The following is an 83416-nucleotide window of genomic DNA, read 5'->3' on the forward strand; positions in this document are numbered from 1 at the left end:
TGCTGCACTGGTTCCACGAAGTGCGCGCCCGCCTGGAAGAAGCGGGTCAGGCGATTGCGCCGGTCGAGGGCAAGCCGACCTATCAGGCGCTGGCTGACCTGTTAAAGCGAGCATTCAAGCAGCTGGATCGCACCTTCCTTGACGATCTTTGATCGACCGCCTTTTTCCCGCCGAGAGAATTTGTTGCTCAACCGGGTCTAAATCAAAGAAAAGTGATGCGGTCATACCCGCATCACCCGCCTTATGCCACTATTTTCCGTCTACTACTTGAGCGGCCTGTCGGCCCAGGAGCCTACGATGGAAATGACCCACGCGCAGCGTCTGATTCTCTCTAACCAGTACAAAATGATGGCCATGCTGGAGCCGGACAACGCCGAGCGCTATCGCCGCTATCAGACCATTATTGAGCGGGGCTACGGGCTACAGATGCGCGAGCTGGATAAAGAGTTCGGTGAACTGACGGAAGAGACCTGCCGGGCCATTATCGACATTATGGAAATGCATCATGCGCTGCACGTCTCCTGGTCGAACCTTGGCGATAAAGCCTCGCTGGACGAACGCCGCCTCGCTTTCCTTGGCTTTGATGCCGCCACTGAAGCGCGCTACCTCGGCTACGTGCGCTTTATGGTCAATACCGAAGGGCGCTATACCCACTTTGATTCCGGCACGCACGGCTTCAATGCGCAGACGCCGATGTGGGAAAAGTATCGACGTATGCTGGCGGTGTGGCACACTTGTCCGCGTCAATATCATCTGAGCGCGACAGAAATCGCGCAGATTATTAACGCCTGACGGGAGCCTCTTGTGACCTATAGCGGTTTTTTATTTGATCTGGATGGCACGCTGGTGGATTCGCTGCCAGCGGTAGAGCGTGCGTGGAGCAACTGGGGGGCGCGACACGGCATCGCGGCCGAGGAGATCCTGAGTTTTATTCACGGCAAGCAGGCGATCGCCTCGCTGCGCCATTTTATGGCGGGCCAGCCGGAAGCGGCGATTCAGGCGGAGTTTCGCGCGCTGGAGCAAAACGAAGCGCAGGATACCGACGGCGTGCGGGCGCTGCCGGGCGCGCACGCGCTGCTGACGCGCTTAAACGCGCTGCAAATCCCCTGGGCTATTGTGACCTCCGGCTCAGTGCCGGTAGCGCACGCGCGCCATCAGGCCGCCGGTCTGCCTCTGCCGTCGGTATTTATCACGGCAGAACAGGTTGAGAAGGGCAAGCCTGCGCCGGATCCCTATTTGCTTGGCGCGGAAAAATTGGGGCTGGCGGCGGAAAGGTGCGTGGTGGTCGAGGACGCGCCCGCCGGCATTCTCTCTGGGCTAGATGCTGGCTGCGCGGTGGTCGCGATTAACGCACCTGAGGATACGCCGCGTCTCGGCGAAACCCTGATGCAGCTCAATTCGCTGGCATCATTGCGGGTCACTCCGCAGGCTGAAGGGGGCTTCGCGCTGCATTTGCCTGGCTAAGCGCAACCGGCGGCGCGAGACGCCGCCGCGTTACAGTGGGGAGTCCTGCGAAATCTCATCCAGCGAGAGGCTGAAGCTGGGAATAAACACCTCGACGAAATAGTCCATTTCCGGCGTGCGGCGCTGCTGCAGCGTTTTCTCCAGACGCGCCTTGGCCAGCAGGAACTCGTTATTGCCCGCTGAGAGCTCCTCAAGGCACTTCAGGTAGGCGCAGAGCGCGTCCGCCTGCTTCACCACCGACTGCTCCTCTTCGCTATGCTGGTGCTCGTCAAGCAGCGGACGGTAAACCTCCTGCAGCTCTTCGGGCAGCATCTCGATCAGCTTCTGCTGGGCAATCTTCTCGATCTTTTTATACTCATGGGCGATTTGCGCGTTGTAATACTTCACTGGCGTCGGTAGATCGCCGGTAAGCACTTCGCTGGCGTCGTGATAAAGCGCCAGCATCGCGATGCGATCGGCGTTGAGCGCGCCGCTGAATTTTTTGTTTTTAATCACGGCGAGCGCATGCGCCACCATCGCGACTTGCAGGCTATGCTCCGACACATTTTCGGTGCGCACATTGCGCATCAGCGGCCAGCGGTTGATCAGTTTGAGGCGGGAGAGATGGGCGAAAAAGTGGCTTCGGGTCATGCGTTATCCTGTCAGCAACGGGGGAAGCGTCGCGCTTCCCCAAATGCTGTCAGTATACGCGGCGGGTTTTACTGGCGATAGCCTTGCAGGAAACGGTCAAACTTGCCGATCGCCATCTCCAGATCGTCGACGCGCGGCAGGGTAACAATACGCACATGGTCTGGCCATGGCCAGTTAAAGGCGGAGCCCTGCACCAGCAGCACCTTTTCCTGCAGCAAAAAGTCCAGCACCATCTTCTGGTCGTCGTGAATATTGAACTTCTTCGCATCAATGCGCGGGAACATATAGAGCGCGCCGTTCGGCTTCACGCAGCTGACGCCGGGAATATCGTTGATCAGCTCCCAGGCGCGCTGGCGCTGCTCGTAGAGTCGGCCGCCCGGCGCGATAAATTCGCTGATGCTTTGATAGCCGCCCAGCGCGGTCTGAATCGCATGCTGAGCCGGTACGTTAGCGCACAGGCGCATCGAGGCGAGCATTTCCAGCCCTTCGATATAGCCTTTCGCGTGTTTCTTCGGCCCGTTAAGCACCATCCAGCCCTGACGAAAACCCGCCACGCGGTAGGTTTTCGAGAGGCCGTTAAAGGTCACGGTCAGCAGATCGGGCGCCAGCGCGGCGATCGAATGGTGCTGCGACGCGTCGTAAAGGATCTTGTCGTAGATTTCGTCAGCGAAAATGATCAGGTTATGCTGACGTGCGATCTCGACGATCTCCAGCAGCAGCGCTTTGCTGTAGACCGCACCGGTGGGATTGTTCGGGTTAATAATGACGATGCCGCGGGTGCGCGGCGTAATTTTGCTGCGAATATCATCAAGATCGGGGAACCAGTCGGACGATTCGTCGCACAGATAGTGCACCGCTTTACCGCTGGAGAGCGAGACCGCCGCCGTCCAGAGTGGATAGTCGGGCGCGGGCACCAGCATCTCGTCGCCGCTGTTCAGCAGCGCCTGCATCGCCTGTACGATCAGTTCGGAAACGCCGTTGCCGATATAGATATCTTCAACCGTGACGTCGCGGATATCGCGCGCCTGGTAGTGCTGCATAATCGCTTTGCGCGCCGAGTAGAGCCCTTTTGAATCGCAGTAGCCCTGCGCGCTCGGCAGGTTGCGAATGACATCGACCAGGATTTCATCCGGCGCTTCGAAACCGAAAGGCGCGGGGTTACCGATATTGAGCTTAAGAACTTTATTGCCTTCTTCTTCGAGACGTTTAGCCTCTTTAAGTACCGGCCCGCGAATGTCGTAACAGACGTTTTCCAGCTTGCCGGATTTATCAATTTGAAAAGTCATTTTTAGTCGCCTTTATGGGCAGAATCCTTTTACTGCCGCAGAAATCAAACCAGCACAATGTACTCTCCTCAATGCGACAAAAGAAGGGCAGCGGCCGGTTTTGGCGTCTTTGCCATCTTTTTACGTCAGCCATGGGGCAAAACGTAATTTCTTTGCAATTAGCTGGTTACAAAAACTGATTTTTTATTCCTCAGCGATATTTCTCTCTGGCTTACGCGATTTTGGCTGTAAACGATGCTATCCGTCGCGCAAAGAAGCAATTGCGAAGTTTCCGACCAAATTATGAGCGGAAAGGTAAGTAGATGAACAGGGAAATAGTTAAGCTATTTTACAGGAATGCTTAAAGATTAACCCGCGCTCGCCCCAGTATAAGCCAGCCGGGAGGTGCACGCACTCGGCGGGACCCCTTGTTGTCTCTAACTAGCCAGAAAAGTTCCCTGTGCGGGAGGGCCACTCCATACCTGATAAAAGGTATTCAAGGCGTATCTTCGCCCTTTATCTCGACTTTCAGAAATCAGATGGTTAAAAATTGCACAGCGATGTGTCGGGATGGGCCTGAAATGCGATTTGGTCAAAAATTACGATGCTTTTCACAAAATCATTTCCATTTTGAAGTTAAAAATGATTAAGTATAATTTATTATTTGCCGTATTTAGCCGCTATGCAATTCATCATCCCGTAGCTGGCTTTTTCCGTCCGCTTTAGGTACGGAACCCTAGACACCAACGCAGCTTACTGCAATTGCGCTCCCGCGCTGTCAGTCCAGAAGTTGTTTCTGTCTACTCAACGCTGCTTTCCCGCTGTTTCGGGATGCGCGTTTGTCGGTATACGTCTGACACGAATTTCTTTGACGGTCTCACACAGGACCGGCAATGAGCATAATTACCGCTTATCTCTTTGATAAGTAGCGTAATAACACCAGGGTAGTAGTTTTTTAAAAATCTTATAAGTGAAGAAAACATGACTAATGCAAATCGTCCGATACTCAATCTCGACCTCGATCTGCTGAGAACGTTTGTTGCCGTTGCGGACCTGAACACGTTTGCGGCGGCCGCTGCCGCTGTGTGCCGAACCCAGTCGGCCGTCAGCCAGCAGATGCAGCGTCTGGAGCAATTGGTAGGTAAAGAGCTGTTTGCCAGACATGGACGTAATAAATTATTAACTGAGCACGGTATCCAGCTGTTAGGCTACGCCAGAAAAATCTTGCGTTTCAACGATGAGGCCTGCACATCCCTGATGTACAGCAACATCCAGGGCGTGCTGACTATCGGCGCCTCAGATGACACCTCTGACACCATCCTGCCGTTCCTGCTTAACCGCGTGACCTCGGTCTATCCAAAGCTGGCGATCGACGTCCGCGTAAAGCGCAATCCCTTTATGATGGAGATGCTGAACCAGGGCGAAGTCGATCTGGTTGTGACGACCTCAAGCCCCGGCAGCTTTACCCATCAGGTGCTGCGTACCTCGCCGACGCTGTGGTACTGCGCGGCGGATTATATCTTTCAGCGCGGCGAAGCGATTCCTCTGGTGCTGCTGGATGAACCCAGCCCGTACCGCGATATGGCGATCGATCACCTCAACGAAGCGGGCATTCCGTGGCGTATCTCCTACGTTGCCTCTACGCTGGCTGCGGTACGCGCCGCGGTGAAAGCGGGCCTGGGCGTGACGGCGCGTCCGGTGGAGATGACGAGTCCGGAACTGCGCGTCATGGGCGCGGCGGAAGGTCTGCCAGTGCTGCCGGACACGCAGTACCTGCTGTGCCGCAATCCCGACAGTGATAACGAACTGGCGCTGGCGATTTTCAACGCCATGCAGTCCACCAACGATCCCTACAACCTGAGCGCCAATCCAGATGGGACGCTGTTGCTGGATGATGAAGAGTAACCGGCAGAGACGATTGCCCGTTCCTGTTCGTTCCGCCTGCCAGTTGTTAAAACTGTAATAAAAAAGCCCTTCGTTATGCTTCTGCATCGAAGGGCTTTTTTTATCCGCCTAAAAGGCCATTGTTTCGCCATTTCCGCCCTAAAAGCGCTTTTCCTACCTTAGCAAACTAAAACGTCATTTCGATCAGTGCAAAGATGAAATTATTTGTCTAAAGATGTGAAAGCTCTGTTCCGTATTTAGGCACTATTTGCTGAAAAAAAGGACAAAAAGGCCAGTTTTGTGTGCTGGATCAAAAAAATACCCCTGGCAAGGGGAAGGAAAAAGCGCGAAAGCCTGCCAGAATACGTTGGATAAATGCACGATCCATGCATTTGAATTCACGCTACATTCTAAATGACCATACAGACTGAAGCGATTTAGCTGGCAACGCGCGCATCATATGTTAAAATTTTGATGCGCGTGTAAAATAATGTTTGGATACTTTTGTCAAAGTTGACAAAAGGTTATAGAAAGGAGTAAAAGACCCCATAAAATTGCTGCCTAATTGATAATGACAGCATAATTTATAAGGTTTTTTTCCTTCCCTTGAATCGATGTGGTGCGTTTGCTGCAAGTGACCCGCGCAGGATGCCATCGCCACTTTTGATGAGTAAGCAAAGAGTATGTCAACAGCCACCGAAGTCGTCGCTCATCACTGGGCGTTTATCATATTTGTCATTATCGCTTTCGGCCTTTGCGCCTTTATGCTTACCGGAGGATGGCTCTTAGGCGGCCGCGCCCGCGCGCGTCATAAAGAGACGCCGTTCGAATCCGGTATCGAATCTGTGGGTGACACCCATATCCGCCTCTCGGCGAAGTTCTACCTCGTCGCCATGTTCTTCGTCATCTTTGACGTGGAGGCACTCTTTTTATACGCATGGGCGACCTCAATCCGCGAAAGCGGCTGGGTCGGCTTTGTCGAAGCCGCAATTTTCATTTTGGTGCTCCTGGCGGGGCTGGTCTATCTGGTGCGTATCGGCGCGCTGGACTGGGCGCCTGCACGTCGTCGCGTGGTGGTCAAATCCAGCCCGATCGGTCACACCAACCCTCATAAGCAGTAAAAGCGAGGCAATCTGATGGACTATACGCTCACCCGCATAGACCCCAACGGTGGTGAGAACGACCGTTATCCTCTGCAAAAACAGGAGATCGTTGCCGATCCCCTTGAGCAGCACGTTCATCGCAGCGTCTACATGGGCAAGCTCGAGCATGCCCTGCATGACATGGTGAACTGGGGCCGTAAGAACTCTCTGTGGCCCTATAACTTTGGTTTGTCCTGCTGCTATGTAGAGATGACCACCTCCTTCACCGCCGTGCACGACGTCGCGCGCTTCGGCGCGGAAGTGATGCGCGCCTCGCCGCGCCAGGCGGACTTTATGGTGATCGCCGGTACGCCCTTCACCAAAATGGCGCCGGTGATTCAGCGTCTCTATGACCAGATGCTGGAGCCGAAATGGGTGATCTCAATGGGCGCCTGCGCTAACTCCGGCGGCATGTACGATATCTACTCTGTGGTGCAGGGCGTCGATAAGTTTCTGCCAGTTGACGTCTATATTCCCGGCTGCCCGCCGCGCCCGGAAGCCTATATGCAGGCGCTGCTGCTGCTGCGCGAGTCGATCGGCAAAGAGCGCCGTCCGCTGTCGTGGGTCGTCGGCGATCAGGGCGTTTATCGCGCCAATATGCAGTCAGAACGTGAGAGAAAACGCGGCGAGCGCATCGCCGTCACCAATCTTCGCACGCCTGACGAAGTGTAAGAACACCGTACATGGATGGATTCCACGCCCGCAGCAAAACATCACAATTTAATGCGCGGCCCCATCCTGACGCCTTCTTTTGAGTGCCTGGCGACAGGCCGGAATGGTGAGTAACGTATGACAGATTTAACCACGCACGATCTCGCTCAGCCTGCATGGCAAACCCGGGATCACCTGGATGACCCGGTGATCGGCGAGCTGCGTAACCGTTTTGGGCCGGATGCCTTTACCGTTCAGCCAACCCGCACGGGCATTCCCGTGGTCTGGGTCAAGCGCGAGCAGCTGCTGGAGATCGTGACCTTCCTGCGCAAGCTGCCTAAGCCGTACATCATGCTCTATGACCTGCATGGCATGGATGAGCGTTTGCGTACCCACCGCGCCGGTCTGCCCGCCGCGGATTTTTCCGTTTTCTATCATTTTCTGTCGATCGAGCGTAACCGCGACATCATGCTTAAGGTGGCGCTGCCAGAGAACGATCTGCACCTGCCGACGCTGACGAAAATCTTCCCGAACGCCAACTGGTACGAGCGTGAAACCTGGGAGATGTTCGGTGTGACCTTCGACGGCCACCCGCACCTGACGCGCATCATGATGCCGCAGACCTGGGAAGGCCACCCGCTGCGTAAAGATTATCCGGCGCGCGCGACAGAGTTCGACCCCTTTACGCTGACAAAACAGAAAGAGGATCTGGAGATGGAGGCGCTGACCTTCAAGCCCGAAGAGTGGGGCATGAAGCGCAGCACTACCAGCGAGGACTTTATGTTCCTCAACCTGGGGCCAAATCACCCGTCAGCGCACGGTGCTTTCCGTATAATCTTGCAGCTCGACGGCGAAGAGATTGTCGACTGCGTGCCCGATATCGGCTACCACCATCGCGGCGCGGAGAAGATGGGTGAGCGCCAGTCGTGGCACAGCTATATTCCTTATACCGATCGCATTGAGTATCTCGGTGGCTGCGTCAACGAAATGCCTTACGTGCTGGCAGTAGAAAAGCTGGCCGGCATTGTGGTGCCAGATCGCGTTAACGTCATCCGCGTGATGCTCTCTGAGCTCTTCCGCATCAACAGCCATCTGCTCTATATCTCGACCTTTATTCAGGACGTCGGCGCCATGACGCCGGTGTTCTTTGCCTTTACCGATCGCCAGAAAATTTATGACGTGGTCGAAGCCATTACCGGCTTCCGTATGCACCCGGCCTGGTTCCGTATCGGCGGCGTAGCGCATGACCTGCCGAAAGGCTGGGAGCGCCTGCTGCGCGACTTCCTTGACTGGATGCCGAAACGCCTGAAGGAGTATGACAAGGCGGCGCTGCGCAACAGCGTGCTGGTGGGCCGTTCCAAAGGCGTTGCCGCCTACAATATGGACGAGGCGCTGGCCTGGGGCACCACCGGCGCCGCGCTGCGCGCCACCGGCCTGGATTTCGACGTGCGTAAGTGGCGTCCCTATTCAGGTTATGAAAACTTTGACTTCGAGATCCCGGTCGGTGCGGGCATCAGCGACGCCTACACGCGCGTACAGCTGAAGATGGAAGAGATGTGGCAGTCGCTGCGCATCCTTGAGCAGTGCCTGAACAATATGCCGGAAGGGCCGTTTAAGGCGGATCACCCGCTGACCACGCCGCCGCCGAAGGAGCGTACGCTGCAGCATATTGAAACGCTGATCACGCACTTCCTGCAGGTTTCATGGGGCCCGGTAATGCCGGCCAACGAATCCTTCCAGATGATCGAGGCGACCAAAGGAATCAATAGCTACTACCTGACCAGCGACGGCAGCACCATGAGCTACCGCACCCGCGTGCGCACGCCGAGCTTCCCGCATCTGCAGCAGATCCCGTCGGTGATCCGCGGCAGCCTGGTATCCGACCTGATCGTTTACCTCGGTAGTATCGATTTTGTTATGTCAGACGTGGACCGCTAATTATGCACGATCAAAAAATTGCCATTCAAACGATCGACCCCAATGAGGTCTTCGTGCTGAGCGCGGAAGAGCATCACGCCATCGAGCACGAGAAACACCACTATGAAGATGCGCGCGCGGCGTCGATTGAGGCGCTGAAGATCGTGCAGAAGCAGCGCGGCTGGGTGCCAGATGGCGCCATCAACGCTATCGCCGAGGTGCTGGGCATTCCGGCCAGCGACGTTGAAGGTGTTGCCACGTTCTACAGCCAGATTTTCCGCCAGCCGGTCGGCCGTCACGTTATCCGCTATTGCGACAGCGTAGTGTGTCACATCACTGGCTATCAGGGCATTCAGGCGGCGCTGGAGCAGAATCTGAACATCAAGCCCGGTCAGACGACGGCGGATGGCCGCTTTACGCTGCTGCCCACCTGCTGCCTGGGCAACTGCGACAAAGGCCCGACCATGATGGTGGATGAAGATACCCACGTTCATCTGACGCCGGAAGGCATCGCCTCGCTACTGGAGCAGTATCAATGACCATCAAACAGATCATTCGTACTGCGGAAACGCACCCGCTGACCTGGCGCATGCGCGATGACAAGCAGCCGGTCTGGTTCGAAGAATACCGCAGCAAAAACGGCTATGCCGGCGCGGAAAAAGCGCTGAACGGCATGGCGCCGGACGAGATTGTCGCGGCGGTGAAAGATTCTGGCCTGAAAGGGCGCGGCGGCGCAGGCTTCTCCACCGGTCTGAAGTGGAGCCTGATGCCGAAAGATGAATCCATGAACATCCGCTACCTGCTGTGCAACGCCGATGAGATGGAGCCGGGCACCTATAAGGACCGCCTGCTGATGGAGCAGATGCCGCACCAGCTGGTGGAAGGTATGCTGATCAGCGCCTTCGCCCTGAAAGCCTATCGCGGCTATATCTTCCTGCGCGGCGAATATATCGAGGCGGCGGTAAACCTGCGTCGCGCCATCGCGGAAGCGACCGAAGCGGGCTTTCTTGGCAAGAACATTCTCGGTACCGGTTTCGACTTCGAGCTGATCGTGCACACCGGCGCGGGCCGCTATATTTGCGGCGAAGAGACGGCGCTGATCAACTCACTGGAAGGGCGTCGCGCTAACCCGCGTTCCAAGCCGCCATTCCCGGCGAGCGCGGGCGCATGGGGCAAGCCGACCTGCGTCAACAACGTGGAAACCCTCTCTAACGTGCCGGCGATCCTTGCCAACGGCGTTGAGTGGTACAAAGGCCTCTCAAAAAGCGAAGATGCCGGCACCAAGATGATGGGCTTCTCCGGTCGGGTAAAAAACCCGGGCGTGTGGGAACTCCCGTTCGGCATTACCGCGCGTGAAATTCTGGAAGATTACGCCGGCGGCATGCGCGACGGCCTGCGCTTCAAAGCGTGGCAGCCAGGCGGCGCGGGCACCGACTTCCTCACTGAGCAGCACCTCGATCTCCCGATGGAGTTCGCCAGCATTGGTAAAGCGGGCAGCCGCCTTGGTACGGCGCTGGCGATGGCGGTCGACCACGAGATTAATATGGTGTCGCTGGTGCGCAACCTGGAAGAGTTTTTCGCGCGTGAATCCTGCGGCTGGTGTACGCCGTGCCGCGACGGCCTGCCGTGGAGCGTGAAGATCCTGCGCGCGCTGGAGCAGGGCAAAGGTCAGCCGGGCGATATCGAAACCCTGCTGCAGCTTTGTCGCCAGCTCGGCCCAGGTAAAACCTTTTGCGCCCACGCGCCTGGCGCGGTGGAGCCGCTACAGAGCGCGATTAAATATTTCCGTGAAGAGTTTGAAGCTGGCATGGCGCCACAGGTCTTCGGCAATACGCGCGCGATTGGCGGTATTCAGCCTAACCTGCTGAAAGCACGCTGGTAATTCACCGCAGCACACGGAACCGGCTCTGCGCCGCAGCCCCATAACCGGGGCGAGAATATGATTAACGCTCGTCTCTGACGAGCCTTACGGAAGCATGTTCACTATGGCTACAATTCATGTAGACGGTAAAGAATATGATGTGAACGGGGCGGACAACCTGCTGCAGGCGTGTCTCTCTCTGGGCCTTGATATTCCTTATTTTTGCTGGCATCCGGCGCTGGGAAGCGTTGGGGCTTGCCGCCAGTGCGCGGTGAAGCAATTCCAGAACGCCGAGGATACCCGCGGCCGTCTCGTCATGTCCTGCATGACGCCGGCCTCCGACGGCACCTTTATCTCCATTGACGACGGCGAAGCGAAAGAGTTTCGCGAAAGCGTGGTGGAGTGGCTGATGACCAACCACCCGCACGACTGTCCGGTGTGCGAAGAGGGCGGCAACTGTCACCTGCAGGATATGACGGTGATGACCGGCCATAGCTTCCGCCGCTACCGCTTTACGAAACGCACCCACCAGAATCAGGATCTCGGCCCGTTCATTTCCCATGAGATGAACCGCTGTATCGCCTGCTACCGCTGCGTGCGCTACTACAAAGATTACGCCGACGGCAAAGATCTGGGCGTCTACGGCGCGCATGACAACGTCTACTTCGGCCGTCCGGAAGAGGGCACGCTGGAGAGCGAATTCTCCGGCAACCTGGTGGAGATCTGCCCGACCGGCGTCTTCACCGACAAAACCCATTCCGAACGCTATAACCGTAAATGGGATATGCAGTTCGCGCCGAGCATCTGCCAGCAGTGCAGCGTCGGCTGTAACACCAGCCCGGGCGAGCGCTACGGCGAGCTGCGCCGCATCGAAAACCGCTACAACGGCACGGTTAACCACTACTTCCTTTGCGACCGCGGCCGTTTCGGCTATGGCTACGTCAACCGCGCGGATCGTCCGCGTCACCCCGCGCTGCTGCGCGGCAACGACTGGGTCCAGCTGAATGCGGAACAGGCGGTCAACGCGGCGGCTGACGTCTTGCGTCAGGCGAAACGCGCGATCGGTATCGGCTCTCCGCGCGCCAGCGTTGAGAGCAACTTCGCGCTGCGCGAGCTGGTAGGTGCAGAAAACTTCTCGACCGGCATGCCAGCGGGCGAACAGGCGCGCCTGGAGCTGATGCTGAAAGTGCTGCGCGAAAGCGGCATCTATACGCCGTCGCTGCGCGAAATGGAAAGCTACGACGCGGTGCTGGTGTTGGGCGAAGATCTCACCCAGGTCGGCGCGCGCGTGGCGCTCTCGGTACGTCAGGCGGTGAAAGGCAAAGCGCGCGACATGGCCGCGGCGCAGAAAGTCGCCGACTGGCAGATCGCCGCGATTATGAATATCGGTCAGCACGCGAAACATCCGCTGTTTGTTACCCACGTCGACGAAACCCGCCTCGACGATATCGCCGCGTGGAGCTATCGCGCGCCGGTAGAAGATCAGGCGCGTCTCGGCTTCGCCATCGCCAGCGCGCTGGATGAGAGCGCGCCTGCGGTAAGCGACTTCGACAGCAGCCTGAACGGCAAACTGGACGTTGTGGTGCAGGCGCTGGCCAGCGCGAGAAAACCGCTGATTATTTCCGGCACCCATTCGGGCAGCACGGCGATGATCGAAGCGGCGGCGAACGTCGCCAAAGCGCTGAAGGCGCGCGGCGCGGAGGTCGGTATTACGCTGCTGGCTGGCGCAGCGAACAGCATGGGTCTCGGCCTGATGGGCGGCAACACGCTCGACAGCGCGCTGGAGCAGCTGCGCAGCGGCGAAGCGGATACGGTGGTGGTGCTGGAGAACGATCTCTACCGTCACGCGCCGAAGGCGCAGGTGGATGCCGCGCTGGCTAACGCTACCAACGTCATTGTGGTTGACCATCAGCGCACCGCGACGCTGGAGAAAGCGGGCCTGGTGCTCTCTACCGCCAGCTTCGCCGAAAGCGATGGCACCTCGATCAACCATGAAGGCCGCGCGCAGCGCTTCTTCCAGGTTTACGATCCCGCCTACTACGACCACAGCATCGTGATGCTGGAGAGCTGGCGCTGGCTGCACTCGCTGCACACCACGCTGGAAAGCCGTCATATCGACTGGACGCAGCTCGATCACGTTATCGACGCTGTCGTGGCGAAGCTGCCGCAGCTGAAGGGCATTAAAGAGGCCGCGCCAGACGCCAGCTTCCGCATTCGCGGACAGAAACTGGCTCGCTCGCCGATTCGCTCCAGCGGACGTACCGCCGCGCGCGCCAATATCAGCGTGCACGAGCCGCGTCAGCCGCAGGATCGGGACACCATGTTCGCCTTCTCGATGGAAGGTAACAACCAGCCGAGTGCGCCGCGTTCGCAAATTCCGTTTGCCTGGGCACCAGGCTGGAACTCCCCGCAGGCGTGGAACAAATTCCAGGCCGAAGTGGGCGGCAAGCTGCGCAACGGCGATCCCGGCGTGCGTCTGTTTGAGGCGGGCGACGCGTCGCTGCCGTGGTTCACTGAGGTGCCGAATGCCTTCGTTGGCGGCGAACAGTGGCGCGTGGCGCCTTGCTACCAGCTGTTCGGCAGCGAAGAGATGTCTCAGCGTTCGCCGGTCTTCCAGAAACGGATGCTGCAGCCGATGCTGGTGATCAACCCGCAGGACGCGGCGAAGCTGGGCGTGAACGCAGGCGCAGCCGTGGAGTTCACCTGTTCCGGCGAGACCCTGCGTCTGCCGGTGCGCCTCTCCAGCGCGCTGCAGCCAGGGCAGATTGGCCTGCCGCTGGGTATGCCGGGCGTGCCGCCGTTCCTGGTGGGCGCGCACATTGACAAACTGCAGGAGGCGGCGCAATGAGCTGGTTAACACCGGACGTTATCGACATCATTCTGACCGTGGTCAAAGCGATCGTCATTCTGCTGGTCGTGGTGGCGTGCGGCGCCTTTATGAGCTTCGCCGAACGTCGCCTGCTCGGTCTGTGGCAGAACCGCTACGGGCCGAACCGCGTGGGCTGGGGCGGTTCGCTGCAGCTCGCCGCAGATATGATCAAAATGTTCTTTAAAGAGGACTGGGTTCCGCCCTTTACCGACCGCTTTATCTTTACCCTGGCGCCGGTAATCGCGTTTGTTTCCCTGTTGCTTGCGTTCGCCATCGTGCCGGTATCGCCGAGCTGGATGGTGACCGACCTCAACATCGGGCTGCTCTTCTTCCTGATGATGGCGGGGCTCGCGGTGTACGCGGTGCTGTTCGCCGGCTGGTCGAGCAACAACAAATACTCGCTGCTGGGTGCAATGCGCGCTTCTGCGCAGACGCTGAGCTACGAAGTGTTTCTCGGCCTCTCGCTGATGGGCGTGGTGGCGCAGGCGGGCTCATTCAATATGACCGCTATCGTCGAGAGCCAGGCGCATCTGTGGAACATCATCCCGCAGTTCTTCGGTTTCCTGACCTTCTGTATCGCGGGCGTGGCGGTGTGTCACCGTCATCCGTTCGATCAGCCGGAAGCGGAGCAGGAGCTGGCGGACGGCTATCACATCGAATATGCCGGTATGAAGTTCGGCCTGTTCTTCGTCGGCGAGTATGTGGCTATCACCACCGTCTCGGCGCTGATTGTGACGCTGTTCTTCGGCGGCTGGTACGGCCCGTTCCTGCCGCCGTTCATCTGGTTCGCCCTGAAAACGGCGTTCTTTATGGTGATGTTTATCCTGATTCGTGCTGCGCTTCCGCGTCCACGCTATGACCAGGTGCTGTCGTTCGGCTGGAAAGTCTGTCTGCCGTTGACGCTGTTGAACCTGCTGGCGACCGCCGCAGTGATTCTGTACAACGCGCAGTAAGGGGTTTTTGAGATGACTTTAAAAGATATTGTCGTTGGCTTCGGCACGACAGTGCGCAGTATCTGGATGATAGGCATGCATGCCTTCGCCAAACGCGAAACGCAGATGTATCCCGAGGAGCCGGTTTATCTGCCGCCGCGCTACCGCGGCCGTATCGTGCTGACGCGCGATCCCGACGGCGAAGAGCGCTGCGTTGCCTGCAACCTCTGCGCGGTGGCCTGTCCGGTCAGCTGCATTTCGCTGCAGAAAGCAGAGACCAAAGATGGCCGCTGGTACCCGGAATTCTTCCGCATCAACTTCTCGCGCTGCATTTTTTGCGGGATGTGCGAAGAGGCGTGCCCGACCACCGCGATTCAGCTGACGCCCGATTTCGAGCTGGGCGAATTCAAACGCCAGGATCTGGTGTATGAAAAAGAGGATCTGCTGATCTCCGGTCCGGGCAAATATCCCGAGTACAACTTCTACCGCATGGCAGGTATGGCGATCGAAGGGAAAGAGAAGGGCGACGCCGAAAACGAAGCCAAACCCATTGACGTCAAAGGCTTGTTACCTTAAGGAGCCCGGCATGGAAATTGCGTTTTATCTTTGCGGACTGGTGGCGGTGCTGACGACGCTGCGCGTCATCACCCATACCAATCCGGTACATGCGCTGCTGTACCTGATCGTGTCGCTGCTCTCCGTTGCGGGCGTCTTCTTTTCGCTCGGTGCTTACTTCGCTGGCGCGCTGGAGATTATCGTTTATGCCGGCGCCATCATGGTGCTGTTCGTCTTCGTGGTAATGATGCTCAACCTGGGTAACGCCACGGTGAAACAGGAGCGCGACTGGCTGCAGCCCTCGCTGTGGATTGGCCCGGGCCTTGTCTCTCTGCTGCTGCTGGTGGTGATGGTGTATGCCATTCTGACCGCCAACGATCAGGGTATTGACGGTACGGTTATCGATGCCAAAGCGGTAGGCATCAGCCTGTTTGGCCCTTACGTTCTGGCGGTAGAACTCGCCTCTATGCTGCTGCTAGCGGGTCTGGTGGTGGCGTTCCATGTTGGACGCGAAGAGCGCCAGGGCGAGGTGCTGAGCAACCGCGACGCCAATAAGGAGGAGCACGCATGATCCCGTTACAACACGGCTTAATACTTGCCGCCGTGCTGTTTGTCCTTGGACTGACATCACTGGTGATACGCCGCAACCTGCTGTTTATGCTGATCGGCCTTGAGATTATGATCAACGCGGCCGCGCTGGCGCTGGTCGTCGCAGGCAGCTACTGGGGACAGGCGGATGGTCAGGTCATGTATATCCTGGCGATCAGCCTTGCGGCGGCGGAAGCCAGCATTGGCCTGGCGCTGCTGCTTCAGCTCTATCGTCGTCGTCAGACGCTGAACATTGATACTGTGAGCGAGATGCGCGGATGAATCTTCTCTACTTAACAATCCTGTTTCCGCTAATCGGCTTCCTGCTGTTGGCGTTTTCGCGTGGTCGCTGGTCGGAGAACCTGTCGGCCGCGATCGGTATGGGCTCGGTGGGCCTGGCGGCGCTGGTGACGCTCTATGTCGGTATCGACTTTTTCGCTAATGGCCAGCAGCCCTTTAACCAGGCGCTCTGGACCTGGATGCAGGTCGGCAATTTCGACATCAAGGTCAATCTGACGCTCGACGGTCTGTCGCTCACCATGCTGTCGGTGGTGACCGGCGTCGGTTTCCTGATCCACATGTTCGCCTCCTGGTATATGCGCGGCGAAGAGGGCTACTCCCGCTTCTTCGCCTACACCAACCTGTTCATCGCGAGCATGGTGGTGCTGGTGCTGGCTGACAACCTGATGCTGATGTATCTCGGCTGGGAAGGGGTGGGGCTCTGCTCCTATCTGCTGATCGGCTTCTACTACAGCAATCCGGAAAACGGCAAAGCGGCGATGAAGGCTTTTATCATCACCCGCGTCGGGGACGTCTTCCTCGCCTTTGCGCTCTTTATCCTCTACAACGAACTGGGCACGCTCAACTTCCGCGAGATGATGGAACTGGCGCCGCAGCACTTTGCGGCGGACAACCATATGCTGCAGTGGGCGACGCTGATGCTGCTGGGCGGCGCGGTGGGTAAATCGGCCCAGCTGCCGCTGCAAACCTGGCTGGCGGATGCGATGGCCGGTCCGACGCCGGTGTCGGCGCTGATCCACGCCGCAACCATGGTCACGGCGGGCGTCTATCTGATCGCCCGCAGCCACGGCCTGTTCCTGCTGACGCCGGACGTGCTGCATCTGGTCGGTATCGTCGGTGCCATTACGCTGGTGCTGGCGGGCTTCGCCGCGCTGGTGCAGACCGACATCAAACGCGTGCTGGCCTACTCGACCATGAGCCAGATCGGCTATATGTTCCTGGCGCTTGGCGTGCAGGCGTGGGACGCGGCGATTTTCCACCTGATGACGCACGCCTTCTTTAAAGCGCTGCTGTTCCTCTCGTCAGGTTCGGTGATCCTCGCCTGCCATCACGAGCAGAACATCTTTAAAATGGGCGGCCTGCGTAAAAGCATTCCGCTGGTGTACGCCTGCTTCCTGGTGGGCGGCGCCGCGCTGGCTGCGCTGCCGCTGATTACGGCAGGCTTCTACAGTAAAGATGAAATCCTGTTCGGCGCGCTGGCGAATGGCCACATCAATCTGATGGCGGCTGGCCTGGTGGGCGCCTTCCTGACCTCTATCTATACCTTCCGCATGATCTTCATCGTGTTCCACGGCGAAGAGAAGATCCACGCGCATGCGGGCAAAGGGATTACTCATCATCTGCCGCTGATCGTGCTGCTGGTGCTGTCGACCTTCGTTGGCGCGCTGATCACGCCGCCGCTGGCGGGCGTGCTGCCGCACAGCGAAGCTGGCGAAGCGGGCAAGGTCGGCCTGGAGATCGCCTCCGGCGTGGTCGCCGTGGTCGGTATCCTGATCGCCGCCGCGCTCTGGCTGGGCAAACGTCAGCTGGTCAGCCGCATCGCCAACAGCGCGCCGGGCCGCTTCTTCGGCACCTGGTGGTTTGCTGCCTGGGGCTTCGACTGGCTCTATGACAAAGTGTTCGTCAAACCCTATCTCGGTATCGCCTGGCTGCTGCAGCGCGACCCGCTGAATGCGGTGATGAACCTGCCTGCGCTGGTGTCGCGTATCGCCAACAAAGGTCTGGTAGTCAGCGAAAACGGCTATCTGCGCTGGTATGTCGCCTCGATGAGCGTAGGCGCCGTGGTGGTGCTGGCGCTGATGCTGGTGGTGTAAGGTTGATGAGCGGGGCGGCTCGGCGAGTCGCCCCAGGTCAAGAATGTTAAAAATTGCCTTATATGAGGGCATTATCGGCGCAGTCAGTTTGGGGACCGCCAGCGCTTAGCAACCAGAGCGTACTGAAGTACGTGAGGATTGCGAGCACTGCCGGGAGCCAAAATGACAAGCAGGATAGCCCGAAAACAGGCAGAAAAAAGGGAAAGACTTCAGTGCTACTACCTTGGCTAATAATCATTCCATTCGTCGGCGGCTTGCTCTGCTGGCTGGCTGAGCGCCTCGGCGCGAAAACGCCGCGCTGGATAGCCCTGATCACCATGGGCCTGACGCTGGCAATTTCGCTGCAGCTCTGGCTGCAGGGCGGCTATTCACTGACGCAGGCCGCGGGCATGCCGCAGTGGCAGTCGGAGTTCTCCGCCTCCTGGATCCCGCGCTTTGGCATTAATTTCCATCTGGCGCTGGATGGCCTTTCGCTGCTGATGGTGGTGCTGACCGGCCTGCTCGGCCTGATGGCGGTGCTTTGCTCCTGGAACGAAATCGAGAAGTATCAGGGCTTTTTCCATCTCAACCTGATGTGGATTCTGGGGGGCGTCATCGGCGTCTTCCTGGCGATCGATATGTTCCTGTTCTTCTTCTTCTGGGAGATGATGCTGGTGCCGATGTACTTCCTCATCGCGCTCTGGGGTCACAAGGCATCTGACGGTAAAACGCGTATCACCGCCGCCACCAAGTTTTTCATCTATACCCAGTCTTCTGGTCTGGTGATGCTGATTGCGATTCTGGCGCTGGTGTTTGTGCACTACAACGCCACCGGCGTCTGGACGTTCAACTACGAGCAGCTGCTGAAAACGCCGATGTCGCATACGGTGGAATATCTGCTGATGCTGGGCTTCTTTATCGCCTTCGCGGTAAAAATGCCGGTGGTGCCGCTGCACGGCTGGCTGCCAGACGCCCACAGTCAGGCGCCGACTGCAGGTTCAGTGGACCTCGCAGGCATCCTGCTGAAAACCGCTGCTTACGGTCTGCTGCGCTTTAGCCTGCCGCTGTTCCCTAACGCCTCGGCGGAATTCGCGCCGATCGCCATGTGGCTGGGCATTATCGGTATCTTCTACGGTGCCTGGATGGCCTTCTCGCAGACCGATATCAAACGTTTAATCGCCTACACCTCGATTTCCCATATGGGCTTCGTGCTGATCGCCATCTACACCGGCAGCCAGCTCGCCTTCCAGGGCGCGGTGGTGCAGATGATTGCGCACGGCCTCTCCGCCGCCGCGCTCTTTATTCTGTGCGGTCAGCTCTACGAGCGTCTGCATACGCGCGATATGCGTCAGATGGGCGGTCTCTGGTCGCGCATTAAGTGGATTCCGGGTCTGTCGCTCTTTTTTGCGGTCGCGAACCTGGGGATGCCGGGCACCGGCAACTTCGCCGGCGAATTTATGATCCTGACGGGCAGCTTCCAGGTGGTGCCGGTGATTATCGTTATCGCTACCTTTGGTCTGGTGTTCGCCTCGGTCTACTCGCTGATCATGATGCAGCGCGCCTACTACGGCGAGGCGAAGTCGAAAGAGCCGCTGCCGGGCATGTCGCCGCGTGAATTTACCATGATTATGGTGCTGGTGGTCCTGCTGGTGCTGCTGGGCGTTTACCCGCAGCCGATTCTGGATACGTCCCATGCCGCCATGAGCAATATTCAGCAGTGGTTTACCGCTTCAATTTCAACTACAAGGCCGTAATTCGCCATGACAATAACTTTTCAACAATTGATCGCGTTGCTGCCGCTGTTGATCGTCGGATTGACGGTGGTGGTTGTGATGCTGTCCATTGCCTGGCGACGCAACCACTTTGTTAACGCCACGCTGACGGTCATCGGTCTCAACCTGGCGCTGGTTTCGCTCTGGTTTGTGGGGCAGGCGGGCGCAATGGACGTGACGCCGCTGCTGCGGGTCGATCCTTACGCCGTGTTCTACACCGCGCTGGTAATTCTGGCGAGTCTGGCCACCTGTACCTTTGCCTATCCCTGGCTGGCCGGTTTCCCGGACAATAAGGATGAGTTCTATCTGCTGGTGCTGATTGCGGCGCTGGGCGGCATCGTGCTGGCGAGCGCCAATCATCTGGCGTCGCTGTTTATCGGTGTCGAGCTGCTGTCGCTGCCGCTGTTCGGTATGATCGGCTACGCCTTCCGGCAGAAACGTTCGCTGGAAGCGGCGCTGAAATATACCATTCTGTCAGCGGCCGCCTCCTCTTTCCTGCTGTTCGGCATCGCGCTGATCTATGCCGATTCCGGCAGCCTGAGCTTCGTGAAGCTGGGAGAGAGCCTGAACGACACCATGATTCAGCAGCCGCTGCTGCTGGTGGGTCTCGGCATGATGATTATCGGCCTTGGCTTTAAGCTGTCGCTGGTGCCGTTCCACCTCTGGACCCCGGACGTCTATCAGGGCGCGCCTGCGCCGGTGTCGACCTTCCTTGCTACCGCCAGTAAAATCGCCATTTTCGGCGTGATCATGCGTCTGTTTATGTACGCGCCGCTGACCGACAGCGAGGCCGTGCGCACCGTGCTGGGCCTGATCGCCTTCGTGTCGATTCTGTTTGGCAACCTGATGGCGATTTCGCAGAGCAACATTAAACGTCTGCTGGGTTACTCCTCGATTGCCCATCTCGGCTACCTGCTGGTGGCGCTGATCGCGGTGAAAACTCATCAGCTGTCGCTGGAGACCGCAGGCGTTTATCTGGCGGGCTACCTGTTCAGCAGCCTGGGCGCGTTTGGCGTCGTCAGCCTGATGTCCAGCCCGTACCGCGGCCCGGACGCCGATTCGCTCTACTCTTACCGCGGTCTGTTCTGGCACCGTCCGGTGCTGTCGGCGGTGATGACGGTGATGATGCTGTCGCTGGCCGGCATTCCAATGACGCTCGGCTTTATCGGCAAATTCTACGTGATCGCTTCCGGCGTCAACGCGAAGCTGTGGTGGCTAACGGCGGCGGTGGTGGTCGGCAGCGCCATCGGCCTCTACTACTATCTGCGTGTGACCGTGAGCCTTTATCTCAGCCCGCCGGAGCTGCATACGCGCGATACCCCGGCCAACTGGGCGTTCACCGCCGGCGGCGTGGTGGTGCTGATCTCCGCGATTCTGGTACTGCTGCTCGGCGTCTATCCGCAGCCGCTGATTACGCTGGTACAGATGGCGCAGCCGCTGATGTAAACTGCGTTTACCCTTATGAAATCAGGCCCACGGGCCTGATTTTTTTTGTCTTCAGGAGAGCCTATGGATATCAGCTGGCAGGACAGGCATCACCGCGAACTGAGCGCGCAGCAGCTTTATGCGCTGCTGGCGCTGCGCTGTGAAGTCTTTATCGTGGAGCAGACCTGTCCCTATCTGGACGTCGACGGTCAGGATCTGGTGGCGGATAACCGCCATATTCTGGGGATGCGCGGTGACCAACTGGTGGCCTACGCGCGTATTCTGACGCCTGCGGACGAGGCGGCGCCGGTGGCGATTGGGCGCGTAATCGTCTCCGCCAGCGCGCGCGGTCTCAATCTCGGCAACCGGCTGATGGAGCAGGCGCTGCGCAGCTGTGAACGACACTGGCCAGGGCGCGAGCTTTATCTGTCGGCGCAGGCGCACCTGCAGGATTTCTATGGGCGCCTCGGTTTTCGGGCGGTCGGCGAGATCTATCTGGAAGACGGTATTCCGCATATTGATATGCGCAAATAAATACGGCGTGGGCTTGCTGTTACAGGCGGCTGCTCAGGTAGGGAAGCGGGTGACGTGGACCGAAGAGCAAAGCGTCCTGCGCCAGGGATGGCGCAGGCCGAGCTGGCAGGGATGCCGTTTTTTGCGTCTTTGCGATCGGGCCACGTCACCCGCGTCGGCTCAGTATCAGCCATATAAAAACGGCGAGCTTTTAGCTCGCCGTTCTTCTCTTTTAGCCTACCGTCATCTGGCGGTCATCAACATATTTGCGCTGATCTGGCGGCGGCGGGAAGTACTGGTAAAGCCAGGTCTCGCTCAGGGTTTCATCTTTGGTGCGCAGGAACAGACGCATCTCCACCGGCGTAGTGGCGTCGCTCTCTGGATACCAGTCGAACAGGATGCGATAGCCGTTCATCGGCTCGACGTAGAGGATCTCCACCTGCTTAAAGGTGCCGGATGACAGGGTAATCACCGGCTCGATGCCCTTCGGCGCGGCCGCTTTTAAATCTCCGCCGACGAAATCGATGGCGAAGCGACGGCACCACGTCTCAGGGAAGTGCTCGCCCGGCGCCCAGCCTTCCGGGAAGCCGCCGATGCCGGTGCGGGTGGCGTCGACGCGCGCCAGACCGCTGCGCACCGGCGGCAGGCCGCTCCAGTAAAGCTTGTAGGAGAAGCTGAATTCGCTGCCCGCCTTCACCGGCTCGGCTGGCTGCCAGAAGCAGACGATATTATCCAGCGTTTCGCCGGTGGTGGGGATCTCCATCAGATTGATGGCGCCTTTGCCCCATTTGCCGATCGGCTCCACCCACAGGCTGGGGCGTTTGTCATACCAGCCGATCACATCCTGATAATCTTTGAAATCGTGATTAAGCTGCAGCAGGCCAAAGCCGCGCGGGTTCTCATCCTGATAGGCGTTAAACTGCAGCTTCTGCGGATTATTCAGCGGGCGCGCGATCCACTCGCCGCTGCCGCTCCACATCGCCAGGCGATCAGAGTCGTGGATCTGCGGATGATAGGTGTTGCACATGCGGCGCTCGTTGGTGCCGCAGCTGAACATACTGGTCATCGGCGCGATGCCGAGCTGGCGGATCGCCTTGCGCGCAAAGAGATGATTCTCCACCTCCATGACCACGCGGGTCGCCTCGCAGTGAATAGTGAACTTATAGGCGCCGGTCAGGCTGGCGCCGTCCAGCAGGGCGTAGACGACAAAGGTGGTATCGTCCGCTTTCGGCGTTTCAAACCAGAATGCGGTGAAGTCTGGAAACTCCTCGCCGCCGTTGCTGAAGGTGTTGACCGCCACGCCGCGCGCGGAGAGGCCGTACTGATAGGTGTCGTCCACGGCGCGGAAGTAGCTGGCACCGAGGAAAGAGACGATATCGCGCCGCGCCAGCTCTGGCTTTTTAAAGGCGCGGAAGCCGGCGAAGCCGAGATCGTTTTTGCCCACCAGCTGCTGCGTATCCACCTTCGCGTTGTTGTAGTTGAACAGTTCAGGGCGGAAGTGGATCTCGCGCGCTTCGCGGCTGTCGGCGTCGACCGAGAACATGCGGATGCGGCGCTTAAAGCCCATGCCGACGTGGAAAAACTGCACGTCGAGCTGACGATCGGGGATGTTGTTCCACAGCGAGTGACCGGCGTCGTACTGAATTTCGTTGTACGCCTGCGGCGTAAGGGTCGCCAGCGTCTCTGGCAGCGCGCCAGGCGCGCCGCCCCAGGGCTGCTTCGCCAGCGCGGCGGCTTTCTTTTTCAGTACATCGAAATCGAAGCGCACGGCGGCACCGTCTGCAATGCCATCTTCTGCCCAGGCGGATTGCGCAAACAGCGTGGACAGGCCGGTCATGCCGCTGACGGCGGAGAAGGCCATTGACGCTTTCATAAACATTCTTCGATTCATGCCAGAAATTATTCCTTAGCGTTCGAGTGTGTTGTGACTGTCCTGCTCTGCGCGCAGGTGATCTAAAAGCGCAGATAACAGCAGGGTACGACAGTCTGTCAGGTGAAAAATTCAGTCCGCCTTAAATTTATCAGATTAATCAAGAAGGCCGAGGAATTTCGTCTGAAATCGGGCTGAGGCAAACTCGGGGGAATCCTGGTGACACTATCCTGCAAACGGCGATTTTGCCGCTATAGTTAAAAGACTGCTTTGTAAATGACACGGAGGAAATGATGGTAAAAGAGACAGAAGCTTTTGACACCAATCTGGATGATGATTTGGCGCTATTGACCGAGACGCTGGAAGAGGTGTTGAAGTCGTCAGGCGATCCGACCGATCAGAAATACATCGAACTCAAAACCAAAGCGGAGCAGGCGCTGGAAGATGTGAAGTCACGCGTAAGTCAGGCTTCCGACAGCTACTACTATCGCGCGAAAAACGTCGCCTACCGCGCCGACGACTACGTGCATGAGAAGCCCTGGCAGGGTATCGGCATCGGCGCAGCCGCCGGTCTGGTGCTCGGCCTGCTGCTGGCGCGTCGCTAAGGCGTGCTGCTCAAAACGGCGGGGCGACCCGCCGTTTGTTTCTTCCTTCCCCGCCTTTCTTGCCTGTTTGCCCCTTATCGCCCGCTGACGCGAAAGACGCACTATTGTGTTGAGTTTACTCAGCGCGCTTCCTACAGTAGATCGATGGACAAAAGGAGATGACAACGTGATAAGAGTCGAGATGCTGTCTACAGGGGATGAGGTGCTGCACGGCCAAATCGTCGATACTAATGCCGCCTGGCTGGCGGATGTGCTGTTTCAGAACGGGTTGCCGATGAGCAGCCGCAGCACGGTGGGCGATTCGCTGTCGTCGCTGGTGGAAACGCTCCAGGCGCGCAGCGAGGTGGCGAATGTGCTGATCGTCAACGGTGGGCTCGGCCCGACCAGCGACGATCTCAGCGCGCTGGCGGCGGCGAAAGCCTGCGGCGTCGAGCTGGTGCTGCATCAGGCGTGGCTGGATAACATGGAGGCGTGGTTTGCCAGCCGCGGCCGCGTAATGGCGGCGAGCAATCGCAAGCAGGCGGAGATCCCCGCCAATGCTGAAATGCTGGATAATCCGGTCGGCACCGCCTGCGGCTTTGCGCTGCGGCTGAATCGCTGCTGGATTTTCTTTACCCCCGGCGTGCCTTCTGAATTCAAGGTGATGGTGGAGCAGCAGATTCTGCCACGCCTCAAGCAGCAGTTCGACCTGCCTGACCCGCCGCTCTGCCTGCGCCTCACCACCTTCGGCCGTGGCGAGAGCGATATTGCCGCCGAACTTGAGCCGCTGGCGCTGCCGGAAGGGGTGGTGATGGGCTATCGCTCTTCAATGCCGATTATCGAAATTAAACTGACCGGACCGGCCGCCCAGCGCGTGGCGATGGAGCAGGTCTGGCAGCAGGTGCGTCTGCTGCTGGCGGAGTGCACCATTTTCGAAGGCACGGAAGGTCTGCCAGCGCTGCTGGCGCGCGAGCTTAAGGATCGCGGCTTCCGTCTGGCGCTTAGCGAGCAGTACACCGCCGGACTGCTGCACTGGCAGCTGGCGGCGGCAGAGGTGCCGCTGAGCGCGGCGGAAATTCTGCCAGCGCATCAGGAGGGGCTGGAGGAGCAGGTGCAGCGTACGCGCGCGCTGGCGGCGCATCAGGGGACGGTGCTGGCGCTGTCGACCGGTGCGCTGGAAGAGGGGGAAGTGTCGCTGGCGCTGCATACGCCGGAAGCGAGCTGGGGACAGCGGGTGAAGTTCACTCACGGTCGGCACAATCTGGAGACGCGGCAGAAGGTGGTGGCGATGATGGCGATGAATATGCTGCGCCGCTGGCTGCACGGCAGCGAGGTCAGCACCGGCCACGGCTGGATTGATGCGCTGGAGTCGGTGAAGCTGTAAAGGGCACTGTCATTGCTAACAGACCGCAAAAAAGCTCGGGCGCGGGTGTCATGGCCCGAGGAGCAAAGCGTCCCGCCCCAGGGATGGGGCGGGCCGAGCTGGCAGGGATGCCGCTTTTGCGTCTTTGCGATCGGGCCATGACACCCGCGCTGGCACGGTTATCGCAGGCAACAAAACTTGCTACAGCTCGATTTCAATCTCGCCTTTCGCCAGACAGCAGCAGGGCAAAATCTCGCCCTGCTCCACAAACGCCAGCGGCGTTTCGGCATAGTGAACTTCGCCCTTCAGCAGGCGCGTGCGGCACGAACCGCAGTAGCCTTCGCGACACTGAAACTCCACGCACAGATTATGCGCTTCCAGCGTCGTCAGCAGGTTAGGGTGATGCTCTGCGCACTCCAGCCGCTGGCCAGAGCTGCGCAGGATAATAACGGCACGGCTCATACTTACAGCTGGAAATCGTTAAAGTCGTCTTCGCCCACTTCCGAGTCGATCTGACCCACCAGGTAGGAGCTCACTTCCACTTCCTGCGGCGCGACCTGCACGTTGTCCGACACCAGCCAGGAGTTAATCCACGGAATCGGGTTGGAGCGCGTCTGGAACGGCAGATCCAGGCCCACCGCCTGCATGCGGATATTGGTGATGTACTCGATGTACTGGCAGAGAATATCTTTGTTCAGGCCGATCATCGAACCGCCGCTAAACAGATATTCCGCCCACTCTTTCTCCTGCTCGGCCGCTTTCTTGAACAGATCAAAACATTCGTCACGGCATTCGGCGGCGATCTCTTTCATTTCGGGATCGTCTTCGCCGGTGCGCATCAGGTTCAGCATATGCTGGGTGCCGGTCAGGTGCAGCGCTTCGTCACGGGCAATCAGACGGATAATCTTGGCGTTGCCTTCCATCAGTTCGCGCTCGGCGAAAGCGAAAGAGCAGGCGAAGCTGACGTAGAAGCGGATCGCCTCCAGCGCGTTCACGCTCATCAGGCAGATATAGAGCTGCTTTTTCAGCGCGCGCAGGTTCACGGTCACGCTTTTGCCGTTAACCTGATGCGTGCCTTCGCCCAGCAGATGCCAGTAGTTGGTCATCTCGATCAGATCGTCGTAGTACTTAGAGATATCCTGCGCGCGCGCGAGGATCTGCTCGTTGGTGACGATATCGTCGAATACCAGCGACGGGTCGTTGACGATGTTGCGGATGATATGGGTGTAAGAGCGCGAGTGGATGGTCTCGGAGAAAGCCCAGGTTTCGACCCAGGTTTCCAGCTCGGGAATAGAAATCAGCGGCAGCAGGGCGACGTTCGGGCTACGGCCCTGAATCGAATCGAGCAGGGTCTGGTATTTCAGGTTGCTGATAAAAATATGTTTCTCATGCTCCGGCAGCGCCTGATAGTCGATGCGGTCGCGCGAGACGTCGACCTCTTCCGGACGCCAGAAAAAGGAGAGCTGCTTTTCAATCAGCTTTTCAAAAATGTCATATTTCTGCTGGTCGAAACGCGCCACGTTGACGGACTGACCAAAGAACATCGGCTCTTTCAGCTGATCGTTTTTATTCTGTGAGAACGTAGTGTAAGCCATACAAACTGTCCAAATGTAGACGGGGCGCAGCGCGGCCCCGTGAAATAACGCAGGCGGGAGACGCGCTCCCGCCCAACCTTAAATCTTACAAGCGCCGCTTTCGCAACCGTCATCCTGGATAGACGGCGCCAGATCGTCCTGCGCGTCTTCCGCGCCGTCGCGGGTGTTCTGGTAGTAGAGCGTTTTCACGCCGAACTTATACGCGGTCAGCAGATCTTTCAGCAGCTGCTTCATCGGCACCTTGCCGTTGGCAAAGCGCGACGGATCGTAGTTGGTGTTAGAAGAGATCGCCTGATCGATAAACTTCTGCATCACCCCGACCAGCTGCAGATAACCGTCGTTGGACGGCATTTCCCACAGCAGCTCGTACTGATCTTTCAGACGCTCATACTCCGGCACCACCTGACGCAGAATGCCATCTTTAGAGGCTTTGATGCTGATATGGCCGCGCGGCGGCTCGATACCGTTCGTGGCGTTAGAGATCTGCGACGACGTCTCGGACGGCATCAGCGCGGAGAGCGTGGAGTTGCGCAGGCCGTGCGTCTTGATTGACTCGCGCAGGCCGTCCCAGTCCAGGTGCAGCGGCTCGTTGCAGATGGTGTCGAGATCCTTTTTATAGGTATCGATCGGCATAATGCCCTGCGAGTAGGTGGTTTCGTTGAACCACGGGCAGGCGCCTTGCTCTTTCGCCAGCTCGTTCGAGGCTTTCAGCAGGTAGTACTGAATCGCTTCGAAGGTTTTGTGCGTCAGGTTGTTGGCGCTGCCGTCGGAGTAGCGCACGCCGTTCTTCGCCAGGTAGTAAGCGAAGTTGATCACGCCGATACCCAGGGTGCGGCGGCCCATCGCGCCGCGTTTCGCAGCCGGAATCGGGTAGTCCTGATAGTCGAGCAGGGCGTCCAGGGCGCGTACCGCCAGGGTCGCCAGCTCTTCCAGATCGTCCAGGCTCTCGATCGCGCCGAGGTTAAACGCCGACAGGGTGCAGAGGGCGATTTCGCCGTTCTCGTCGTTGACATCTTCCAGCGGTTTGGTCGGCAGCGCGATCTCCAGGCAGAGGTTAGACTGGCGCACCGGCGCAATGCTGGCGTCGAACGGGCTGTGGGTGTTGCAGTGGTCGACGTTCTGGATGTAGATGCGGCCGGTGGAGGCGCGCTCCTGCATCATCAGCGAGAAGAGGTCGACCGCTTTCACGCGCTGTTTGCGGATGCTGTCGTCTTTCTCATATTTGGTGTAGAGACGCTCAAACTCGTCCTGATCGGCAAAAAAGGCGTCATACAGGCCGGGCACGTCGGACGGGCTGAACAGGGTAATCTCTTCGCCCTTCAGCAGACGCTGATACATCAGCTTGTTGATCTGCACGCCATAGTCCATGTGACGCACGCGGTTGCCTTCCACGCCGCGGTTGTTCTTCAGCACCAGCAGGCTCTCTACTTCCAGATGCCACATCGGGTAGAACAGCGTCGCCGCGCCGCCGCGCACGCCGCCCTGCGAGCAGGACTTCACCGCGGTCTGGAAGTGCTTGTAGAACGGAATACAGCCGGTGTGAAAGGCTTCGCCGCCGCGGATCGGGCTGCCCAGCGCGCGAATGCGGCCGGCGTTGATGCCGATACCGGCGCGCTGCGACACATACTTCACGATAGCGCTGGAGGTGGCGTTAATGGAGTCAAGGCTGTCGCCGCACTCAATCAGCACGCAGGAGCTGAACTGGCGCGTTGGGGTGCGGACGCCGGACATGATCGGCGTCGGCAGCGAAATCTTAAAGGTAGAGATCGCGTCGTAGAAGCGCTTGATGTAGTCCATACGCGTGTCGCGCGGATAGCCGGAGAAGAGGCAGGCGGCGACCAGGATATAGAGGAACTGCGCGCTCTCGTAGATATCGCCGGTGACGCGGTTCTGCGCCAGATATTTGCCTTCCAGCTGCTTAACCGCCGCGTAGGAGAAGTTCATATCGCGCCAGTGGTCGATAAAGCCGTCCATCTGCTCGAACTCTTCAACCGTGTAGTCTTCCAGCAGATGAGGGTCATATTTACCCATCTCCACCATGCGCACCACCTGGTCGTACAGCTTCGGCGGCTCGAACTGGCCGTAGGCTTTTTTACGCAGGTGGAAAATCGCCAGACGGGCAGCAAGGTATTGATAGTCCGGCGCGTCGCGCGAGATCAGGTCTGCTGCGGCCTTGATGATGGTTTCATGAATATCAGAAGTTCTGATGCCATCGTAGAACTGGATATGGGAGCGCAGCTCAACCTGGGAGACAGAGACGTTATTCAGTCCTTCAGCGGCCCAGTCGAGTACCCGGTGAATCTTATCGAGATCAATGCGTTCCTGGCGGCCATCGCGTTTAGTAACGAGCAGACTTTGATTCATGTCGCGTTATACCATCCGTAAGTGAAAAAGAGTCCCCTGTTTATTCACAGGGTTATTCAATGTGAATAATTCTGTGGATAAACACTATATGTTGGGGGTTGGAAGAGATTGAGTAACAATATGGAGGTTATTCTAGTGACCTGCCGCCAGATAACAAGACAGAAAAATGATGGCGGTGGGGCTTGTATTTTGTGCGAAATTTCTTAACCCCGCGACTTATAAGGCCCGGCAGCCTGTCAACCGGCAGGGCAAAAAATTCGAGATTTTGATCGACCGCTGATTTTTCGCACATCGCTGTGTTTTTTCCCGACAACCGTCTAGCGGCAGAGCGACAGCGCGAGCAAAAGCGATAAGGGCAGGATAACGGGCGCGCAATTGCCTTGCGCGCCAGCGGCTTACTTTTTCACGTGGCGAGTATGCACCATGTAATTCACGTCGACGCCGCCACCGAGGCGAAATTTGTCGCTCAGCGGGTTGTAGTGCAGGCCGATGATATGCTGCTCGCGCAGCGCGGTTTCGTCGACCCAGCCCAGCAGTTCGGACGGGCGGATAAACTTCTTCACGTCATGGGTGCCGCGCGGCACCATGCGCAGCACATATTCCGCGCCGAACACCGCCATCAGCCAGGCCTTGGGGTTGCGGTTGATGGTCGAGAAGAACACTTCGCCACCCGGCTTCACCAGACGAGCGCAGGCGTGCACAACCGAACGCGGATCCGGCACGTGCTCCAGCATCTCCATACAGGTCACTACGTCATACTGGCCGGCGAACGCTTCGGCGTGATCTTCCACCGTCTGCTGCACGTAGTCGAGCGTCACTCCCTGTTCCAGCGCGTGCAGGCGCGCCACCTGCAGCGGTTCGGCGCCCATATCGAGACCGGTCACCTCTGCGCCTTCGCGCGCCATGCTCTCCGCCAGGATGCCGCCGCCGCAGCCGACGTCCAGCACTTTTTTGCCGAACAGACCGTTGCTGTGCTGCGCGATAAAGCCCAGACGCAGCGGGTTGATGCGGTGCAGAGGCTTGAATTCGCCTTCCAGATCCCACCAGCGCGAGGCGACCGCCTCAAACTTAGCGATTTCCTGCGCATCGACGTTGGGCTGCGTTTCCTGCGGTTGTGCATTCATTGAATCATTACTCCAGAAAAAATGTTGACTGAGTATAAACGCTTATTGCTTTCGGGGGCACCTTTCCGGCGCGATGAAAAGCGCGTGAAAACGGCGGTTAACGTTCACCAGCGGGCTGGCGTGTGATATACTTTCGCACCTTTAAAATCCGGGCATATGTAGAGGGAATGCGGCTCCATGAGCGACCTTGCAAGAGAAATTACACCGGTCAATATCGAAGAAGAGTTAAAGAGCTCCTACCTCGATTACGCCATGTCGGTCATTGTTGGCCGAGCCTTACCCGATGTTCGTGACGGCCTGAAGCCTGTCCACCGCCGCGTGCTCTACGCGATGAGCGAACTGGGTAACGACTGGAACAAACCCTATAAGAAATCCGCCCGTGTGGTCGGTGACGTCATCGGTAAATATCACCCGCACGGGGATTCCGCCGTTTACGACACCATCGTCCGCATGGCTCAGCCTTTCTCCCTGCGTTACATGCTGGTGGACGGACAGGGCAACTTCGGCTCCGTCGACGGCGACTCCGCCGCGGCGATGCGTTATACCGAAGTGCGCATGTCGCGTATCGCGCACGATCTGCTGGCAGACCTGGAAAAAGAGACCGTCGACTTCGTGCCGAACTATGACGGCACCGAGCAGATCCCTGAAGTTCTGCCGACCAAAATCCCTAACCTGCTGGTGAACGGCTCGTCCGGCATCGCGGTCGGGATGGCGACCAATATTCCGCCGCACAACCTGACGGAAGTGATCAACGGCTGTCTCGCCTATATCGACGACGAAGATATCAGCGTCGAAGGATTGATGGAGCATATTCCGGGGCCCGATTTCCCGACCGCCGCCATCATCAACGGCCGTCGCGGCATTGAAGAGGCGTATCGCACCGGGCGCGGCAAGATCTACATCCGCGCGCGCGGCGAAGTGGAAACCGACGCCAAAACCGGCCGCGAAACCATCGTGGTGCACCAGATCCCTTACCAGGTCAACAAAGCGCGCCTGATTGAGAAGATCGCCGAGCTGGTGAAAGAGAAGCGCGTCGAAGGCATCAGCGCGCTGCGCGACGAGTCGGATAAAGACGGCATGCGCATCGTGATCGAAGTGAAGCGCGATGCGGTCGGCGAAGTGGTGCTGAACAACCTCTACTCGCTGACGCAGCTGCAGGTCTCATTCGGCATCAACATGGTGGCGCTGCATCAGGGCCAGCCGAAGATCATGACGCTGAAGGAGATCCTCGAAGCCTTTGTGCGCCATCGTCGCGAAGTGGTCACGCGCCGCACCATTTTTGAACTGCGCAAAGCGCGCGACCGCGCGCATATCCTTGAAGGTCTGGCGATCGCGCTGGCTAACATCGACCCGATTATCGAGCTGATCCGCCGCGCGCCGAACCCGGCCGAAGCGAAAGCGGGCCTGATCGCGCAGGCGTGGGATCTGGGCAACGTCGCCGCCATGCTGGAACGCGCGGGCGACGACGCCGCCCGTCCGGAGTGGCTGGACGAGGAGTTCGGCATCCGCGACGGTCGCTACTATCTGACCGAACAGCAGGCGCAGGCGATCCTCGATTTACGTCTGCAGAAGCTCACCGGGCTTGAGCATGAAAAACTGCTCGACGAGTACAAAGCGCTGCTGGAGCAGATCGCCGAGCTGCTCAACATCCTGATGAACGCCGAACGCCTGATGGAAGTGATCCGCGAAGAGCTGATCGCCATGCGCGACCAGTTCGGCGACGAACGCCGCACCGAGATCACCGCCAACAGCGCCGACATCAACATCGAAGACCTGATCAATCAGGAAGATGTGGTGGTCACCCTGTCGCATCAGGGCTATGTGAAGTATCAGCCGCTTTCAGACTACGAAGCGCAGCGTCGCGGCGGCAAAGGTAAATCGGCGGCTCGCATCAAGGAAGAGGATTTTATTGACCGTCTGCTGGTGGCCAACACCCACGACACTATCCTCTGCTTCTCCAGCCGCGGCCGTCTCTACTGGATGAAGGTTTACCAGCTGCCGGAAGCGAGCCGTGGGGCGCGCGGTCGTCCGATCGTCAACCTGCTGCCGCTGCAGCCTGACGAACGCATTACCGCCATCCTGCCGGTGCGCGAATATACCGAAGGCTTCAACATCTTTATGGCGACCGCCAGCGGTACCGTGAAGAAAACGGCGCTGCAGGAGTTCAGCCGTCCGCGCAGCGCGGGCATCATCGCGGTGAACCTGCGCGAAGATGACGAGCTGATCGGCGTGGCGCTGACCAACGGCAACGACGAGGCGATGCTCTTCTCTGCCGGCGGCAAAGTGGTGCGCTTCGCTGAGAACGCCGTTCGCGCCATGGGCCGTACCGCCTCGGGCGTGCGCGGCATCAAGCTGGCGGAAGGGGATCGCGTGGTGTCGCTGATCGTGCCGCGTGATGAGGGCGCCATTCTTACCGTAACGCAAAACGGCTACGGCAAGCGTACCGCCATTAGCGAGTACCCGACCCGCTCGCGCGCTACCCAGGGCGTGATCTCCATTAAAGTCACCGAACGTAACGGTCCGGTGATTGGCGCGGTGCAGGTGGTGGACAGCGATCAGATCATGATGATCACCGATGCCGGCACGCTGGTGCGCACCCGCGTCTCCGAGGTGAGCATCGTCGGCCGTAACACGCAGGGCGTGATCCTGATCCGTACCGCGGAAGATGAGAACGTGGTGGGTCTGCAGCGCGTGGCCGAACCGGTGGAAGAGGAAGAGCTCGACGCCATCGACGGCAGCGTAGCGGAAGGCGAGGAAGATATCGCGCCGGAAGCGGAAGCTGACGACGAGACGCCTGAAGCGGACGAAGAGGAGTAACGCTTCGCGCTTGCGCCGCCAGGGAAGGCGGCACGCAATTTTACGGCAGGAAAGGGCAACCCGACCTGCCGTTGTTTTTTGCGGCGCGGCCGTTAAGCGCAGATGCCGACTGGCTTTTCTCCCCTGATAAAGCTAGTGTAATGAGCATTCTGAAGCCAGCCCGTCATTAACCTTGCCGTAGTGAGTTTCCTTTGAAATATCTGGTCTCTTTCCGAACCACGCTGCGCATCTCGCGCTACCTGTTCCGTGCGCTGGCGCTGCTGCTCTGGACGCTGGGCGCGGTGCTGACCACTTTCTTTATCATCAGCGTGCTGCATGACAAAGAGAGCAGCGTGCGGCAAGAGTTCGCCAGCAACTATGGCCAGGCGGAATGGTATGTGCGCCACTCCGCCGACGTGATGCGCGAGCTGAAGTACATCACTGAAAATCGCCTTACCAGCGTCAGCAGCGGCCTGGATATAATTAATGGCGTGCTGCCGGGCAAAGCGACACTGCCGCAGTTTACGCCGCTCTTTTCTGACGGCGACTGCTCCTCGATGAGCAATACCTGGCGCAACTCGCTTGATTCACTCAGCTACTACATCAACTACTGGAAAAGTAACTTCGCTTCCAGTTATGAGCTGAACCGCGTCTTTTTTATCGGCGGTGAAAGCCAGTGCCTGGCGGATTTCACTATCGGCAGCGGCAATGTCGATCGCGAACGTAGCCTCAAGGCGCTGCGCGAACGCGTGCTGCGCTATCGCAATGGCAACGACGAAGAGCGCCGCAATCCTGTCTACTGGATCAACGCCAGCGCACAGCCCGGGGTCGGCACCTTCTATATGATGGTGCCGGTTTACGTCGCCAATAAGCTACAGGCGCTGCTGGGCGTCGAGCAAAATATCCGCCTGGACGAGTTTATTCAGCCTGGTAGCCTGCCGGTGGTGGCCACCCTCGTCGATGAAAATTACCGCCCGCTGCTGACCTCGCGCCGTGGTGGCGTCGGCTTCTCACTTGACGACCTCCCGGACGACACCAGCTGGTTCGGTTATCTTGACGGCTATCGTCAGCTGGTGCTCAAAAAGCCGCTGCCGCCTTCCGATCTCAATGTGGTGTGGTCGGTGTCGACCAGTGTGCTGGTGGATCAGCTCAAGCTCATGATCATCAATGCGCTGCTGCTTAATCTGCTCAGCGCGATAGTGCTTTTCACCCTGGCATGGCTGTTTGAGCGCCGTATGTTCCTGCCGGCCGAAGAGAATGCGCACCGGCTGGAAGAGCATGAGCAGTTCAACCGCAAAATCGTCGCCTCGGCGCCGGTGGGCATCTGCATTCTGCGCACCCGTGACGGCACCAATATTCTCAGCAACGAGCTGGCGCACAACTATCTGACGCTGCTGACGCAGGAAGATCGCCAGCGGCTCAATGAAATCATCGGCAGCCAGCAGGTCAACTTTGTCGACGTGCTGACCGGCAGCAACACCAACCTGCAAATCAGCTTTGTGCATTCGCGCTACCGCAACGAAAACGTGGCGATCTGCGTGCTGGTGGACGTCTCGGCGCGCGTGCGCATGGAGCAGTCGCTGCAGGAGATGGCGCAGGCGGCGGAACAGGCGAGCCAGTCGAAGTCGATGTTCCTCGCCACCGTCAGCCATGAGCTGCGCACGCCGCTTTACGGCATTATCGGCAACCTCGATCTGATGCAGACCAAACAGCTGCCAAAAGAGGTCGATTCACTGGTCACCGCGATGAACAACTCGTCGAGCCTGCTGCTGAAGATCATCAGCGATATTCTCGACTTCTCCAAGATTGAGTCGGAACAGCTGAAGATCGAGCCGCGCCCCTTCTCGCCGCGCGAAGTGCTCAGCCATATTGCCGGCAACTATCTCTCGCTGGTGATGAAAAAGCGGCTGACGCTTTACTGCTTTATCGAACATGACGTGCCGCTGGCGCTGGATGGCGATCCGCTGCGCCTGCAGCAGGTGATCTCCAACCTGCTGAACAACGCCATCAAGTTCACCCACACCGGCTGCATTATTCTCCATGCCTATGTGAAAGAGGGCTATCTGGCGTTTCGTATTCGCGATACCGGCGTGGGGATCCCAGGCAAAGAGATTACGCGGCTGTTTGATCCTTTCTTTCAGGTGGGCAACGGCGTACAGCGCAACTTCCAGGGCACCGGCCTGGGCCTCGCTATCTGTGAAAAGCTGACCAATATGATGGACGGCGATATTGAAGTGGACTCCGAGCCTGGCATGGGTAGCCAGTTTATCGTGCGCATTCCGGTCTATAATGGCCAGCATCCTGCGCCGCCGCTGCTCGACGGGCTGCACGACAAAACCCTGTGGATCGATATGCGCAACGACTATCTCGCCAGTTTTATCGCGCGCGATCTGCAGCAGCAGGGCATCGCTATCCTGCCGTATAACGGTAAAGGCGGCAGCGACGACGTGCTCATCACCGACTATGAGCCGGAAGGTGAGCAGACGCTGCGGGCAGTCATTATCTTCAGCGGCGCCCATATCGATATGCCGAGTGAAATCGCGCCGGGGCGCTGGCTGCACAGCACGGCAACGCCGCACGAGCTGCCGAGCCTGCTGGCGCGCATTTACCGCATTGCCATTCAGAGCGACACGGCGACCAACCTTGCGCTCTCTGCGCCGGCGGAAGAGGTGATCAGCAATGACGACATCAGGATTCTGATTGTCGACGACCATCCTATTAACCGCATGCTGCTGTCGGAGCAGCTCGGCACGCTGGGCTATCAGGTGAAAACCGCTCAGGATGGCGTCGACGCGCTTAACGTCATCAGCCGCAGTGAGATCGATATCGTGCTGAGTGACGTCAACATGCCGAATATGGACGGCTACCGGCTGACGCAGCGGCTGCGTCAGCTTGGTCACGTTTTCCCGGTGATCGGCGTTACCGCCAACGCGCTGGCGGAAGAGAAGCAGCGCTGTATGGAGGCCGGTATGGATAACTGCCTGTCGAAACCGGTGACGCTGGACGTGCTGAAGACAACGCTGGCGGTTTACTCGGAGCGGGTAAGAAAAGCGCGGGAAGGGTAGGCGGACGGGCCTGCTGACGCGGAAAATAAGACGGCGCCTGAGCGCCGTCTGAACAACGGGTTACTCTTTGTCGACCTGGGTGGCGCTGACGGAGGAGAGGTAGTTCAGCAGGGCGATATCGTTATCAACGCCCAGCTTCATCATCGCCGATTTTTTCTGGCTGCTGATAGTTTTGATACTGCGGTTCAGTTTCTTGGCAATCTCCGTCACCAGGAAGCCTTCGGCGAAGAGGCGCAACACTTCGCTCTCTTTCGGCGACAGACGCTTGTCGCCATAGCCGCCAGCGCTAATCTTCTCCAGCAGTTTCGCGACGCTTTCCGGCGTGTACTTCTTGCCTTTTTGCAGCGCAGCCAGCGCTTTCGGCAGATCGGTCGGCGCGCCCTGTTTCAGCACGATGCCTTCGATGTCCAGATCCAGCACGGCGCTCAGAATGGCCGGGTTGTTGTTCATGGTCAGAACAATAATCGCCAGGTCAGGATAGTGACGTTTGATATATTTGATCAGCGTGATGCCATCGCCATATTTCTCGCCAGGCATGGAGAGATCGGTGATCAGGACGTTGGCATCAAGTTTTGACAAGCTGTTAATCAGTGCTGTTGAGTCTTCAAACTCACCTACAACGTTGACCCATTCAATTTGTTCCAGAGATTTTCGGATACCGAAAAGAACAATTGGATGGTCATCGGCAATAATTACATTTAAGTTATTCATCTTATTGGTTACCTTGCTGCAGCAGTTCATTAACGTAAGCGTCAATGTCACTGGTGGTATTTGTAATGTTTGAATCGTCACATGCTTTGATGTGCAGTTCTAACTCTTCACAAAGCTGTTTGCCTGGCGTCAGGTTAAGCATGGCAAACACGCCTTTCAGGCGATGCGCTGTCTGAGCAAGCATGGCATAGTCCTTTTCTGCCGACTCAGTATACAGTCTCTTTACATCAGGCGGTACTGTCTCGGTAAACAGCTGGAAGTAGCCGCCGCTGAGCAGCGGGGTTAATTCCTCGTCTTCTGTACTCTCATCCATGGAATCATGGGCCAGCTGTTGTTCAATCAGGGCCAGCAGTGCATCCTGCAGCGCATTGCTGAGATTGAAGTTGACCCGGTATTGCCGATCGTTTAGCGCGTGGTGACCCAGCTCATCCTCCGCCAGCAGCAGCGCCCAGCCGCTCAGCTTGTTAGGGTCGTCGGTCACCAGCACGTCATGTTCCTGTCCTGACAGTCGCTCTTCGGGCGACAGGCAGCGCGCCCCCCAGTTTTCCAGATGGCGGCAGACAATTTTGTAGACATCTTCCACCTCGATCTCAATAAGCGCGGTCACGCCGTCCAGCAGCTTCTCCTCTTCCTCTTCCGGCCGTGGCTCTACCGCCAGCGGAAGCTGAATGCTGTAGCGCGTGCCGATATCCGGTTTGGCGATAATCTCCAGACTGCCGCCCATCTGTTTGCACAGCTGCTTGCAGAGGAAAAAGGCCATGCCGGAGGCCTGCCCGTAGCGATCCTGGCTGGTTTCGCCGAGGAACGGGAAATCGGCGTTCGCCAGCTCGTCGACGGTCAGTCCTGCGCCGGTATCCACCAGCTGAATCAGCAGGCGTTCCGGATGCGCTTCGTCGGCGTTCACCGTCAGCGAGATCTTGCCCCAGCGCGTGGTGGTCAGCGCATAGTGCATTAGCGTGGCGAGCACTTTACGCAGCGCACGGCGGTCCCCGAAACGCTGCTCATCGTTGGGCTGCAGGTTATTCACCACCAGAGACAGCCCCTTGCGGCGCATCAGCGGCAGGCTTTCCAGCGCAACTTCGTCGAGCAGCTCCTGCAGGTTGAAAACGCTGGCGTCTGGCGACCAGTCGTGCGCCTCAAGGCGGTTAAGCAGGACGATGTCGTCTACCAGCCGCGCCAGGCTCTGACTCTCGTCGAGCAGATCGAGCACGGTTTCGTCTTCGTCGCGCTGGCTCAGCTGCACCAGCTGCGCCACCACCTTTTCCAGCGGACGATTCAGCGCGTGGCCGAGATTTTGCAGCAGCTGCTGGCGCATCTGATGGTTGCGATCCAGCACCTGTTGCGCCTTCTGCAGCTTTTTATTCACCAGCAGCTCGCGATCCTGATCGCGCATCAAAAACAGCTGGGTATGGGGCGACAGCACGCTACGCGCATGGCGGATCTCATACACTTCGTTGTTGATGGTCGCCTGCAGCACGCCCTGATGCTGGTCGGACATATTAATGATTTTTTGCAGATTGAGATGCGGCAAAAGATGTTCTGCGATCTTATTGCTGAGGATGGTGCGGTTGCTGGCGAAGTCATACACCAGCAGGCCGACCGGCAGGCTGGCGACGATCTCTTCATTGAGCACGCGTAGCGAGTCGAGTTCCGCGCTCTGATTTTCGCTCGGGCGCAGCGACTGCTGGCGCAGCAGCGTGATGCCGACAAAAGAGAGCAGCAACAGCAGCAGGTTCACCAGCAGCGGCCAGAGCAGATTATGCAGCGTATCCATCATCAGGCTGGTGAGCGGCACGCGATAAACCAGCTGCAGCGGCGTGCTGGGCAGGGTAGCGGCAATTTCCAGGTCAGGATTAACGATGGCGATCTGCGTACTTTCGCTCTCTTCCTGAGCCCCAGCGGCGGGCAGCGCCGTGTCCTGACGCAGCTGAAAGTTTTCGATCGGCATGTTCTGCGGCGTCAGATCGTTGATCGGCAGGTCGAAGGCGACCACCGTTGCCAGATGGCCCGGCTGGTTAAAGGTGGTGCGCAGGGTAAAGTAGTGGTCGTTTTGAAACGAAAAGTGACGCAGCGGCGAAAAGCTTTCGCGCTCGTCCAGCGCGTTGGCCTGCTGCAGCATCTCGGCACGGCGGCCGTCCACCAGCGAACTGATGGCGCTCTCTTTATAGCGCGTCGCCATATCCTTCAGCGGCAGCGTAGAGATCATAATCAGGCTATTGTCTTGACCGTTGAGAAAATACATCGACCAGGAGGGGTTTTCCGCGCCCCATAGCGTATCGAGGTAGCTCGACATGCGCATGGTCATATCAAGCGTGCTGCTGTCGTGCGAGCCGAAGATCAGCGCTTCGGTTTTACGGCGGGTTTTTTCCAGATAGTAGACGTCCGGACGCAGCCGCGTCTCCTGCAGGCTGCTGTTCGGCACGCTGCCCGCCGCGCTTGTGGCGAGGTTCTCGTAAATCTGCCAGGTGGCGAAGCGATAGGCGTCGATGCGCTTTTGCGTCGCGCGCGCCAGATCGGCCATGGCATAGCGTTTCTCAGTCAGCCAGGCGTTGACCGAATTATGGACCATAAAGCCCAGCGCCAGCAGCAGCACCAGATTGAAAATCACAAAAAAGCGAGTGACATTGCCGGATGTCACTGGAAACTTAAAGGGCAACATAGCGTGTCAGACACCTGAAATCATCGCGCGACCAGTCGGGCACTGGCGGCCACAGCCAGCAGCAGCAGCGCGATGAGCAGAAAGGCGCCGCTGAGGCTCAGCCATTGAGAAATAAATCCGATTAAGGCCGGACCTGAGAGAATACCCGCATATCCCAGCGTTGTCATGGCGGAAATCCCGAGATTCGAGGGCATATCCTGCTGATTCCCGACAGCATTGAATAACATCGGCACCGTATTGGACAAACCAAAGCCTACCAGCAGAAAAGCGAGCAGCGCTATCTGCGGCCAGGGCAGAAAAACCGCCAGCGCCAGACCGGCCGATGCGGTCAGCGCGCCTGTCAGCATTACGGGAAAGCGGCCGAAACGGTGGATAATGCGGTCGCCGGTGAGACGGCCGATGGTCATAGCCACCGAGAAGACCGCATAGCCAAGCCCGGCATGCGCCGTCGACATCTCGGGACGCTGCAGCAGCAGCAGCGCGCCCCAGTCGAGCACGGCGCCTTCGGCAAGAAACAGAATAAAGCAAAGCAGGCCGAGAAAGGCGACGAAGCCGCGCGGGACGACCAGCCACGGCTGATCGGGCTGATGCAGGCGCTCGCTCATTAGCGTCGGCAGGCTGGCCGTCAGCAGCAGCGCTATCAGCAGCAGCACCAGCGCCACTGACGCCAGAGGCGACAGGCCGGCGCCCAGCAGCAGGCTGATCGCGCCCGCGCCCAGAATGCCGCCGAGGCTAAAGAAGCCGTGGAAGCCGGACATCATTGGCTTGCGGGCCGCTTTCTCCACCTCAACCGCCTGCACGTTCATCGCCACGTCCAGCATGCCCAGCCCGGCGCCGAATACCATCAGCGTCGCGGCCATCATCCACATTACTTCCAGCGTCGCCAGCAGCGGCAGCATTGCCAGAATCACCAGCGTCGAACCGAGCATAACCCGGCGGCAGCCGAAACGGCCTACCAGCGCGCCTGTGACCGGCATCGCCGCCAGCGAGCCCACACCCAGACAGAGCAGCAGCGCGCCCAGCGACGCGCCGTTCAGTGCTAACCGCTCGCTGGCGAACGGCACCAGCGGCGCCCAGGAGGACATGCCGAGGCCGGCAATAAGAAAAACAAGGCGTGTGCCCAGACTGACTCGGCTGTGAAGTTTCCTGGGTGGGGCGGCGTCCAATGCGGTCATAGTGATATTCGTGAGTAGTAAAGCGACGAAGTGTAGCATCAATGCCGCAGCCGCATGCGCTGCCGGGAAGGGTAGAATAGCGATAAAGCGGCGTGCAAGTCGGCATTCTAGCGACTTTTATCTCCTCGCTAAACTTTTCCAGAACTTTCCTGGCATCTCTCCAGTCAGCTGGTGGCCTTGCGTCACGTCATTATCCTGCGCGTTACGCTTTAAACCTTTCTGACGCGCGGCTGAGCTCGTCAGGCGCTGTCGATAGAACGCGACTATTCAGAACGCCTTACCGTCATATTTTGCGGCGAGCGCCTCTCGGCGTGCAAATAGCCCAATCTCACATAAGGCGAGGCGCTTTATTACGGTGATAAATTAACAAAAGAAATATTGAGGAAAATAATTAACCGGAAGTGCGATTATTGGCAACAAGTGCCTAAAGTGGGCCATGTTATTTTAGGATCATTAATTAACTTTACTTGCGGACAGGGTGGAAGCGCCAAATGTTGGGCAAAAAAATGCCGGACACAGAGGTCCGGCGCGAAATTAGGGTAAACATCTCATTCGGGATGAATGAAGGTAATAATGAAATAAATGATGATAGCGGAATCTATTGTATTATCAGATGACGTACAGGTTTTATCATTCAGTGCTCATATAGAACTGCATGTAACATGATGAAAATAAAAGTTTAAAAATGGGTTTGATAATTTGTGCGATAATTTTTATCGATACGTGCTGGTTATTAGTTCCGCAAATTTTACATCCGGAAATAACTGTTTCGCATTATGAAACAGTTTTGGAAATTTCGTAGCATTTTCATGGTGGCTTATTGCCCTTTATAAAATAACAATGGCGTGCCGGCTGAATTTTTGAGCGCTCAGCTTGCAGTGGCAAAATAAGGCATATAACAGAGGGCAATAAAATGAAACGTCGCGTTCTCTCCCTGGTGATCCCTGCGCTGTTGGTTGCAGCGGGTTCTGCCAGCGCAGCGGAAATCTACAACAAAGACGGCAACAAATTAGACCTGTTCGGTAAAGTCGACGGTCTGCACTATTTCTCAGACAACGACGGTAATGACGGCGACCAGTCTTACCTGCGCTTCGGCTTCAAAGGCGAAACCCAGATTTCCGACCAGCTGACCGGTTACGGCCAGTGGGAATATCAGGCGGCGCTGAATACCTCAGAAGATGAAGGCACCGCTGACAGCTACACGCGCGTCGGCTTTGCCGGTATCAAGTTCGGCGATGCGGGCTCGTTCGACTACGGCCGCAACTACGGCGTAGCATATGACATCGGCGCATGGACCGACGTCCTGCCGGAGTTCGGCGGCGACACCTACGGCGCGGACAACTTTATGTTCCAGCGTGGCAACGGTATGGCGACCTACCGTAACTCCAACTTCTTCGGTCTGGTAGACGGCTGGAATTTCGCCGTTCAGTATCAGGGCAAAAACGACAACCCGAGCCGTGAAAGCACTGGCCGCAATGTGCTGGGTGAGAATGGCGACGGCTGGGGCCTGAGCACCACCTACGATCTGGGCTCTGGCCTGGGAATCGGCGCGGCCATGTTCTCGTCTGACCGTACCAACAATCAGAACGGCGGCGATCCGGCCATTCTGGGTCGCGGTGACAAGGCGGAAGTCTACACCGGCGGTCTGAAGTATGACGCTAACAATATCTACCTGGCGGCGATGTACAGCCGTTCCTATAACGCTACCCGCTTCGGCTCCACTGATGATGACATCCATGGTTTCGCTGATAAAGCGGATAACTGGGAGCTGGTGGCGCAGTATCAGTTCGACTTCGGCCTGCGTCCGTCTCTGGCGTTCGTGACCTCGCGCGGCACCGACATTCAGAACTGGGGCAAACAGAATCTGAAAAAATATGTTGATGTGGGCGCGACCTACTACTTCAACAAAAATATGTCCACCTACGTTGATTACCAGATCAACCTGATGGACGACAATGCCTTCACCGACGCGGCCGGCATCAACACCGACGATACCGTGGCGCTGGGTCTGGTTTATCAGTTTTAAACCGCCAGGAGCGTAGCCTGCGGGCTACGCTCTCGTGCGCAGCGTTGCCGCCCGCGCGGCGGCTAAATCCTCTGTTACCCCCTCCGCTTCTTCTCTCCGCTGCGCTGCACGATGGCGCCAACCATCAGCAATGTAAACTGCCCGGCTTTGCCCTGTTCGGCCCAGACGACAGTCTGAGAACAATGGCGTCCATTCTCGCTTGTGTGTGTCAATGAATCAGCATGGCGTGGGAGGAGTGGGAAGAAGGGCACGTCTGTCCGATAGCGGCCAGCGAAAGACGCTTTTACTGGCCGCCGGGACGACGCCCGGACGAGCGTCCGGGATTAAGTGCATCAGGGCTGTGCTATGACTGCAGCGTCCGTCTGCGGCTGGCCGCAGGCGGCGTTTTTGGCTGTGGCGGGGCGCTGCCCTCAAATCCAACCCCTGCCAGGGTGAATGCGGAAAAACTCAGCCACTGCTGCCACTGACCGAACGTTGATGATAATTTACGCATGCTGCACCTCCCGGAGTTAAACCCGGTCTAAACAGTGCACGATTCATGCCAGCGCGATCGCTCTCACAGCCACGGATTTCCCGCCTGCTTTGCTACACTGCCGCAGCATTTTGGTGCATGCCTGCTCAACGGTGACGCGCCGCGCCCCAGTCGAGGCGCTTTTGACGACGCTGTTGCAGCAGCTTAACAATACTGAAAATAAATAGTCCGCCTGCAAACGCGAGAATCAGATAAATCATTGGGGCCTCCTGTTATCAGCCGGGTCTCTGCCAGAGAGTGGGTCAGGCAGTGCGGGTTTACAAGCCGCTTTTGACTACTTTACTAACGACTTATGCTTTGTTTCAGGCTGGAATATAGCGTTACAGATGAGGGAAGAATGCGATACTGGAATATTCTGCTAATGACAGCGGCAGTTTGCGCCCTGAGCGGCTGCGATAGCAAAGCGCCATCGCAGGCGATGGTGCTGGAAGGTAAAACCATGGGCACGGTATGGCGCGTGTCGCTGGCGGGCGTTGACGCTGCGCGCAAAGCGGCACTGCAGCAGGCGATCCAGCAGCAGCTTGATGCGGATGACCAGACGTTGTCGACCTGGAAACCCGATTCCGTGCTGTCGCGCTTCAACCGCTATCAGGGCGACGCGCCGCAGCCGGTCAGCGCCGATATGGCGGATATCGTCACCGAGTCACTGCGTATCGGCGCAAAAACCGGCGGCGCGATGGATATTACCGTGGGGCCGCTGGTGAATCTCTGGGGCTTCGGCCCGGCGAAACAGCCTGCCCATATCCCGACAGAGACGGAGATCGCCGCCGCGAAGGCGCAAACCGGGCTACAGCACCTGCGCGTTATCGAGACGGTGCAAGGGCAGTGGCTGCAAAAAGATTTGCCGGGGCTCTATGTCGATCTCTCAACGATGGGCGAAGGCTATGCCACCGATCACCTGGCCCGCCTGATGGAGCGCGAAGGGATCAACAACTATCTGGTTTCGGTCGGCGGGGCGGTATTGAGCCGCGGAGAGAACGCGCAGGGCCAGCGCTGGCGCGTGGCGATCCAGAAACCCACCGACAGCGAAAACGCCGTGCAGGCACGGGTTGATTTGCAGGGGCACGGCATCAGCACATCCGGCAGCTATCGCAACTATTATGAACTGGACGGCAAACGCATTTCGCACGTCATCGATCCCGCGACTGGCCGGCCCATTGAGCATAAGCTGGTTTCCGCCACGGTGATCGCCACCACGGCGCTGGAAGCTGACGGCTGGGATACCGGCCTGATGGTGCTGGGCAGCGAAAAGGCGAAGGCGCTGGCGCTGCAGCAGCAGCTGGCGGTCTACCTTATCAGTAAAGAGGGCGATAAATTCGTCAGCTGGATGTCGCCGCAGTTCAAAGCCTTTCTGATCGACGGCGAGTAGCGGCGCAAGGGGGAGTGATGCTTGATCTGTTTAGTGAAGAGGCGCCGTGGCAGGAGCCGATGGCGGAGGGCGCGACCATTCTGCGACGCCGCGCGCGCGACGACGCGCCAGCGCTGATCGAGGCGCTGCTGACGGTGGCGCAGCAGAATCCGTTCCACCATCGCATTACGCCAGGCGGTCACCGCATGTCGGTGGCGATGACTAACTGCGGCGATTTCGGCTGGTCGAGCGACGCGCGCGGCTATCAATACACCGAGCAGGATGCGGAGAACGGCCGCAAATGGCCGCCGATGCCGCTGCTGTTTCGCCAGCTGGCGCTCGACTGCGCGCGCGAGGCGGGGTTCCCGCTGTTCGCGCCTGACGCCTGCCTGATCAACCGCTACGCGCCTGGCGCAAAGCTAACGCTGCATCAGGATAAAGATGAGCGCGATCTGCGTCAGCCGATCGTTTCAGTATCGCTGGGGCTGCCAGCGGTGTTTCAGTTTGGCGGCTTCGCGCGCGGCGACGCCACGCAACGCGTGCTGCTGGAGCATGGCGACGTGGTGGTGTGGGGCGGACCGTCGCGCCTGCGCTACCATGGTATTTTGCCGCTTAAGCCTGGCGATCATCCGCTGACTGGCGCCTTCCGCTACAACCTGACCTTTCGCCGCGCCTTCTGAGCGCGGCGCGATTGCGAATAACTATTGCTATCATTCCGCATCGCTTTAAACTGCTGGCTGCTTTCCTGACTGCTGGACTTTTTTATGGCGTTGCTCAAGGTTGTTTTTCGCCAGTTTCGCTGGCCTTTTATCGGCGTGATCCTGCTGACGCTGCTCAGCGCCGTGCTCGGCATCGCCATGATCGCCTATATCAACAGCGAAATGATCTCGGCGATCAATACCTCTTTCTCCGTGCTGCCTGGCTTCTTACTACAGTTGGTGCTGCTGATGGCGGTCACGCTCGCCGCCCAGCTGGCGCTGACGCTGCTGGGGCACCAGTTTGTCTGGCGGCTGCGCGGCGAATTTATCAAACGCATTCTGGATACCCGCGTCGAGCGGCTGGAGCAGATCGGCAACGCGCCACTGCTGGCCGGGCTGACCAGCGATATCCGCGCCATCACCATCGCTTTCGTCCGCCTGCCGGAGCTGATTCAGGGCATTATCATCACGCTGGGATCGGCAATCTATCTCGCCTGGCTCTCACCAAAAATGCTGATGGTCTCCAGCCTGTGGATGGCCGTGACGCTGGTGGGGGGCTGGCTGCTGGTGTCGCGCGTTTATCGCCATATGGTGAAACTGCGCGAGGTAGAAGATGACCTCTACCGCGATTTCCAGACGGTAACGGAAGGGCGCAAAGAGCTGCATCTGAACCGCGAGCGCGCTCAGCTGATCTACGAAACCGTTTATCAGGAAGATGCGAAAGCCTACCGTCACCATATCGTGCGCGCCGACACCTACCATCTCAGCGCGGTGAACTGGTCGAATATCATGACGCTCGGCGCCATAGGCATGGTGTTTTTTATGGCCAACAGCCTGGGCTGGGCGAACACCGCGGTGGCGGCGACCTTTTCGCTGACGCTGCTGTTCCTGCGCACGCCCCTGCTGTCGGCGGTCGGCGCGCTGCCGACGCTGCTCAGCGCCCAGGTGGCGTTTCGCAAGCTTAACGCCTTCGACCTTGCGCCCCATCAGGAGGGCTTTCATACGCTGCCGCCGCTGGCGGAGTGGCACACGCTGGAGCTGCGCGACGTCTGCTTCCACTACGGACAAAACGGTTTTGAGGTCGGCCCCATCAACCTGACGCTGCGACGCGGCGAGCTGCTGTTTTTGATTGGTGGCAACGGCAGCGGTAAGTCGACGCTGGCGATGCTGCTGACCGGCCTCTACCAGCCGCACAGCGGCACGCTGCTGCTGGACGGCAAACCGATTGGCACGCAAGATCTGGATCGCTGGCGCAAGCACTTCTCCGCCGTGTTTACCGACGTGCATCTCTTCGATCGGCTGATCGGGCGCGAGGGTGCGCCCGCGAATCCTGAGCTGGTGCAGGCCTGGCTTGAGCGCCTGAAAATGCAGGACAAGTTGAAAATCGAAGGCAATAAAATCCTCAACCTGCAGCTGTCGAAAGGGCAGAGCAAGCGGGTCGCGCTGCTGCTGGCGGCAGCGGAAGAGCGCGACGTGCTGCTGCTGGACGAGTGGGCGGCGGATCAGGATCCCCACTTCCGCCGCGTCTTTTATCGTGAGCTGCTGCCCTGGCTGCAGGCGTCGGGCAAAACCGTGTTCGCCATCAGCCATGACGACCACTATTTTATGCACGCCGACCGTCTGCTGGAGATGCGCGAAGGCAAACTCAGCGAGCTGACCGGACGCGAGCGTGACATGGCGACGCTGGATGCGGTGCAGCGCACCGACCTCACTTTTCAGCAGGAAGAAAAAGCTTAGCGCAATGGGGGCAGGGCCGGTGTTTTATTGCCTGCCGCAGGACAGGTCAGCAGCGTCAGCACCCGATCCGCCTCCAGCCGAAAATCCGCCTCGAGCCGCATACCGGCGGCAAACGCCGCGCTAAAGCTGTGGTTTAGCACGATCACCGCTTTGCCTGTGGTGATATCTGCCTCCAGCAGGCTGGCCTGAGGAAAATCCATCGGCTGATGCAGCTGCGGCCACAGCGCTTTATACAGACTCTCTTTCAGCGAAAACAGCAGCGTTGCGGCCTGCGAAAACGGCAGCGGCAGCGCGCGCAGCCGCGCCTCTTCCTGGCTGCTCATCAGCAGGGCGGCGGTTTCCTCTGCAGTGTGCAGGCTCATCACGCTTTCAATATCGACGCCGATGCAGAGCGGCTGACGGGTCATGGCCAGCGCCACCGCGCCGTCGGTGTGCGACAGCGACGCCTGCACGCCGGGCGGCCAGACGGGCGACCGGTCGCTATGGTTTTTCAGCAGAAAGTCGGGGATGCCAATCTCGCCTGTCACCTCACGCGCCAGCCAGCGGCTGGCCAGGTATTCGGCGCGACGCTTTTTTACCGCCTGCTGCACAGCAGATGGAAAGGGCAGATTCCAGCGCGCGCTGAAGCTGTCGTCATAAAGAGTCAGGTCAAAGCGCGCCTGCGCCAGCAGCACATCGCCACGGCGCAGATGCGCGGAGCGAATAAAGCCGCCTTCAGGAGGCGGCAGAGAAACGATCTGAGAATGCATAGGATTCCACGGCGGCGCGCAAAAGGGCATTAAAGCAGCCCGCCATGGTCGGGGCAACCGCTTAGTCGTTAGGCGGAATGGCAAAGCACTTTACGGAAACCACGAAGTGATGGTGACCTTTAGTGATGCGCGCACCGCGATCGCACCAGCGCGAGGCCAGGCGAAAAAAATCGTCGCTGCCGATATTGTAAGCCAGTTCCACTTTACTCACGCCTGAATGAAGCAGTTCTTCCGCATCCTGCAGGCTCTTCGCTTTGATAACCATAGTGATATCCATCCGAAATTCAGAGGCATTAAGATTAAGGAATGTTTATGACAGTTTTGTTTCACTAAGATTAAAAAGCGCGGCGGCTTGTGATTTTTGTGAGGAAGATCAGCGTTAATTGCCTGGCGTAAGCGGCTGAATGAAAGTGTAACGGCTTATCTGTTGAGGCAAAAGCTTATAGATCCTGAGCCGCTACAGGCAGCAAAAAGGCCGCGCGTGGCGACCTTTGTGGGTTACTGCTTTTGATCCGGTTCAGGACGTTTGTCGCCTGACTCGGGCGCGTTGTTTGGATCGTCTTTTTCAATAGAATGCATAAACTCTCCTCTTCATTACCCACACAGAAGTCAGTATAGACCATGTTGCTGCGCACAGCGTGCGGAAGCCGCAGGAGGCGGCGCCTGTGTGTCCGGGGCAAAGAGAGAAAAGGCTTACGGCAGGCATAAAAAAAGCAGCCTTAACAGGCTGCTTTAGTTGGGAATTTTGGTCGGCACGAGAGGATTTGAACCTCCGACCCCTGACACCCCATGACAGTGCGCTACCAGGCTGCGCTACGTGCCGAACAGTGGGGCCTAGTCTACTGTTTCTCTGGCGGAATGCAAGCAGCAGCCGTCTAACTGCCTCATAAATAATCAGTTAGCGATAAAACGCTTCTCTTCCGTCAGCACCTGCAGCAGCAACGCCAGCTGCGGCTTATGATCTTTCAGGGCGTTGCCCTTAGCATCGTAGGCGCGATAGCTGCCGTTATTGTTGAGCACCAGCGTCACCTGCGGCGTCGTCACCACCAGACGATTATCTTCGCTGCTGGCGACCCAGTCGTGGCGGCGCTGCGCGGCGAAGAGATCTTCCCCTTGCGAATAGTTCACCGGGTTGGTGCGCACGTGCAGCAGGCGCTGCATCAGCGTCGCCATGACATCCTGATGGTCGGTGAGGCGATCGATGGTCTGCGCAGGGGTGTCCGGCCAGTGGATCACCAGCGGAACCTGCAGGTTCGCGCGATTGCCCACGCTGTCAAGGTTGCCGTCCAGCGCTACGCCCTGCTGCGCGGTAATCACCACCACGGTATTTTTCAGCAGATCGCGCTGCTCCAGCGTGGTGAGCACCGTATGAATTTGCTCATCGATGGCGGCAGTTTGACGCATGTAGCTACGCTGACGCGATTTCGCCGGGGCGCTGTTTAGGTCGACGCCGTCCAGCGCCAGCCAGGAGAACCATGGATTGCCGTCGCCTTTCTGCCCGTTAAGCCAGTTCTGCCACTGGGTAACGGTGCTGGCGTTAGGCTGACTATCGGTGGCGGGCAGGGTGTAGTCCGTCAGCAGCGCCTGGCGATAGAGCGGCTGATTGAAGCCTTCAGAGGAGAAAAGCCCGAACTGATAGCCCTGTGAACTTAACGCGCCGAGCAAGGCCGAGGGCATGCGCGCCGCTAGCACGCCGTCCATGTAGCTGGCGGAAATACCGTAGAACAGGCCAAACAGCCCTTTTTCCGGCAGGTCGCCCGCGCTGAAGTGCTGGGTAAAGCGCAGATTATTGCCGGCGAACTGATTGAGCTGCGGCAGCGCTTTCGCCATATCACCGGCGTTCAGCGATTTCACGGTGATCACCAGCAGGTTATTGCGCGTGCCGCCGTCGCGGAAGGTGATATCGCTGAGCGGATACTGTACCGACACCGCTTCCGGATCGCCCTGCTGAATCAGCCGCTGCTGGTAAGCCTGCGCGTCCAGCAGACCGTGGCGCTCAAGGAAGCGTCGCGCGGTCATCGGATAGGAGAGCGGCAGATTGGCGCGCTGCATGGTAATCGGGCGGTAGAAATTGGCGTCGGCCCAGATATAGAGCAGATGGCTGGCGAAAAAGGCGGTGATAAACAGTGCCGCCAGCGGCTTGCCGAACGAGCGCCGGTTCAGGCTGCGCAGCTTCTGCCAGCTCCAGGTGGCGAACAGCATCTCCACGAGGAAGATCAGCGGCACGCTGATAAACATCAGCTGCCAGTCGCGCGCCATCTCGCTCTGGTCAGGGTTGATCACCAGCTCCCACACCACCGGATTCAGGTGAAGATGGAAGCGGTTGAACACCGCGCTGTCGACCATAATCAGCGTCAGCCCGACGGTGGCGATAATCGCCGACAGGACGCGCAGCAGCCGCTGCGACATCACCAGAAAGGTGAGCGGGAATATCGCCAGCAGATAGACGGCGAACACGATAAAGCTGAAGTGGCCGATCCAGCTGCTGAAGGCGTAAATACGCCCCGCGAGCGACGCGGGCCAGTCGGCGACCACCAGATAGCGGCTGCCTAAAATCAACGCGAATAAAATATTAAACAGAGCAAACCAGTGCCCCCAGCTGATCATCTGGGAGACTTTTTCGCGGTAGCGCTGCCGGTTGGTTACCATATTATGCGATCAAATCAGCGATTAATGGGCGTTGTCGTCGCGTACGGAGGCCTGCAGAGCTTCCGCGAAAGAACGTGCCAGCGAACGGCGCTGCGCCGGCGCAACGTCGCTGTTGATTACGTTGGTCACCATATTTCCCAGCACCATCAGGGAAAGGTCGGTCGGCGCATTGTCTTTCTGCAGCACCTGGGCCAGTTGCGCGAGGAGTTTTTCCACGCGTTCGTCGCTGTAACGGGATGATTGTGGCATATCGTCGGCTAATCTCGTTTCAAAAGGCGGTATAGTACCGTAATGACAGGGTTTTTACCGCAATTTTATCGAAAGCGCATCGATCGGTTAAAGCATGGAGTTGAAAGCCGATGCGGGCGGTGTTTGAATACGCGCCTGAACTAAAAGGAGAGTCTACCATGAGTCTGGATATCGACCAGATTGCCCTGCATCAGCTGATCAAGCGCGACGAGAATCAGCTTGAGCTGGTACTGCGCGATACGCTGCTGCCCGCTAACGCCACCGTGGAAGCGATGGTAGAAGAGCTGCACCGCGTCTACAGCGCGAAAAACAAAGCCTATGGCCTGTTCAACCAGGAGAGCGAACTGGCGGAGGCGCTGCGCAACTGCCGCAAAGGCAATGACGACTTCCTGGCGTTCAGCCGCGCGGCGACCGGTCGTCTGCGCGACGAGCTGGCGAAATATCCTTTTGCCGAAGGCGGGGTAGTGCTGTTTGTGCACTATCGCTATCTGGCAGTGGAATATCTGCTGATCGCGGTGCTCAACAGCCAGCGCAGCATGCGCGTCAACGAGCAGCTCGACATCAGCAGCACGCACTATCTCGACATCAACCACGCCGACATCGTGGCGCGCATCGATCTGACCGAATGGGAGCTGACGCCAGAATCTACGCGCTATCTCACTTTTCTACGCGGGCGCGTAGGGCGCAAGGTCGCCGATTTCTTTATGGATTTCCTCGGTGCCAGCGTCGGTCTGGATACGAAAGCGCAAAACCGCGGGCTGCTGCAGGCGGTAGACGATTACTGCGCGGAGTCAGAGCTCGATAAAAGCGAGCGGCAGAACTATCGCCAGCAGGTTTACAGCTACTGCAACGAACAGCTGCAGGCGGGCGAAGAGATTGCGCTGGAGGATCTGTCGAAGGAGCTGCCGCCGCTCGGCGAGAAATCCTTTCAGGCTTTTACGCAGGAGCAGGGCTACGAGCTGGAGGAGCATTTCCCGGCGGATCGCAGCACGCTGCGTCAGCTGACCAAATTCGCCGGCAGCGGCGGCGGTCTGACGCTCAATTTTGACGCCGGGCTACTGGGCGAGCGCGTTTTCTGGGATCCGGCTACCGATACCTTAACGATCAAAGGGACGCCGCCGAACCTGCGCGATCAGCTGCAGCGCCGCACCAGCGGCAAGTAGGCCTTCAGCCAGGCCAAAAAAAACGCCGCATACGCGGCGTTTTTTATGTCGATTCGCAGGCGATTAGGCGCGTACGAAGTCGATGTGGTGCAGTTTAGGCTTGAACGGGTGACGCTGAACGGCCTGCACTTTAACGTTGGTTTCTTTACCGTCGACAACCAGGGTCAGCACGTCGGTGTAGAAGCCTGGCTTGGCCTGCATGTTCATCACGACGTCGTGATCCAGTTCAATAGAAACAGCGGCTTCGCTGCCACCATAGATGATGGCCGGGAATTTGTTCGCTGTGCGCAGGCGGCGGCTCGCACCCTTACCCTGCTCTTTACGTACTTCTGCGTTGATGGTCAACATGGTTATGTCTCTTCAATAATTCCTGCTACAGGCGACCCAGCAGCAGGCAGGTTGTTCAAAGGCGATTGCGAATGCAAAAGCGGGCGGCAGTATAGCGGTAATGGGCGAGGCGGGCAAATGATTCCGCCGCTTAGCGCAGCTCATTGGCGCGGCGAAAGCGTCCCTGATAGTCGAAAACTTTCTCGCGCACCTGCCAGAACTGGCCTTTCGCGCGCGCCACCACGAAATCAGGATGGCGCAGCAGCGGCTGCAGCGCCACCACGTCGGCGGCGGTTTGCCAGCCGAGCGGCACGCCAGGCGCGCGCTGATGCGGCCGCATAAAGAGCTGCTCAAACGCCTTGCGCTGTGCGGGCGTGCGCAGGCGAAAGCGTTCATCGACGCTGGTGCCGTCTTCGTCGAAATAGGTCGCCTTCAGCCACTCGCCCTTGTCATCACGGCCGTGCGTCAGCGTCATGCCGCCGCAGCGCAGCACCAGCGCGTCCTTGAGCTTTAGCGCCGCCTTCAGCATATCGTCGGGATCCACCAGTATTTTATCGCACTGGTGACAGCGCCGCGCCGCGATATCGTTTTCCGCGCCGCAGTCGGGGCAGCTTTTAAAGCGAAAGCGAAAATCGCACTGCTCGCGGTGGCCTTCGTCATCCTCCAGCACCCCCTGGCAGCGGCGGCCGAAGTGCTCGATAATCATGCCGTCCGCAGTGGTTTTGCCCCAGAAGGTATTGGCGAAACCGCAGGCGGGACAGAAGACCTGCACAGGCTCATTGTCGCTGGCGCCTTTCGGCGCGCCCACTTCCGGGGTAAAGAGATCGTGCGGGTTGCCAGCGTAGTCCAGAATCAGGCAGTCGGTCTTGCCGGGTGACAGGCGCAGCCCGCGTCCGACAATCTGCTGATAGAGGCTGACCGACTCGGTAGGGCGCAAAATGGCGATCAGATCGACGTGGGGCGCATCAAAGCCGGTGGTCAGCACCGCGACGTTGACCAGAAACTTCAGCTGCTGCGCCTTAAAGGCGGCGATGGTGGCGTCGCGCACTTTCGCTGGCGTCTCTGCCGAAATCAGCGCGCTGTTGGCGGGCAGCAGCGACAGGATCTCGCGTGCGTGCTCCACCGTCGAGGCAAACACCATCACGCCGCGCCGATCCTCAGCGAACTCCACGATCTGGCTGATGATATGCGGCGTCACGCGCTGCTGCTGTTTTAGCTCGCGATTGAGATCCGCCTCGCTGAACAGTCCGTTGGCCTGCGCCGTCAGACGGCTGAAATCATACTGCACTACCGGCATATCGAGCCGCTCCGGCGTCACCAGAAAGCCGTGCTTAATCATATAGCGCAGCGGCAGCTCATAGATGCAGTCGCGGAACAGCGCCTTCTCGCCGCCGCGCACCATGCCGTGATAGTGGAAGTGATAGATCCAGCCTTTGCCGAGTCGAAACGGCGTCGCGGTCAGGCCCAGCAGACGCAGCTGCGGATTATGCTGACGCAGATGGCTGAAGATCTGCTGATACTGGCTGCTGTCATCATCGCTAATTCGGTGGCACTCGTCGACGATCACCAGCGAAAAGGCGCTGTCGAACTGCGCCAGATTGCGCGCCACCGACTGCACGCTGCCGAACACCACCTTGCGCTGGCTCTCTTTGCGCTGCAGGCCAGCGGCAAAGATATCCGCTTCCAGCCCGTAAGCCTGATATTTGCCGTGGTTCTGCTCCACCAGCTCTTTGACGTGCGCCAGCACCAGCACGCGCCCGCGCGCCAGCCGCGCCAGCTCGGCGATCACCAGGCTTTTCCCTGCGCCGGTGGGCAGCACGATCACCGCCGGTTCGGCGTGACGACGAAAATGATTGAGGGTCGCGTTAACCGCGTCTTGCTGATAAGGACGTAGAGTAAAAGACATGGCCGATCACTTTTGCGAAACTGAGCGAGATTATGCCATGAAAATGGATGAAACGCAGGAACGGCTCTGGGCGGCGGCGCTGGTTCAGGCTATACTTCCCGCACTTTTTCAACGGGTAAAACCCCGTTTCAGTTTCCCTCCGCAGTACAGGCAAAGCGAATTCATGCGACTCGATAAATTCATCTCTCAGCAACTGGAAGTCAGCCGGGCTATCGCCGGCCGTGAAATCCGGGCGCAAAAAGTTACCGTTAATGGCGAAGTGGTGCGCGACACCGCCTTTAAAATCCAGCCTGAGCATGAGGTGGAATATGACGGCAATCCGCTGCAGCTGCAGGTAGGGCCGCGCTACTTTATGCTGAACAAGCCGCAGGGCTATGTCTGTTCCACCGACGACCCCGATCACCCAACCATCCTCTACTTTATTGAAGAGCCGACCGCATGGAAGCTACACGCCGCGGGACGCCTCGATATCGACACCACCGGGCTGGTGCTGCTGACCGATGACGGCCAGTGGTCGCACCGCATTACCTCGCCGCGCCACCACTGCGAGAAAACCTACCGCGTGACGCTGGAACATCCTGTCGCTACGGATGTCGCGCAGCAGTTCGCCGAGGGCATTCAGCTGCACGGCGAAAAATCGCTGACCCAGCCAGCGCAAATGGAAGAAATTACGCCGACCGAGGTGCTGCTGACCCTCAGCGAAGGGCGCTATCATCAGGTGAAACGCATGTTTGCCGCGGTCGGCAACCGCGTAGTCGGGCTGCATCGCGAACGTATTGGCGGCATTGTGCTGGATGACGATCTTGAGCCGGGCGAATATCGTCCGCTGACGGAAGATGAAATTAACAGCGTCGGGCTGCCCGACGAGTTAAAACAGAAATAGCGGAGCGGCCGTGCGCAAGGACAAAAACTCAGCTGCGGGACTGGTGGTGATTCTGGGATTGCTGGCGATGCTGATGCCGCTCTCCATCGATATGTACCTGCCCGCGATGCCGCAGATCGCTCGCGAATTTGGCGTGTCGGCAGGCAGCGTACAGATGACGCTTAACCTTTATATCCTGGGGTTCGCCATCGGCCAGCTGGTTTACGGCCCGCTGGCGGACAGCTACGGTCGCAAGCCGGTGATCGTGCTCGGCACGCTGATTTTCGCCTGCGCGGCGGCCGCCTGTGCGCTGGCGCAGACCATCGACCAGCTGATTCTGATGCGCTTTCTGCACGGCCTTTCCGCGGCGGCGGCCAGCGTGGTGATCAACGCCCTGATGCGCGACAGCTACTCGAAAGAGGACTTTTCGCGCATGATGTCGTTTGTGATGCTGATCACCACCATCGCGCCGCTGCTGGCGCCGATCATCGGCGGCTGGCTGCTGCTGGCATGGAGCTGGCACGCCATTTTCTGGGCGTTATCGATCGCCGCGCTGATCACCACCGTGATGGTGATGACGCAGATCCGCGAGACGCTCAGGCCGGAGCAGCGCCAGCGTTTTCACCTGCGTACCATGCTGGGCAATTTCATTACGCTGGTTCGCCACAAGCGCGCCTTTAGCTATATGCTGGCGAGCGGCTTCTCGTTTGCCGGGCTGTTTACCTTTCTCAACGCGGGTCCCTTCGTCTATATCGAGGTCAACCACGTTTCACCGCAGAATTTTGGCTACTACTTCGCGCTGAACGTGGTGTTTCTGTTTGTGATGACGTTGATCAACAGCCGTGCGGTGCGCCGCTTTGGTCCGCTGGCGATGTTCCGCGCCGGGCTGGTGATCCAGTTTACGATGGGCATCTGGCTGGTGGCGGTAAGCGCGCTGCATATGGGATTCATGCCGCTGGTGCTGGGCGTCGCGATGTTTATCGGCTGCTTGTCGGTGGTCTCCTCCAACGCGATGGCGGTGATCCTCGACGAGTTTCCCCATATGGCGGGCACCGCCTCGTCGCTGGCGGGCACGCTGCGGTTTGGCGTCGGCGGGCTGGTGGGTGCACTGCTGTCAACGGCCAGTTTTAACAGCGCCTGGCCGATGGTGGGCACCATCGCGGCGTGCGCCACGCTCTCTGTGCTGTTTTTCCTCTACGCGTCGCGCCCGCGCGCCATCAGACACTAACCCGATCGTTCTTTCAGACAGCTGACAAAGCCAGAAATCAGGGCGGCGTGGCCTGAAGAGCAAAGCGCCCCGCGCCATGGACAAAAGCGCCGGCAGTGCTTTTGAACAACGCGCAGCGTTGGCCGGGTAACGGGCGCACCTCAGGGATAAGGTGCGTATTTGCTATATTCAGTCCAGTATGTTTCTTAGTTGTGAATATTAATGATTAAGAAAGTAACCAGAATGCGTCTAAACTGATTGTTAACTGCCGATGAACGCGGTACTAATAGGCCAAAATGCGAGCCGACTCGCAAAAAACAATCTTTCCGCACACCGTATGTTGGGAAACGAGAGAGCAAGTCTTGACGTCCGTTTCTGCCGTTCAGCAGCAACAGCAAGCGCTGTTCATCGTGACTGAAGTTAATCGCTCTGGGGATATCAATTAACTATGCTGCAACTTTCCATCGTGCATCGTCTGCCGCAGCGCTATCGCTGGGCCAGCGAGCTACATAGCGCCATCGTGGCGGAAGAGGGCGTCGCCAATGAGCAGGATCTCATTGCGCTGCGCCTGATTAGCCATGACGGGCACCCCGGCTGGGAAATCATGCATCAGCTGCAGGACGCGCTGGCGTCAATTCAGGTCGAGTGCAGAGTCGCGGAGTGTGAGGGCTCGCCCTGTCTCTTTATCCTGCGCAGCGACGAAAGCGCCACCAGCTGCTGCCTGAAAAACCAGGGCGTAGCGATTGCAGAGACCTTTAACGGTCACTGAGCTGCGCCGAGGCCAGCAGCTCGCGCGTATAATCTGCCGCGGGCGCGGCGAACAGCTTCTCGCAGTCGCCATGCTCTACCACTTCGCCCTGGCGCAGCACCATCACCTGATGGCAGAGCGAGTGCACCACCTGCAGATCGTGACTGATAAAGAGATAAGTCAGCTGGCGCTGCTGCTGCAGGCTGCGCAACAGCGTGAGGATCTGTTTCTGCACCGAGCGATCCAGCGACGAGGTCGGTTCATCCAGCACCAGCAACTGCGGCTCCAGCACCAGCGCGCGGGCGATGGCGATCCGCTGCCGCTGACCGCCGGAAAACTCTGCCGCATAGCGGTGACGGCTCTCTGCTTCTAATCCCACTTCCTCCATCGCCGCGATAACGCGCGCCTGCTGCGCGGCAGCGCTGAGATCGGGCTGATGCACCGCCAGACCCTCGGCGATAATCTGCTGCACCGTCATACGCGGATTGAGCGACGAGTTTGGATCCTGAAACACCACCTGGATGCGGCGGCGCAGCGGCAGCAGCGCCTTGCGCGACAGCGCGTGCAGCGGCTGGTCGTCAAACCAGATTTCCCCCTGCGCGGCGATCAGCCTCAGCAGCGCCAGTCCGGTGGTGCTTTTGCCGGAGCCGGATTCGCCCACCAGCCCCAGGCTCTCGCCGCGCCGCAGGGTAAAGCTGAGGTTGCTGACGGCGACGTTTTCCGCCACCTGCCGCCTGAAAAGGCCGCGCCGTACCGGAAAGCCGACGCGCAGGTTACGCACCTGCAGCAGCGGCGGCGCGTCGTCGCGCAGCGGCACGGCGCGCCCTTCCGGCTCCGCCGCCAGCAGCTGTTGCGTATAGGGATGCTGCGGCTGGCTGAAGAGCTGCGCGCTGCCGCCGTGCTCGACGATTCTGCCCTGGCGCATCACGCTGACCCTGTCCGCCAGCTGGCGCACGATGCCCAAATCATGGGTAATAAACAGCATGGCCATATTACGTTCGCGCTGCAGATCGCGCAGCAGCCGCAGGATTTGCGCCTGAACGGTCACGTCGAGCGCGGTGGTCGGCTCATCGGCAATCAGCAGCGCTGGCTCGGTCAGCAGCGCCATGGCGATCATCACGCGCTGGCGCTCGCCGCCGGAAAGTTGATGAGGAAAATCATTCAGGCGTGCGGCGGCGTTGCGGATGCCGACTCGATCAAGCGCGCTGAGGATCTCCCCGCGCGCCGCCTCGCGCCGCATGCCGCGATGCAAAGAGAGCACTTCGTAAAGCTGCTTCTCAATGGTGTGCAGTGGGTTAAGAGAAACCATCGGCTCCTGAAAGATCATCGCTATCTGGTTGCCGCGCAGCGCGCGCAGCCGCCGCTCGCCAGCGCGCAGCAGATCTTCGCCGTTAAACAGAATCTCGCCGGCGGGGTAGCTCGCTGGCGGCGCGGGCAGCAGCTGCATCGCCGCTAGCGCCGTCACGCTCTTGCCCGAGCCCGACTCGCCGACCAGCGCCAGGGTTTCGCCCGCCTCGACGTTAAGGGAAACGTCCTCTACCACGTTGCGCGTCACGCCGCCGCGGGAAAAGGCGACGGAAAGATGATGAATGGCAAGCAGCGACATCGTCAGACTCCTCTGGCCGGATCGAAGGCGTCGCGTACCGCCTCGCCAATAAAGATCAGCAGCGACAGCAGTATCGCCAGCGTGAAGAAGCCCGCCAGGCCCAGCCAAGGCGCCTGCAGGTTATTTTTGCCCTGCAACAGAAGCTCGCCAAGCGACGGCGAGCCCACCGGCAGACCGAAGCCGAGAAAATCAAGCGAGGTCAGGGTGGCGATCGATCCGCACAGGATAAAAGGCAGAAAGGTGAGGGTGGCGACCATCGCATTGGGCAGCATATGCCGCAGCATAATGCGCCCGTCGCTGACGCCCAGCGCCCGCGCGGCGCGGATATAGTCGAAATTGCGCGTGCGCAGAAACTCGGCGCGCACCACGCTGACCAGCCCCATCCAGCCGAAAATTACCGTGACCAGCAGCAGCCACCAGAAGTTGGGCTGAATCACGCTGGAGAGCAGGATCAGTAAAAACAGCGCGGGCATGCCGGACCAGACCTCAATCACGCGCTGGCCGATCAGATCGACGCGGCCGCCGAAATAGCCCTGAACGGCGCCGACGATAATGCCGATAACGCTGGAAAACAGCGTCAGCAGGAGGCCGAACAGCAGCGAAATGCGCGTGCCGTAGAGCAGGCGCGCCAGTACGTCGCCGCCGCTGGCGTCGGTGCCCAGCCAGTTCTGCGCTGAGGGGGGCGAAGGGAAGGGGACCGACGTGGCAAAGTTGATGGTGCTGTCGCTAAAGCGGATCGGCGCCCACAGCGCCCAGCCCTGCTGCTCCAGCCGTTTTTGCAGCCAGGGATCCTGGTAATCGGCGGCGGTGGGCAGCGCGCCGCCGAAGTCGCTTTCGCTGTAGCTCACCAGCAGCGGCACGAACCAGCGCTGCTGGTAGCGCACCAGCAGCGGCTTCTCGTTGGCCAGCAGATCGGCGCCGAGCGACAGGGCGAAAATCACCAGAAAAATCCACAGCGACCAGTAGCCGCGTCGGTTGTGGCGGAAGCGCAGCCAGCGCTGCTGATTAACAGGAGACAAGCGCATCAGCGGCCCTCGAAATCGATACGGGGATCGACCAGCGTATAGGTCAGGTCGCTGAGGATATTCATCAGCAGGCCGATCAGGGTGAAAATATAGAGCGTGCCGAACATCACCGGATAGTCGCGCTGAATAGTGGCGTCGTAGCCCAGCAGGCCCAGACCGTTCAGCGAGAACATCACCTCGATCAGCACCGAGCTGGTAAAAAACATGCCGATAAAGGTGGCGGGAAAGCTGGCGATCACCAGCAGCATGGCGTTGCGAAAAACGTGACGATAGAGAATGCGCCGCTCGCTAACCCCTTTGGCGCGCGCCGTCACCACATACTGCTTGCGGATCTCATCCAGAAAGCTGTTTTTAGTCAGCATGGTCAGGGTGGCGAAGCCGCCAATCACCGTCGCCAGCACCGGCAGGCTGATGTGCCACAGGTAGTCGCCCACTTTGCCGTACCAGGAGAGCGAGTCAAACTGCGGTGAGGTGAGGCCGCGCAGCGGAAACCAGTCAAAATAGCTGCCGCCGGCGAACAGCACGATCAGCATGATGCCGAACAGAAAGGCGGGCACTGAGTAGCCGATGATAATAAAGGTGCTGCTCCAGACGTCGAAGGCGCTGCCGTTGCGCACCGCTTTTTTAATACCCAGCGGGATCGACACCATATAGATAATCAGCGTGCTCCATAGCCCCAGGCTAATAGAAACCGGCAGGCTCTCTTTGATCAGCTGCAGCACCGATGCGCTGCGGAACAGGCTGTCGCCGAAGTCGAAGCGCAGATAGTTCCACAGCATCTCGACGTAGCGCTGCCACATCGGCTTGTCGAAGCCGTAACGCTTTTTGATTTCCGCGATCACCTCCGGATCGAGGCCGCGCGCGCCGCGGTACTCGCTGTCGCCGGGACTGACGCGGTTGAGGGCGCCGCGCGCGCCGCTTTCGCCGCCGCCCGGCAGGCCGGTGGTCTGGCCGAACTGAATGTTAGCCAGCGCCTGATCGACCGGGCCGCCGGGCGCGATCTGCACGATAAAGAAGTTCAGCGTGATAATCGCCCACAGCGTGGGGATAATTAGCAACAGTCTGCGCAAGAAATAGGCGGCCAACTCAGGCTCCTCAGCGTCGTTCGGCCGGCAAACGCGCGGCTTTGTTCACGTCATACCACCAGCTTTCCAGCCCGCTCGCGAAGGCGGGCTTGACGGCGGGATGGGAGAATTTATTCCAGTAAGCTGTGCGATCTTCCGCGTTGTACCACATCGGGATCATATACGCATTCCATAACAGGATACGATCCAGCGCCTGGCCGAGCGGCAGCAGCGCCGCTTTGTCGCCCTGATGCGCCACGATCGCTTTGACAAAGTGATCGACCAGCGGATCTTTCAGCCGCGCGCTGTTCCAGGAGGAGTCGATATAGTCGGACTGCCAGCTAACCTGCAAATCGGAGCTGGGGATGGGCATCGCCAGATAGACCCTGGCGGTCATATCGTAATCGCCTTCGCGCAGCCGGCGAAGATACTGGGAAGCGTCCACCACGCGCAGCGTCAGGCTGATGCCGAGGCGCGACAGGCTGTGCTGGAGCGGCAGCGCCCAGTCATTGCTGGCGCCGCTGCGCAGCAGCAGCTCGATGCGCAGCGGCTGACCGGTCAGCGCGTTCACCAGCTGCTGGTTTTTTACCTGCCAGCCCGCCTGTCGCAGCAGATCCAGCGCTTTCAGCAGATTCGCGCGATCGTAGCCGCTGCCGTCGGTGTGCGGCGGCGCGTAGGGCGTGGTGAAGATCTCCGGCGGCAGCCGATCTTTAAACGGCGTCAGCAGCGCCCGCTGCGCGGCGTCCGGCAGGCCGCGCGCGGCGTATTCGGTATTCTGAAAATAGCTGTTGACCCGCTGATAGGCGCCGTAGAACAGCGCCTTATTCATCCACTCGAAGTCGAAGGCCAGCGTGAGCGCCTGGCGCACCCGGCGGTCGCGGAACGGCGCCTTTTCATTGTTGATGGCCAGCCAGGTGGTATTGGTCGACGCCTGGTTGGGCGTGATCTCTTTAACGATATGCTGATTGTCAAAATTGCGGCCGCGGTACTGGGTCGCCCACTTTTTGGCGGAGCCTTCCGGACGCAGATCGAACGCGCCCGCCTTAAAGGCTTCGAAGGCGACGTTATCGTCAAGATAGTAGTCGTAGCGCAGCGTATCGAAATTGAACCGCCCGCGGTTTACCGGCAGATCCGCCGCCCAGTAGTCTTTTACCCGGCTGTACTCGATATACTGACCCAGCTTATAGCGGCTGATGCGGTAGGGGCCGCTGGAGAGCGGCGGAGCGCTCAGCGGCTCGTTGAATTTTTTATCCTGCCAGAAGCGCTGCGACAGCACCGGCAGCGTCAGCAGCCCCAGCATTAAATCCCGATCCGGCTTCGGCAGGTCGATGCGCACGCGCTGGCCGTCCAGCGCTTTTACCGTCGCGCCGCGATAAATGACGCGAAACTGCGGCACGCCTTCGCGCATAAATTTATCGAAGGTAAAGGCGACGTCCGGCGCGGTGATGGGCGTGTTGTCGTGAAAGCGCGCGCGTGGATTAAGGCGAATCTCCATCCAGCGGAAGTCATCGGCATAGCGCGCCGACTCGGCGACAAGCGGATAGTAGCTGCCCGGCTCGTCGTCGGAAGAGGTAAACAGGCGATCGTAAAGCGTCTCGGTGCCCGCGCCGGGATTGCCGCGCGAGGCGTAACGGTTAAAGTTATCGTAAGTGCCTACTACGGCCTGAGTCAGCTGGCCGCCTTTTGGCGCGGCGGGATCCGCATGGTCGAAGTGGCTGAAGCCGGGCGCGTATTTCGGTTCGCCCAGCGTGGCGAAGGCGCGACTTTCGCGCACGACTTCCGCGCGCAGCGGCGCGCACAGGGCGATTAACAGCAGCAGCGATATCAGGCGAAACAGCATAGGATCCAGATTCTCCCGTGATTATGCGCAGGCTAGCGTAGCAGCATCCGAGGCGGGGCGGCCAGCTATCCCGTCAGCGTCGCCAGGCTGCGACTGCGGTAATAGTCAATAAGCCGCTCCGGCTTCAGCGGCCGGCTAAAAAGATAGCCCTGCATATGGCTAACGCCGTGCTTCACCAGCCATGCCGCCTGCTCGCCGGTTTCCACGCCTTCGGCGACGGTTTTCAGGTTCAGCTTCTTCGCCAGATGGAGCACCGCGTCCAGCACCGGCGAGTTAAGGATTTGCGTGCCGATGCTCTGCACGAAGCCGCGATCGATCTTGATATAGTCGAAGGGATATTTTTCCAGATAGATCAGCGCGCTGTGGCCGGTACCGAAATCGTCTATCGCAATCTGAATATCGTTCTGATGCAGCCAGGCGAAAACTTCTCCGGCATTTTTATCGCGCACCATGGTGCGTTCGGTCACTTCAAACACGTAGTTGAAATGGTCGTCCGGCATGGCGGCGATCCAGCGCTTAACGTCCTGTTGAAAACTCTCCGACGCCAGGTGCAGCGGCGACAGGTTCAGGCTCATATGGGTGCCGGCGGGAACGTAGGGGTTGAGCCGGTGCGCGTCGCGCGCCACCAGCTCGAACAGATGCCGCGTCAGCGGAATAATCAGGTTGAGCGACTCGGCGTAGCTGATAAACATATCCGGCGGAATAAGGCCTTCGCTGGGGTGGTTCCAGCGCAGCAGCGCTTCCAGTCCGTAGGCGCGACCGCTAAGGGTGCTGATCAGCGGCTGGTACTCAACGTGAAACTCACCGCGTTTGATGCCGAGCAGGATCTCTTTGCCGGGGCGCTGGTTCATCGACAGCAGCAGCCAGCAGCCGCCGCCTACCAGCAGGGACAGCAAAACGCCGCTCAACAGGATCATCTGAATATCGCGCATCGATACCGTATCACCATAAAGAACAAACTGCAGCGGATAGCCGTCGAACGCCAGCTGCATCAGCGGCTGCGGCGGCAGGTCGCTCTTCGCGATGGTGACAGGCTGCCAGCTGGTCAGCGCGCTGTTCTGCACCACCAGCGCCATACCGGAAATTTCCGGATGGTAAGAGGCGAGCAGCTGATAGGGCGTCAGATCCAGGTTAATAGTAGCGAGCACGCCAGACTGCGCGCTTTGCGGATTGCGCAGCCAGAGAGCAAAAACCGGCTTGCCGGGCTGTAACGGCGTGCCGCTCAGCAGGCGAAGATCGCGATCGCGGCTGAGATCGGTCTGGTCAGAAATAGCGTTGAGCGGCAGATGAAAGGCGCCGGTCGCCGAGGAGCAAAAAGCGTAGCCCTCGCGCACCAGTAAAATCGCCCGCAGATCGCCAGCGAAGGCGGCGCGAGTGGTCAGCTCCTGGCTGATGGCGTGACAGTCGAAACGGCTAAAAGAGAGAAGGGGATTCAGGGTATGGGTGACGAGTCTGTCCAGCGACTGCTGTAGCGTATCGCGGCTGTCGTGCAGCAGCTGTTGATGCTGCTGCTGTCGCTTATGCCAGGTAAATGTCAGTAAAATCAGGATAAACAGAATAAAGAACAGGCTACCGAAAATCGCGCTGCTCCAGGCGATGCGGCGAGGATAGGTGGCCTGGCGCATCAGCGCCCTGGACAATGGCATGAAGTGCTTTCCCCTTGTCTTAGCTTTTATTATTGACTCTGCACGACTGCTCTCTGGTGAAGGCCCTGAGAATATAACGAGGAGGCAGGAAATGTCTCGTTATTATTCTGATAAACAATCACTTTTACGTGATTATTATGCACTTATCCGGTGGCAGGGCGAAAAAAAACGCTGCCGAAGCAGCGTTCTGTTTTCTCTGGCTGAGAAACGATCGAAGGTCAGGGATCAGCTGGGATTACGGCTTAATACCCGACGCCCTTCGCGGTAGCGTTTTTTCCAGTAGCTGTCGTTCAGACTGGAAATCATGACGCCACTGCTGGTGGAGGCGTGGACAAAGTTATCGTTGCCGAGGTAAATCCCTACGTGACGACCGGTTGAGCCAGCGCGGAACAGGACCAGATCGCCAGGACGCAGTTTGCCGCGTGAAATTTCTCTGCCGGTATCCTGCTGTTCAGAGGTTGAACGCGGCAGGTCTAAACCGAACTGGTCGCGAAAAGTGCGCTGAACGAAAGCTGAACAGTCGATACCGCGTTTGGTGTCGCCGCCGAGGCGGTAACGTACGCCTTTCCAGTCGGCGTACTGTTCCATGATGCGGGACTTAACATCCACGCTCCGCACCATCTCTTCAAACTCATCCTGAGACGCCTGAAGTAAAAAACCATTCTGGTTGTTAACTTCATGATTCTCGTTTTTTACGTGTTGACCGGTACTGCTGCATGCCGAGAGGAGTGTTGCCAGTGCTACTGCAGGCACAATCCGCCAGATATATCTCAGTATTGGTTGAGACTTGACCATTGTTCGTATATTCCTTCGATGTCCTTACGACAGAATGTCGCCAGCCAGATGACAAAACGGATTGAGATTAATAAGCGTTGCTCTCTAAGACAATTCCTTAATTACTAAAATGTGTTAACGAACACGTTTTCGTATAAAAAGGAGCCGCATTTTCTGCTGCCGTACCCTCAACGCATTGGAGGTTAACCGATTCCAGACGCCGTGGCGAGTGGTTTTACGCAATTTCTAATAGCTTTTTTTGATGTGAAATCAGTCTTTAACAGACTGGTTACTTTATCCGCAATTTTAGGAAATTATCCTTAAAATAAGGACATCAAATGGGGTCAATTCATCGGGTAGGCGGGTTTTTAGGAGCTTTAGCGCTGGACAGCGCGGGAGAAAGCGCCTTTATCAGCAGAAAACATCATATTATTTTCTATATATCGCAACATGGTTAGCTTGCTAATAATCATTGCCGGATTTTAATAAGCGCGGAGAGATAAGAATAGGGCTATTCTTCACTCCGCGCTTATCAATAGAGTTGAGCGTTATTTACCTGCGGCTATTCAGGCTTATATTTGCCGGGCAGTTTGCGGTAAAAAAAGCTGACAATCGCGTCACTCAGCGGCGTCAACAGCACCCAGCTCAGTCCCACCAGCAGCACCGAAAGCGAGCCGACGGCAATATCGGTAAACCAGTGCGCGCCCGCCATCACGCGCGGCAGGGCGAAAATCACCACGATAGCCGCGCCGGTAAGAAAGGCGCGGAAGCCGAAATAGCGCCACATAAAACAGGCGAAAATCATCAGCATCATGCCGTGATCGCCCGGGAAGCTGTTAGCCGAGGCATCCTTGGCCGGAATACCGGTCAGCTCGCTGACGCGATGGGCATTGTCAAAAAACAGCGTCGGACTTTTATGCTGCACCGGCAGCAGGTGGCCGAGCTGGTTAAGAATAACCGCGCTGAGCAGCATGGTGACGCCAATTGCCAGCATGCGGCGGCGGCTTGGCGGCGTTTCGCGGCGCCAGTAGAAGAGATAGAGCGCGCCCATCGCCAGCAGCGACACCAGATCGAAGCCGCGGAAATTAGTGATCGCCACCAGCAGGGCAAAGCCAGGATGATCGACCATCTGGTTATTGAAGCTGAAAAAGATCCCTTTATCGACGCCGGCCCAGAAACCGTGATCGGGCGGCAGATACCAGGAGAGAAACAGAACAACGCCAAGCGCGTTGAGCAGCATGATTGTGACAAAACGAGTTGCGCGCATCGTATTCACTCAAATAAAAATTAACGGCAGAAACTAACCTGGGCAGTTTAAACGAAGCCTCAACAGCTGAGACTGCAAAAGATTCCAGTCCACAGGCTGCGAGTGGATCAGTTCAATACGGCTGTCGGGCGCATCGGAGGTCAGGGTTTCGACCTGCACATCGCCGCTCTGACCATTGAGGCGCAGTGTGCCGTCCGGCGTGCGCAGCACTCCTTTAATGCGCTCGACCGGGACGAGACGCGCCCACGCCAGCAGCGCGACGCCGTCGAACCGCGTCGCGCCGTCAAAGATCCAGCCGCAGGCAACGTAGCCCTGGCCTTCATTTAGCGCCCGGCGCCAGCGCGTCTCGCCATCAAGGCGCAGCGCGGCGAGGACGCTATCGCGTTGACGATGGGCATGATGATGCGCAGGCTGCGGCAGCGCTTGATGGTTTGTGCGCGGCAGATCGAGCAGCGCCGCGTCGACCGCGCCGAAGCGCGTTTCGATAAAAGCGCGGCCGTTAAGCATCGCCTCCCGCCACTGCTGCAGCCGCTGGCGATCGTTGTCGTCCCAGCGATCGCTTTTATTGCCGATAATCGCATCCGCCGCCGCCAGCTGATCGCGAAAGTTTTCATTGGCCGTCACCCGCGCATCAGCGAGCTGGCGGGCGTCGAGCAGCGTCAGCGTGGCGTTCAGCTGCAGAAGCGGCTGATAAACCGGCGCGCTCAGCATCTCCAGCAGCTGGCGCGGGTGCCCGAGGCCGGTGGGTTCGATCAGCAGGCGATCCGGGCGGTGCTGCTTCAGCAGCATATTCAGCCCCACCTGCATCGGCAGGCCGTTGACGCAGCACATGCAGCCGCCGGGGATCTCTTTTAGCGCCGCGCCGCTGTCGCGCAGCAGCGCGCCGTCGATGCCGATTTCACCAAACTCATTCACCAGGATCGCCCAGTTTTCCTGCGCCGGCTTATGGGCCAGCAGATGGCGCAGCAGGGTGGTTTTGCCGCTGCCGAGAAAGCCGGTAATAAGATTAACGCGCGTCATCATGTGCCTGCCTCCTTAAACGAGAATGGCCGCGAAAGCAGCCATAATGTTACTTTATAACACAATCAGCGTCGGTTAGTCAGCGCGGCCCATATAGCGGCGCTCGGCGATATGAATGCGGATGCGGTCGCCGTTGCTCAGGTATTCCGGCACCTGAATGCTCAGACCGGTGCTCATGCCGGCCGGTTTGGTGCGCGCGCTGGCGGAAGCGCCTTTGATGCCCGGCGCGGTATCGACAATTTCCATATCCACGGTCTGGGGCAGTTCGAGCGCCAGCACCTGGCCGTCCATCGTCAGCACCTGAATGCCCGGCATGCCGCCTTCAGGGATAAACAGCAGCTCTTCTTCAATCTGATCTTTTTTGAACGAATAGGGCGTGTAGTCCTCGTCATCCATAAAAACGTATTCGTCGCCGTCAATATAAGAGAAGGTAACGCTGCGGCGGCTGAGCTGAATGACGTCGAGAATATCGTCGCCTTTGAAGCGCTCTTCCACCTTCAGCCCGGTACGGATATCGGTGAAGCGCATCTTATACAGCGTCACGGCGCCGCGCGCGCTCGGACTCTGAATATCGATATCTTTAACCATCAGCAGCTTGCCGTTCCAGCTTACCGCCATTCCTTTTTTGATCTCATTCGCTCTTGGCATTGCAACTCTCGCTTAAAGAAGGATTCCGATGCGCGCCACGTTACTCGCGCCGGGGTAAACAGGCAATATGGCGTCGGAAAAAATGCGCGCGATAACACAGCCATGGCTTTCGCGTGCGCGGGCTGCTATTGTCGCCGCTCAACTCTCGCTGGAGCGCATCATGCAATGCCGTAGTCAGTGCGGCGCCTGCTGCACCGCGCCTTCCATCTCTTCACCCATTCCCGGTATGCCTCAGGGCAAACCCGCCAATACCCCTTGCGTTCAGCTTGACGCCGATCTGCGCTGCAAACTGTTCGGTTCGCCGCTGCGGCCCGCCGTTTGCGCCGGTTTGCAGCCGTCGCGCGATATGTGCGGCACCACGCGCCATGACGCCATGGTCTATCTGCTGCAGCTGGAAGCGGACACCGCGCCCTGATCGGACTGACGTTGCTGACGCGTGCGCCGAGGCGCGCGCAAAGCGTTACAGCGCGCGTTCAGCTTCCTGAGGTTATTCTTACTCACGGCATTATGAAGTGTGCGTAACGTCAAAAATCTGCTACGCATTTTACGCATTTTCTTGCATGGCATGATGGGCTGTACCAGACTCCTTGAAACGTTTCAGCGCGGCAGAGACGCGCTTTACGTGACGCCGCCGCGCTTTAAACGGCCGTCAGGCTGAAACGATTCAATTTCAGTAAGCGAGGAGAAATATGTTCCAGCTCGAATTGCAGGCCATCCACACCGGAGCCAGCGCACAAAATAAAGAAGAGGCGATCCGTCAGGTCGCGGCGGCGCTGACCGCTGCGGGCAACGTAGCGGAAGGCTATGTCAATGGCATGCTGGCGCGCGAGCAGCAGACCTCCACTTTTCTGGGCAACGGTATCGCCATTCCGCACGGCACCACCGATACGCGCGACCTGGTGCAGAAAACCGGCGTGCAGGTGTTTCAGTTTCCGCAGGGCGTCGCCTGGGGCGAAGATCAGACCGCCTATGTGGCGATCGGCATCGCAGCGAAATCTGACGAACACCTGGCGCTGCTGCGTCAGCTGACGCACGTGCTGAGCGATGACAGCGTCGCCGAACAGCTGAAAACCGCTTCGGCGGACGATCTGCGCGCGCTGCTGATGGGCGAAAAACAGGCGGCCGAATTCAGCTTTGACACCTCGCTGATTACCTTAGACATCGCCGCCAGCGACCTGATTACGCTGCAGGCGTTGAATGCCGGTCGCCTGCAGGCCGCAGGCGCGGTGGACGCCAGCTTTGTTGCCGACGTCATGGCCGCGACGCCGCTGAGTCTGGGGCAGGGCATCTGGCTCAGCGACAGCAGCCGCGGCAACCTGCGCAGCGCGGTCGCGGTCAGTCGCGCCGCCGCACCGGGCGAACATCAGGGCGAGAGCGTGGCGCTGCTGGTTACGGTATCCGCCGTCGATGAGCGACCGCTGGAGGTGCTGGGCTATCTCAGCACGCTGCTGCAGAACGGCAAAGCGGATCGCCTGCTAAAAGCGGATGCGGCGGGCGTCTACGCCTTGCTGACCAGCGAAGTCGACGAGCAGGCTGAAGTGCTGAGCGCAGAGTTCACCATTCGCAACGAGCACGGGCTGCACGCGCGTCCCGGCACGGCGCTGGTCAGCGTCATCAAACAGTTCAACAGCGAGATTACCGTCACCAACCTCGACGGCAGCGGCAAACCGGCTAACGGCCGCAGCCTGATGAAAGTGGTGGCGCTGGGCGTGAAGAAAGGCCATCGCCTGCGCTTTACCGCCAGCGGCGAAGATGCGCAGCAGGCGCTGAACGCCATTGAAGAGGCGATCAACTCCGGCCTGGGCGAGGGGGCAGCATGAGCAGACGCGTCGCAACCATTACGCTGAATCCCGCTTACGATCTGGTGGGCTTTGTCCCGGAGATTGAGCGCGGCGAGGTCAACCTGGTGAAAACCACCGGCCTGCACGCGGCCGGCAAAGGCATTAACGTGGCGAAGGTGCTGAAAGATCTCGGCATCGACGTCACGGTAGGCGGCTTCCTCGGCAAAGAGAATCAGGACGGCTTTCAGCAGCTCTTCAGCGAGCTGGGCATCGCCAACCGTTTTCAGGTGGTGCCGGGCCGCACGCGCATCAACGTCAAGCTCACCGAGCAGAACAACGACGTCACCGATCTTAACTTCTCCGGCTTTGACGTCAGCCCGCAGGACTGGGAGCGCTTTACCAGCGATTCACTGACCTGGCTTGGCCAGTTTGACATGGTGTGCGTCAGCGGCAGCCTGCCGTCTGGCGTGCAGCCGGAAGCCTTTACCCGCTGGATGAGCGATCTGCGCACCCACTGCCCGTGCATTATTTTCGACAGCAGCCGCGAAGCGCTGGTAGCGGGCCTGAAAGCCGCGCCCTGGCTGGTGAAGCCTAACCGCCGCGAGCTGGAAATCTGGGCCGGACGCAAGCTGCCGACGCTGCAGGATGTGATTGGCGCGGCGCATGAGCTGCGCGAGCAGGGCATCGCCCATGTGGTGATTTCGCTGGGCGCGGAAGGCGCGCTCTGGGTCAACGCCTCAGGCGAATGGATCGCCAAACCGCCGGTGTGCGAAGTGGTCAGCACCGTGGGCGCGGGCGACTCAATGGTCGGCGGCCTGATTTACGGCCTGCTGATGCGCGAATCCAGCGAACATACGCTGCGTCTTGCGACGGCGGTGGCGGCCATGGCCGTCAGCCAGAGCAACGTCGGCGTGACCGATCGTACCCAGTTGGCCGCGATGATGGCGCGCGTCGACTTACAACCCGTTAACTGACAGCAGGAGAGCGATAATGAAAACGCTGCTGATAAAAGATCCTTCTATTGGCCAGGCTTCGGCCTGGATGGCGCAACAGCGTCTGACCGCCGCCGCCGCGCAGGCGGGGTTCACCTTCACGGATAACCCGGCGGAAGCGGAACTGGCGATCGTCCTCGGACGCGAGCTGCCGAATGACGCTGCGCTAAACGGCAAATCCGTCTGGCTGGGCGATGCGCAGCAGGCGGTGCGCGCGCCAGAGCAGTTCCTTGCCCAGGCGAAAGCGGAAGCCAAACCCTGGCAGCCAGCTGCGGCCGTCGCGGCGCCTGCTGCTGCTCCCGCGCAGGCTGGCGCGCAGAAACGCATCGTTGCGGTTACCGCCTGTCCGACCGGCGTGGCGCATACCTTTATGGCTGCCGAAGCGATCCAGGCAGAAGCGACTAAACGCGGCTGGTGGGTGAAAGTGGAAACCCGCGGCTCCGTCGGCGCAGGCAATGCGATTACGCCGGAAGAGGTGGCGGCAGCCGACCTGGTGATCGTGGCGGCGGATATCGAAGTCGACCTGGCAAAGTTCGCCGGTAAGCCGATGTACCGCACCTCAACCGGCCTGGCGCTGAAGAAGACCGCGCAGGAGCTGGATAAGGCGGTGGCCGAGGCCAGACCTTACAAAGCGGCTGGCGCGCAGAGCAGCGAGCCACAGGAAGAGAAAAAAGAGAAAGCGGGCGCTTACCGCCATCTGCTGACAGGCGTCTCCTATATGCTGCCGATGGTGGTAGCGGGCGGCCTGAGCATTGCGCTCTCTTTCGCCTTCGGCATTACCGCCTTTAAAGAGCCGGGCACGCTGGCGGCGGCGCTGATGCAGATCGGCGGCGGCAGCGCCTTTGCGCTGATGGTGCCGGTGCTGGCGGGCTTTATCGCCTTCTCTATCGCCGATCGCCCAGGCCTGACGCCGGGCCTGATTGGCGGCATGATCGCCACCAGCATTAACGCCGGCTTCCTCGGCGGTATTATTGCCGGTTTCATCGCTGGCTATGCGGCGAAGCTGATCAGCGGCAAGCTCAGGCTGCCGCAGAGCATGGAAGCGCTGAAGCCTATTCTGATCATTCCGCTGGTGGCCAGCCTGATTACCGGCCTGCTGATGATCTACGTGGTGGGCAAACCGGTTGCGGCGATCATGACCGGCCTGACCGCCTGGCTGGCGAACATGGGCACGGCGAACGCGGTGCTGCTGGGCGCGATCTTGGGCGGCATGATGTGTACCGATATGGGCGGGCCGGTGAATAAAGTGGCCTATGCCTTCGGCGTCGGCCTGTTGAGTTCACAGACCTACGCGCCGATGGCGGCGATTATGGCTGCGGGCATGGTGCCGCCGCTGGCAATGGGCGTTGCGACGCTGGTGGCGCGCCGTAAGTTTAATAAGGGGCAGCAGGAGGGCGGTAAAGCGGCGCTGGTGCTGGGGCTCTGCTTTATCTCCGAGGGCGCGATTCCGTTTGCGGCACGCGATCCGATGCGCGTCCTGCCGTGCTGTATCGTCGGCGGCGCACTGACCGGCGCTATCTCGATGTATATCGGCGCGAAGCTGATGGCGCCGCACGGCGGCCTGTTCGTGCTGCTGATTCCTGGCGCGATTACGCCGGTGCTGGGCTATCTGGTATCGATTCTTGTCGGCACGGCGGTGGCGGGACTGGGATACGCTATCCTGAAACGCCCGGAAGAGGAGCTGGCGAAGGCCTGAGCCCTGTCTGACTCCTCCTGATACAGGTTGACCTTTATCAGCCTTCAAAACGCCTGATGCACCGCATCAGGCGTTTTGTATTTCAGCGACAGAGGCGGGCACTGACCGTTATAGATCCTTCACCCTCTTTACCGCCTGCTCAGGCTCTGCCAGATGAGTGAGCGGCAGTCCATTTTTAGGTATGCCGTTGACCCTCTTCATCCGCGCTCTCTGGTAACAGTCTCAGGGAGATATTCCCGATCGCTGCCGCGCCATCTGATTTAAGAAACCGCCTGAAAAACGGGCTGCTGACTTGTTTTTTTCTCTTGTCGCTGGATAATTCGCCAAGGATTTACATGTAGTTACATTTGGTGGAATGGATTTTTCATGACAGGGATGCTGTTTTTACACAGGCAGAGGTCGACAATCTGCCAATGCACTATGCTCGTTTGGCTTTTACTCATCAGCACCTGCCCGCTGCTGGCGGCCACGGCGGGCAGCGATCTACGCGAGGTGGGTCAGGTGATCGATACCCGCGAGCAACTACGCCAGCAGGCACGCGAACGCGAGCTGCAGCAGCAGAATGCGCCGCAGGCAAGTGAGCGGCTGCCGCGCCCCGACAGGCTCCTGCCTGATTATCCAGCTAGCGAGCGCCCCTGCTTTACCATCAACCGGCTCGTTCTGACCGGCGAGTCCGCCAGCCAGTTTCAATGGGCGCTTGACGCTGCTGCCGATGCGATGGGCCGCTGTCTGGGCGGTCAGGGCATCGTACTGGCGATAAACAAGGTGCAGAACGTTATTCTCGCCAGAGGATATGTCACCACCCGCGTGATGGCGCAGGAGCAGGACCTGACGAAGGGCGTGCTGACGCTGACGCTGCAGCCTGGCCGTATCAGTCAGATCCGCTTCGAAGAGCCCGTTTCCTGGCGCGGCCGGCTGTGGAATGCCATTCCCGCCTCATCAGGCGACATTCTCAACCTGCGGGATATCGAGCAGGGGCTGGAGAACATCAAGCGGGTGCCGAGCGCCAGCGCCGACATCAGCATCGTACCGGGCCAGCAGGAGGCCACCAGCGATCTGCTGGTCAGCTGGCACGCAGGTCGGCCGGTGCGGCTCAGTATGGGGCTGGATGACAGCGGATCTAAAAGCACCGGACGCTACCTCGGTTCAGCCACGCTGGCCGTGGACGCGCCTTTTGCCCAGAACGATCTGTTTTACGCCAGCATCGGCAAAAACCTGTTTGAGCAGGGTCCGTTCGGCAACCGTTCCCATACCCTTAATTACTTTTTCCCGATCGGTTACTGGGCTGTTTCCGCCAACTACAACGACTACACCTATCACCAGAACATCCCTAATGCCAACGAGGTGCTGCGCTACAGCGGCAAGAGCGACAACGTTCAGCTGACGGTCTCCCGCTTGCTCTATCGCGACCAGTCCAGCAAAACCACGCTTAATCTGCGAGGCTACCGCAAACACTCGACCAACGCCGTCAACGATATCGATATTGAGCAGCAAAAGCGGCGCACCGCGGGCTGGGAGCTGGGCCTGAATCAGCACAGTTATTTCGGCAGCAGTACGCTGGACGCCAATATCGCCTGGCGGCGCGGTACCGGTGCGTTCAATGCATTACCTGCACCGGAAGAGTCGCGTCATCAGGGCAGCGCGCGTACCGGCATACTGCTGGGCGACCTCGGCATCAACCATCCTTTCGCCCTGGGCGAGCAGCCCTGGCGGGTTTATAGCAGCCTGCGGGGGCAATGGAGCCCGAATGCCCTGACGCCGCAGGAGCGCATGGCGATTGCCGGGCGTTATACGGTGCGCGGCTTCGACGGTGAGCAGATGCTGTCGGGAGAAAAAGGCCTGCTGTGGCGCAACGAAATCGGCTGGAATCTTTTCTCGCGCGGACATGAGCTCTATCTGGCCGCTGATTATGGTCGGGTAGCCGGGCCGGGCACGCGCTATCTGGTCGGGCATCAGCTGGCAGGCAGTGCACTAGGCGTGCGTGGCTCACTCCTGGGCCGGTTCAGCTGCGACCTGTTTGCGGGCGTGCCGCTCTATAAGCCCGCTGGTTTTCATACATCAGGCGCGACGGCGGGTTTCAGCATTAACCTGGACATCTGACCATCAAAGCGGGAAATCCAGCTTTCTTAACCACTGACTTTCACAAGGATGTGAATCATGAATAAACATTGCTATCGCATTATCTTCAGCCGCACCCATGGAGAACGCCGTGTGGTGTCGGAACTGGCCCGTAGTTGCAGCACAGAACCCGGTCAGAGCTGTGGCACTGGCGCGCCGCGTCTCTGGGTCACTTTACGTCGAGCGGCGTGGCTGCTTGCTCTGGCGCTGTTTGCCGGGCCCGCGCTGGCGAACGGAATTGTAGCGGATGGCAACGCTACGCCAGGTCAGCGGCCGGCCGTCATCGCTACTCAGAACGGGCTGCCGCAGGTCAATATTACCGCGCCCAATCAGGCGGGCATCTCGCATAACCAGTATCAGCAGTTCGATGTGGCGCAGAACGGCGCCATCCTGAATAACTCTGCGGTGATGACCTCCACGCAGCTGGCCGGAATGATTCAGGGCAACCCCAACCTCAAGCCGAACGCCCCAGCGGCGCGGGTGATCCTCAACGAAGTAAACAGCAACAATCCCAGCCAGCTTCGCGGTTATATGGAAGTGGCGGGCGGACGGGCGCAGGTGATCGTGGCCAACCCGGCCGGAATTGTCTGCAACGGCTGCGGCACCATCAACGCCGGGCGCATGACGCTGACCACCGGCAAACCGCAGTTCAACGCTGACGGCAGCCTGGCGGGTTATCAGGTTGAACGTGGTGTGGTGCGCATAGAAGGCGACGGACTCAACGGCGATCCCCGCCATGATACTGAGTATGTTGACGTCCTGGCCCGCGCGGTGGAGATCAATGCGGGCGTCTGGGCCAAAAAGGAGCTGGCGGTGGTGGCCGGTCGCAACCGCGTAAGCGCAGACGCGCAGACGGTCATACCGCTGGCTGACGACAGCAGCGCCAGACCTGAACTGGCGATCGACATGGGCCAGATGGGCGGCATGTACAGCGGCCAGATCCGCATGATTGGCACCGAAGCTGGCGTCGGCGTGCGAAATCAGAACGCTCAGGTGCAGGCGGGTAAAACGCTGGTAGTGAGCAGCGAAGGCAAACTTCTCTGGCAATCAGCGGCACAGGATGGCGTCACGCAGGCCGCAGGCGACATCAGCCTGGCGGCCAGAGACAGCGTTGATTATCAGGGCAAGCTCCATAGTGGCGGTCAACTGACGGTTCAAAGCCGCGAAGGCGGGATTACCCAGTCCGGCACTCTGGCGGCGGCTGGCGACGTACGGCTGACATCAGCCCGCAGCATTCAAAGCAGGGGACACCTGCTGGCGGGCTGCGACGCCAGCAGCCAGATTGTGCAGGAAGCCAGTCTGCAGCTGGAGAGCCAGGATGCCATTCGCGCCAGTGGCAGCCTGTTGAGCAAAAAAGAGGTCAGCGTACGCGGGCGCCGGGTTGACCTCAGTGGCGCTCAGGTTGCGGCCAGCCGTGCAACCCTTACAGCTCAGGAAGGCGGTGTTGCCGTACGTCAGGCGATGATTAATGGCACGGAGCTGGTGATTAACACCTCAGGTGATATTGACGCGCAGCAGGCACAAATTAGCGTCGGACGCTGGCAGATTGATGGACGCAGCCTGTTCAGCCAGCAGGCTGGCTGGTCGCAGACCGGCAGTGGCGAAAGCCGCTTTACGTTGTCTGGCGGGCTGGATAACAGTGACGGCACGATTGAGAGCCAGCAGCTCAGTTTGCAGGCCGTCTCGCTGAACAACCAGCGTGGCCGGATGGTTGCACTCGATAACGCGGCGCAGCACTGGCGGGTTGATGGACTGCTCGACAACACCACGGGTGAACTGGGTAGCAACGGCGATCTGACGCTTGAGGCAGGCAGTCTGAATAACCAGGGCGGCACCGTCAAAACCCAGTCCGCACTGGCTATCACTGCCCGCGACGCGGTTAATAACAGGCAGGGTAAACTGCTGGCCGGTAATGCGCTGACGCTTAGCGCGGGCGGCGATCTGGATAATCACGTGGGCACCCTGAACGGCGGTCGGCTGTCGTTGACCGCGCAGCATCTGAACAATGCGCAGGGCGAGATTATCAGCCAACGCGACGACCTGAGCCTGACGGCAAGCGGGCTGGATAACACAGAGGGCAAAGTGATTGCGCTGCAGGGTCTGAGCCTGACGACGACACAGGACCTGAACAATAGCGGCGGCTGGATCGAAGCGGGTCATCATCTTTCGCTCAACAGCGGCGGATTCTGGCAGAACAGCGGTGGGACGGCGCAGGGTGGGGAGCGGGTCTCGGCGACGGCAGATCAACTTAATAACGCCAGCGGCCGGTTACAATCTGGTGGTGATCTGGCTCTGACCAGCCGTGGCGATATCCTTAACCAGGGTGGCAAACTCACGGCGCAAAACGCCCTCGCGATCAATGGCACCTCCGCGACGCTGTTTGACAACGATGGCGGGTCGCTGCAAAGCGGCGGCGATCTGCTCCTGCAGGGTGGCGCGCTAAACAATCGTCAGTCAGGACAGATTCTTAGCCAGCAGTCGCTGACACTCAGTCTGGCAGGCGACTGGGACAATCAGGGCGGCACCCTGACCGGCAACGCCAGAACGCAGGCCAGCGCTGCAAATCTGTTTAATACCCAGGGGGCGATCAATGCGCTGGACACGCTGGATATGCAGTTCACGGGCCGTCTGGATAACAGTAATGGCCGCATCTTCAGTCGGCTAAGCCAGACGCTCCAGTCGCAGGAAATTGGCAACGCCCAGGGCTGGATGGGTAGTCAGGGGCGCTGGGCTGCCACGACTGCCGGTTTCGATAACACGGCGGGCAGCGTGCAAAGTCAGCAGCAGGCTGAGCTCTCGGCAACCTGGCTCAGTAACGCCAGCGGCGTGTTGCAGTCAGCCGCCGGGCTGGTGTTGCGGGTTGCACAGGATATCAATAACCTGGCCGGTAAAGCCTCTGCTCAGCAGCAACTAACCGTTCAGGGTCAGACCAGAGGCAGCCGCACCGGTAACATTAACAATGCGGGCGGTCAGTGGCTGGCTGGTGAGGGGCTGACCATCACCGCTGCCCGACTCGATAACACTCAGGGCGGTCTGCTCTACAGCCAGCGGCAGTTAAGGCTGAACCTGGCCGGGGATCTGGATAACCGGGCCGGTAAAGTGCAGAGCGGCGACGCGCTCCAGCTGGATGCGAAGACGCTGAACAACGCAGGCGGCAACATCGACAGCCAGCAACAGCTCACGCTAAACCTGCCAGGTTCGTTAGATAACAGCGGCGGTGCGGTGCGCAGCAACGGTGGACAGCAGGTTAATGCCTCGACGATCGATAACCGTCAGGGCGTGTTCAGCAGCCGTGAGGCGATTAATCTGACAACAGGGCAACTGGAGAATGCCAGCGGCACGCTGATCAGCCAGGGGGCGGGTCTCTACACCATCAATCTGCTTAACAACCAGCAGGGCAAAGTCCACAGCGGCGCGGCGCTGACGCTGGTGGCCGCGCAGCTGAATAACCAGGGCGGACAACTGGTTGCGACCCAGAATCTCATGCTGAAGGCCACGGCGCTCGATAACAGCACACAGGGTGTGCTCAGCAGCCAGGCGGGACTCTCTCTGCAAACTGATCGTCTGAGTAACCGCGACGGCGGCCTGTTACTCGGCACGACTTTTACCGACATAGCTGCCCGTGACATCGATAACAGCAGCGGACGGCTGCAGAGCGCCGGAATGCTCCTGCTTCGGGGTGTTGCACAGCTGGATAACCGGCAGGGACGGATGCTGGCGAATGGCAATCTCACCCTCAACGCCGATCTCTCACCGACTGATTCACCGCTGGTGCTGCTCAATCAGAGCGGACGGCTGGAGAGTGCAGATGCATTGACCGTGCATGCACAGTCCTTCGACAATCAGGGCGGCACGCTGCTGGGCCTGCAGGCTCTGACGCTGACTGCGCAACAGGATTACACCCGCCAGGCGGGTGAAACCATCAGCAGCAACGGCACGGTGACGTTCTCTCTTGGCGGGGCGTTTACTAATCTGGCCGACTGGCTGCTGCCGGGGAATCTGGTGCTGAATGCTACGGCTATTATCAACCCGGCGATACTGGTGGGTAAAACCGTTCAGCTCACGACCGGTGCACTGCTGAACAGCGGGCGGCTTGAAGCCGACAACCTGACGCTGAATGTCGACTCGCTGGATAACAGCGCGACCGTGATGGGCGATGAGATCAGCGTGCTGGGTCGGGTTATCGACAACCACGGACAGCCTGCGGTCATCGCGGCCACCCAAAGCCTGACGCTGCAGGTCCGCGAGCGGCTGAGCAACAAGGGTGGCGCATTGCTTTACAGCGGCGATCGTCTGTCCCTGCACAGCGATGACCTGATCGAGAACCGGGCGAGCCTTATTGAAGCAGACGGTGATATGACGCTGGAGGCGAGGCAGCTCGACAACCTGCGTGAAGGGCTGGTGATTGAGCGAGAGGCGGAGAGCAGCGACTATAGCTGGCATCGTTATAACTACTACTGGCGCTCGTTTGGTACGACGATAATGCCCGATAAGAGCAGCATGGCTCCGACCACTCAGCAACTGACTTTTCAGGATGAGACTGCGGCACAGAGTAATCCTTACGGCACGCTGCTGGCGATTGACGCGGCGGGCAAACGTGCCTAGGTACGTGTCATGAATAATCAGGGCGTGCTGACCGATCTGTGGGTCAATTATCTGGCGCTTCAACCTAATGCCGATGGCAGCTATGCCATGACGTTCTATGAAACGCGCGGATTTAAGCAGAAAAATGTGCCGACACCCTATCAGAATACCGTGTGGCGTGAGCATGATCGTGGTCGTCTGGAGCAATGGAACCCCGAGCAGCATATCGATATCGACAGTGCTCTCTTTATCAGCGACTACAGCGCTTTGCGTGAACGTAGCGTTACCGGCACGGTAACGCGTGATCGGCTGGTCAGTGAAGGTAGTGGCGCGCGTATTCTGGCGGGCGGCGATATGGTGTTGCGCATCACTGGCGCGTTAATTAACGATGCGAGCGTGATCACGGCTAATGGCAATCTGACCGTGGACGGCGGGGGCAGCGTTGATAACCGAGGCTATTCGGTCAACGAAAGACGTCAGGAGGTTATCGTTGATCATTACGACAGAAGTACGCGCCACTGGTATCCGTCCTTCAGTCTCGACGAAACCGCCGCCCTGGCCACCATTGACGGCATCATTACCGGCAACGGTAACGTCAGTATCAGCGGAGCGAGCATCAGTAACACCACCGTTAATCAGGCGCAGATAAGCCAGCTTGAGGCAGCGCTGCAGGCGGTGGACGCCGAGCGCGCGGAGTATGTACGCAACCCACTGGCCTTTGCTGTGGACAGCGTTGCTCACCATGACGGCGACACAGAGCTTGCGGCGGGTGACGACGTTCGCCCGCTGTTACCGGCTGAGCTGGCGCTGACGGCGTTGCAACAGCTGGAGAAAGTCGCCACAACCATCCCCAATAACGGTCTGTTCAGCCAGCATACCGCGGCGGGCAGTCCGTTCCTGGTCGTGACTGACGAGCGCTTTACCAGTCGTAATAAATTTATCAGCAGTGACTATCTGCTCGAACGGGTTGGCTATGACCCTTCACAGGTGCATAAGCGCCTGGGCGATGGTTTTTATGAGCAGCGTCTGGTGCGCGAGCAGGTTCTGAAACTGACCGGCAGGCCTTCCGTTAACGGCTGGGATGCAATGGAGCAGTATCAGGCGCTGATGAACAATGGCTCAAAAGTGGCGCAGGATTTCCATCTGATGCCGGGTGTGGCGCTGACGCCGCAACAGATTGCGGCGCTGCAGCAGGATATCGTCTGGCTGGTCAGCGAAACCGTTGATACGGCAGCGGGCCCGCAGACCGTCTGGGTGCCGAAAGTCTATCTGGCGCAGACTACGCTGCGCCTGACCGGCGCGGGCGCGGTGATTGGCGGCGGTAATCTGCAGCTCTCAGCCGACAGCGTGACCAATGCCGGAAATCTGTTTGCGGACAAGGCGCTAGCCATCGACAGCGGGCAGTTTCAGCACCTGGGCGGCGACATCAAGGCAGGCAGCATTGATGTGAAGGCGGAGACGCTGACGATCAGCACCGATCTGCAGAATGCCCTGCGTCAGGCGACGATGAGCGCTGACGATATCAGCATCAGCGGCACCGATATCCGGCTGCAGGGCGCGAAGCTTAATGCCACCGATAACCTTAGCCTGAGCGCACGCAACAACCTTGATATTGGTGCGGCGAAAAGCAGCCACAGCGGCAGCCTGGACGTGATCGCCGGTGCGATGGGCAACCGTACCAGCGACGGCATGGAAGAGGCGGGCAAGCGCATGGCGCAGGTCAGCGGCGAGTGGCAGCAGGCGCAGGGCAGTGAGCTTAAAGCCGGTGGCAACCTCCGCCTTTCGGCCGGACGTGACCTGACGCTGACCGGCAGCCAGGCAAGCGCCTCCGGCTCTGCGCGGGTTGAGGCCGGGGGAGACATTCGCATCGGCGCTGAAACCACCACCAACACCACCCATCTTGAGGCCAACAGCCGGACTTCATCGGTCAGCAACAGCCGTCAGGAGGATCGTCTGCTGCTCAGCACCCTGAGCGGCGATCAGGGCGTGACGCTGCTAGCGGGCAATAATCTGCTGGCCGAAGGCGCGCAGGTTGACAGTTCACAGGGCCAAACTGGCGTCAGCGCGAAGAACGTTACCATCAGGGATGCACGCGCCAGCGTGCTTGATCAGGACAGCGAGAACAAGCGCGAGGGCAAGACCCGCAGCCACCGCAAAGAGGAAAGCTCACGCGAGAGCAGCACCGGCAGTACCTTCAGCGGACAGCAGGGCGTAACGGTGCTCGGGCGCGAGGGCGACGTCACGGTGACCGGCAGCACGCTGCACAGCGAACAGGGCGCGGTCGGGCTGCAGGCGAAGCAGGACGTGGTGCTGAACACAGCCACCGAACGGGAGTCGTTCTACAGCGAGGAGCGCTCAGAGAATAAAGGTCTGCTGAACAAAAGCAGCGGCCACAGCGTAACGCAGGACGTTACCACGCGTGAGAACGGCAGCCTGCTGAGCGGCGAAAGCGTCACGGTCATCGCCGGACGTGACCTGACGGTGACCGGCTCGGCGGTGGCAGCCGACCGGGACGTAAATCTGCGGGCCGGGCGGGACGTGGAGATCGGCGCGGCGACCGAGACCGACAGCCACTATCAACTGGAGGAGAAGAAAAAGAGCGGGCTGATGAGCAGCGGCGGCATCGGCTTTACGGTCGGGAAGCAGTCAACCCGCCATGAAATCGATGAGAAGGGCACCACCCAGAGCCAGAGCGTCAGCACCGTCGGCAGCAGCCAGGGCAGCGTGGACATCACGGCGGGCAACCGGCTGCACGTCGGCGGCGCGGACCTGGTGGCGGGTATGGACATGAACCTGGCGGGCGACAGCGTGAGCGTTGACCCGGGCTATGACCAGCGGATGCGCACCGAGAAAACCGAGACGAAGCAGAGCGGTCTGAGCATCGCCCTGTCAGGCACGGCGGGCAGTGCGCTCAACACGGCGGTGAGCACCGCGCAGCAGGCCAGGAAGTCGGGCGACGGTCGGGTCAGCGCGCTGCAGAACACCCAGGCGGCGCTGAACGGGGTGCAGGCGGCGCAGGCGGTTCAGATGGACGGGCTGAACACGGCCGCGGCGGATGCGCGCAATGCCGCCGCAGGCCGGAGTCCTGGCAATAAAGACTATGAGACGGGCGCGACCAGCACCGTCGGCGTCAGCGCCTCGTTTGGCAGCCAGTCGTCGAAAAGCGAAACGCGTACTGAGAGCAGTCAGTCGCAGGGCAGCACGCTGACGGCGGGCCGGAACCTTAACGTCACGGCGACCGGCAAAAACGGCGCGGCGCAGAGCGGCGACATCAGCATCACCGGCAGCCAGCTGAAGGCGGGCGGCGACCTGAGCCTCGAGGCGTCACGGGACATCCTGCTGCGGTCGGCGCAGAACACGCAGAGCACCGACAGCACCAACAGCAGCAAGGGGGGCAGCGCCGGGGTCGGCATCGGCGTGGGGTCGGGCGGCTACGGCATCAGCGTGTTGGCGAGCGTCAACGCGGCGAAGGGCAGCGAAAAGGGCAACGGGCTGACGCACAGCGAGACCACGCTGGATGCGGGCAGCCGGCTCAGCCTGACCAGCGGGCGCGACACCACGCTGACGGGCGCGCAGGCAAACGGCAACAGCGTGAAGGTGGACGCGGGCCGCAACCTGACGCTGACCTCGGAGCAGGACAGCGACCGCTACGACAGTCAGCAGCAGAGCGCCAGCGCGGGCGGCAGCTTCACCTTCGGCTCGATGACCGGCTCGGCGAACGTGAACGTGAGCCGGGATAAGATGCACAGCACCTGGCAGAGCGTGGCGGAGCAGACCGGGATTTTTGCGGGTAAGGGCGGCTTTGACGTGACGGTGGGTGAGCATACGCAGCTGAACGGCGCGGTCATCGGTTCCACGGCCAGCGCCGATAAGAACCGGCTCGGCACCGGCACGCTGGGCTTCGGCAACATAGAGAACCACGCGGACTATAAGGTGGAGCATCAGAGCGCAGGGATAAGCACCGGCGGCGGCCTCGCCGGACAGTTCGCCGGGAACATGGCGAACGGGATGCTGGCGGGGCTGAGCGGCGGCGACAGCGCCTCTTCGGTGACGAAGTCGGCGGTGAGCGAAGGCACTATCGTTATCCGCGATAAGGAAAAGCAGACGCAGGACGTTGCCGATTTAAGCCGCGACGTGGCGAACGCGAATCCGGGTCTGGAGGTCATCTTCGACAAGGAGAAGGAGCAGAACCGGCTGAAGGCGGCGCAGCTGACAGGGGAAATCGGGGCACAGGCGGGGGATATTGCCAGGACGCAGGGCCAGATAATCGCGACCCGTGCTGCCAAT

59 protein-coding genes, 1 tRNA gene and 2 pseudogenes (1 of these 62 running past the window's edge) are annotated in these 83416 nt (G+C 59.2%); 36 read left to right on the forward strand and 26 right to left on the reverse strand.

Going from position 1 to position 83416, the window contains the following annotated elements; translation table 11 throughout:
* From yfbV to Q9R34_RS15040, 3 genes are all read left to right on the forward strand, one after another.
* Positions 1-152, forward strand: partial view of a terminus macrodomain insulation protein YfbV gene (yfbV, locus tag Q9R34_RS15030; RefSeq protein WP_434122771.1) — the end only. 301 nt of this gene lie to the left of the window's left edge; only the last 152 of its 453 coding nucleotides appear in the window; the start codon falls outside the window, past its left edge; it ends in the stop codon at positions 150-152.
* 145 nt (positions 153-297) lie between these two features.
* Positions 298-792: a YfbU family protein gene (locus tag Q9R34_RS15035; RefSeq protein ID WP_485894725.1), complete on the forward strand. Its 495-nt coding sequence runs from the start codon at positions 298-300 to the stop codon at positions 790-792.
* Between the two features lie 12 nt (positions 793-804).
* On the forward strand, positions 805-1464 hold the full coding sequence (locus tag Q9R34_RS15040) for a sugar phosphatase (protein WP_434122773.1): 660 nt from the start codon (positions 805-807) through the stop codon (positions 1462-1464).
* Between the two features lie 30 nt (positions 1465-1494).
* On the opposite strand, the gene yfbR is transcribed toward Q9R34_RS15040, so the two are convergent.
* A complete protein-coding gene (yfbR, locus tag Q9R34_RS15045) occupies positions 1495-2094 on the reverse strand; it encodes a 5'-deoxynucleotidase (RefSeq protein ID WP_434122774.1) in 600 nt (199 codons plus the stop codon).
* A gap of 68 nt (positions 2095-2162) precedes the next feature.
* Entirely contained in the window at positions 2163-3380 is a 1218-nt protein-coding gene (locus Q9R34_RS15050; RefSeq protein ID WP_033791642.1) for a pyridoxal phosphate-dependent aminotransferase, read from the reverse strand.
* Positions 3381-4340: 960 nt separating this feature from the next.
* Between Q9R34_RS15050 and lrhA the strand changes: the two genes are divergently transcribed.
* The 15 genes and pseudogenes from lrhA (at position 4341) to Q9R34_RS15125 (ending at position 21582) form a co-directional block, all read left to right on the forward strand.
* Entirely contained in the window at positions 4341-5264 is a 924-nt protein-coding gene (gene lrhA / locus Q9R34_RS15055; RefSeq protein WP_485894727.1) for a transcriptional regulator LrhA, read from the forward strand.
* A gap of 662 nt (positions 5265-5926) precedes the next feature.
* Positions 5927-6364 (forward strand): NADH-quinone oxidoreductase subunit A, encoded by a 438-nt coding sequence (locus Q9R34_RS15060; protein ID WP_033750490.1) that lies wholly within the window; start codon positions 5927-5929, stop codon positions 6362-6364.
* Positions 6365-6379: 15 nt separating this feature from the next.
* Positions 6380-7057, forward strand: coding sequence for a NuoB/complex I 20 kDa subunit family protein (locus Q9R34_RS15065; RefSeq protein ID WP_033750488.1), 678 nt, complete (start codon positions 6380-6382; stop codon positions 7055-7057).
* 117 nt (positions 7058-7174) lie between these two features.
* Positions 7175-8974: an NADH-quinone oxidoreductase subunit C/D gene (gene nuoC, locus Q9R34_RS15070; protein WP_485894730.1), complete on the forward strand. Its 1800-nt coding sequence runs from the start codon at positions 7175-7177 to the stop codon at positions 8972-8974.
* Positions 8949-9492: pseudogene (gene nuoE / locus Q9R34_RS15075) on the forward strand (NADH-quinone oxidoreductase subunit NuoE). Before nuoC ends, nuoE begins: the two are co-directional and overlap by 26 nt.
* Positions 9493-9494: 2 nt before the next feature.
* Positions 9495-10835 (forward strand): NADH-quinone oxidoreductase subunit NuoF, encoded by a 1341-nt coding sequence (gene nuoF, locus Q9R34_RS15080; RefSeq protein WP_187143684.1) that lies wholly within the window; start codon positions 9495-9497, stop codon positions 10833-10835.
* 103 nt (positions 10836-10938) lie between these two features.
* Positions 10939-13662: an NADH-quinone oxidoreductase subunit NuoG gene (gene nuoG, locus Q9R34_RS15085; RefSeq protein ID WP_485894732.1), complete on the forward strand. Its 2724-nt coding sequence runs from the start codon at positions 10939-10941 to the stop codon at positions 13660-13662.
* Positions 13659-14636, forward strand: coding sequence for an NADH-quinone oxidoreductase subunit NuoH (gene nuoH, locus Q9R34_RS15090; RefSeq protein ID WP_434122777.1), 978 nt, complete (start codon positions 13659-13661; stop codon positions 14634-14636). Before nuoG ends, nuoH begins: the two co-directional genes overlap by 4 nt.
* Positions 14637-14648: 12 nt before the next feature.
* A complete protein-coding gene (gene nuoI, locus Q9R34_RS15095) occupies positions 14649-15191 on the forward strand; it encodes an NADH-quinone oxidoreductase subunit NuoI (protein ID WP_033750468.1) in 543 nt (180 codons plus the stop codon).
* Between the two features lie 10 nt (positions 15192-15201).
* Positions 15202-15741 carry an NADH-quinone oxidoreductase subunit J gene (gene nuoJ / locus Q9R34_RS15100; protein ID WP_434122778.1) on the forward strand — a complete coding sequence of 180 codons (540 nt, stop codon included), beginning with the start codon at positions 15202-15204 and terminating at the stop codon, positions 15739-15741.
* On the forward strand, positions 15738-16040 hold the full coding sequence (nuoK, locus tag Q9R34_RS15105) for an NADH-quinone oxidoreductase subunit NuoK (RefSeq protein ID WP_003854236.1): 303 nt from the start codon (positions 15738-15740) through the stop codon (positions 16038-16040). Before nuoJ ends, nuoK begins: the two co-directional genes overlap by 4 nt.
* The gene (nuoL, locus tag Q9R34_RS15110) at positions 16037-17872 is read left to right on the forward strand and encodes an NADH-quinone oxidoreductase subunit L (protein ID WP_434122779.1); all 1836 of its coding nucleotides are present in this window, start codon (positions 16037-16039) and stop codon (positions 17870-17872) included. The genes nuoK and nuoL overlap by 4 nt, the downstream gene beginning before the upstream one ends.
* A 212-nt stretch (positions 17873-18084) precedes the next feature.
* Positions 18085-19605 (forward strand): NADH-quinone oxidoreductase subunit M, encoded by a 1521-nt coding sequence (nuoM, locus tag Q9R34_RS15115; RefSeq protein WP_434122780.1) that lies wholly within the window; start codon positions 18085-18087, stop codon positions 19603-19605.
* A 6-nt stretch (positions 19606-19611) separates the two neighbouring features.
* Positions 19612-21069, forward strand: coding sequence for an NADH-quinone oxidoreductase subunit NuoN (nuoN, locus tag Q9R34_RS15120; RefSeq protein ID WP_434122781.1), 1458 nt, complete (start codon positions 19612-19614; stop codon positions 21067-21069).
* Between the two features lie 63 nt (positions 21070-21132).
* Positions 21133-21582 (forward strand): GNAT family N-acetyltransferase, encoded by a 450-nt coding sequence (locus Q9R34_RS15125; RefSeq protein WP_485894736.1) that lies wholly within the window; start codon positions 21133-21135, stop codon positions 21580-21582.
* 211 nt (positions 21583-21793) lie between these two features.
* Here Q9R34_RS15125 and Q9R34_RS15130 read toward each other — a convergent pair whose 3' ends face one another.
* A complete protein-coding gene (locus Q9R34_RS15130) occupies positions 21794-23452 on the reverse strand; it encodes a glucan biosynthesis protein D (RefSeq protein ID WP_434122784.1) in 1659 nt (552 codons plus the stop codon).
* Positions 23453-23724: 272 nt separating this feature from the next.
* Between Q9R34_RS15130 and elaB the strand changes: the two genes are divergently transcribed.
* Positions 23725-24036, forward strand: coding sequence for a stress response protein ElaB (gene elaB / locus Q9R34_RS15135; RefSeq protein ID WP_033750444.1), 312 nt, complete (start codon positions 23725-23727; stop codon positions 24034-24036).
* Positions 24037-24202: 166 nt separating this feature from the next.
* Complete coding sequence (locus Q9R34_RS15140) at positions 24203-25399, forward strand: nicotinamide mononucleotide deamidase-related protein YfaY (RefSeq protein WP_485894739.1); 1197 nt, start codon at positions 24203-24205, stop codon at positions 25397-25399.
* Between the two features lie 180 nt (positions 25400-25579).
* On the opposite strand, the gene yfaE is transcribed toward Q9R34_RS15140, so the two are convergent.
* The 4 genes from yfaE to ubiG all read right to left on the reverse strand — a co-directional run bounded on the left by yfaE (position 25580) and on the right by ubiG (position 30461).
* Positions 25580-25840, reverse strand: a complete 261-nt coding sequence (yfaE, locus tag Q9R34_RS15145) for a class I ribonucleotide reductase maintenance protein YfaE (protein WP_033791632.1) — start codon at positions 25838-25840, stop codon at positions 25580-25582.
* Between the two features lie 2 nt (positions 25841-25842).
* Positions 25843-26973 (reverse strand): class Ia ribonucleoside-diphosphate reductase subunit beta, encoded by a 1131-nt coding sequence (gene nrdB / locus Q9R34_RS15150; RefSeq protein WP_434122786.1) that lies wholly within the window; start codon positions 26971-26973, stop codon positions 25843-25845.
* Between the two features lie 78 nt (positions 26974-27051).
* Positions 27052-29337 (reverse strand): class 1a ribonucleoside-diphosphate reductase subunit alpha, encoded by a 2286-nt coding sequence (gene nrdA, locus Q9R34_RS15155; protein ID WP_434122787.1) that lies wholly within the window; start codon positions 29335-29337, stop codon positions 27052-27054.
* A 395-nt stretch (positions 29338-29732) separates the two neighbouring features.
* Positions 29733-30461 (reverse strand): bifunctional 2-polyprenyl-6-hydroxyphenol methylase/3-demethylubiquinol 3-O-methyltransferase UbiG, encoded by a 729-nt coding sequence (ubiG, locus tag Q9R34_RS15160; protein WP_485894741.1) that lies wholly within the window; start codon positions 30459-30461, stop codon positions 29733-29735.
* A 177-nt stretch (positions 30462-30638) separates the two neighbouring features.
* Here ubiG and gyrA point away from each other — a divergent pair, with 177 nt between their 5' ends.
* Positions 30639-33278, forward strand: a complete 2640-nt coding sequence (gene gyrA, locus Q9R34_RS15165; RefSeq protein ID WP_434122788.1) for a DNA topoisomerase (ATP-hydrolyzing) subunit A — start codon at positions 30639-30641, stop codon at positions 33276-33278.
* 191 nt (positions 33279-33469) lie between these two features.
* Positions 33470-36322: a two-component system sensor histidine kinase RcsC gene (gene rcsC, locus Q9R34_RS15170; RefSeq protein WP_485894743.1), complete on the forward strand. Its 2853-nt coding sequence runs from the start codon at positions 33470-33472 to the stop codon at positions 36320-36322.
* A 60-nt stretch (positions 36323-36382) separates the two neighbouring features.
* On the opposite strand, the gene rcsB is transcribed toward rcsC, so the two are convergent.
* From rcsB to Q9R34_RS15185, 3 genes are read right to left on the reverse strand one after another with little or no spacing between them, the layout of a single operon-like run.
* On the reverse strand, positions 36383-37033 hold the full coding sequence (gene rcsB, locus Q9R34_RS15175; protein WP_434122790.1) for a response regulator transcription factor RcsB: 651 nt from the start codon (positions 37031-37033) through the stop codon (positions 36383-36385).
* Between the two features lies 1 nt (position 37034).
* Positions 37035-39689: a phosphotransferase RcsD gene (gene rcsD / locus Q9R34_RS15180; RefSeq protein ID WP_485894781.1), complete on the reverse strand. Its 2655-nt coding sequence runs from the start codon at positions 39687-39689 to the stop codon at positions 37035-37037.
* A 23-nt stretch (positions 39690-39712) separates the two neighbouring features.
* Positions 39713-40867 carry an MFS transporter gene (locus Q9R34_RS15185; protein ID WP_434122791.1) on the reverse strand — a complete coding sequence of 385 codons (1155 nt, stop codon included), beginning with the start codon at positions 40865-40867 and terminating at the stop codon, positions 39713-39715.
* Positions 40868-41780: 913 nt separating this feature from the next.
* On the opposite strand from Q9R34_RS15185, the gene ompC reads away from it, so the two are divergent.
* From ompC to Q9R34_RS15205, 4 genes are all read left to right on the forward strand, one after another.
* On the forward strand, positions 41781-42893 hold the full coding sequence (gene ompC / locus Q9R34_RS15190) for a porin OmpC (protein WP_485894745.1): 1113 nt from the start codon (positions 41781-41783) through the stop codon (positions 42891-42893).
* Between the two features lie 869 nt (positions 42894-43762).
* A complete protein-coding gene (apbE, locus tag Q9R34_RS15195) occupies positions 43763-44794 on the forward strand; it encodes an FAD:protein FMN transferase ApbE (protein ID WP_485894747.1) in 1032 nt (343 codons plus the stop codon).
* Positions 44795-44811: 17 nt separating this feature from the next.
* Positions 44812-45453: a DNA oxidative demethylase AlkB gene (alkB, locus tag Q9R34_RS15200; RefSeq protein ID WP_485894749.1), complete on the forward strand. Its 642-nt coding sequence runs from the start codon at positions 44812-44814 to the stop codon at positions 45451-45453.
* Between the two features lie 84 nt (positions 45454-45537).
* On the forward strand, positions 45538-47208 hold the full coding sequence (locus Q9R34_RS15205; protein ID WP_485894751.1) for a multidrug ABC transporter permease/ATP-binding protein: 1671 nt from the start codon (positions 45538-45540) through the stop codon (positions 47206-47208).
* On the opposite strand, the gene Q9R34_RS15210 is transcribed toward Q9R34_RS15205, so the two are convergent.
* From Q9R34_RS15210 to Q9R34_RS15230, 5 genes are all read right to left on the reverse strand, one after another.
* The gene (locus Q9R34_RS15210; protein ID WP_485894753.1) at positions 47205-47957 is read right to left on the reverse strand and encodes a 4'-phosphopantetheinyl transferase family protein; all 753 of its coding nucleotides are present in this window, start codon (positions 47955-47957) and stop codon (positions 47205-47207) included. The genes Q9R34_RS15205 and Q9R34_RS15210 overlap by 4 nt on opposite strands.
* Before the next feature lie 61 nt (positions 47958-48018).
* Positions 48019-48222, reverse strand: coding sequence for a hypothetical protein (locus Q9R34_RS15215; protein ID WP_485894783.1), 204 nt, complete (start codon positions 48220-48222; stop codon positions 48019-48021).
* A 481-nt stretch (positions 48223-48703) separates the two neighbouring features.
* A tRNA-Pro gene (locus tag Q9R34_RS15220) sits at positions 48704-48780 on the reverse strand.
* Positions 48781-48851: 71 nt separating this feature from the next.
* On the reverse strand, positions 48852-50606 hold the full coding sequence (yejM, locus tag Q9R34_RS15225) for an LPS biosynthesis-modulating metalloenzyme YejM (protein ID WP_485894755.1): 1755 nt from the start codon (positions 50604-50606) through the stop codon (positions 48852-48854).
* 21 nt (positions 50607-50627) lie between these two features.
* Complete coding sequence (locus Q9R34_RS15230; protein WP_033750387.1) at positions 50628-50855, reverse strand: YejL family protein; 228 nt, start codon at positions 50853-50855, stop codon at positions 50628-50630.
* A gap of 158 nt (positions 50856-51013) precedes the next feature.
* Between Q9R34_RS15230 and yejK the strand changes: the two genes are divergently transcribed.
* Entirely contained in the window at positions 51014-52018 is a 1005-nt protein-coding gene (gene yejK, locus Q9R34_RS15235) for a nucleoid-associated protein YejK (protein WP_434122798.1), read from the forward strand.
* Between the two features lie 63 nt (positions 52019-52081).
* Here yejK and rplY read toward each other — a convergent pair whose 3' ends face one another.
* Positions 52082-52366 carry a 50S ribosomal protein L25 gene (rplY, locus tag Q9R34_RS15240; RefSeq protein ID WP_485894757.1) on the reverse strand — a complete coding sequence of 95 codons (285 nt, stop codon included), beginning with the start codon at positions 52364-52366 and terminating at the stop codon, positions 52082-52084.
* A gap of 130 nt (positions 52367-52496) precedes the next feature.
* Positions 52497-54251, reverse strand: coding sequence for a DNA repair helicase RadD (gene radD, locus Q9R34_RS15245; RefSeq protein ID WP_485894759.1), 1755 nt, complete (start codon positions 54249-54251; stop codon positions 52497-52499).
* 163 nt (positions 54252-54414) lie between these two features.
* On the opposite strand from radD, the gene rsuA reads away from it, so the two are divergent.
* From rsuA to Q9R34_RS15260, 3 genes are all read left to right on the forward strand, one after another.
* Complete coding sequence (gene rsuA, locus Q9R34_RS15250; protein WP_434122800.1) at positions 54415-55134, forward strand: 16S rRNA pseudouridine(516) synthase RsuA; 720 nt, start codon at positions 54415-54417, stop codon at positions 55132-55134.
* 10 nt (positions 55135-55144) lie between these two features.
* Positions 55145-56341 carry a Bcr/CflA family multidrug efflux MFS transporter gene (locus tag Q9R34_RS15255; RefSeq protein ID WP_485894762.1) on the forward strand — a complete coding sequence of 399 codons (1197 nt, stop codon included), beginning with the start codon at positions 55145-55147 and terminating at the stop codon, positions 56339-56341.
* A 427-nt stretch (positions 56342-56768) separates the two neighbouring features.
* Complete coding sequence (locus tag Q9R34_RS15260) at positions 56769-57089, forward strand: YejG family protein (RefSeq protein WP_033750373.1); 321 nt, start codon at positions 56769-56771, stop codon at positions 57087-57089.
* Here Q9R34_RS15260 and yejF read toward each other — a convergent pair.
* The 9 genes from yejF to yeiP form a co-directional block, all read right to left on the reverse strand.
* Complete coding sequence (gene yejF / locus Q9R34_RS15265; RefSeq protein WP_485894785.1) at positions 57076-58680, reverse strand: microcin C ABC transporter ATP-binding protein YejF; 1605 nt, start codon at positions 58678-58680, stop codon at positions 57076-57078. The two genes, Q9R34_RS15260 and yejF, sit on opposite strands and share 14 nt — an antisense overlap.
* Positions 58677-59699, reverse strand: a complete 1023-nt coding sequence (locus Q9R34_RS15270) for an ABC transporter permease (RefSeq protein ID WP_434122803.1) — start codon at positions 59697-59699, stop codon at positions 58677-58679. Before Q9R34_RS15270 ends, yejF begins: the two co-directional genes overlap by 4 nt.
* The gene (locus tag Q9R34_RS15275) at positions 59699-60784 is read right to left on the reverse strand and encodes a microcin C ABC transporter permease YejB (protein ID WP_485894764.1); all 1086 of its coding nucleotides are present in this window, start codon (positions 60782-60784) and stop codon (positions 59699-59701) included. The genes Q9R34_RS15270 and Q9R34_RS15275 overlap by 1 nt, the downstream gene beginning before the upstream one ends.
* Before the next feature lie 10 nt (positions 60785-60794).
* Positions 60795-62603, reverse strand: a complete 1809-nt coding sequence (locus Q9R34_RS15280; RefSeq protein ID WP_485894766.1) for an extracellular solute-binding protein — start codon at positions 62601-62603, stop codon at positions 60795-60797.
* 65 nt (positions 62604-62668) lie between these two features.
* Positions 62669-64249 (reverse strand): cyclic di-GMP phosphodiesterase, encoded by a 1581-nt coding sequence (locus tag Q9R34_RS15285; protein WP_485894768.1) that lies wholly within the window; start codon positions 64247-64249, stop codon positions 62669-62671.
* Positions 64250-64474: 225 nt separating this feature from the next.
* A complete protein-coding gene (mepS, locus tag Q9R34_RS15290) occupies positions 64475-65044 on the reverse strand; it encodes a bifunctional murein DD-endopeptidase/murein LD-carboxypeptidase (RefSeq protein ID WP_434122807.1) in 570 nt (189 codons plus the stop codon).
* A 541-nt stretch (positions 65045-65585) separates the two neighbouring features.
* Positions 65586-66290, reverse strand: a complete 705-nt coding sequence (locus Q9R34_RS15295) for a phosphatase PAP2 family protein (RefSeq protein WP_485894770.1) — start codon at positions 66288-66290, stop codon at positions 65586-65588.
* 33 nt (positions 66291-66323) lie between these two features.
* On the reverse strand, positions 66324-67310 hold the full coding sequence (locus tag Q9R34_RS15300; protein WP_485894787.1) for a CobW family GTP-binding protein: 987 nt from the start codon (positions 67308-67310) through the stop codon (positions 66324-66326).
* Positions 67311-67385: 75 nt separating this feature from the next.
* Complete coding sequence (yeiP, locus tag Q9R34_RS15305) at positions 67386-67958, reverse strand: elongation factor P-like protein YeiP (protein WP_434122810.1); 573 nt, start codon at positions 67956-67958, stop codon at positions 67386-67388.
* Positions 67959-68118: 160 nt separating this feature from the next.
* Here yeiP and Q9R34_RS15310 point away from each other — a divergent pair, with 160 nt between their 5' ends.
* From Q9R34_RS15310 to Q9R34_RS15335, 6 genes and pseudogenes are all read left to right on the forward strand, one after another.
* Positions 68119-68373, forward strand: a complete 255-nt coding sequence (locus Q9R34_RS15310; protein WP_276742507.1) for a YkgJ family cysteine cluster protein — start codon at positions 68119-68121, stop codon at positions 68371-68373.
* Positions 68374-68647: 274 nt separating this feature from the next.
* On the forward strand, positions 68648-69778 hold the full coding sequence (fruB, locus tag Q9R34_RS15315) for a fused PTS fructose transporter subunit IIA/HPr protein (RefSeq protein WP_485894773.1): 1131 nt from the start codon (positions 68648-68650) through the stop codon (positions 69776-69778).
* Entirely contained in the window at positions 69775-70713 is a 939-nt protein-coding gene (gene fruK / locus Q9R34_RS15320; RefSeq protein ID WP_434122813.1) for a 1-phosphofructokinase, read from the forward strand. The genes fruB and fruK overlap by 4 nt, the downstream gene beginning before the upstream one ends.
* A 16-nt stretch (positions 70714-70729) precedes the next feature.
* A complete protein-coding gene (fruA, locus tag Q9R34_RS15325; protein ID WP_485894775.1) occupies positions 70730-72427 on the forward strand; it encodes a PTS fructose transporter subunit IIBC in 1698 nt (565 codons plus the stop codon).
* 420 nt (positions 72428-72847) lie between these two features.
* Positions 72848-74527: a ShlB/FhaC/HecB family hemolysin secretion/activation protein gene (locus Q9R34_RS15330; RefSeq protein WP_485894777.1), complete on the forward strand. Its 1680-nt coding sequence runs from the start codon at positions 72848-72850 to the stop codon at positions 74525-74527.
* Positions 74528-74584: 57 nt separating this feature from the next.
* Positions 74585-83416: pseudogene (locus Q9R34_RS15335) on the forward strand (hemagglutinin repeat-containing protein); the annotation flags it as partial.

This window comes from Enterobacter sp. BRE11 (assembly GCF_031844285.1).
In the GTDB taxonomy this organism is placed as follows: Bacteria; Pseudomonadota; Gammaproteobacteria; order Enterobacterales; family Enterobacteriaceae; genus Pantoea.

What these genes read in the sequence shown, in the direction of transcription:
- Q9R34_RS15035 (WP_485894725.1), top strand. Translation starts at nt 298, where the DNA reads ATGGAAATGACCCACGCGCAGCGTCTGATTCTCTCTAACCAGTACAAA.
- yfbR (WP_434122774.1), bottom strand. Translation starts at nt 2,094, where the DNA reads ATGACCCGAAGCCACTTTTTCGCCCATCTCTCCCGCCTCAAACTGATC.
- Q9R34_RS15050 (WP_033791642.1), bottom strand. Translation starts at nt 3,380, where the DNA reads ATGACTTTTCAAATTGATAAATCCGGCAAGCTGGAAAACGTCTGTTAC.
- lrhA (WP_485894727.1), top strand. Translation starts at nt 4,341, where the DNA reads ATGACTAATGCAAATCGTCCGATACTCAATCTCGACCTCGATCTGCTG.
- Q9R34_RS15060 (WP_033750490.1), top strand. Translation starts at nt 5,927, where the DNA reads ATGTCAACAGCCACCGAAGTCGTCGCTCATCACTGGGCGTTTATCATA.
- Q9R34_RS15065 (WP_033750488.1), top strand. Translation starts at nt 6,380, where the DNA reads ATGGACTATACGCTCACCCGCATAGACCCCAACGGTGGTGAGAACGAC.
- nuoC (WP_485894730.1), top strand. Translation starts at nt 7,175, where the DNA reads ATGACAGATTTAACCACGCACGATCTCGCTCAGCCTGCATGGCAAACC.
- nuoG (WP_485894732.1), top strand. Translation starts at nt 10,939, where the DNA reads ATGGCTACAATTCATGTAGACGGTAAAGAATATGATGTGAACGGGGCG.
- nuoH (WP_434122777.1), top strand. Translation starts at nt 13,659, where the DNA reads ATGAGCTGGTTAACACCGGACGTTATCGACATCATTCTGACCGTGGTC.
- nuoI (WP_033750468.1), top strand. Translation starts at nt 14,649, where the DNA reads ATGACTTTAAAAGATATTGTCGTTGGCTTCGGCACGACAGTGCGCAGT.
- nuoJ (WP_434122778.1), top strand. Translation starts at nt 15,202, where the DNA reads ATGGAAATTGCGTTTTATCTTTGCGGACTGGTGGCGGTGCTGACGACG.
- nuoK (WP_003854236.1), top strand. Translation starts at nt 15,738, where the DNA reads ATGATCCCGTTACAACACGGCTTAATACTTGCCGCCGTGCTGTTTGTC.
- nuoL (WP_434122779.1), top strand. Translation starts at nt 16,037, where the DNA reads ATGAATCTTCTCTACTTAACAATCCTGTTTCCGCTAATCGGCTTCCTG.
- nuoN (WP_434122781.1), top strand. Translation starts at nt 19,612, where the DNA reads ATGACAATAACTTTTCAACAATTGATCGCGTTGCTGCCGCTGTTGATC.
- Q9R34_RS15125 (WP_485894736.1), top strand. Translation starts at nt 21,133, where the DNA reads ATGGATATCAGCTGGCAGGACAGGCATCACCGCGAACTGAGCGCGCAG.
- Q9R34_RS15130 (WP_434122784.1), bottom strand. Translation starts at nt 23,452, where the DNA reads ATGAATCGAAGAATGTTTATGAAAGCGTCAATGGCCTTCTCCGCCGTC.
- elaB (WP_033750444.1), top strand. Translation starts at nt 23,725, where the DNA reads ATGGTAAAAGAGACAGAAGCTTTTGACACCAATCTGGATGATGATTTG.
- yfaE (WP_033791632.1), bottom strand. Translation starts at nt 25,840, where the DNA reads ATGAGCCGTGCCGTTATTATCCTGCGCAGCTCTGGCCAGCGGCTGGAG.
- nrdB (WP_434122786.1), bottom strand. Translation starts at nt 26,973, where the DNA reads ATGGCTTACACTACGTTCTCACAGAATAAAAACGATCAGCTGAAAGAG.
- nrdA (WP_434122787.1), bottom strand. Translation starts at nt 29,337, where the DNA reads ATGAATCAAAGTCTGCTCGTTACTAAACGCGATGGCCGCCAGGAACGC.
- ubiG (WP_485894741.1), bottom strand. Translation starts at nt 30,461, where the DNA reads ATGAATGCACAACCGCAGGAAACGCAGCCCAACGTCGATGCGCAGGAA.
- gyrA (WP_434122788.1), top strand. Translation starts at nt 30,639, where the DNA reads ATGAGCGACCTTGCAAGAGAAATTACACCGGTCAATATCGAAGAAGAG.
- rcsB (WP_434122790.1), bottom strand. Translation starts at nt 37,033, where the DNA reads ATGAATAACTTAAATGTAATTATTGCCGATGACCATCCAATTGTTCTT.
- Q9R34_RS15185 (WP_434122791.1), bottom strand. Translation starts at nt 40,867, where the DNA reads ATGACCGCATTGGACGCCGCCCCACCCAGGAAACTTCACAGCCGAGTC.
- ompC (WP_485894745.1), top strand. Translation starts at nt 41,781, where the DNA reads ATGAAACGTCGCGTTCTCTCCCTGGTGATCCCTGCGCTGTTGGTTGCA.
- apbE (WP_485894747.1), top strand. Translation starts at nt 43,763, where the DNA reads ATGCGATACTGGAATATTCTGCTAATGACAGCGGCAGTTTGCGCCCTG.
- alkB (WP_485894749.1), top strand. Translation starts at nt 44,812, where the DNA reads ATGCTTGATCTGTTTAGTGAAGAGGCGCCGTGGCAGGAGCCGATGGCG.
- Q9R34_RS15205 (WP_485894751.1), top strand. Translation starts at nt 45,538, where the DNA reads ATGGCGTTGCTCAAGGTTGTTTTTCGCCAGTTTCGCTGGCCTTTTATC.
- Q9R34_RS15210 (WP_485894753.1), bottom strand. Translation starts at nt 47,957, where the DNA reads ATGCATTCTCAGATCGTTTCTCTGCCGCCTCCTGAAGGCGGCTTTATT.
- Q9R34_RS15215 (WP_485894783.1), bottom strand. Translation starts at nt 48,222, where the DNA reads ATGGTTATCAAAGCGAAGAGCCTGCAGGATGCGGAAGAACTGCTTCAT.
- yejM (WP_485894755.1), bottom strand. Translation starts at nt 50,606, where the DNA reads ATGGTAACCAACCGGCAGCGCTACCGCGAAAAAGTCTCCCAGATGATC.
- Q9R34_RS15230 (WP_033750387.1), bottom strand. Translation starts at nt 50,855, where the DNA reads ATGCCACAATCATCCCGTTACAGCGACGAACGCGTGGAAAAACTCCTC.
- yejK (WP_434122798.1), top strand. Translation starts at nt 51,014, where the DNA reads ATGAGTCTGGATATCGACCAGATTGCCCTGCATCAGCTGATCAAGCGC.
- rplY (WP_485894757.1), bottom strand. Translation starts at nt 52,366, where the DNA reads ATGTTGACCATCAACGCAGAAGTACGTAAAGAGCAGGGTAAGGGTGCG.
- radD (WP_485894759.1), bottom strand. Translation starts at nt 54,251, where the DNA reads ATGTCTTTTACTCTACGTCCTTATCAGCAAGACGCGGTTAACGCGACC.
- rsuA (WP_434122800.1), top strand. Translation starts at nt 54,415, where the DNA reads ATGCGACTCGATAAATTCATCTCTCAGCAACTGGAAGTCAGCCGGGCT.
- Q9R34_RS15260 (WP_033750373.1), top strand. Translation starts at nt 56,769, where the DNA reads ATGCTGCAACTTTCCATCGTGCATCGTCTGCCGCAGCGCTATCGCTGG.
- Q9R34_RS15270 (WP_434122803.1), bottom strand. Translation starts at nt 59,699, where the DNA reads ATGCGCTTGTCTCCTGTTAATCAGCAGCGCTGGCTGCGCTTCCGCCAC.
- Q9R34_RS15280 (WP_485894766.1), bottom strand. Translation starts at nt 62,603, where the DNA reads ATGCTGTTTCGCCTGATATCGCTGCTGCTGTTAATCGCCCTGTGCGCG.
- Q9R34_RS15285 (WP_485894768.1), bottom strand. Translation starts at nt 64,249, where the DNA reads ATGCCATTGTCCAGGGCGCTGATGCGCCAGGCCACCTATCCTCGCCGC.
- mepS (WP_434122807.1), bottom strand. Translation starts at nt 65,044, where the DNA reads ATGGTCAAGTCTCAACCAATACTGAGATATATCTGGCGGATTGTGCCT.
- Q9R34_RS15295 (WP_485894770.1), bottom strand. Translation starts at nt 66,290, where the DNA reads ATGCGCGCAACTCGTTTTGTCACAATCATGCTGCTCAACGCGCTTGGC.
- Q9R34_RS15300 (WP_485894787.1), bottom strand. Translation starts at nt 67,310, where the DNA reads ATGACGCGCGTTAATCTTATTACCGGCTTTCTCGGCAGCGGCAAAACC.
- yeiP (WP_434122810.1), bottom strand. Translation starts at nt 67,958, where the DNA reads ATGCCAAGAGCGAATGAGATCAAAAAAGGAATGGCGGTAAGCTGGAAC.
- Q9R34_RS15310 (WP_276742507.1), top strand. Translation starts at nt 68,119, where the DNA reads ATGCAATGCCGTAGTCAGTGCGGCGCCTGCTGCACCGCGCCTTCCATC.
- fruB (WP_485894773.1), top strand. Translation starts at nt 68,648, where the DNA reads ATGTTCCAGCTCGAATTGCAGGCCATCCACACCGGAGCCAGCGCACAA.
- fruK (WP_434122813.1), top strand. Translation starts at nt 69,775, where the DNA reads ATGAGCAGACGCGTCGCAACCATTACGCTGAATCCCGCTTACGATCTG.
- fruA (WP_485894775.1), top strand. Translation starts at nt 70,730, where the DNA reads ATGAAAACGCTGCTGATAAAAGATCCTTCTATTGGCCAGGCTTCGGCC.
- Q9R34_RS15330 (WP_485894777.1), top strand. Translation starts at nt 72,848, where the DNA reads ATGCTCGTTTGGCTTTTACTCATCAGCACCTGCCCGCTGCTGGCGGCC.